The sequence below is a fragment of the Exiguobacterium abrahamii genome (assembly GCF_015645365.1).
GTDB classification, from domain to species: Bacteria; Bacillota; Bacilli; order Exiguobacteriales; family Exiguobacteriaceae; genus Exiguobacterium_A; species Exiguobacterium_A abrahamii.
In genome coordinates, this window is the sequence record NZ_JADOYC010000001.1 from 1,593,428 (window position 1) to 1,708,770 (window position 115,343).

The 115,343-nt window shown below is 47.7% G+C and carries 111 protein-coding genes and 1 riboswitch (2 of these 112 running past the window's edge); of the genes, 28 read left to right on the forward strand and 83 right to left on the reverse strand.

The genetic code is table 11. The annotated features are described in order from the left end of the window. Together ITJ88_RS08325 and ITJ88_RS08330 are read left to right on the forward strand one after the other, a co-directional pair. Nucleotides 1–95, forward strand: partial view of a DUF1643 domain-containing protein gene (locus tag ITJ88_RS08325; RefSeq protein ID WP_075642144.1) — the final stretch only. It extends 487 nt beyond the left edge of the window; the window shows 95 of its 582 coding nt (coding positions 488–582); the start codon falls outside the window, past its left edge; it ends in the stop codon at nucleotides 93–95. Nucleotides 96–200: 105 nt separating this feature from the next. After that, nucleotides 201–1,001, forward strand: a complete 801-nt coding sequence (locus ITJ88_RS08330) for an SMI1/KNR4 family protein (RefSeq protein ID WP_195865319.1) — start codon at nucleotides 201–203, stop codon at nucleotides 999–1,001. Nucleotides 1,002–1,076: 75 nt separating this feature from the next. On the opposite strand, the gene ITJ88_RS08335 is transcribed toward ITJ88_RS08330, so the two are convergent. The 8 genes from ITJ88_RS08335 to ITJ88_RS08370 form a co-directional block, all read right to left on the reverse strand. After that, nucleotides 1,077–3,452 (reverse strand): glycoside hydrolase family 31 protein, encoded by a 2,376-nt coding sequence (locus ITJ88_RS08335; protein ID WP_195865320.1) that lies wholly within the window; start codon nucleotides 3,450–3,452, stop codon nucleotides 1,077–1,079. Nucleotides 3,453–3,605: 153 nt separating this feature from the next. After that, the gene (locus ITJ88_RS08340) at nucleotides 3,606–5,129 is read right to left on the reverse strand and encodes a cardiolipin synthase (RefSeq protein ID WP_195865321.1); all 1,524 of its coding nucleotides are present in this window, start codon (nucleotides 5,127–5,129) and stop codon (nucleotides 3,606–3,608) included. Between the two features lie 111 nt (nucleotides 5,130–5,240). Further along, nucleotides 5,241–6,362 (reverse strand): GTP-binding protein, encoded by a 1,122-nt coding sequence (locus ITJ88_RS08345; RefSeq protein ID WP_195865543.1) that lies wholly within the window; start codon nucleotides 6,360–6,362, stop codon nucleotides 5,241–5,243. 476 nt (nucleotides 6,363–6,838) lie between these two features. Continuing rightward, nucleotides 6,839–7,723: an alpha/beta fold hydrolase gene (locus tag ITJ88_RS08350; protein WP_195865322.1), complete on the reverse strand. Its 885-nt coding sequence runs from the start codon at nucleotides 7,721–7,723 to the stop codon at nucleotides 6,839–6,841. 19 nt (nucleotides 7,724–7,742) lie between these two features. Then, a complete protein-coding gene (locus ITJ88_RS08355) occupies nucleotides 7,743–8,189 on the reverse strand; it encodes a DinB family protein (RefSeq protein WP_195865323.1) in 447 nt (148 codons plus the stop codon). Continuing rightward, nucleotides 8,182–8,700, reverse strand: a complete 519-nt coding sequence (locus ITJ88_RS08360) for a GrpB family protein (RefSeq protein WP_195865324.1) — start codon at nucleotides 8,698–8,700, stop codon at nucleotides 8,182–8,184. The genes ITJ88_RS08355 and ITJ88_RS08360 overlap by 8 nt, the downstream gene beginning before the upstream one ends. A gap of 90 nt (nucleotides 8,701–8,790) precedes the next feature. Further along, nucleotides 8,791–9,528 (reverse strand): acetoacetate decarboxylase, encoded by a 738-nt coding sequence (locus ITJ88_RS08365; RefSeq protein WP_195865325.1) that lies wholly within the window; start codon nucleotides 9,526–9,528, stop codon nucleotides 8,791–8,793. A 13-nt stretch (nucleotides 9,529–9,541) separates the two neighbouring features. Further along, the gene (locus ITJ88_RS08370; protein WP_195865326.1) at nucleotides 9,542–10,561 is read right to left on the reverse strand and encodes a ketopantoate reductase family protein; all 1,020 of its coding nucleotides are present in this window, start codon (nucleotides 10,559–10,561) and stop codon (nucleotides 9,542–9,544) included. Between the two features lie 101 nt (nucleotides 10,562–10,662). On the opposite strand from ITJ88_RS08370, the gene ITJ88_RS08375 reads away from it, so the two are divergent. Then, nucleotides 10,663–11,544 carry a LysR family transcriptional regulator gene (locus ITJ88_RS08375; protein ID WP_195865327.1) on the forward strand — a complete coding sequence of 294 codons (882 nt, stop codon included), beginning with the start codon at nucleotides 10,663–10,665 and terminating at the stop codon, nucleotides 11,542–11,544. Nucleotides 11,545–11,582: 38 nt separating this feature from the next. On the opposite strand, the gene ITJ88_RS08380 is transcribed toward ITJ88_RS08375, so the two are convergent. The 3 genes from ITJ88_RS08380 to adhE all read right to left on the reverse strand — a co-directional run bounded on the left by ITJ88_RS08380 (nucleotide 11,583) and on the right by adhE (nucleotide 18,950). Beyond that, entirely contained in the window at nucleotides 11,583–14,306 is a 2,724-nt protein-coding gene (locus tag ITJ88_RS08380; protein ID WP_195865328.1) for a bifunctional 2',3'-cyclic-nucleotide 2'-phosphodiesterase/3'-nucleotidase, read from the reverse strand. A gap of 457 nt (nucleotides 14,307–14,763) precedes the next feature. Continuing rightward, nucleotides 14,764–16,164 (reverse strand): hypothetical protein, encoded by a 1,401-nt coding sequence (locus ITJ88_RS08385; RefSeq protein WP_195865329.1) that lies wholly within the window; start codon nucleotides 16,162–16,164, stop codon nucleotides 14,764–14,766. Between the two features lie 191 nt (nucleotides 16,165–16,355). Beyond that, entirely contained in the window at nucleotides 16,356–18,950 is a 2,595-nt protein-coding gene (gene adhE, locus ITJ88_RS08390) for a bifunctional acetaldehyde-CoA/alcohol dehydrogenase (protein ID WP_195865330.1), read from the reverse strand. A gap of 336 nt (nucleotides 18,951–19,286) precedes the next feature. Here adhE and ITJ88_RS08395 point away from each other — a divergent pair, with 336 nt between their 5' ends. The 8 genes from ITJ88_RS08395 (at nucleotide 19,287) to ITJ88_RS08430 (ending at nucleotide 26,255) form a co-directional block, all read left to right on the forward strand. Then, a complete protein-coding gene (locus tag ITJ88_RS08395) occupies nucleotides 19,287–19,838 on the forward strand; it encodes a beta-class carbonic anhydrase (RefSeq protein ID WP_195865331.1) in 552 nt (183 codons plus the stop codon). Nucleotides 19,839–20,151: 313 nt separating this feature from the next. Then, a complete protein-coding gene (locus ITJ88_RS08400; protein WP_195865544.1) occupies nucleotides 20,152–21,471 on the forward strand; it encodes a Na+/H+ antiporter family protein in 1,320 nt (439 codons plus the stop codon). Between the two features lie 123 nt (nucleotides 21,472–21,594). Further along, nucleotides 21,595–22,188 carry an undecaprenyl phosphate transporter UptA gene (gene uptA, locus ITJ88_RS08405; protein WP_195865332.1) on the forward strand — a complete coding sequence of 198 codons (594 nt, stop codon included), beginning with the start codon at nucleotides 21,595–21,597 and terminating at the stop codon, nucleotides 22,186–22,188. 58 nt (nucleotides 22,189–22,246) lie between these two features. Beyond that, nucleotides 22,247–23,128 carry a hypothetical protein gene (locus tag ITJ88_RS08410; protein ID WP_195865333.1) on the forward strand — a complete coding sequence of 294 codons (882 nt, stop codon included), beginning with the start codon at nucleotides 22,247–22,249 and terminating at the stop codon, nucleotides 23,126–23,128. Between the two features lie 162 nt (nucleotides 23,129–23,290). Next, nucleotides 23,291–24,661: an amino acid permease gene (locus ITJ88_RS08415; protein WP_195865334.1), complete on the forward strand. Its 1,371-nt coding sequence runs from the start codon at nucleotides 23,291–23,293 to the stop codon at nucleotides 24,659–24,661. Nucleotides 24,662–24,996: 335 nt separating this feature from the next. Then, the gene (gene amaP / locus ITJ88_RS08420) at nucleotides 24,997–25,539 is read left to right on the forward strand and encodes an alkaline shock response membrane anchor protein AmaP (RefSeq protein WP_195865335.1); all 543 of its coding nucleotides are present in this window, start codon (nucleotides 24,997–24,999) and stop codon (nucleotides 25,537–25,539) included. Between the two features lie 20 nt (nucleotides 25,540–25,559). Further along, complete coding sequence (locus ITJ88_RS08425) at nucleotides 25,560–25,766, forward strand: DUF2273 domain-containing protein (protein WP_195865336.1); 207 nt, start codon at nucleotides 25,560–25,562, stop codon at nucleotides 25,764–25,766. A 51-nt stretch (nucleotides 25,767–25,817) separates the two neighbouring features. Next, nucleotides 25,818–26,255 carry an Asp23/Gls24 family envelope stress response protein gene (locus ITJ88_RS08430; RefSeq protein ID WP_195865337.1) on the forward strand — a complete coding sequence of 146 codons (438 nt, stop codon included), beginning with the start codon at nucleotides 25,818–25,820 and terminating at the stop codon, nucleotides 26,253–26,255. 52 nt (nucleotides 26,256–26,307) lie between these two features. Here the strand turns inward: ITJ88_RS08430 and ITJ88_RS08435 are convergent, their stop codons facing one another. The 15 genes from ITJ88_RS08435 to ITJ88_RS08505 all read right to left on the reverse strand — a co-directional run bounded on the left by ITJ88_RS08435 (nucleotide 26,308) and on the right by ITJ88_RS08505 (nucleotide 44,524). Further along, nucleotides 26,308–27,273 carry a hypothetical protein gene (locus ITJ88_RS08435; RefSeq protein ID WP_195865338.1) on the reverse strand — a complete coding sequence of 322 codons (966 nt, stop codon included), beginning with the start codon at nucleotides 27,271–27,273 and terminating at the stop codon, nucleotides 26,308–26,310. Continuing rightward, a complete protein-coding gene (locus tag ITJ88_RS08440) occupies nucleotides 27,270–28,496 on the reverse strand; it encodes a glycosyltransferase family 2 protein (protein ID WP_195865339.1) in 1,227 nt (408 codons plus the stop codon). The genes ITJ88_RS08435 and ITJ88_RS08440 overlap by 4 nt, the downstream gene beginning before the upstream one ends. Then, entirely contained in the window at nucleotides 28,493–29,263 is a 771-nt protein-coding gene (locus tag ITJ88_RS08445) for a hypothetical protein (protein WP_195865340.1), read from the reverse strand. The genes ITJ88_RS08440 and ITJ88_RS08445 overlap by 4 nt, the downstream gene beginning before the upstream one ends. A gap of 63 nt (nucleotides 29,264–29,326) precedes the next feature. After that, complete coding sequence (locus ITJ88_RS08450; protein ID WP_023467885.1) at nucleotides 29,327–30,094, reverse strand: ABC transporter permease; 768 nt, start codon at nucleotides 30,092–30,094, stop codon at nucleotides 29,327–29,329. A 1-nt stretch (nucleotide 30,095) separates the two neighbouring features. Then, on the reverse strand, nucleotides 30,096–31,013 hold the full coding sequence (locus ITJ88_RS08455; protein ID WP_195865341.1) for an ATP-binding cassette domain-containing protein: 918 nt from the start codon (nucleotides 31,011–31,013) through the stop codon (nucleotides 30,096–30,098). A gap of 180 nt (nucleotides 31,014–31,193) precedes the next feature. Next, nucleotides 31,194–32,087, reverse strand: a complete 894-nt coding sequence (locus tag ITJ88_RS08460) for a carbohydrate ABC transporter permease (protein WP_195865342.1) — start codon at nucleotides 32,085–32,087, stop codon at nucleotides 31,194–31,196. Between the two features lie 18 nt (nucleotides 32,088–32,105). Further along, nucleotides 32,106–32,993: a carbohydrate ABC transporter permease gene (locus ITJ88_RS08465; RefSeq protein WP_195865343.1), complete on the reverse strand. Its 888-nt coding sequence runs from the start codon at nucleotides 32,991–32,993 to the stop codon at nucleotides 32,106–32,108. Nucleotides 32,994–33,027: 34 nt separating this feature from the next. Further along, the gene (locus ITJ88_RS08470) at nucleotides 33,028–34,260 is read right to left on the reverse strand and encodes a sugar ABC transporter substrate-binding protein (protein WP_195865344.1); all 1,233 of its coding nucleotides are present in this window, start codon (nucleotides 34,258–34,260) and stop codon (nucleotides 33,028–33,030) included. 149 nt (nucleotides 34,261–34,409) lie between these two features. Next, nucleotides 34,410–35,375, reverse strand: a complete 966-nt coding sequence (locus ITJ88_RS08475; RefSeq protein ID WP_195865345.1) for a LacI family DNA-binding transcriptional regulator — start codon at nucleotides 35,373–35,375, stop codon at nucleotides 34,410–34,412. Between the two features lie 18 nt (nucleotides 35,376–35,393). Next, entirely contained in the window at nucleotides 35,394–36,920 is a 1,527-nt protein-coding gene (locus ITJ88_RS08480; RefSeq protein WP_195865346.1) for a glycoside hydrolase family 13 protein, read from the reverse strand. A 66-nt stretch (nucleotides 36,921–36,986) separates the two neighbouring features. Beyond that, on the reverse strand, nucleotides 36,987–40,193 hold the full coding sequence (locus tag ITJ88_RS08485; RefSeq protein WP_195865347.1) for a GH36-type glycosyl hydrolase domain-containing protein: 3,207 nt from the start codon (nucleotides 40,191–40,193) through the stop codon (nucleotides 36,987–36,989). Beyond that, entirely contained in the window at nucleotides 40,153–42,357 is a 2,205-nt protein-coding gene (locus tag ITJ88_RS08490; protein ID WP_195865348.1) for a glycoside hydrolase family 3 N-terminal domain-containing protein, read from the reverse strand. The genes ITJ88_RS08485 and ITJ88_RS08490 overlap by 41 nt, the downstream gene beginning before the upstream one ends. Nucleotides 42,358–42,513: 156 nt before the next feature. Beyond that, nucleotides 42,514–42,801 (reverse strand): hypothetical protein, encoded by a 288-nt coding sequence (locus ITJ88_RS08495; protein WP_195865349.1) that lies wholly within the window; start codon nucleotides 42,799–42,801, stop codon nucleotides 42,514–42,516. Between the two features lie 102 nt (nucleotides 42,802–42,903). After that, nucleotides 42,904–43,701 (reverse strand): transporter substrate-binding domain-containing protein, encoded by a 798-nt coding sequence (locus ITJ88_RS08500; protein ID WP_058705140.1) that lies wholly within the window; start codon nucleotides 43,699–43,701, stop codon nucleotides 42,904–42,906. Then, nucleotides 43,694–44,524, reverse strand: a complete 831-nt coding sequence (locus ITJ88_RS08505; RefSeq protein ID WP_195865350.1) for a transporter substrate-binding domain-containing protein — start codon at nucleotides 44,522–44,524, stop codon at nucleotides 43,694–43,696. Before ITJ88_RS08505 ends, ITJ88_RS08500 begins: the two co-directional genes overlap by 8 nt. A 264-nt stretch (nucleotides 44,525–44,788) precedes the next feature. Here ITJ88_RS08505 and ITJ88_RS08510 point away from each other — a divergent pair, with 264 nt between their 5' ends. Continuing rightward, nucleotides 44,789–45,427, forward strand: coding sequence for an SDR family oxidoreductase (locus ITJ88_RS08510; RefSeq protein WP_195865351.1), 639 nt, complete (start codon nucleotides 44,789–44,791; stop codon nucleotides 45,425–45,427). Nucleotides 45,428–45,481: 54 nt separating this feature from the next. Here ITJ88_RS08510 and ITJ88_RS08515 read toward each other — a convergent pair whose 3' ends face one another. The 10 genes from ITJ88_RS08515 to ITJ88_RS08560 all read right to left on the reverse strand — a co-directional run bounded on the left by ITJ88_RS08515 (nucleotide 45,482) and on the right by ITJ88_RS08560 (nucleotide 54,443). Further along, nucleotides 45,482–46,099 (reverse strand): hypothetical protein, encoded by a 618-nt coding sequence (locus ITJ88_RS08515; protein ID WP_195865352.1) that lies wholly within the window; start codon nucleotides 46,097–46,099, stop codon nucleotides 45,482–45,484. Between the two features lie 18 nt (nucleotides 46,100–46,117). Then, entirely contained in the window at nucleotides 46,118–47,251 is a 1,134-nt protein-coding gene (locus ITJ88_RS08520; protein WP_195865353.1) for a hypothetical protein, read from the reverse strand. 283 nt (nucleotides 47,252–47,534) lie between these two features. Further along, nucleotides 47,535–48,062, reverse strand: coding sequence for a DUF2812 domain-containing protein (locus tag ITJ88_RS08525; RefSeq protein ID WP_023467879.1), 528 nt, complete (start codon nucleotides 48,060–48,062; stop codon nucleotides 47,535–47,537). Then, complete coding sequence (locus ITJ88_RS08530; protein ID WP_195865354.1) at nucleotides 48,052–48,384, reverse strand: PadR family transcriptional regulator; 333 nt, start codon at nucleotides 48,382–48,384, stop codon at nucleotides 48,052–48,054. Before ITJ88_RS08530 ends, ITJ88_RS08525 begins: the two co-directional genes overlap by 11 nt. Before the next feature lie 135 nt (nucleotides 48,385–48,519). Next, nucleotides 48,520–50,178, reverse strand: coding sequence for an FAD-dependent oxidoreductase (locus tag ITJ88_RS08535; RefSeq protein ID WP_195865355.1), 1,659 nt, complete (start codon nucleotides 50,176–50,178; stop codon nucleotides 48,520–48,522). Nucleotides 50,179–50,198: 20 nt separating this feature from the next. Beyond that, nucleotides 50,199–51,503 carry an arsenic transporter gene (locus tag ITJ88_RS08540; RefSeq protein ID WP_195865356.1) on the reverse strand — a complete coding sequence of 435 codons (1,305 nt, stop codon included), beginning with the start codon at nucleotides 51,501–51,503 and terminating at the stop codon, nucleotides 50,199–50,201. Nucleotides 51,504–51,632: 129 nt separating this feature from the next. Continuing rightward, nucleotides 51,633–51,947, reverse strand: a complete 315-nt coding sequence (locus tag ITJ88_RS08545; RefSeq protein WP_195865357.1) for an ArsR/SmtB family transcription factor — start codon at nucleotides 51,945–51,947, stop codon at nucleotides 51,633–51,635. A gap of 183 nt (nucleotides 51,948–52,130) precedes the next feature. Then, nucleotides 52,131–53,141, reverse strand: a complete 1,011-nt coding sequence (locus ITJ88_RS08550) for an ABC-2 transporter permease (protein WP_195865358.1) — start codon at nucleotides 53,139–53,141, stop codon at nucleotides 52,131–52,133. 69 nt (nucleotides 53,142–53,210) lie between these two features. After that, nucleotides 53,211–53,633 (reverse strand): MarR family winged helix-turn-helix transcriptional regulator, encoded by a 423-nt coding sequence (locus ITJ88_RS08555; protein WP_023467873.1) that lies wholly within the window; start codon nucleotides 53,631–53,633, stop codon nucleotides 53,211–53,213. Nucleotides 53,634–53,708: 75 nt separating this feature from the next. Further along, nucleotides 53,709–54,443: a nuclease-related domain-containing protein gene (locus ITJ88_RS08560; RefSeq protein ID WP_195865359.1), complete on the reverse strand. Its 735-nt coding sequence runs from the start codon at nucleotides 54,441–54,443 to the stop codon at nucleotides 53,709–53,711. A 129-nt stretch (nucleotides 54,444–54,572) separates the two neighbouring features. On the opposite strand from ITJ88_RS08560, the gene ITJ88_RS08565 reads away from it, so the two are divergent. Next, nucleotides 54,573–54,878 (forward strand): hypothetical protein, encoded by a 306-nt coding sequence (locus ITJ88_RS08565; protein ID WP_035398001.1) that lies wholly within the window; start codon nucleotides 54,573–54,575, stop codon nucleotides 54,876–54,878. Between the two features lie 52 nt (nucleotides 54,879–54,930). Here ITJ88_RS08565 and ITJ88_RS08570 read toward each other — a convergent pair whose 3' ends face one another. From ITJ88_RS08570 to ITJ88_RS08630, 13 genes are all read right to left on the reverse strand, one after another. Beyond that, nucleotides 54,931–55,470, reverse strand: coding sequence for a class I SAM-dependent methyltransferase (locus ITJ88_RS08570; RefSeq protein ID WP_195865360.1), 540 nt, complete (start codon nucleotides 55,468–55,470; stop codon nucleotides 54,931–54,933). A 104-nt stretch (nucleotides 55,471–55,574) separates the two neighbouring features. Continuing rightward, the gene (locus tag ITJ88_RS08575) at nucleotides 55,575–56,312 is read right to left on the reverse strand and encodes a Bax inhibitor-1/YccA family protein (protein WP_195865361.1); all 738 of its coding nucleotides are present in this window, start codon (nucleotides 56,310–56,312) and stop codon (nucleotides 55,575–55,577) included. A 57-nt stretch (nucleotides 56,313–56,369) separates the two neighbouring features. Next, nucleotides 56,370–57,161, reverse strand: coding sequence for an AAC(3) family N-acetyltransferase (locus tag ITJ88_RS08580; RefSeq protein WP_195865362.1), 792 nt, complete (start codon nucleotides 57,159–57,161; stop codon nucleotides 56,370–56,372). A gap of 13 nt (nucleotides 57,162–57,174) precedes the next feature. Next, nucleotides 57,175–60,180, reverse strand: a complete 3,006-nt coding sequence (locus tag ITJ88_RS08585; protein WP_195865363.1) for an AAA family ATPase — start codon at nucleotides 60,178–60,180, stop codon at nucleotides 57,175–57,177. Next, complete coding sequence (locus ITJ88_RS08590; protein ID WP_195865364.1) at nucleotides 60,162–61,283, reverse strand: exonuclease SbcCD subunit D; 1,122 nt, start codon at nucleotides 61,281–61,283, stop codon at nucleotides 60,162–60,164. Before ITJ88_RS08590 ends, ITJ88_RS08585 begins: the two co-directional genes overlap by 19 nt. 135 nt (nucleotides 61,284–61,418) lie before the next feature. After that, entirely contained in the window at nucleotides 61,419–61,775 is a 357-nt protein-coding gene (locus ITJ88_RS08595) for a hypothetical protein (protein ID WP_195865365.1), read from the reverse strand. A gap of 121 nt (nucleotides 61,776–61,896) precedes the next feature. After that, entirely contained in the window at nucleotides 61,897–62,904 is a 1,008-nt protein-coding gene (locus ITJ88_RS08600) for a ThiF family adenylyltransferase (RefSeq protein ID WP_195865366.1), read from the reverse strand. Then, nucleotides 62,901–63,665 (reverse strand): thiazole synthase, encoded by a 765-nt coding sequence (locus tag ITJ88_RS08605; protein ID WP_195865367.1) that lies wholly within the window; start codon nucleotides 63,663–63,665, stop codon nucleotides 62,901–62,903. Before ITJ88_RS08605 ends, ITJ88_RS08600 begins: the two co-directional genes overlap by 4 nt. Nucleotides 63,666–63,667: 2 nt before the next feature. Continuing rightward, nucleotides 63,668–63,868 carry a sulfur carrier protein ThiS gene (thiS, locus tag ITJ88_RS08610; RefSeq protein ID WP_195865368.1) on the reverse strand — a complete coding sequence of 67 codons (201 nt, stop codon included), beginning with the start codon at nucleotides 63,866–63,868 and terminating at the stop codon, nucleotides 63,668–63,670. Continuing rightward, nucleotides 63,865–64,809, reverse strand: coding sequence for an FAD-dependent oxidoreductase (locus ITJ88_RS08615; RefSeq protein WP_195865369.1), 945 nt, complete (start codon nucleotides 64,807–64,809; stop codon nucleotides 63,865–63,867). Before ITJ88_RS08615 ends, thiS begins: the two co-directional genes overlap by 4 nt. Then, nucleotides 64,806–65,399 carry a thiamine phosphate synthase gene (locus ITJ88_RS08620; RefSeq protein WP_195865370.1) on the reverse strand — a complete coding sequence of 198 codons (594 nt, stop codon included), beginning with the start codon at nucleotides 65,397–65,399 and terminating at the stop codon, nucleotides 64,806–64,808. Before ITJ88_RS08620 ends, ITJ88_RS08615 begins: the two co-directional genes overlap by 4 nt. Before the next feature lie 82 nt (nucleotides 65,400–65,481). Then, nucleotides 65,482–65,584, reverse strand: a riboswitch (TPP riboswitch). Between the two features lie 56 nt (nucleotides 65,585–65,640). Next, nucleotides 65,641–66,861, reverse strand: coding sequence for a beta-N-acetylhexosaminidase (gene nagZ / locus ITJ88_RS08625; protein WP_195865371.1), 1,221 nt, complete (start codon nucleotides 66,859–66,861; stop codon nucleotides 65,641–65,643). Beyond that, a complete protein-coding gene (locus ITJ88_RS08630) occupies nucleotides 66,858–67,283 on the reverse strand; it encodes an OsmC family protein (RefSeq protein WP_023467853.1) in 426 nt (141 codons plus the stop codon). Before ITJ88_RS08630 ends, nagZ begins: the two co-directional genes overlap by 4 nt. A 190-nt stretch (nucleotides 67,284–67,473) precedes the next feature. On the opposite strand from ITJ88_RS08630, the gene ITJ88_RS08635 reads away from it, so the two are divergent. Both ITJ88_RS08635 and ITJ88_RS08640 read left to right on the forward strand, forming a co-directional pair. Beyond that, nucleotides 67,474–68,658 (forward strand): MFS transporter, encoded by a 1,185-nt coding sequence (locus ITJ88_RS08635; protein WP_195865372.1) that lies wholly within the window; start codon nucleotides 67,474–67,476, stop codon nucleotides 68,656–68,658. Between the two features lie 129 nt (nucleotides 68,659–68,787). Continuing rightward, entirely contained in the window at nucleotides 68,788–69,276 is a 489-nt protein-coding gene (locus tag ITJ88_RS08640) for a DoxX family membrane protein (protein ID WP_195865373.1), read from the forward strand. A 26-nt stretch (nucleotides 69,277–69,302) separates the two neighbouring features. On the opposite strand, the gene ITJ88_RS08645 is transcribed toward ITJ88_RS08640, so the two are convergent. From ITJ88_RS08645 to ITJ88_RS08680, 8 genes are all read right to left on the reverse strand, one after another. Next, complete coding sequence (locus tag ITJ88_RS08645; RefSeq protein WP_195865374.1) at nucleotides 69,303–69,596, reverse strand: hypothetical protein; 294 nt, start codon at nucleotides 69,594–69,596, stop codon at nucleotides 69,303–69,305. A gap of 82 nt (nucleotides 69,597–69,678) precedes the next feature. Next, a complete protein-coding gene (locus tag ITJ88_RS08650) occupies nucleotides 69,679–70,773 on the reverse strand; it encodes a hypothetical protein (RefSeq protein ID WP_195865375.1) in 1,095 nt (364 codons plus the stop codon). Nucleotides 70,774–70,783: 10 nt separating this feature from the next. Continuing rightward, nucleotides 70,784–71,599: a hypothetical protein gene (locus tag ITJ88_RS08655; protein ID WP_195865376.1), complete on the reverse strand. Its 816-nt coding sequence runs from the start codon at nucleotides 71,597–71,599 to the stop codon at nucleotides 70,784–70,786. Continuing rightward, nucleotides 71,596–72,273 carry an ATP-binding cassette domain-containing protein gene (locus tag ITJ88_RS08660; RefSeq protein WP_195865377.1) on the reverse strand — a complete coding sequence of 226 codons (678 nt, stop codon included), beginning with the start codon at nucleotides 72,271–72,273 and terminating at the stop codon, nucleotides 71,596–71,598. The genes ITJ88_RS08655 and ITJ88_RS08660 overlap by 4 nt, the downstream gene beginning before the upstream one ends. Next, the gene (locus ITJ88_RS08665) at nucleotides 72,266–72,646 is read right to left on the reverse strand and encodes a GntR family transcriptional regulator (RefSeq protein ID WP_023467846.1); all 381 of its coding nucleotides are present in this window, start codon (nucleotides 72,644–72,646) and stop codon (nucleotides 72,266–72,268) included. The genes ITJ88_RS08660 and ITJ88_RS08665 overlap by 8 nt, the downstream gene beginning before the upstream one ends. Nucleotides 72,647–72,800: 154 nt before the next feature. Next, nucleotides 72,801–72,989: a hypothetical protein gene (locus ITJ88_RS08670; protein WP_029341324.1), complete on the reverse strand. Its 189-nt coding sequence runs from the start codon at nucleotides 72,987–72,989 to the stop codon at nucleotides 72,801–72,803. Between the two features lie 14 nt (nucleotides 72,990–73,003). After that, a complete protein-coding gene (locus ITJ88_RS08675) occupies nucleotides 73,004–73,879 on the reverse strand; it encodes an SDR family oxidoreductase (protein ID WP_195865378.1) in 876 nt (291 codons plus the stop codon). A gap of 86 nt (nucleotides 73,880–73,965) precedes the next feature. Further along, nucleotides 73,966–74,427, reverse strand: coding sequence for an NUDIX hydrolase (locus tag ITJ88_RS08680; protein ID WP_195865379.1), 462 nt, complete (start codon nucleotides 74,425–74,427; stop codon nucleotides 73,966–73,968). Between the two features lie 327 nt (nucleotides 74,428–74,754). On the opposite strand from ITJ88_RS08680, the gene ITJ88_RS08685 reads away from it, so the two are divergent. Both ITJ88_RS08685 and ITJ88_RS08690 read left to right on the forward strand, forming a co-directional pair. Continuing rightward, a complete protein-coding gene (locus tag ITJ88_RS08685) occupies nucleotides 74,755–75,492 on the forward strand; it encodes a peptidoglycan DD-metalloendopeptidase family protein (protein ID WP_195865380.1) in 738 nt (245 codons plus the stop codon). A gap of 257 nt (nucleotides 75,493–75,749) precedes the next feature. Further along, nucleotides 75,750–76,694, forward strand: a complete 945-nt coding sequence (locus ITJ88_RS08690) for a peptidoglycan DD-metalloendopeptidase family protein (protein WP_195865381.1) — start codon at nucleotides 75,750–75,752, stop codon at nucleotides 76,692–76,694. 60 nt (nucleotides 76,695–76,754) lie between these two features. On the opposite strand, the gene ITJ88_RS08695 is transcribed toward ITJ88_RS08690, so the two are convergent. The 3 genes from ITJ88_RS08695 to brnQ all read right to left on the reverse strand — a co-directional run bounded on the left by ITJ88_RS08695 (nucleotide 76,755) and on the right by brnQ (nucleotide 80,661). Next, nucleotides 76,755–77,906: an FAD/NAD(P)-binding protein gene (locus ITJ88_RS08695; protein ID WP_195865382.1), complete on the reverse strand. Its 1,152-nt coding sequence runs from the start codon at nucleotides 77,904–77,906 to the stop codon at nucleotides 76,755–76,757. 147 nt (nucleotides 77,907–78,053) lie between these two features. After that, entirely contained in the window at nucleotides 78,054–79,166 is a 1,113-nt protein-coding gene (locus ITJ88_RS08700) for a glycerol dehydrogenase (protein WP_195865383.1), read from the reverse strand. Nucleotides 79,167–79,320: 154 nt separating this feature from the next. Then, a complete protein-coding gene (brnQ, locus tag ITJ88_RS08705; protein WP_195865384.1) occupies nucleotides 79,321–80,661 on the reverse strand; it encodes a branched-chain amino acid transport system II carrier protein in 1,341 nt (446 codons plus the stop codon). Nucleotides 80,662–80,941: 280 nt separating this feature from the next. On the opposite strand from brnQ, the gene ITJ88_RS08710 reads away from it, so the two are divergent. Then, nucleotides 80,942–81,874: a DUF2268 domain-containing putative Zn-dependent protease gene (locus ITJ88_RS08710; protein ID WP_195865385.1), complete on the forward strand. Its 933-nt coding sequence runs from the start codon at nucleotides 80,942–80,944 to the stop codon at nucleotides 81,872–81,874. 58 nt (nucleotides 81,875–81,932) lie between these two features. Here ITJ88_RS08710 and ITJ88_RS08715 read toward each other — a convergent pair whose 3' ends face one another. Genes ITJ88_RS08715 through ITJ88_RS08735 form a run of 5 tightly spaced genes read right to left on the reverse strand, consistent with a single transcriptional unit; the run spans nucleotide 81,933 to nucleotide 86,761 of the window. Then, nucleotides 81,933–83,123: an acetyl-CoA C-acetyltransferase gene (locus tag ITJ88_RS08715; RefSeq protein ID WP_195865386.1), complete on the reverse strand. Its 1,191-nt coding sequence runs from the start codon at nucleotides 83,121–83,123 to the stop codon at nucleotides 81,933–81,935. A 13-nt stretch (nucleotides 83,124–83,136) separates the two neighbouring features. Beyond that, nucleotides 83,137–83,913: a 3-hydroxybutyrate dehydrogenase gene (locus ITJ88_RS08720; RefSeq protein WP_195865387.1), complete on the reverse strand. Its 777-nt coding sequence runs from the start codon at nucleotides 83,911–83,913 to the stop codon at nucleotides 83,137–83,139. Nucleotides 83,914–83,918: 5 nt separating this feature from the next. Then, nucleotides 83,919–84,581, reverse strand: a complete 663-nt coding sequence (locus ITJ88_RS08725; protein ID WP_064300169.1) for a 3-oxoacid CoA-transferase subunit B — start codon at nucleotides 84,579–84,581, stop codon at nucleotides 83,919–83,921. A gap of 13 nt (nucleotides 84,582–84,594) precedes the next feature. Continuing rightward, on the reverse strand, nucleotides 84,595–85,296 hold the full coding sequence (locus ITJ88_RS08730) for a CoA transferase subunit A (RefSeq protein WP_195865388.1): 702 nt from the start codon (nucleotides 85,294–85,296) through the stop codon (nucleotides 84,595–84,597). 25 nt (nucleotides 85,297–85,321) lie between these two features. Continuing rightward, complete coding sequence (locus ITJ88_RS08735; protein WP_053453014.1) at nucleotides 85,322–86,761, reverse strand: GntP family permease; 1,440 nt, start codon at nucleotides 86,759–86,761, stop codon at nucleotides 85,322–85,324. 239 nt (nucleotides 86,762–87,000) lie between these two features. Between ITJ88_RS08735 and ITJ88_RS08740 the strand changes: the two genes are divergently transcribed. From ITJ88_RS08740 to ITJ88_RS08765, 6 genes are all read left to right on the forward strand, one after another. Then, nucleotides 87,001–88,116, forward strand: coding sequence for a GGDEF domain-containing protein (locus ITJ88_RS08740; RefSeq protein ID WP_195865389.1), 1,116 nt, complete (start codon nucleotides 87,001–87,003; stop codon nucleotides 88,114–88,116). A gap of 55 nt (nucleotides 88,117–88,171) precedes the next feature. Next, nucleotides 88,172–88,339, forward strand: a complete 168-nt coding sequence (locus ITJ88_RS08745) for a hypothetical protein (protein ID WP_023467823.1) — start codon at nucleotides 88,172–88,174, stop codon at nucleotides 88,337–88,339. Nucleotides 88,340–88,352: 13 nt separating this feature from the next. Further along, on the forward strand, nucleotides 88,353–88,757 hold the full coding sequence (locus tag ITJ88_RS08750) for a DUF350 domain-containing protein (protein WP_023467822.1): 405 nt from the start codon (nucleotides 88,353–88,355) through the stop codon (nucleotides 88,755–88,757). An 802-nt stretch (nucleotides 88,758–89,559) separates the two neighbouring features. Next, nucleotides 89,560–91,392 carry a hypothetical protein gene (locus tag ITJ88_RS08755; protein WP_195865390.1) on the forward strand — a complete coding sequence of 611 codons (1,833 nt, stop codon included), beginning with the start codon at nucleotides 89,560–89,562 and terminating at the stop codon, nucleotides 91,390–91,392. Between the two features lie 21 nt (nucleotides 91,393–91,413). After that, nucleotides 91,414–92,274: an ATP-binding cassette domain-containing protein gene (locus ITJ88_RS08760; protein ID WP_195865391.1), complete on the forward strand. Its 861-nt coding sequence runs from the start codon at nucleotides 91,414–91,416 to the stop codon at nucleotides 92,272–92,274. Further along, on the forward strand, nucleotides 92,271–92,894 hold the full coding sequence (locus tag ITJ88_RS08765) for a hypothetical protein (protein WP_195865392.1): 624 nt from the start codon (nucleotides 92,271–92,273) through the stop codon (nucleotides 92,892–92,894). Before ITJ88_RS08760 ends, ITJ88_RS08765 begins: the two co-directional genes overlap by 4 nt. Before the next feature lie 124 nt (nucleotides 92,895–93,018). On the opposite strand, the gene ITJ88_RS08770 is transcribed toward ITJ88_RS08765, so the two are convergent. The 4 genes from ITJ88_RS08770 to trhA all read right to left on the reverse strand — a co-directional run bounded on the left by ITJ88_RS08770 (nucleotide 93,019) and on the right by trhA (nucleotide 96,531). Further along, a complete protein-coding gene (locus ITJ88_RS08770) occupies nucleotides 93,019–93,279 on the reverse strand; it encodes a hypothetical protein (protein ID WP_195865393.1) in 261 nt (86 codons plus the stop codon). Nucleotides 93,280–93,299: 20 nt separating this feature from the next. Further along, nucleotides 93,300–93,998, reverse strand: coding sequence for a ribose-5-phosphate isomerase RpiA (gene rpiA / locus ITJ88_RS08775; protein WP_195865394.1), 699 nt, complete (start codon nucleotides 93,996–93,998; stop codon nucleotides 93,300–93,302). Nucleotides 93,999–94,040: 42 nt separating this feature from the next. Then, the gene (locus ITJ88_RS08780) at nucleotides 94,041–95,765 is read right to left on the reverse strand and encodes a M3 family oligoendopeptidase (protein WP_195865395.1); all 1,725 of its coding nucleotides are present in this window, start codon (nucleotides 95,763–95,765) and stop codon (nucleotides 94,041–94,043) included. A gap of 118 nt (nucleotides 95,766–95,883) precedes the next feature. Beyond that, nucleotides 95,884–96,531, reverse strand: a complete 648-nt coding sequence (gene trhA / locus ITJ88_RS08785) for a PAQR family membrane homeostasis protein TrhA (protein WP_023467814.1) — start codon at nucleotides 96,529–96,531, stop codon at nucleotides 95,884–95,886. A 112-nt stretch (nucleotides 96,532–96,643) separates the two neighbouring features. Here trhA and ITJ88_RS08790 point away from each other — a divergent pair, with 112 nt between their 5' ends. Beyond that, nucleotides 96,644–97,159: a DUF1836 domain-containing protein gene (locus tag ITJ88_RS08790; RefSeq protein WP_195865396.1), complete on the forward strand. Its 516-nt coding sequence runs from the start codon at nucleotides 96,644–96,646 to the stop codon at nucleotides 97,157–97,159. 54 nt (nucleotides 97,160–97,213) lie between these two features. Next, entirely contained in the window at nucleotides 97,214–98,179 is a 966-nt protein-coding gene (locus ITJ88_RS08795) for a DUF4003 family protein (RefSeq protein ID WP_195865397.1), read from the forward strand. A gap of 72 nt (nucleotides 98,180–98,251) precedes the next feature. On the opposite strand, the gene ITJ88_RS08800 is transcribed toward ITJ88_RS08795, so the two are convergent. From ITJ88_RS08800 to ITJ88_RS08815, 4 genes are all read right to left on the reverse strand, one after another. Next, on the reverse strand, nucleotides 98,252–98,500 hold the full coding sequence (locus ITJ88_RS08800) for a hypothetical protein (RefSeq protein WP_195865398.1): 249 nt from the start codon (nucleotides 98,498–98,500) through the stop codon (nucleotides 98,252–98,254). A 61-nt stretch (nucleotides 98,501–98,561) separates the two neighbouring features. Beyond that, nucleotides 98,562–100,316 (reverse strand): EAL domain-containing protein, encoded by a 1,755-nt coding sequence (locus ITJ88_RS08805; RefSeq protein WP_370567782.1) that lies wholly within the window; start codon nucleotides 100,314–100,316, stop codon nucleotides 98,562–98,564. A gap of 32 nt (nucleotides 100,317–100,348) precedes the next feature. Further along, entirely contained in the window at nucleotides 100,349–101,983 is a 1,635-nt protein-coding gene (locus tag ITJ88_RS08810; protein WP_230088678.1) for an ATP-binding protein, read from the reverse strand. A gap of 83 nt (nucleotides 101,984–102,066) precedes the next feature. Continuing rightward, a complete protein-coding gene (locus ITJ88_RS08815) occupies nucleotides 102,067–102,498 on the reverse strand; it encodes a YaiI/YqxD family protein (RefSeq protein ID WP_195865399.1) in 432 nt (143 codons plus the stop codon). A 124-nt stretch (nucleotides 102,499–102,622) separates the two neighbouring features. On the opposite strand from ITJ88_RS08815, the gene ITJ88_RS08820 reads away from it, so the two are divergent. Both ITJ88_RS08820 and ITJ88_RS08825 read left to right on the forward strand, forming a co-directional pair. Further along, nucleotides 102,623–104,368 carry an ABC transporter ATP-binding protein gene (locus tag ITJ88_RS08820; protein ID WP_195865400.1) on the forward strand — a complete coding sequence of 582 codons (1,746 nt, stop codon included), beginning with the start codon at nucleotides 102,623–102,625 and terminating at the stop codon, nucleotides 104,366–104,368. Next, the gene (locus ITJ88_RS08825; protein WP_195865401.1) at nucleotides 104,365–105,246 is read left to right on the forward strand and encodes an NAD(P)-dependent oxidoreductase; all 882 of its coding nucleotides are present in this window, start codon (nucleotides 104,365–104,367) and stop codon (nucleotides 105,244–105,246) included. Before ITJ88_RS08820 ends, ITJ88_RS08825 begins: the two co-directional genes overlap by 4 nt. A 51-nt stretch (nucleotides 105,247–105,297) precedes the next feature. On the opposite strand, the gene ITJ88_RS08830 is transcribed toward ITJ88_RS08825, so the two are convergent. The 10 genes from ITJ88_RS08830 to acnA form a co-directional block, all read right to left on the reverse strand. After that, entirely contained in the window at nucleotides 105,298–105,933 is a 636-nt protein-coding gene (locus ITJ88_RS08830) for a DUF975 family protein (protein ID WP_023467806.1), read from the reverse strand. A 186-nt stretch (nucleotides 105,934–106,119) separates the two neighbouring features. After that, on the reverse strand, nucleotides 106,120–106,782 hold the full coding sequence (locus tag ITJ88_RS08835; protein ID WP_195865402.1) for a copper homeostasis protein CutC: 663 nt from the start codon (nucleotides 106,780–106,782) through the stop codon (nucleotides 106,120–106,122). A gap of 25 nt (nucleotides 106,783–106,807) precedes the next feature. After that, entirely contained in the window at nucleotides 106,808–107,572 is a 765-nt protein-coding gene (locus ITJ88_RS08840; RefSeq protein WP_047391234.1) for a DeoR/GlpR family DNA-binding transcription regulator, read from the reverse strand. 191 nt (nucleotides 107,573–107,763) lie between these two features. Continuing rightward, nucleotides 107,764–108,378, reverse strand: coding sequence for a glycerol-3-phosphate 1-O-acyltransferase PlsY (plsY, locus tag ITJ88_RS08845; RefSeq protein WP_149427061.1), 615 nt, complete (start codon nucleotides 108,376–108,378; stop codon nucleotides 107,764–107,766). A 17-nt stretch (nucleotides 108,379–108,395) separates the two neighbouring features. After that, nucleotides 108,396–109,427 (reverse strand): M15 family metallopeptidase, encoded by a 1,032-nt coding sequence (locus ITJ88_RS08850; RefSeq protein WP_195865403.1) that lies wholly within the window; start codon nucleotides 109,425–109,427, stop codon nucleotides 108,396–108,398. A 236-nt stretch (nucleotides 109,428–109,663) separates the two neighbouring features. After that, nucleotides 109,664–110,101 (reverse strand): acyl-CoA thioesterase, encoded by a 438-nt coding sequence (locus tag ITJ88_RS08855; protein ID WP_023467801.1) that lies wholly within the window; start codon nucleotides 110,099–110,101, stop codon nucleotides 109,664–109,666. Nucleotides 110,102–110,113: 12 nt separating this feature from the next. Then, nucleotides 110,114–112,357 carry an AAA family ATPase gene (locus ITJ88_RS08860; protein WP_195865404.1) on the reverse strand — a complete coding sequence of 748 codons (2,244 nt, stop codon included), beginning with the start codon at nucleotides 112,355–112,357 and terminating at the stop codon, nucleotides 110,114–110,116. Between the two features lie 76 nt (nucleotides 112,358–112,433). Further along, nucleotides 112,434–113,141, reverse strand: a complete 708-nt coding sequence (locus ITJ88_RS08865; RefSeq protein ID WP_023467799.1) for a hypothetical protein — start codon at nucleotides 113,139–113,141, stop codon at nucleotides 112,434–112,436. Nucleotides 113,142–113,331: 190 nt separating this feature from the next. Continuing rightward, the gene (locus ITJ88_RS08870) at nucleotides 113,332–113,796 is read right to left on the reverse strand and encodes a DUF3939 domain-containing protein (protein ID WP_023467798.1); all 465 of its coding nucleotides are present in this window, start codon (nucleotides 113,794–113,796) and stop codon (nucleotides 113,332–113,334) included. Nucleotides 113,797–113,853: 57 nt separating this feature from the next. Then, on the reverse strand, nucleotides 113,854–115,343 hold the 3' portion of the coding sequence (gene acnA / locus ITJ88_RS08875; RefSeq protein ID WP_023467797.1) for an aconitate hydratase AcnA. Its footprint extends 1,237 nt past the window's final position; the window shows 1,490 of its 2,727 coding nt (coding positions 1,238–2,727); its start codon lies off the right edge, out of view; the stop codon is at nucleotides 113,854–113,856.

Genomic DNA, 115,343 nt, shown 5'->3' on the forward strand with positions numbered 1-115,343 from the left:
GCGAACCGAACCATCTACGCTTGACGATGGACGATAGCCCGATGATCACGTATAACGACATGAAACAAAAAGCGAAAAAATTGCGTCGTAAATGACACAATAGACCCTTCCATAACGGAAAGGGTCTTTTTTTGAAACATTTTCCATCAGCTTCGCGTATAATCAAGGTCTACATACTACATAGCAAGGAAGGTCATACGATGCCATTTTGGGATGAAGAGTTACAAGAAGAAACGATGATTTCAGTCAAAGAAACAGACATTCAACGAATCGAGCAAGCCGTCAACGGTCGACTCCCCGTCCGTTACCTCGAACAAATCCGGGAACAAAACGGCGGTGTTCCGGAAGCCATGGCCGTGATGGTTGAGTTCAAAAATACATGGTCGGACGAAGAAACTGGATTGCATCTCCCACTCCGCTCCATGTCGTCATTGACATTCGAACGGTATCTAGACGAATTGTCGATCCTCAGGGAATGGGACGTCGAGGGAAACATCATGATGTTCGCGGAAGGAGAAGGTAGCTATTTTTGGTACTTCCACTTCACGGATGCCGCCGAGCCGACTGTCTGGTGCCTCGATATTTCAGATGAGACCACCTATTTCGTCGCGGCGACCTATGACGAATGGTTAACGAAGCTGAGTAGCGATGTTCCGGAAGTCGTCATGCCGGATGTCGTATTTCTGACGTTACCTGAAATCAAGGACATTCTCCGTGGAGATGACGAGAATGAAAAACTCCTCGCCTACTCCCACTGGATGATTCTCGATGAAGAACAGGAAGAACTGATCGAAGCGTTCATGACACTGATCGAACGAAACGATCAGCCTGATTTCCTCGACTCGTATGCGTATTACCTCATGGAAGTCTTGACAAACAACCCGGAGTTATTAGAACAGAAACGAGATGACGTCACAGCCTTGATCCTCAGTAAAGGTGACGATCTCGATGCAGAAGACTTACTATCTTGGATGGATGAAGAGGTAGACGAAGAGTTCTGACCTCAATCAAAAAACCAGTATTCCTCGTCCATACGGATGACGAATACTGGCTTTTTCGCATGCCTATCCAATCGTTTAAGACAACATCAACTCAAGCAAACAGTCGACGAGATCCTTCTCGAGTTCGAGTGCTTGCAACTGGTGCATCATGTTGACCGGGTCGAGCTTTTGTGACAATAGACGATAGAGACGATCCTTTAAATCATAGCTGATCTCCGCTTGGTCGAGGAACGCATACAACCGGTCCATCTTGTTCTCGTTCGTCGAGATCTCGACTTGGAGCGACAATGTGATCGTATCGGTCACTTCACCGAGTTCGACGCGAAGAGACTGCGTCGCATGATCATAGACACCGGTGACACTCTCTCCGTCGCGCTGCACGTATCCTTCACGGACTCCGCGTAAGATCAACGTAATCGAGCGGTTTTCAGGTAACAAGTCACGGTGTCCGGTCGGTGCCGCGATCGTCAACTCACGTGCGCCCCAGTCGAGCGCAAACGTCGTCTCGACATTGACACCGTCGCGGTGCGCGACACCTGTGCTATCGTCTTCAAACAACGTAAAGCGGTTCGATGCTCCCGGGAAGACGACGACTTCGAGATCGTCTGGATTATGCAGGGCATTCGACTGTTCGAGATGACGACCAAGTGGAACGATCGCACCGGCTTTTGCGAGGACGCCTTGATCTTCGAGGTAACGGAACAGACGGATCTGTTTGCCGCCACGGTACCGGTGCCCATTGAAGAAATCGAACCATTCCCCTTCCGGTAACCACGTTGTCGTTGCCGTCATGTGCAGTTTCCGGTGCATTGGTGTGACCATCGGCGCGATGATCAGTTCTGTTCCGAAGTAGAACTGGTTCGGGACGTTGTATGCCTGATCGTCTTCCGGATGCTCATAATACATCGGTGAGACGAGTGGCAAGCCGTCAAAATGATTGCGGGCATTCATCGTATAGATGTACGGCACGAGCTGGTGCCTTAGTTGCAGATATTTCTTCATGACGTTCGCCGCATCGGTTGAATAACGCCATGGTTCTTTCCCGTTGAAGATGCTCATCGTACTGTGCAGACGCATGATCGGACTGAAGACGCCATACTGGAGCCAACGTGTCGATAACTCGTCATCTTTCTCCCCGCGTTGGTGTCCCCCGATGTCATGACTCCACCATCCATAACCGATGTTCGACGCTGTCGCCGTGAAGTACGGCTGGAATTGGAGCGATGCCCACGAGATGATCGTATCGCCTGAGAAACCGACCGGATAACGATGACTTCCGGGTCCCGCGTAACGCGAGAAGATCAACGGCCGATTACCGTCGCGAGCAATATCAAGCGCGTGATAATGATTGAGCATCCAGAGCGGATCAAGCCCTTTCATCTTCGAGTTCGCGCCCTGTTGCCAATCGATCCACCAGAAGTCGACGCCATCTGCCTCATGCGGATGATGCAGCTTCGTGAAGTAGTTCTCGATGAACGTCCGGTCCGAGAAATCAAACGGGATCCGAACATCCGATTCAGGATCGACGCCCATCGCGACTGCCATCGCCTCGTAGGCTTCCTCAAATCCACGCACACCGTCCGCCGGGTGCAAGTTGAGCGTGACCATCCGGTCGTCGTCCTTCAACCATTGCAAGAATCCGCGTGGATCCGGGAATAGATCACGGTTCCACGTGTAGCCCGTCCAGCCACTTCCGTACCGTTCCGGGATATCGGTGACGTGCCAGTCCATATCGATGACACTGACCGAGAACGGAATGTCTTCCGTCTTGAAGCGTGTCATCAAATCCTTGTATTCCTTCTCACTATAACGCCAGTAACGACTCCACCAGTTGCCGAGTACCTGACGTGGTAACATCGGCGTCGGTCCTGTCAGGTGGTAGAAGTCACGCAGTGCCTGTTTGTAGTCGTGACCGTATCCGAAGTAATAGATGTCATGCGTCCCGGAGCGTCGCGGTTCGACGAAGTGGTCTTCCGTCAGGACGAAGGCGTTCGAGTCGTCGATCGCCGCGTAACCTTGCCGGGAGAGAATCCCTTCTTCAAGTGGGATGACGCCGTCCGCATGGTCAAGCGTCCGCGCCGTACCTTTTAAGGTCCGGAGCGGTCCGCCGAACGTATAGCGGCTGTAGTAGGTACTGAAGTTCCCTAAGACATCGATATAGAGTGTGTTCGCAGCGAACGGTCCCTTCGTATAATGCAGATGGACGTGCTCGGTGATGATTTGCAATTCTTCCTCGTTTTCGACGATGCGGTAAGCAGGTACCGGAAAATCACGATTAAAGACCGTTTGGGTCGGTCGATCCTCGAACTGTCCATCCGCCGCGTACTCAAGTCGGATCATCCGACTCGTCAAAACCGTGAAACGGTAGACATCTCCTTGGATGATGGCATCTGGTCGTGCTTGTGGTTTCATGTCGCGCGTGTAGAAATGGGATTCATCAATTGTTCGCATACGGGTTCGGGACTTGCGCCCCTTTCACTTCCTTCCAGGCTAAGTAGTGTGCAACCGATTACACATCTAGTGTATAAGAGTTCATGTTCCCACTTCAAGGAAGAATGAATCAAAAAAACGTCCCGCACCTGAAAATCGATGCGGGACGTTGCGTCATAATAAGGGTGAAATCAAGCGCGAGAGCGACTCAAAAATGCGGAAGCGAAGCGGACGTTTGACGTAATCGTTCGATGATAACTGAATCGAGACATCGAAATCAGCGATGAAGTCACGCTCGAGCTGTTCCGTACTTTCTGTGTCGTACAAGAACGCCATCAGTTCATAGTTGAGGACAAAACTGCGAATGTCCATGTTTGCCGTTCCGACGGCACCGATCTTCCCGTCGACGAGAAACAGTTTGGCATGGATGAAGTGACGGTTATACGTATAAATCTTGACGCCGTCCTTCAAGAGTGGTCCGAAGTAGGACCGGGTCCCGTAATAAGACGTAAAGCTGTCGCCTCTCCCCGGCGTCAAGATGCGGACATCGAGTCCGGCACGTGCTGCGAGTCGGAGCAACGTCATCGTCTCATTATCCGGAATCAAGTACGGTGTCGCAATCCAAATCGAACGTTGTGCCGCGATGATTGCGGCAATCAAGGCATTGCGAATCGCGGGATCCTTTGACGTCGGTCCGCTCGTGACGATTTGAATCGCCCCGTCTGACGTCACATCATGTTTCGGGAAGTACTGGTGGATTGACTCATCCCCTGCAAACGTCTCCCATGTGTCATCCGACTCGATTTGGGCATAGATCCAGTCGTCGAGGAACGTCGCTTGCAACTCCTTGACGGCACGTCCTTCAAGCCGCAAGTGCGTATCACGCCAAAAGCCGAATTTCTTACTCTTGCCGTCGTACTCATCCCCGACGTTCAATCCACCGGTGAATCCGACTTTTCCATCAACGACGACGATTTTCCGGTGATTGCGGAAGTTCGCCGTGAAGATGAACAAGGGACTTGAGATTGGGTCATAGGCTGCGATATGCGCTCCCGCGTCGCGTAGCGGACGCAAGAAGTTCTCACCGAGCATATAGCTTCCGAGTCCGTCATACATGAATCGAACCGTCACACCGGCTTCGAGTCGCTCGATCAATGCTTCCCGGATTGCTTTACCTGTCTCATCGTTGCGATAGATGTAGTACTGGATGTGGACGTGATGCTGCGCTTGACGAATCGCCTCCAATATCGCCGGGAACGTCTCTTTCCCGTTCGTCAGAATGTCACTTGATGTATGAACGTCCACCCCACCCCCACCGAAGTTACGAATCGTGTTCGCGAGCTTCAAGTGATTCGGTGGCAACTCACTGACGGCAAGCGACCGAACTGGACGAATCGCTTGTTTGAGCAATTTCCGTTCGTCATGCGAACGACGATTCCGACGGCGACGCCGTGGATTCCGACCGAACATCAACCAGATGATGACTCCGAGAATTGGTAAAAAAATCAAAACGAGAAACCAAGCGATCGTTGATTCTGCGGTCCGGTTCTCGATGAAGATGATCATGATGACAGCAAGCGGCACGACCGTCGCTGAAATCGTTAAGACATAAAATAAATAGCCGAGTTGATATAGTCCCCAAATGATACCGCCGGCGACTAAAAATACGAGTGCGAATTGTAAAATCCGGTTACGCACAGACCTTCCTCCTTCAATTAACATACCTTCACTAGTATTCTTTCCCCATTCACTATGAAAATATAACAAAAAAGAGAAACCGCAGATACGGTTTCTCAAAAGATTGACCTCTTATAAAAATGTTTCTTCGTACATCTCGCGACCAGGGATTGGATCATTCAGTGACGCCCAGTCTGTTTCGTCAGCTTGGACGAGACACATATCGAATAGCGCTTCGAGCTTCTCTTGCTCCAGTCCGATGCCGATCAAGACGAGTTCGGTCCGTCGATCCTCATCTGATGCAAAACGACCAGCGTATTCCATGTTCGACGCATATCCTGCCTGATGGAACAGCAATGCCATCTCAGGACGTGTCGCAAGGAACAAGAAGCCTTTTGCCCGGACGACTTCTTGCGGCCAGTCTTCAATCAAGGCTAGCAAGCGCTCCGGGTGGAACGGCACGTCCCGCTTGTAGACGAACGAACTGATCCCGTACTCTTCCGTTTCCGGAATATGTTCTTCCGCATTCAACTCGCGGATCCAGCCAGCACTCGCTGCCGCTTGTTCAAAATCAAATAGATCAACGTCTAAGATGTCTGCCGGATCGACTTGACCATACGTCGTCTCAATCAAGCGGGCAACTGGATTTAATGCCTTTAGATAGCCGATGACGGTATGGCGTTCTTCCGGTGTCAGACGATCGACTTTATTCAAGACGATGATGTCTGCGAACTCGACTTGATCGACGAGTAGGTCGACGACTTCGCGCACGTCTGTCTCATCGACTGCCTGTTTCCGCTCAATCAACGATTCACCGGATTCGAAGTCCCTTAGGAAACGGTAACCATCGATGACCGTGACCATCGCATTGATTTTCGTGACTTGTGATAAGTCGATGGCACTGTCCGGATCTTCGTACGTGAAGGTCTGGGCAACCGGAATCGGTTCCGAGATACCACTCGACTCGATGACGATACCGTCAATATCGCCTTGGTCGACGAGGCGTTTGACTTCAAGTAATAAATCGTCACGTAACGTGCAGCAAATGCACCCGTTCGAAAGTGTGACGAACGACTCTTCCGTCCGTGAGAATCCGCCTTGCTCAATCAATGCCGCGTCAATGTTGACCTCACTCATGTCGTTGACGATGATCGCGAGGCGGCGCCCTTCGCGATTATGTAGTAAATGGTTCAATAGTGTCGTTTTACCGGATCCAAGATATCCAGATAAAACGGTGATCGATATCGGTTGCATCATCATTCATCTCCTAAAACGTAATCGTTACGTTTTATAGAGTAACCGACTTTTTACCTGACGTCAATCGTAATGATTTCGATTTATTTTGTTCCCTAAAAAAAGCCGATAAGCATCGACTCAAGGAGTAGACCGGGCTGACTCCAAAAAAAATGACGCATCTTCTCACGCCCTTTCCTCAGGCGAGACACAAGCCAGTTTTCCTGCTTCCTTCAAGCAGGAAAGCGGGTCTTGTTTGTCTCTGACAGCGCATAATGCGCTTTTTCCTGTAGGAGTGGCGTGTGACGCGTCATTCTTTGTAGATACTCGCTTTAGAGTCAGCTCCGTCAGATATTCCGAAGTACAAGAAAAAACGTTTTTTCGCTCGGAATCGCTTCTTAGAGAAATACAAGCAGGAGCGACCCTGCAACGAAGTGAAGCGGCGCGATGCTTGTCCCAGAAAAACGATTCGAGCGAAACGAAAAAACGTAACCTTACTACTGACTTTGAATCGGTAAATCCCATGTCACCCCGATCAAATCCGTGATCCGTTCCGCTGCCTCATGCGAAAAACCAGCAATCGTGTAATGGTTCGTATCCGTAATCACATGATACATCCCGTTCGGTAAACTATCGGCGAACGCAGCGTGAGCCGTATTGATTTGTTCGGTCAATGCCGGATTCAACCAACTTTCCGGCATACCGCCTGCCCAGTTCGAAGCAGACAGGACGAGAACCGGCTGTGTCACTTCTTCAAGCAACGAAAGAATCAGCTGATTGTTCTCCTCGACCGTTTGCCATTCGTCGAGCGTCCCCCGCCAATGTCCAGGTGCCGCAAAATGTCGCCACATCGGTAATTGATCGGCTTCCGGTAAGACACTGAACATCTTTTTGCCGAGACGATCAGGAATCATCCAGGCGATCGGTCGGACGTGACTAAGGAAATAGAGGAATCGATTCCACTCCTCTTGTGTTCGTTCGTACCAGTTCGGTAATGCTGCATCGACATCCGGATGCGACGGATCGAGCAAGACGATGCCGCGTGTCTCGTCTGCAAACAATCGTCCACTTGCGAGCGAGATATAGGCGCCGAGCGAGTGCCCGATGAAGACATACGGTCCTTTGACACGGAGCATCCGTAAGACGTCCGCGAGCTCATCTGCTTGATGCGTAAAGAGTCGTTTGTTTTTACCACGACTCGACCGACCATACCCGAGACGTGAATATTCAAAGACCCGCCCCCGCTTCAATAATTCAGTTCGTAGCCAGCCCCACTGGTGTCGATTCGACATCATCCCGTGATCAAGGACGAATGTGACGTCCCCACTTCCTGTCAGCCGGGTATCAAAACGACCGGCTGATGTTTCAACGATATATTCCATATACTACCCCTACTTCCATTCATTCAAATAACGAGATCTCTAGCTCGTATCCAAGGATGTTCAAGTAATCAAATAACTGGGATCGATGATGATAGAGATGCACGGCTGCTTCGATTGCCCAGCCGTTCATCGAGTCGGTAACGCCCCAGTACGTCGGACGCGTCGTAAATCCAGTCGTGACTTTCTTCTGATAGATAGAAAACGCACGATTGATTCGCTCATTTAACTGATCGCGCGGAACCGATTCCGTATAAAACGCCTGCATCGCTTCAGCCGTCGCCCCTTCTGCGATCATCAAATCGGCTTCAAGCAACACAGCGAGATGGACAGCGACTTCACCGACGGTCCGTTTCCCGGGGATTGGTCGCGCGTCCCAGTCCTGCGCCTCGATCTTCTCAAACAACGCTTTCGACGTCTTCACACCAACGCCGACATGGCGGATGAGGGCATGTTCCCAGTCAGTCATGCGCATTCCCCCAAGCAATCGCACGTTGTTCGAGTTCCTTGACGAACGCATCCTTGCCGGCGATATAGGCTTCGATCTCAAGCGGATATGTCGTTGCTAATTGTTCCTTTAATGCCCCGTAAGCAGCGGCTTCTTCTGGATGGGTACGTAAGTAATCCCGAAAGACAAGATGACGCTTGATTTCTGGATTCCCCGCCGCATAGAGATGGATGTGATGCGTCCGTTCGTCGCCACCTTTTCGGTAGTACCGACGCCCCGGCATCCCGAATTCACCCTTCACCTCGTAACCGAGCGCTTCCATCTGTGCGTCGAACTGCTCGATTCCCTCGAGCGCATCGACGACGGGTAAGATATCGATGATCGGTTTTGCTGCGAGTCCTGGAACTGATGTGCTCCCCATATGATGGATCTGCTTAAGACGTGCTCCGAACACCTCTCGTAACCGGTCCGCTTCTCGTGCGTATTCGTTCGCCCATTCTGATTGATACGGTAACACAATGACTTGTCGCATGGTCGTTTCCCCCTCTTAATTCAGTATGCCAGTTTTTGGGGTAAAACAAAACGACCATCCATTTTGGAGGTCGTTGATGTTAGAGAGTCGTTAATCCGTTAAATAATCATACAGCTTCGCAGGTCCACCAAGTCGAAGATCAGCGATGATATGCTGGGCATCGACGATCTTCCGAACAGGGAAGTCAGCGAGAGGTGCCATGACATGTTCGAATAACTGAAGTCGCGCCGGTCCACGGTACGCTTCTTTAATCTCAAGATCCGTGATTTGACTCCGCGTCAGTTCGGAGATGATCAACTCGCCTTGATAACCGCGATGCTGTTTGAGCATGAACTGCGGCGCACCGATGATCGATTGTGCTTCTTCGACCGCCATCGGAACATATTTGTATCCCATCGTCGCTTGGACGACACGGAGTGAATGGTAGTCAAGCGTTCCAACGAGTACATCATTGTCGAGATAGAGCCGGGGTGAACCATACTTCTTCGGAAATGCAGCCACTTCACGACCAGAGGCGATCGCCGGCTGATTGTTGACATACATCGAGAGATAAAACTCACCGACCTCCCCTTGATACCGAACCGGAATGACTTGCCCGCACTCGAGATAACTCCCAAGACCCGTGCTATCCGGCATATTGATGATCTCAAACTTGATCTGATTACTCAGCACCTCGAGCGGTTCCGGAACGACTGCTTGTAAGGCTTCGATGTCCGTCTCATAGATGATGTTCAAGTATTCCCGATTCCGAAAGAAGATATCGACCGCCGGAAAGACCGGTGCATTGATCGGTGTCGCGACGATATTTTTTACATCTTCCTGTCTCATCTGAATCCCTCCTTTATGCGTTTAACAATGCGGCAAAGCGTGCGACACTTGTTTCAAAATCTGGAACCGTCTTCGCTGCTTGGGCTTCTTCGACGATTTCTTGAATGAGTGAGTTGAACGGCGTTTTGATATCGTACGTGTTGCCATACATCGTGACGATCCCATTGATGAAACGAATTTCGGTCGGTTGCCCTTTTTGTAAGTCCTGCAACATGCTTGCTTCTAAGTCACGCGACCCGTGCATCAATTGTGGCACGGTGATCAATTTTTCATCGATATCGTCAAGCGTTGCGTAGGCTGCCGGCTCAAACGTACTCATCGGCGCGAATGTGATGCCGTGGGCGTGACCGACTTCAACGACTTCTTGCATCGTATGAATTGCTGCCCGTAACAAGACCGGATGATCAAGAACGTCGCCGTACGTACCGTTACACGCAGCGGATAACCCACTGAACGTACTATTGATGACGAGTTTTGACCATTTCGTTCCCGGTAGATTATCAGAGATCTCCGTCCCACCGATGTGATCAAGGATGCCCTTCAATTGGACGATCCGATCCGTCTTCTTGCCGTCCAGTTCACCGATTTGCATCGCATACGTCTTGAAGTGCTCGTAATCCGATGTCAGACGTGACTCACCTGGTCCGACGTATGTCGCTCCGAACTCGACGGATCCCGCGATGATACGTTCGCGTGGAATCTGTTGTTGAATGAATTCTTCCGGTACACCGTTCTGCAAGGAGACGAGAATCCCGTCTTCCTTCAAGATCGTCCGGACTTTCGCCAGGACCGGTTCATTGTAGACCTGCTTCGTCAGCAACAATACGATATCGTACATCTCCGTGATGTCATCCGGATGCATCGCATGGACGGCTTGCGTCAAATCTGGTCCAATGACATGCGCGCCTATTGTGTTCAGCGCTTCGATATGTGCGCGATTCGTATCAATCAAATCGACATCCTCATACTGTTGACTTAAATAAGCTCCCATGATGGTTCCTAGTGATCCTGCTCCATAAATTCCGATTTTCATTTCTATCACCTCTGGTATTTACGATATACTGGTTTCATCATAAACAGAAATATATATATTTATATATTTTAATAACCTATAGGTTATGTCAGGAGGATATCATGGAACTCTTACATTTGAATTATTTTCGTCACGTCGCGGAGGAATTGAACGTGACGCGTGCTGCCGAACGATTATTCATCAGCCAACCCGCCCTCAGTGCGACGATCAAAAAACTGGAGCGTGAATTGAACACGACGTTGTTTCATCGAAAAGGCAGAACGATCAGCTTGACCGATAATGGACGACTCTTGCTGCAGTCGGTCGAAAAAATCGAACATGAGCTGACACGGGTTCAGGAAAGAATGATACGAAATGATGCCTCTTCTGAAACGACACTCAGTCTTGCCAGTTCGCATGGTCGCTTCATCCAATTGATTCTACGAGAATTTCTCCTACCGCAGACGGCGCCCTTGTTCAATTCGGACATCCTCTCGAACCGCGACATCTTAAGCGGTCTGCTTCATCAAGAATTCCATTTCTCGATCAGCTTTATGGAACTCAAGCACCCGCTCATTACGAGCGAACCGATCGTGGAGGAAGATATCGTCATCACCTATCCTGCTTCTTATTCAGAGAAAGAAGCGATTACGGCGCTCTATGCGGATGCAACGGAGACTGCCTTTTTGTTTCCCTCCCACAATAAGGACTACAACCGCTTCATCCAATTGAAGATGGCGGAACTAAACATCTATGCCGATACCTCGCACTATATTGATGACGTCTCACTGCAACTCGCCTTACGCCAGCAACGGTATTTCAGCTTCGTTCCCGTCTCCGTCTGTCGCGAGATGGGACTCCCTTTCATCACAGACGATGTGTTTACCGTTACCTCACAACTCTACATGTCGCACGCGACGAATCAATTGACAGTCGAGCAAGCAATCATCTACGAACGCATTAAACGGTTTCTGCTCTCACAACGCACGTATCTAATCAAATAAAAACGGATGCCTGCATATGCAGGCATCCATGTGAGATATTACTTCGTGATGAAGTAGCGTGACTGATCGAGATGATCCTTCGCTGTATAGATGTTGAGTTTGTACGAGCCGTTCGTCAATGCCTTACGCATCTTCAAGACATAGTTCCCGTGCTGATCCGCCACGTCTTGAGCGATCAATTGATAACCAGCTTCTGTTTTTTGGTAGAGGCGGACGATTTGTCGTTTTTCGACTTTACCTGTCAACGTCTTTTTGCCTGACCATTTTTTGACCGGATACGTGTTCTTGATCGTGAACGACGCTTTTTTCGTGATCTTGTTCGAGATGTCTGTCGATTTGACCGTGTACGTACCTGTCGTTAGACCCTTCTTGACCGCAACCTTGAAGCCGCTTGCCGTCGTTTTCGCTTTCGCGATTTTCGTTGATCCTTTATAGAGCGTCACGTCAAGACCTTCCGTTGCTTTACCGCGGAGGACCGTTGAACCGTATACTGCTGACTTTTTATCGATCGCTGGTGTCGCAACGACACCTGTGCCGACTGTGACGTTCGTTTCTGTCTTCATGAAGCTGAGTTCCGAGACGATCGTCAACTTGTCACGCAATTTGAGCGGACGTGTCACGACTTCGTATTGACCCGCTTCGTTTGCTGTTGCTGTACCAAGGACTTTTTCGCCGAGTTTAACCGTGACTTTCGCACCTGGAACGGCTTGACCTGTGACGACTTTTGCCCCTGGTTTGACTGCTTTTACTGAGACCGTGAAGTCTTTCATCGGCACGTTCATGTTGAATTTGAGGAACGTACCTGTCTCACCTGGACGTGTTTCACCTGTGTTCGTGATGCCTTCATACCGCTTGACGTACGGTGCCGCTGCAGCCGCTGAATCAAAGCTGACCGTCGTCGGTTTGCTTGCGACGAGTGACCAGTTGTCATCGGCTTTATAATCAACCGGTTGTTTCGCTTTGATGAAGTCCGAAATGACGTTACGTGTTTCGTAGGCTGATTTGTAGACGATATTCTTTCCGCCACCAAGACCTGGGAACGTCGCACTACCTGCACGGTAGTTGTTTGTCGCGACAAGGAATTCTTGATCATCCGCAATCGCTTTGCCTTGATACTTGATGTTTTGAACACGGTGCTCCAAATCTTTATTTTCTTCTAATTCTTTACCATCTGCGTCAAACTTCGCCGGTTTCGTGATATCGATTTCGTACGTCAATCCATCGAGGATATCAAAGTTATAGCTCCGGAATTCTTTATTCAACAACTCTGTCTGCTCACCGCCGACTTGGTTGAATTGCCCCGCAGACATCTCGAGCCAGTCTTTGACATCAGCACCTGTTACTTTGACGACTTCGAGTGTATTCGGATAAACATAAAGATCGGCGACGTTCTTGAGTGCGATTGGTCCTTTTTTGATCAACGTGTAATCGGATGCGTTGACCTGGTTACGACCACCTGTCTTGAATGGTGCACCTGCTGACAACAACGGGAGATCTTTATATTTTGCAAGATCGGCATTTTCTTTGAGTTGTTTCTCGACATACCATTTCTGAGCGTTCGTTACGAACTGAACGGAATCATCGTCTTGCGCGAGAGCGAAGAAGCTTTGGATATCATCATTGATCGTACCGACTTCTTGACGAATGTAAGCGAGCGTTCCTTCATGTGCTTTTTCGATCAACTTGACAGCACCGGCATCTGCTGTCGTGTCTTTCGTTACGTCCGCTAGTTTCGCACCAGACGTATCAACGACCCATTTCCCGTCGACTTGCTTCAACTGAAGATCGATGACTCCGACGTTTTTCCCTTGTGTGTTCGCCATGACGACCGGTTTGCCATTGATTAGACCGTTCGTAGCATCAACGTTCGGCAGTTTGTTGAACGCTGAATCGGCTGCTGGGAACTTCCCGTGCTGATGACCTGTCATCAAGACATCGATGTCTGCGACTTTCGTCAACGCGTAGCCAACGTTCTCATCGCCATCTTTTTGATCCGTCGTATCCCCGATCCCTGTGTGTGCGAGTGCCACGACGACATCTGCGCCAGCATCTTTTAATTTTTTCGCTGTGGCTTTAGCAGTCGGGATGATATCTTCAGCCGTGACTTTCCCCGTCAGGTTCCCCGCATCCCATGCCATGATTTGTGGCGTGACGACTCCGAACACACCCACTTTGACTGTTTTCATGTCACCGTTCTGGTCCTTGACTTGACGTTCGATGATTTGATAGTCTTTTCCATCTTTGTTGTAGTCCGCGACGATCGGCTTTTTCGTAACTGCATCCAATACGTTCGAGTTGACGAACTTGATTGAACCGCTCGAAGCACTCATCGCTGACTTGAGGAAATCAAGACCGAAGTTGAATTCATGATTTCCGAGCGTGACCGCATCATAACCGAGGTATTCCATCAATTCGTACATCGGATGTTTGCCTTTGTTTCCTTTGTCGTACTGGTTCTTGACGTAATCACCAAACGGCGTTCCTTGAAGTGTGTCTCCGTTATCGAACAAGAAGCTATTCGTAGCGCCCACTTCAGCTTGTTGCTTTTTGATGACTGTAGCCGCTTTGACGAGACCAATTGTTTCGTCCTGCGCATCCTTGAAGTAATCGTAGTTCATTGAGTTCGTATGTAAATCCGTTGTTTCTAAGAAGCGTAACTTGACGACACTGTTGTCGGCAGCAAGTGTCTTGACTTGAACGACTGGTACGAGCATCGGTGCGATCAATGTCGACGCGATGACGAGTTTCGTTGCTTTTTTCATATGGATTTTCCCCCCAGGATGTTTTGACTGCTTCATTAATTTAGCATGGTTCGATTATAGCTAATAGTCCTTTCAAATAGGTCGGACATCCGTCTTATTTAACCTACTTAACTAATTCCAAATACTGGCTTAACATTGTTGATTTTCCCTTTACAAACCAAGTTTACTTGGTAAAAAAAGGAGATGATGCAAATGAGATGAACCACGCAAAAAAACGATACGTTTTCAGGACATGAACCTGAAAACGTATCGTTTATGATTGATGTAGAACGTAACTGTTCCTTCTCGACTCCTACAGGAAAAAAAGCATGTTTTTTGCTTTCGTCAGGGTCAGGTAAAACCCGGTCGTAGTTTAGGATACGCGACTTACCTCCCGCCTATGGAAAGCGAGCATGACAGCAACGTGCGTCGTCCGGATTCATGGTACAGGAGCTTCACCACCCCATGTCCCTTTACATTACACCTTTTTCTCTGGTTTCCGTCGAACGACATAACCAAGAATTCCACCAAGTAACGCAAGTCCTGCGGCGTAGAGTACCGTCCAGCCTGCCGTCTGTTGAGCGAACTCGAATAAGACGTCACTGCGCCATTTCATCGCGAACTGAACGTATGAAGCTTGACTGACGATGAAGCTGATGACACCGATCGCGATCGCAAAGACGAACGGATCGATAATCGACTTGAAGCTTCGGATACTACAGACGAAGTAGATCGCGAACGTTACGAGCAACAGCACCCAGTACGCACTCTCACTGGAGACATTCGGTGGCGTCGCTCCTGCCGATTCCGCATCAATCGCTTGGATCGTCTGCCGCGCGACACCGTAATCAACAGGGTCGAGCTTCAATTGTGTTGCTGACAAATCCGGACGTTCTCCACCGAGTAACGTCAACAATTGTTCTGTCACCCGGTCCGTGTCGATTCCATCAACGACTTTTTGGATCGAGTCATTGAGCTGATCCGTTGAGGTCTCCCCGTTCAACATCGAGACCGGGATTTCCGCATTCGCTCCAAGGACGTCTGCTTGATACACGACCTGACCGCCGTGGATCCAGTCGTACATCCCGCCACTTCCGGCGTTTAGACTCGCGACGGTGAGTGCCGTCCGTAGTGAGGAATCACCGTCATATTCCGCTTCGTCCTGTACCGTAAAGACGAGTTGAAGTGTACTTGCGAGTATTAAAATCAGCAAGCTGGCACGACCGGCAGCTGTCAAACCGGATAACTTTTGCGGGGAGAACGCCATCCAACCAAGCAAACTGACGACGAGAAGCGGTAGGATCCCACTCATCGCATAGCCGTCTTGTAACGAGAGGAATGGCACGTCGTTTCCGCGTCCGGCAAGGACGAACCAGATGATTCCGACCGTTAAGAAGAAACTGATCGATCGAATCGTCCACCCGAGACGACTTGCCTTAATCCGTAACACTAAAAATAACAGGACGATCAAACCGATGCCAAAAACGGAATAGAGTAACGTGCCGTAAGAGACATCAAACGTAAGTGGTGCAAGGACTTGCTTTAAGTCAATCCCAAACAACGATAAGACATCGCCGGCAGAACTCGCATCGAGCACCTGATTGATGATTCCTTCCCGGACCGCACTCGGCATCGTGATCGACAGCCCACCGACGAACAGTAGCATCAATGACACCGTGATATCTGCATCTTTCCAGGAGACATCCGCCTGTTGCATCTGCGTCACGAGATCCTGATAGTCTGAGGATGAGGTGATTTGTGAAGTCAAAAATGCCATCACACCATAGATGACACCGAAAAAGATGAGACCGATAAGGACGCCAAACAGGACATCCCAGACGGAAAACCGTCGTTGTTTCCTTTCTTGCCTTGACTCCATCCCATTTCCTCCTTTTTATATCTGATGTTTGAATATTCCTGCTACAGCGAAACCAAAAACATCAAATTCATTCAACAGCCATTATATCCCATCTTTTCTCCGACTGTCTCCACTGATTCCCAAAACAAAAACCGACTTCTCACAGTGAGAAGCCGGTTGAACGATCAGGTGCCATGGTATTTTTTTCTCTATTAGATGCCTTCGTATGCTTGTTCCATGATCGTCCGTAACTCAGCGACAAGCGGCATCTTCGGATTCGCAGTCGTACATTGATCCTCGAAAGCATCGACCGCCATCTTGTCGAGTTTTGCCTCGAAATCTGCTTTTTGAATGCCTTGCGCCTTGAATGACATCTTGATGTTTAGACGTTGTCCAAGATCAGCAACGGCTTGGATGAGGGATTCGACCCCTTGTTCTGTCGTTGCTGCCGGAAGACCGAGGTAGCGTGCGATGTCGGCATACCGTTCATCCGCGACGAATGATTCGTATTTAGGGAATGCTGCTAGTTTTGTTGGACGTGACGCGTTATAGCGAATGACGTGTGGCATCAGGATTGCATTCGTCCGACCGTGTGGCGTGTGGAACTCGCCACCGATTTTGTGTGCGATCGAGTGGTTGATGCCGAGGAAGGCGTTCGCGAATGCCATCCCTGCCATCGTTGACGCATTGTGCACTTTTTCGCGTGCTTCAGCGTCTGATCCGTTAGCATATGCTCGTGGCAAGTAGTCGAAGATCATCTTGATTGCTTTGAGTGCCAGTCCATCCGTGTAGTCGTTCGCAAGCACCGAGACGTATGCTTCTGTCGCATGCGTCAAGACATCCATTCCGGTATCAGCAGTGATTGAAGCCGGGACGGTCATGACGAATTCAGGATCAACGATTGCGACGTCTGGTGTCAATGCATAGTCAGCAATCGGGTATTTGACGTTTTTCTCTTTATCCGTGATGACGGTGAACGGTGTCACTTCTGAACCCGTACCAGAAGTCGTCGGAATCGCGACGAACTTCGCTTGACGACCAAGTGTCGGGAATTGATACGCCCGTTTGCGGATATCAAGGAATTTTTGACGTAAGTTCGAGAACGTTTCGTTCGGTTGTTCATAGAAGAGCCACATTCCTTTTGCGGCATCCATCGCTGAACCACCACCGAGAGCGATGATCAAGTCAGGTTTGAAGTCACGCATCGCTTGGGCACCCGTCTGAACAGTCGTCACCGATGGATCTGGTTCGACTTGGTCAAAGATTCGGTAACTGACGGACTGTGGCAAGTTTTGAATTACTTTATCGGCATACCCGAACTGTACCATCGTTGGATCCGTGACGATCATGACGCGTGAGACGTCAGTCATCGACCGCAAGTACTGAACAGAGTTCTTTTCGAAGTAGATTTTTTCAGGGACCTTGAACCATTGCATGTTCACGCGTCGTCTCGCCACCTTTTTGACGTTGAGTAAGTGTTTCGCTGTCACGTTTTCAGAAACAGAGTTTTTCCCGTATGATCCGCAACCGAGTGTCAGAGATGGTGTCAACTCGTTGTACAGATCACCGATTCCGCCATGAGCAGATGGGCTGTTGACGAGGATCCGGCAGGCTTTCATGCGGAGTCCGAACGCTGTCATCAAGTCATCGTTCGTCGTATGAATGACAGCTGTATGACCGAGACCTCCGATTTCAAGCATTTGTTCAGCAATCGTGAACGCTTCTTCGGTCGAAGCGACGCGATACGCACCGAGGACGGGACTGAGTTTTTCATGAGACAATGGTTCTGCCGCTCCGACGTGCTCGAGTTCTGCAACGAGCATGACCGTCGTTTCCGGAACATCGATGCCGGCTTTTTCTGCGATCCATGTCGCAGGTTTCCCGACGATGTCCGCGTTGGCGGCACATGTATCGGTTTTGATGACGAGTGATTCGAGGCGTTGTTTTTCTGCCGGTGTACAGAAGTAACAACCGAGTGCTTCCATTTCCGTACGAACCGTCGCATAAATCTCTTGATCGACGATGACGGCTTGCTCAGACGCACAAATCATCCCGTTATCAAACGTTTTTGAGAGAACTAGATCGCTGACTGCCCGTTTGACTTTCGCAGACTGCTCGATGTAACACGGAACGTTCCCTGGTCCAACACCGAGTGCCGGTTTACCTGTTGAATACGCTGATTTGACCATTCCTGCTCCACCTGTCGCAAGGACCATGGCGATGTTTTCATGGTTCATCAAGACTTTCGTTGCTTCAAGTGATGGTTCTTCCACCCATTGAATACAGTCTTTCGGTGCCCCGGCTTTGATGGCTGCGTCACGGAGTGTTTTCGCTGCTTCAACGGAACATCGTTGTGCCGATGGGTGGAACGCGAAGACGATCGGGTTGCGTGTCTTGATCGCAATCAATGCTTTGAACATCGTCGTTGATGTCGGGTTCGTGACCGGTGTGACACCACAGACGACACCGACGGGTTCAGCGATATAGGTGATGCCGTTTTGGACATCTTCTTCGAGAATCCCGACCGTTTTTTCATGACGTAGACTGTTGTAGATGTATTCTGTCGCAAACATGTTTTTAATCATCTTATCTTCAAAGACACCGCGTCCCGTCTCTTCTACTGCGAGACGAGCGAGTTCGACGTGCCGTTCAAGTCCGGCAAGTGCCATATCCCGGACGATTGTGTCGATTTTTTCTTGATCGAACGTCAGTAATTCTTGTAATGCACGTTGCCCTTTTTCAACGATTTGTCCAACTGCTTGTTCGACCGGCGTTGCCGTCGATTTTGTTTTTTCTTTCACAGCCATGAGTGGTTTCCTCCCTGTCGTGGAACGAATCTGAGTTTGATTTGCCAACCATTATGTCAGGAATGCCAAGCTGTTTTTCAATAGTTTGTGCTTTCCTTCACAAATCAATCATAACCCCTTTTTCCTGTTTTGTGCATGACCATCCTGTGAATTCCCTCACACCTTTGATAGCGTTTACAACTGTTGTAAAATCTTCTTTTTTATCGTTTTGCTTCATGTACATGGATGTGTGCGATTTGTCACACCTTGCATTTTCGCGACTTGATAGCCGTTTCATCATCTTGTATTCTGATATGGGGTACATATTAAGAGCTACCACTAAAGGAGGACACTTCAATGTCAGTTGTACAGGAAATGCTAGCCTTCAACGAGCGATTCGTCGCCGAAAAACAGTATGAGCAGTTCGTCTCGGATAAGTTCCCAGACAAAAAGGTCGTCATCCTGACGTGTATGGATGCCCGCTTGACGGAACTCCTCCCACACGCACTTGGTCTTAAGAACGGGGATGCGAAGATCATCAAAAATGCCGGTGCTATCCTATCGCACCCATTCGGTTCCGTCATGCGCTCGATTCTCGTCGCGTTGTATGCTCTTGGTGCTGAAGAAGTCGTCGTCATCGGTCACCACGACTGCGGCATGAGCACGATTGATCCTAAACACATGATCAATGAAATGAAGGATCGGGGCATCGACCAACAGATTCTTCACACACTCGAAGTATCTGGTGTTGATTTGAATCAATGGTTGCGTGGTTTCACGTCAGTTCAAGAAAGCGTCGCCCACTCGGTCAGCCTCGTGAAGAACCACCCATTACTACCACCTGGGACGAACGTCCACGGACTCGTCATCGATCCAGGAACTGGTAAACTTGACGTCGTCGATTGTTGATCACTCTCTATAGAAGAAACGCAAATAGAATTGGATGATCTATTCTGCTTTAATCTAAAGATAACGTGCCATTTTCTCGTACCGGAGAAAGATGGCACGTTTTTTCGTATGACTCATTTTTAGTGATCAAAACGCTTCTCACTTCAAGCTTCAGGGTATAAAAGAGTGTAACTTCTTGTGGAAAGCTAACAAGCGTATCATTCATCTTTTGATTACGAGGTCAGACTTTTACTCTTGACAGCATTCCAACATGGCTGTAAGATACTTTAGTATAGTACAGTGATAACAAAAGAAAGTGTGGTTTTACTGAATGATAAACGCCGTATTGTTTGCCGTCTTTTTACTATTTATATTAGCGATCTTCCGCGTCCACATCGTGGTCGCGATGGTCATCAGTGCGTTTGCCGGCGGTCTCGTCGGTGGTCTCGACCTGACCGAGACGACAAAAGCATTCTCCGGTGGTCTTGGTGACGGGGCCGAAATCGCCCTGAGCTACGCGATGCTCGGTGCATTTGCTGTTGCTCTCTCGAAAACAGGCTTACCGGATGCACTTGCGCACTCTTTGATTGCGCGTTCGCGTGGTAACGCAAGTGCCGCTTCCGTCAAAAAATTAAAAGGATTCATCTTGTTCGCGATTCTCTTGCTTGCGATCAGTTCACAAAACGTGTTGCCGATCCACATCGCGTTCATTCCGATCATCATTCCGCCGCTTCTTGGTCTGTTCAATCAATTGAAGATGGACCGTCGCCGGATTGCGATCATCATGACGTTCGGTCTTGTGACACCGTACATGTTCTTACCAGTCGGTTTCGGAGACATTTACCTCAACCAGATTCTACTAAAGAACTTGAAGGCAAATGGTCTCGATACAGCAGGAGCATCCGTCATCGAAGCGATGGCGATTCCGGCACTCGGGATGGTCGTCGGTCTCTTGATCGGTTTGTACACGTACCGGAAAGAGCGGACATATGAGATGCGTGACATCGCACCGGACGATTATGAAATTCCGGTCATCACGAAAACGAAGCTTGTCTTAAGTGGTGTCGTCGTCATTGCAACCTTGATCGTCCAACTGCAAACGGAGTCGATGATTCTCGCCGCAACAACTGGTTTGATCCTCTTCTTGCTGCTTCGACTCGTTCGCTTCAGTGAAGCCGATGACGTCATTACACGGGGTATGCGCATGATGTCATTCATCGGTTTCGTCATGATTTCAGCGAACGGTTTCTCAAACGTCTTGCGTAAGTCGGGCGACATCGAGCCACTCGTCGAGAATTCAAAAGCGTTGATGGGCGATTCACAACTCGTTGCTGCCTTCGTCATGCTCTTGATTGGTCTTCTTGTCACGATGGGGATCGGCTCGAGTTTCTCAACCGTTCCGATCATCGCTGCCATCTTCGTTCCACTTTGTATCCAGTACGGATTCAGTTTAGAAGCGACGATTGCCATCATCGGAACATCTGGTGCTCTCGGTGACGCGGGTAGTCCGGCGTCAGACTCGACACTCGGACCAACGAGTGGTCTAAATGCTGATGGTCAGCACGATCACATGCGGGAAACGGTCATTCCGACGTTCCTGCACTACAACATTCCTTTGATCATCTTCGGTACGATCGCTGCGGTCGTATTATAAAAACAAGACGGATTCGCTGTCATCGCGAATCCGTCTTTTGAATTGTCTCCGTTTTTTTCCTTTTCATTTCGTCGCCGGTTCTCTAAAATAAAGGAATGAACTGATACAAAGGAGTTGTCTAACGTGTTATCTCAAGTCGTCAACCAGATTTTGCTTTCGCTTGCCGATCTCGGATATTTCGGCATCGCCCTCGGGTTGATGATTGAAATCATACCGAGTGAAATCGTCCTCTCTTACGGTGGATTCATGATTTCCCAAGGAACGATTGGCTGGCCGCTTGCCGTCGTCGCTGCCGTCATCGGTGGGTTATTCTCGCAATTATTCTTATATTGGTTTGCTCGCTACGGTGGCCGTCCATTGATCTTGAAGTACGGAAAGTATGTGTTGATCTCAGAGCACCACTTGGATTTAGCTGAGCGTTGGTTCTTAAAGTACGGACAAGGTGTCATCTTCGGAGCCCGTTTCATCCCGGTCGTCCGTCATGCCATCTCGATTCCGGCAGGTCTTGCCAAGATGGATCAAACGAAGTTCTCCCTCTATACGGTGCTTGCGATCATTCCATGGTCGATCTTGTTCCTGTATCTTGGTGAAACGCTCGGAACGAACTGGCGCTCGATCAAGGAAGTGGCAGCACCGTATACGAACGGTGTCTTAATCGCTGCCGTTGTCTTAATCATCTTCTACATCATCTACAAACGCCGTCAAAGAACGGTTTGAACAACTAGCAGTCTGTCTTGTGACGGACTGCTTTTTTAAACAAACAGGAGGTCCTGCCATGCTCACATCCCCGCTTGCTCATTTTCCACTCCGTCGTTTGACTGCATCCTATCGGAGCGGTAATCCGGTCGCGACCGGTATTAGCGTCGACGGACACATCCTACTCGTCGAAGAGACATTGGATGAAGCGCGCGGTCGTACGGTTTTGTCAATCCATCAATTAAAGGACGAGTGGCGTAAGACGACGATCGTCGCTCAGTCAGAAACTGATTTCTCGTTCGTTGATCGTTTCCCGGACGGTCGGCTTCTGCTCGTCGCCTCACGCTGCGATGACGACATCGACGGTTCCTGGATGCCGAATGCATTCATTTATGATGTTCAAGGGCACTTACTCGATAGCTATTGTCTCGACGATGGGATTCAGAACGTTCAAATCGATGAACAAGGTCAAATCTGGGTCAGTTATTTCGATGAAGGCATTTATGCGGACGCGATGACGAGTTCAAACGGAGCGTTTGGTCTCGTTGCCTTCAACGATCGTGGTGAGGTCCAGTATAAGAATCGTCAATATCCAATCGATGACTGCTACGCTCTAAACGTTTGTTCGTCAAAGGAAGTCTGGTTTTTCTATTATTCCGATTTTCGCTTCGTCCGTATCAGTCAAGAGGATTTAGTCTGTGAAGCACCAACGATTGCTTTCTCCCAATTTGCTCGCCATGGTGAATACCTTCTCGCTGCCGATCATGAGGAGGTCCAATTATTACAGCGGGATGGAACAATCTTTCAGCCGATTCGCTCGATTCGATTCATGTCTGAACAGGGTGAAATCCTGTCAGGTGACCTTACAATGCGTCAAGATTTGATCGTTTTATCCACCTCGAATCATTTGTTTTTCGGTAAGTTGGAACGACACCTCCCGGCTTTGATTGCCAACGAATGAAAGCTGTTACACAATCGTTTCATGAATTTCTGATTTTTGAAAACCTCATTTCAAATTTTCAAAAAGACTAGCCGAGTTCTATCTGAGGATAGTATACTCAGCGTTATAGTTATTTGGACAAGTTGTCTGAACATTATGACGTCATAGATTTTTTTGGGGGAAATGATGAGTTCGAATTTGAAACGAGATTTAACAGCACGACAGGTACAAATGATTGCACTCGGAGGAACGATCGGGGTCGGTCTTTTCCTTGGAGCATCGAGTACGATTGCTTGGACGGGACCATCTGTCTTACTCGCGTACATGCTAGCAGGAGTCTTTATCTTTTTCATCATGCGGGCACTTGGCGAGATGGTCTACACCCATCCTCACAGTGGTTCGTATGCAAAGTTCGCAAACGATTATATCCATCCAGCAGCTGGTTTCTTGACAGCAAGCAGTAATATCTTCAACTGGGTCGTCGTCGGGATGAGTGAAGTCATCGCTGTCGGGACATATTTACGCTTCTGGTGGCCGGAACTACCGACTTGGATTCCAGGCGTCGTCGTCATCATTCTCTTGACGCTCGCGAACCTTGCTTCCGTCAAGATGTTCGGTGAGCTTGAATTTTGGTTCGCCTCAATCAAGGTCATAACGATTCTTCTAATGATCGTCGCCGGACTTGGCATCATCTTCTTTGGTTTAGGGAATGACGGAAACCCGGTCGGCTTCTCGAACCTTTGGGCGAACGGTGGATTCTTCACGAATGGTTTCACCGGCTTCTTCTTTGCGCTCTCGATCGTCTTCGCCTCTTATATCGGTGTTGAGTTGATCGGCGTGACAGCTGGAGAAACGAAAGATCCAGAGAAGAACATCACGAAGGCGATCAATGGTGTCGTCTGGCGAATCTTGATTTTCTACGTCGGATCCATCTTCATCATCGTTACGGTGTATCCGTGGAATGAGTTGTCGGATCTCGGCAGTCCGTTCGTTGCGACATTCGCCAAGGTCGGTGTCACGATTGCTGCCGGTATCATCAACTTCGTCGTCATCACGGCCGCTTTATCCGGTTGTAACTCCGGGATCTTCAGTGCAAGCCGGATGATCTATGCATTGGCTGAAAAGGGACAAGTGCCGTCCTTCTTCTTAAAAGTTAACAAACGCGGCATTCCATTCTACACGGTCTTCGCGATTTCAATCGGGATTTTCTTCGGTGTCATTCTCGATATCACCTTGCCACTCGTTCTCGGGAAGGATACGAACATCTTCGTGTATGTCTACAGTGCTTCGGTACTACCAGGGATGGTGCCGTGGTTCGCGATTTTAATCAGTCATATTCGGTATCGTAAACTTGAAAGTGAACGGACAGCTTCACATCCGTTCAAGATGCCAGGTGCGCCGGTGACGAACTATCTGTCGATCGTCGCGCTTATCACAGTGCTCGTCGGGATGTTGTTTAACGATGAGACACGCGTCTCGATCTTAATCGGAGTCGCTTTCTTGATCTTAAGTACGGTCTATTACATCGTAAAAGTACCGAAAGTCGAAAAATAAACGTCTGTCTCTCCTCTCATGACCGCATGAGAGGAGTTTTTTGATGGAGTTGATTTTCTATATTGACATTGAATACTATTCGTGATAGATATTTTTCGCGAATGCTTAAACCCGTCTGACATCATAATATTCTTGATTTCAGTACATAAAGCCGTATTTCATCTACTATTTTTCTAATAAACAGATAAATTTTCAGAATAAATAGTCTTTTAATTCAAAGTGCACTTTCATGTTTCGAGTTCGTTTGAGCGGGAATATTCTCACCATACACATAATATTTCATGTGTAGAACAACCACGTTAAAACAATTTAACGACAGAAAGGAGAGGTGTAACATGAACGGATTCAATCGTTTCCTACTCGTCTTGATCGGCATTCTCGGTTTAGTCAGCGTCGGTCTTCTTGTACTCGGCGTCTATGATGTTCCACGACTCAGTCCTTTGATTGAACAGTGGCAAGATCAACAATGGTATAGCTACACGATTTTATCACTTGGTGGCTTCCTAGCATTCGTATTTGTCATTCTATTATTCACTGGACTACTCAGTCGTTCAAAAGGACAACGTCTCCTGATTCAGACGGGTGACGGGAATATCACGATTTCAAAGCAAACGATCGAACGAACGGCACTCGAATCGATTCGCGGTATCAATGGCGTACGTTCGCCACGCGTCAACGCGGACATTCACTCGAAAAAAGAAACCGTCGCGTTAGAAGTCGACTGTTCCGTCTTCGGTCAAGAAGGTTTGCCGACAATCGGCAAAGACATTCAAGAACGTGCCAAACACGCAGTCGAATCGATGCTTGAACTACCTGTCACAAAAACACGCGTCCGGATCAGTGACACGAAGACCAAAACGTCTGAACGTGTCGTCTAAGATACGAGAGGAGGAAGATCATGAAAACGAACGAAGCACTTCGTCCGTATCGCTACCGTCTACTCGGCGGTCTAGTCGGACTGATCCTCGCCATCTTGTTCTTGACGATCGGTTTTGGACCGACGTTGTTAATCATCGTATTCGCAACAATCGGTTACTTGATCGGTCAGTGGCGGGATAATGCGCTCGATGTCGAAGGATGGATTCAGTTCTTTCAGCGGGATTGAGCATATAGAAAATAAAAATCACTTAACTCACACTAAAAGGAGAGATTTCTCATGGCTAACGAAATCAACACTAAACAAAACGAAAACGAAGTAGTACGCGAAAACAAACTCACATTCGAAGATCAAGTCATTAAAAAAATCGCCGGTATCGCATCAAATGATGTCAAAGGTATCCTCTCAATGAGCGGTGGCTTCATGAGTGGATTGACAGATCGTTTCCGGAGCACGGAAGATATCACAAAAGGCATTGACGCGGAAGTCGGCGAACGACAAGTCGCACTCGACTTAAAAGTCATCGTCGAGTACGGCAAAAACATCCCGTCGATCTTCCAAGACGCTGTAACGAAAATCAAAAAATCAGTCCATGATATGACAGGACTCGATGTCGTCGAAATCAATATGCATGTCGAAGATGTCATGACACGTTCTGAGTTCGACGCAAAAAGTAAATCGTCGAAAGAAGAGGAAGAAAAACGCGATATCAAGTAATCACAAGCAAACTAAAAGCTGGAAGCGGAAAAAATCCGTTCCAGCTTTTTTCTTATTCAAATTCTTTTAAAATGACTGCTTTATTCAGCACGTCAAACACGTGCGTCTCTTTAGCATTCGTCGTCTCAATCTCACGCAGTCGCTTAAGTACGAAAGAACGCTCTTCGCCGTTCAAAAGAGGAACGAGCAAAGCATAGACGGAGCTTGATTCATCTTTCATCGTTGGTGTCGCTGATGAACGGTCGTAACGCGCATATACCTTCCCGTTCTTCAATTCTTTAGAGATGAACGATCGAAAAGACGCGTCTGATTCACCGGTCACGCCTACGCGTAATCGTTCAATCAAGACTTGATCAATCATATTCACGACTTTGTCATCTGCCCACTTTGATTCATCTTGATTCGCATAGTATAGTTCTGCCGTGAACGGTCCCTCTCGTTTCGCTTGAGCCACTCTTTCTTTTGCGAAATCGAGTAATTTCAATCGTTTCAGCGCTGGTGGTTCTAAATAGTTCAAGTGGAGTACATCCGTCGCCTGTTGTAAATCCCAATCGTAAAAGTCAACGATTTTACCGTTTATTCGTTGCCGCTTGAGTAAGGTTGTCTCGATTCGACCCGCAAGCTTTGAATAGGTCGGTTCATTGAATTGTTTGCCAGCTTTCATTAACGTTTCCGATATACGAATGTCGTCAATCCAGGCATTCGTTGCCGTTTTCTCACCCAACTCCCATTTGATGTATACATCTGATCCGCGCTCAACTAAAAAATGATTGTTCAGTATCTGTACTTGTTCTTTGAATCGCTCTTCATCATCGATCAATAATACATATTGCATATACTGACCCAGACTCTCCGACAGACGTTGGGCATCTGAACGATCATAAGCACGAATGATACCGTCTTGCATATAGTCCGCTTCTACTTGTTGAACGATATCATCCTCTTGTTTTTGCACGAAATACCAAACTCCCCCCGCTAACAAAATGATGAGTAGACCAATCCCTAGTCCTTTTTTCATGACTCAATCTTGACGCGCTTCGTCTTATCCCAGACGATGACCTCTTTGCGTACCTTACTTTTGAGATATGCATACATTCCGCGGAATAAAAGAATGACGAATAATTGGGCGTAGGTAAAGTACATGATCAACCCGACGAGGACATTCTTCGGAGTGGCAGTTCCTTCGAGTTCTTGCGCCGCTAAGATTTGGATCGTATAGACAAGATACGTCATGAACCAAAACATGATGAGTGGCGTCGTCGCCTCATCGAAAGCATAACCAAATAGTCCAAGGATTAAAACGATATCAGAGATTAACAACAAGAAGATGAAGAGGAGGTACGTCATGATATGCTGCAAGGAATGGACGAGCGTGCTTCCTTTCCAAAAATCTCGTGTCCGAAGCGATTTTTCTAACAAATAGATGTTTCCGAGCATCCAACGCGTCCGTTGCTTCATGTATACTTTCATCGTTTCCGGCTCTTGTTCCCATGTCTCCGCCTCGTAGACGACAGGAAGCGTATAACCGAGCGCCGTGATCCGCATCGTCAATTCTGCATCCTCTGCCAGTGCATACGGATCATATCCACCTAATTCTTCGATGACATCCCGTTTTAACAACATGTTCGTTCCTGCTAACGATCCCGTTTTGAATGCTTTCCAACGACCGCTTTGCATGATTAACTGAAACACTTGAAATTCGATCGCAATCATCCGCGTCAGCAGGTTCGTCGTTGCATTGATCGTCTTGACGATTCCAACCGCTCCACACGCATTCTTTTGGGTCATCGCTTGTTCGACGAGTCGTGTCACAGTATCCGCTTTCGGTTGATTGTCCGCGTCAAAAATTAAGAAATATTCGGAATCCGTGATTGATAGCCCATAGTTCAGGACACGTGATTTTCCAATTGGTTCACCTTTTGGGACATGAATATAGTGGACTCGACTGAACATCGTCGTAAATTCCATTGCGATTTCTTGCGTCTCATCTTGCGACTGATCATCGAGTAAAAATACATCGAGTTTCCCTGGATACTCGATCCCCATCATCGCCTCGAGTGTTTGACGCATGACGATGCCTTCATTATGTGCGGGGATCAAAATAGCGACCGATGGATACTCCGTTAAAGTGACCGGCTGTTTTTTTCCATATCGATCGAGAATGCCGGCAATCGTCAGATAAGAATAATAAAGTAAAAGTAACCAAAAAATCGCCATGATGACGTTCAAGACGAGATTCATTGATCCACCACCTTCCGCTGCTTCAACGTCTCTTCCACAGATGAACGTACAGGAAGAATTTCGACCTGAAACGGAAATGCAAGTACCGTAAAGCGTTGACGGAGTTCATTCTCATAACGTTGCCATGCGATCTCCGCACCACTATGATCGGTATTTTGTAGAAAGATGATGAATTCCTGACGGTTTCGTTGCGACATGACGTCATAATGAGCGCGAAATACCTTTAGTCCAGCATCAGTTAACTGTTGCATGATTGTTTTCTTGTTTAAACTAGCGTATGGAATGTGAATATGCAGCAACATATTCTGTTCTTGACGACGATTCGCACCCGCAATCAAGAAATCCGTTCGGTCTAAAAATTCACTGTAAGAGAGCAATTGAGGTGACGCGGAGAACCCTTCAAGTAAAGCAACCCGCTTTTGAAGCGATGCATTCTCTTCGAACACACTCCGTAACTGACGTAAGAACAACCAGTATAAAAAGACACCGACTGAGGATAAGAGGTGTTGTCCGATGTAGGACAACTGTTGCTCGTTTGATGCTTCGTTATACCACGATAAAATGAGATAGAGAAAACCCATGATAAGAACATAGCTGATCAATATCAAGAAATTTTTTCTTCCATTCAAGAGCGTCATGATGATCAATACGGGAACTAATAAGAAATGAAGGATCGACGTTGTAATGTCAAACGTCATTTGATACAAAACAAGAACAGTAGCCAAGAGACCTACTACTAATAAAAGTGACAGCGCATATCGCCTCATTGAACCCCTCCTCTTTAATCGTCGAATCCTCAACTGTATACCCTTAAATTGGATAAGACTATCCTATTTTTTCAATGCCCCACGTGCGTTCAACGCAGCAAAGATCACCATCGCAATGCTAAGAACAGCAGCGACGATCAAACCTTGCCAATAAACCGACCAATCGATTTCTGGACGGGTCAACACACTACGCATCCCTTCCATGATATAGGTCGTCGGATTGATCGTCGCAGCAATCTTGAGCCATTCGGCTTCAATCAAGTCTTTCGGCACAAACGTCGTCGACAGGAAAATCAGCGGGAAGAATAAGAGCGTTCCGGCTTGAGCCGCTTGCGCATTCCGTGTCTTCAAAGCGACACCGACCGAGTAACCGGCAAAGGCGAGACCAAAGCCAAGCGCGAGTAAGATCGTCAAGAAAAAGCCGCTGACACCGACTGGAATCGATAGACCAAGCAAAAAGGCCATCCCGAAGATCAGTAACGTTTGAACAAATAATTGCAGCATCCCGGCAAGCATTGGTCCGAGGACAATCGCTGTTCGCGAGACGGGTGTCAGCAACAGACGAGCGAAATAACCACTCTCGATATCCTTGACGAGCGCTTGACCCGCTCCCCCTGCTCCACCAACAGCACCTGAGACGATCGAAACAGGCAAAATGAAGTTCAAATAATCGACGCCGTCGAACTGCGGTAAATTTGAGATTCCTGAGAGACCACTCGTGTAGACGAGCAGGAAAAAGACACTGATGATTAAGTTCGGAATAAAAGAAAACGGATTACGCAACGTGACGAGTAGACTCCGCCGCATCAAAAACCACGTTTCTCGAATCATGTCACGATTCCTCCTTATAAGCTTGTCCGGTCAAACGAATGAAGACATCATCAAGTGACGGTTGTTTGACGACCAGTGACGTCGCAACCATCTTCCGTTCATCGAGAAAACGGACGACCGCGCGCAGTGTCTCCGTTCCCCGCGAAGGAATGACGAGACGGTCTTTTTCCTGACGACCGGCAAACGTCTCTAAGACAATCCGTTCGTTCTCTTTTTCCGCAAGTGTCAATTCAATCCGCTCTTCTCCGTTTGCTGCCTTCAGCTCAGCTGCCGTCCCTTCTGCAATCAGTTGCCCTTCATTGATGATCGCGATCCGGTCTGCTAGCTGATCGGCTTCTTCCAAGTACTGAGTCGTCAAAAAGATCGTCGTTCCGAACTCTTCATTCAGTCGCCGGACCTCGTTCCAGATTTGCAGACGACTCGCCGGGTCAAGTCCGGTCGTCGGTTCGTCGAGAAACAAGACGGTTGGTTGATGCACGAGCGTCAAAGCGAGATCAAGTCGTCGTTTCATCCCGCCGGAGTAAGTGCCTGACCGACGCTTGCCGTCTTGATCGAGTCCGACGAGTCGTAGTAATTCCTCTGCCCGTATTTTTGCTTCCGTCTGACTTAACCCGAATAATTTTCCTTGTAGGACGAGTAATTCAAGCCCGGTCAAATCCTCATCGATGCCGGTATCTTGCAAGGCGACCCCGATTTGCAAACGGACCTGTTTTTCCTGTTTAACGACATCAAATTCTTGAATCGTCGCCCGACCACCGGACATCGGAATCAACGTCGTCAGCATCTGGACGGTCGTTGACTTTCCTGCCCCGTTCGGTCCTAGAAAAGCAAAGATTTCTCCTGCCTCGACATCGAACGAGATGCCTTTGACGACATCTTTTCCATCGTACGTTTTCGTCAAGTTCTCGACATGAATCATCTTCATTCCTTCTTTCCTTGAATTCAAAGTCATGTCCAAGATTTTCCCGTTTTTTCTGTTCTCGAATCAATAAAACTTTTATATAGAGGACGTAACGCGCAATCTTTTCATACGAACTATTCAGCGATTTTTTACAAAAAAACGCGATCTCAAAAGAGAACGCGAGATTAAAACATATACTTATTTCATACCTGAAATATTGTATCCTTCGATGATATACTTTTGGAAAATCATGAAGATTATGATAATTGGGATGACCATGAATGTAGCTCCAGCCATTTGCAGTCCGTAATTCCCACCATGCTGCCCCTGCAGTAACGCTAAGCCAACAGATAGAGTATACAGTGATTCGTCATTCGCGATGATGAGTGGCCATAAGAAACTATTCCATGCTCCAATGAATGTTAAAATTCCCTGTACCGCTAGAATAGGTTTTGACATCGGAAGAACGATTGAGAAGAAAATTCGCCATTCGCTTGCTCCATCTAGTCGAGATGCTTCTAGCAGCTCATCTGGAATCGTCGTCATGAATTGGCGAAATAGGAATACGCCGAACGCACCAACTAATCCAGGTAAAACGATTCCTGTCATCGTATTCGTTAATCCCATTTGATTAAGCATTAAATAGACTGGAATCATCGTTACTTGCCCCGGAATCATCATCGTGGCGAGTACTCCGATGAATAGCAACTTACTCCCTTTAAAACGAAACTTGGCAAATCCATAACCAGCCATCGCTGTTAAGAGTAGACCAAAAAATGATGCTAATACGATCAAAAGTGTGTTTTTCAAATAGGTTAAAAAGTTTAAATTTACGAATAAATTAACGTAATGTTCAAAAGTCAATTCCTTTGGCCAAATTGTTAGCGGAAGTGCTAATATTTCCGCATCCGTTTTAACAGAAGAAAGAATCATCCAAAAAAACGGTAAGAGAAAACAAATACCTAGTAACGTCAATACCGTTGCAAGACCCCATTGAAAAGTAAATTTTTTTCGTCTTTTCTCCGGACTCGCGATTGGCGAAAATCGAGCTTCCTTGCCTGTTACAACCACAGGTTTTTCTTTTGGAATCATTGACTCGTCCCCCTTCCTTTAGTAAGGATTATCATTTTTTTGAACGCGGAATTGAATCAATGTGACTGTAATGATTAAAACGAATAAGACAACGGATCCTGCAGCAGCATATCCAAAGTTGCTCAGTTGGAAACCATTTTGATAGATGAACAGTGCCAATGATGTCGTTGAGTTCAATGGTCCACCTTCTGTCATTATGAACGGTTCCTCGAAAAATTGAATCCATCCAATCAATGTCGTCACCGTGACGAAGAAGATGGCATATCGCAAGAGCGGAATCGTGATTTTAAACATTTGCTGAAATGTACTAGCACCGTCCAGTGCAGCTGCTTCATAATACGTTCGTGGTATCCCTTGTAATGCCGCGAGGAAGATGATCATGTTAATTCCGACAGCTCTCCATAAGGCTAATAGGATCAAGGATAATTTTGCAACAAGTGGATCTTGTAACCACGGAACATCCGGCAAATGAATTGCATTCAAGATAAAGTTGAAGAGCCCATATTGGGGATTGAATAAGAATCCCCAAACGACGGCGACTGCAACGACGTTCGTAATCGACGGCATGTAAAAGACGACACGAAACCATTCAAATACTTTTCCACGACCAAAGTTAATTGCAATGGCAATGGAGAGTGACAGTGTAATGACAAGAGGTACACCCAAGATGACATAAAAAACCGTGTTCGTTAATGCCTTTAAGAAAACCTCATCTTTAAAAATTTCAAGATAATTAGAAATACCGATCCATTCGATGTTTGCATAGTTTGCGATTCCCGCTAAATCCATGTTCGTAAAACTCATAACTACAGCGACGAAAAGCGGTGTAATCGAAAACAGAAACAGTAAAATGATGGTCGGTGCAATGAACAGATAAGGCGCCTGATGGTTGAGCAACCGTCTCATTCAGAGGACCCCTTCCTTGAAGCTTCCGCTTCGATTATTTTAAGATGGTTTCTGCTTTCTTTTGGAACACTTCCACTTCTTTATCGACCGCTGCATCGCCCCGGTACATTTTCTCGAAACTCTGCAAGTAGGTTTGTGATACTTTCTCCCACGATGAGATAAGAGGCATCGGTTGAGCAGCTTTCATTTGTTCACCAAACGTCTTTAGTTTCTCGTCATTTTGAAGTGTATCGTTTTTCCATGCTTCCTTTGTGGAAGGAAGCGACTTTGTCATCTCCATCCATGCTGTTTGTGTTTCTGGTTCACTCATATACGCGATGAATTTCGCTGCTTGATCTTTTTTAGAACTACTTTCAAAGATACTCAGGTTCGCTCCACCTAGGAATGAAATATTATTTTCTTTTTTAGGAAGCACTGCAGTTCCCCATTGTGATTCAATACCTGGCATCTGATCATTAATCAGATTGATCATCCACGGTCCACTGATGAACATCGGAACATTCGGGTCCTTTGCACCAAATGCTTGTACGATATCCATCCCTAAATCAATCGGAGCATACTTTTGTTTGAAATAACTTGTTAAATACTCAGCACTTTCAATGAATTCCGGCTGATTAAATAACGGTTTGTTATCTTCTGTTAACAGGTCAGATCCATTTTGACGAGCAAACATAAAGTTTAACATTTGATCATTCGTATCCAATGTAATCCCATACATATTCTCACCTGGACGTTTTGCAAGCTTAGCCGAAGCATCCTCAAGTTCTTCCCATGTCTCTGGGGCTTTTTTATATCCTACATCGGCCAATGCATCTTTTCGGTAATAAAGGACTCGTGTATCTGTGTACCAAGGCGCACCATAAACACCATCTTTTAATTCAACTGTTTCATAAGAACCCTCATAAAAATTATCTTTTGCAAGAGACGGGTATTTCTCTACATATTTTTTCATGTCTGAAAGAGCACCTGCTTCAACGAATTCTGGCATCCAAGATGTACCCATTTGAACTACATCTGGTCCGTTCTTCGAAGCGACCGCCGTTAACAATTTATCATGTGCCGTATCCCATGGTATCGCCTGAACCTTTACTTTGACACCTTTGTTTGCTTTCTCATATTCTTTTACGAGCTTCGGTAATGCCTTTCCTTCTTCACCCATTGCCCATACCGTTAATGTCTTGTCATCTTCTCCAGATCCTGATGAACAAGCTGCTAATGTTGATACCGATATTGCGCCGACCGCAAGTGCTAGTCCGAGTTTTTTCATGGTTCCATTCCTCCATCTCGTATTAATCGAAACGTTTCGATTGTTTTCTAAAAAAATAATGTTTATACAAAGGTTTTTCCTTAAAGCAACAGGTTAAACGTTTCTATAAACATTATAAGCATACATGTATGCGCTTACAACCTATTTTTTTATTTCTTTTGGAGGACCGATCCTGCGACGATGAACTTTGAGTCAATCTTCGCATTCGTTCGCTCTCGTTTATCAATCAATTGAAGCAACGCGCGAGCAGCGGTCTTTCCCCAATCTAACTTCGAATAACTGACGCTTGCGATTTTCGGTTGTGTATAATTCGTAACCTCAAGCTTATCAAATCCCGTCAGTGATATATCGAGACCAATTCGAAATGATGTATTTTGTAAGACATCGTATACGCCAAGAGCCATATCATCATTCAAACAAACGATGGCATCCCCATCTTTTAACTCTTCAAGGATTTCACTTGCAGCACGGATACCAGAACGTTTCGTAAATCCACCTTCCCATATACGAACCGCAACACCTGCTAAGTCTGCCTGTTCTAAGACAACAGCACGACGTTCGAAAGCATCATGGTTTTCTTCCGGTCCATCGACGAGATGAATACAGTGTGGTTTAGTAGCGGTTATCGTTCGCATCGCTTGTCTCATACCCATCTCATTATCAAGTAACACACAACTGATATTCGGATGATCCATGTTTCGATCAAGAATCGTCAGCGGATGTCCCCGGTCAGCAAATCCAAGAATTTGTTCTTGGGTGAAACGATGACCTAAAATTATCCCGCCATCGACGATCCGTTCTGTCATGAGGCGATGGGATTCCGGTCCATTACAGACGATCAGCTCATATCCCGTTTCTGACAACTCATGATTAATTCCTTTTAATAACTCGCCGTAAAACGATCCTGAATAGTCTCCTAGAAAGGCACCGATGATATGCGTCTTGCGAGTCTTCAGCGTTCTAGCAGCAGCATTCGGGATGTAATTCAACTCTTCCGCGATTTTCATGATACGTTGACGTGTTTTTTCCGTCACTTTCGTACTCCCATTCAACGCGTAGGAAACGGTCGAAATCGAGACGCCTGCTGCCTTTGCAATATCCTTAATTCCTGTCATTTCACTTCACTTCCTTCTTCAAAAAGTATAGCATAGGACCGCCGCGTAAGGACCGAGTTCCTCTTCACAGTAGTCCCCTACACCTATTAATGTCTTGCCCATCTTTATTCGATGTTGGATTGAGTGATTCGACAAATTAACTAAAATACGAAGGGACTGTTCACCATGAATTCGATCAAATGCGATCATCGTTGATGGTGTCTCATGCCACTTCATTTCTCCATCCAATAAGGCGGGTTCTGCCTTGCGTATCGAAAGTAAACGTCGATACACCTGAAGAAGACTATCATCATCCAGTTGTTGATCGTGGACGTTACGATCAACATGGGTCATCCCCCGTAACCAAGCTGTTCCTGTCGAGAATCCACCTTCTTTCGTCCACATCATCGGAAGACGTGCATGATCACGACCCTTCAGCTGAACGGACTGTATCGCCCCACCTTGCTGTAAATAACGGAGGGTTTCGATATCCTGATAATCAGATTGCTGAATGTTTCCGTTCGTCATTCCGATCTCATCTCCTTGATAAATGAAAGGGGTTCCTCGTAATGTCAGCTGAAGCAAGACAAGCATTTTTGCTGCTCTTATATCATCGTCATACCATCTAGAGAGAACGCGAGGCTGATCATGATTGTTCCAAAACAAGCTGTTCCAGCCGTCTTCTTCCATCTCATCTTGCCATTTTTTAATCGTCTTTTTTAATTCCGCTGGATCAAACGATTGGAGGTGCCATTTGTTTTTACCCGCCACCTCGTCAAGAGCGCACGTCTCAAAGTTAAACACCACATCAAGTAATCCCTCTTCTTGAAGTTGACGAATTTCGGATGGAGATAGACCACCTGCTTCGCCGACTAAAAGAAGATTTGAACGATCAACGGATGCCATCATCTCTCGTAATCCCTCCTGTACGCGTTCAAAATCCAACCAGCGATGCGGATGAAATTGTTTTCCGATTAAATCGATGACATCAAATCGAAATCCACGAACTCCTTTTTCAATCCAAAACGATAGAATGTGTGCAAATTCTTTTGCCACTATCGACTGTTTCCAGTTAAGATCCGGTTGTTCCTTCGCGAAAGAGTGGAAATAGTACTGCTGACGTATACTCGAGTACGTCCAAGCAGAACCCCCAAAAAAAGATTCCACTTCTGTCGGTTCGTCACGCCAAATATACGTGTCTCCGTATGGACCGTCCGGATCATGTTCAGATGCGATGAACCATTCATGACAGTATGAGGTATGATTCGCGACTATATCCATCATGATCGTAATATCATGCTGACTCGCTTCGTCAATCAAGGCTTCCATTTCGTCCATAGACCCGTATAGGGGATCAATTGAAGTATAATCCGCTACGTCGTACCCGTGATCATAACCAGGTGACGTGTACACTGGGCATAACCAAATCATGTCCACTCCTAACCTCTGCAGATAACCCAATCGCTTCCGAATACCATTCAGATCTCCGACTCCGTCTCCATTCGTATCTTGAAAACTTTTCGGATATAGATGATAGACTACTTGATGCCGATGACTTTTTATCATGTCGTTCACTCCATTTCTCATATGCTAAAGGACAGGACGACTTCCTCGAAGTCATCCTGTCCTACTTTAGAGCGGAAGCTCGATTTGCAATTCGTTTCCACTTGGAAGTATCGGTTTTAACGCCTCACGTGGCAATAGATTGCCACCTTGACGATAACGATTGGATTGATTTGAAAGATTAAGCAGTTGTCCATTCCATATAATGCGTCGTTGTTCCCCCCGTGTGATTCGAATACGACAAGGGATATCGAATAGGTCCATCTGGATAGTTCCGGTTATGACTGGATCAAGAAGTAGTCCGTCTGAATGCTCTCGAATCCCCAAGACGTTCGTCATTAATTGATTCAGCCAGATACCTGGTCCACTCGAGTAAATTCGCCATCCGCCTTTAACCGGAATCTTACCTTCTTTTAATTCGTTCCAACGTTCTTGCGCTTCGTAACGCGTCGTAAACGCAGCATCCGAGCTACTGAAATACGCATTTCTCTGACGGCGGACTGATTTTGGCACTTTTAGATTCACAGGATTAATGACATCAAATGCTTCCGTTATGGTTTTTTCATCAGCTCCGATTTTCGCCAGTGCTTCAATGTAACGAATATGGGCATGCACGTACTGCAGCCCAATTTCACGACCGACATTAGCTGCTTGTTCTGCCCGCATGAAATGACGACTCACACCACCACGATATTGTGCTGGGCGATCCATCAAACGCACACCATCCGGGAACTTTAAATGTTCTTCAATGATCCGTAAGTTTTGCATAGCTTGTTCTGGTGTAACGAGTTCTCCGATGATACTACGGGTCAACGGTAACAAGCGATATTTCATTGGTAGTCCATCATCTGATGGATGAATCATCGGATGGTATCCATCTTTTTCGACTCGTAAAAATCCAGGGATGACCCCGTCCAGAATCATTTCTGACTGGAAGGACTGTTCGATGGTAGTAGCTAATTCCGCTAATCGTATGCTCAATGACGATTGTGGTAACTCGTTTGCTAACGTACGGAATGTTTGGAATGTCAATGCTACCGTCCAAGTACTGATTAATTTTTTCTTTAACGCATCATCTGCTGGTTGTAACGTATCGTCCCAATCGCCTCCGCCGTATGCGGAAAAGACACTGTTCGGTACGAAATCCTTTTCAATCCGTGCACACGCTCGTTCCACATGATGCATGAGCGATTGTTTTAGTGTTTCCTGACCGGTCTCTGTTCGATATGGAAGTAGTTCATCGAGACACGCCCAATCGTGTGTTCTCTGAAGATAATCCGCGCATGCCTTCAGTGGCCAGACGATCACATCACCATGACTATCCTCCTGCTGGATACCAGCATATTCATCAAACATGAACCATTGTGGCCAATGTCCTCCCTCGAATTGATGTGAAAAAATTTGAAGCAGTAATGCGCGAGCTTCTTCAAAATGACCGAACGCCAGTAAAAATTCCATCGGGCCTTGCGATACGTCGCGTGTTCCCCACGCAGCACCTCCATATTGCTCTAAGCCGTGCGGTGATTGGTAATGGATCCGCATGTTTTGGATGTACCAGTCTACTTGAAACTGTAGAGCATTCGCGTCCTGCCAGACGTCTTCAAATTTGAGGTTTTTTCGATAAGCAGCCTTCCATTGATTGAAAGACTTCCGTTCTTCGTCAGCATTGAATTCACACTGCATTCCTGCCCCCATTCTCATGACAAGATGATCGGTCGCTCCGACAGATAACCACACCAAATCGTCTACGATTGGCTGAGTTAACCATTCAGATGTGGAGCCCGTTGAAAAAGGCTGATCCATTTCAAGCGTGTATGTCAAATCAGGTAGAATCCGTTTACTCAATGATTCTTTTGTTGCCGTAAAATGAAGGCGTGTTCCGATCTGTTCCATTTGAAACGGCACATCATATTCTTGTGTATGCATCGTCACTTGCTGACTGATTTTCATCGCACGCGGATGTCGCGTCTTAACAGTCGTCTCAAGCACAGGTCGCTCAGCACCAATTGATGTTCGGACTTCAATCGTCTCGTCATCTAAGAAGTAATACCAGATCACTTCGTTCCATCCCATTTCAAAAATCGACGGTAACGCTAATAATTGATAGGCTTCCTTTTGCTCAATGTATATGCGTTGCCCAGACGTTTTAGGGATGTTCAAAGGATTTCTGACGTTCGACATCCACTTGTTGTAATTCGTATTCCCATATACGATGTGCGAATTGAAGACACCATTCATATGGACTGTTGTCGCCAATTTCTTTTCTGTTGGCGCTAAACTTCCCGCATTTAATAAGATGGTTGCATGACTACGTTCAACAAGAAGTTCCTTTTCTTTTAGAACGACATGATGACCATTAGGTGTAAAGAAGGACAATAACTGTGTTCCTTCCCATTCTTCAAGCAACCGTTCCGGATACAAATCGTCGAGTTGTTGTTTCGTCGCTGTATTCCCGACAATCGTCTTTGGTGTTTGTAAGAAAGCCGTACGGTGATGTTCCTTCCGTTGCTCCTCACGCTCATATAAAGGTATAAATTGATCAATCGATTGTTCATCAAGTGCTTCTTCCATCGAAGGAATGAACCGTAGCTCAAATTGGAAAGATAGCTCTCCAGCTGATTCTTTGACAGCTGTTCGAATCGTCGGTAATGCGAACTCATACTGATTTATTCGAGAGGGTAAGTGTGCATTTAATCCCTCTGCTACATTCGTTTGCCGAAATGACGCACCATACACATCGAAACCATCCGTCGCAAACTCTTCGATTCGGTCATGCGAAAGAATCGCAACGCTCGGAAAGCCCGTCGACTGTCGCTGGTTTTGTCGAGCCAATATCCCATGTTCGGTCGCGACGTAGTCAATGTACTGTGCCATATATGCCTCATTCGTACGTACACCGGCTTCGTCAGCCAGCCCTAAATCCTGTGCATAGGTTACGTCAAATTCTCCTTCCCCAGTGAGTGAGACTTTAAAATGCATGCCAGTCGTGTGAAGACTTGCGACGACCTCGTATCCGAATGTTTCGTAGTCACCTTTCCAGCTGATCGTACGCTCAGATATTGCTAGTTTACTAGGCGAATGGATACCAAGTAACGGTAAGGCCGCACTGGAACCATGACGAACATATACATTCATCAAGGATTCATCAAATGGATGATGAATCAATTGATTAATCATGATATTTTGGTAACGGATTTGACGAATGTCGCCGCCTTCAGTTAGTGTCACATTAAATTCATCGTGTCGTAGATGTGGAACGGTCGTTAATGTGTTCATCAAATTGCCCCTTTTCAACGGTCTGTTTCAACCAAAATTTTTCATGTAATGCACATGTACTATCCGTACCAACATAGAGAATGAATTCACCAGCATCTGCTTTAACCGAACCATCCGGATGTTGATACATTAGCATCGAAGCATCGATACGGAATGTCACTTCTCGACTGGAACCTGCTTTCACAAGAACGCGTTCATATCCTTTTAATTGACGTAAGGGACGTGACACGTCAGCAACTGGATCATGCATATACCATTGAACGATTTCTTCCGCATCTAATGTGCCTTCGTTCGTAACAATAACGGATGCTTCCCATGTAGTTCCCTGCGGCTGCTCATATAGTCTTAACTGCGTATAGGTAAAATCGCTATAACTTAATCCAAAACCAAATGGAAATAGCGCTTCATTTGGAGCGTCCAGGTATTTGCTTGTATAGCGTGGATCAGCGCCTTCGATCGTCATCGGTCGCCCCGTCGGTAAGGTATCGTAACGTAATGGCAACTGACCGACATGATACGGAAATGAAATCGTTAGTTTTCCAGAAGGAATCACGTGACCATATAATAAACGGTGAATCGCTCGTCCTGACTCTGTTCCCGGATACCATGCTTCAAGCACTGCATCGGAATGATTAACGACATCTCGAAGATCGAGTGGTCGCCCGTTGAATAGCACGGTCACGATCGGCTTTCCAAGTGTCGCAAGTCTTGCCAATCCATCGCGTTGTGTTTTCGGCAAACGGATGTCCGTTCGACTTCCGGCTTCTCCACTCATCCAAGACGCTTCACCTAAAGCTATAAGAATCACTTCTGCTTGCGCCGCTACTTCCATCGCCTGATCCCAGTCAATTTCCGTATCAATCGTTGATCCTTCCGCAAAAACATAATCAACATTCGCTTCATCAAACGCCTCTCGAATGGAAACCGCTTCTTCACGTTTTCCGTTGCCTGCCCATGGACCAAGTACATCTGTTGAAGCAGCAAAAGGTCCAATCAACGCGATCCGCTGATCTTCTGCTAATGGCAGGACTTGATTATTTTTCAATAAGACACAACTTTTTTCAGCTAAACGCCGTGCTGTATTCCGATGACCTTCAGATAAGTGGACTCTTTTCTCAAGTTCAGGATCAATACCACGATAAGGATTTTCAAACAACCCAAGATCTTGCTTTAACATAAGTATTCTGCGTACTGCTTCGTCTAATAAGTCCATCGAAACGACTTGATCATCAATCTGTTGTTCCAAATGATTTAAGTAAGCACCTGACATCATATCGATATCGACGCCCGCCTTGATTCCTTTTTCTCCAGCTTCAGCAAGCGAACCCGCGACACCATGCTGGATTAATTCCTTAATAGAAGACCAATCCGAAATCGTGACCCCGTCAAACTCCCACTCTTTTCGAAGAATTTGACGTAACAGATACGTACTAGCTGTTGCGGGAACACCATCAACGACGTTGAAGCTTGTCATGATGAGTCGGGCACCCGCTTCGATTGCCCGTAGATAAGCCGGTAAATAAAACTCTCGTAATTCACGATCCGACATATCAACCGTATTGTAATCACGACCACCTTCAGCGGCACCGTAAGCCGCAAAATGCTTGACGCAAGCTGCTAAAGAATCAGCTTGTTTTAAATCCTCTGATTGATAACCACGTACGAATGCTGCCGCATATTCTCCATTGAGCCAAACATCCTCACCTGTCGATTCCATGACACGCCCCCAACGCGCATCACGTACAAGATCCACCATTGGCGAAAAAGTAACATGCAGTCCCGAAGCTGTTGCTTCGATAGCAGATTGACGCGCCATCATTTCCACTTCGTCACTATCCCACATAGAAGCAAGCGCCAACGGAACTGGATAAATCGTTCGATGACCATGAACGATATCCGCCATGAACAATAATGGAATTCCTAATCGATTATGTTTTAAATAATTTTGCTGAATGCGAAATGCCTGTTCTGCTTGATGAATTCCTATGACAGATCCCAATTCATAACGGTTGTCCTCTGTCAGACCACTTTCCTCCATTAGTTGAGCCACTGGTCCAGTCACAGTATCGGATGTCTGTGGATCATAGACAGAAGGGAGAATTTGAACGAGCTGTCCGATTTTTTCCTGTAGCGTCATTTGCTGTAGTAAAGTTTCAACGTTCATCTATCAGCACCTCTTATCCCCTAAATTTTATCGAAACGTTTCACCTGTTAATCAAAATTATAAGCGCTTTCATAAAAATCTTCAACCTTTCTTTCGAAACGTTTCGATAAAAACATAAAAGTAAGAACTCTTTTCAAAAAAGAGTTCTTACTTTGTTTAGATGCTTTCCGCCCAAATATACACGCCATAAACGACGCTAGCGGATACCACGAGCGTTGTGACGATCGACACCAGCATCATCGTTAATCCGATTCCTGTTAATCGAACAGTTCGGGCTAACGCGAGACTAAATGAGAGCACTGCACCACTTGTAAATATAAGCGCCCCTCCGAATAACAACGTAGGATTAATCCATGACTCTCCGATGACAATCCATGTGTAAGTGATACCAGCAAAAAGAACGGTCATGATGAGCCATTGTCTCGCTGACACGTTTTTCAACATATTGATTCCTCCTAATTTGCTTCTACATACTTGTTCGCCCTTTCCTACTAGATTCCTGTTACGAAAAAATCGTGCCTCCTGTTATACGGAGACACGATCCACTTAAGACGCCACTTGCCATTTTTCTTTTAATTGCTCCATCTCTTCTTGACCTTCGTGCGATTGCATCCAGAGATTGAAGACATCGACGACGTCTCCTTCCGACTCTCGAACGAGGTAGCTCTTCTCTGCCGGAATCCATTTTTCTTGAATTCTTGGTGCCGCGAGTCGCTTGTCGAGCGCTTCATAATGAATCGCCTCGACCGTATCGGTGATCATAACATCGACTTCACCTGAGGCAACCGCGTGCGGGATATCGAGGTTTTGTTCATACATGACGATGTTTGCCTTCGTGAACGTCTTACGGACGAATTGTTCATTCGTTCCGCCTGGATTTAGACCAATCGTCACGTCTGGACGATTGATTTGTTCGATCGAAGCAAGACGTTTAGCATCTTCTTTACGGACGAGCGGTGTCTTTTGGAATGACAGATAACTCGACGTGAAGTCGCCGATGATCTCGCGCTCGATGTTCTTCGTCACACCCCCGACGACCATATCGAATTTCCCGCTAGCAAGATCAGCAGATAGCGTGGGCCATGTCGTCGGAACGAATTCGACATCGATACCGGTCGTCTTCGCGAAAGAACGGATCACTTCGATATCGAACCCTTCATACTCGTTCGTCTTCCGGTTCAAGTACGTGAATGGTTTGTAATCCCCAGTCGTTCCGACGACGATTTTTTTCGTCGCAAAGACGTTCTTCGCTTGTACACGTCGTGGTTGCTCCGATTGCCATAGCGTCAGTAAGCTCGCAAACAGGACGCCACCTCCGACGACGATCCATCCCCATTTACTCATGTGCTCCCGCTCCTTTCGCTCCGACCGTCTCACGCGTCGAGACGATGTTCCATTTTTTCTTTAGTTGTTCAACCTGTTCTTGCCCTTCTGCACTTTCAATCCATAATTGGAAAACATCTCCAAGCTGTTTTTGGTCCGGTTTCATCAAATACGCCATCTCGGCTGGTTCCCATGCCTCTGTCAGTTTCGGCACCGCAAGATCGAGTTCTGTCGCGTAATGCAACGCCTCGATGTCGTCCGTCACCATGACATCGACTTGTCCGCTTTTTACGGCTTTCGGGATGTCCAAGTTGTTCTCAAAGACGGTCACATCTGCTTTCGGAAAATGCTTCTTCACGAACGCTTCGTTCGTGCCACCCGGATTGACGCCGATTTTGACTGCTGGACTATTGATTGCAGCGAGCGAATTCAAGCGTTCGACATCTTTCTTCTTTACAAGCGGTGCTTTTTGAAAGGAGAAATACGACGATGTAAAGTCTCCGACGACCTCGCGCTCGACTTTCTTCGTGATGCCACCGACAGCGATATCAAACTTTCCTGATTTCGTATCCTCCGATAATGTCGGCCATGTTGTCTTGACGAACGTCACATCAAGATTTGCTGCTTTGGCGAACGCTTGGATGACATCGATATCAAAGCCTTGATAACGATTCCGTTCCTCGTTCCAGTATGTAAAGGGCTTATAATCCCCCGTCGTCCCGACGACCAGCTTGTGGTCTTCGAAGATGTCATGTGCTTTGGCATCCGTCTGTTGATTCCAAATCGTCCAAGCGGCAACGCCTGTCAAAACAAGTCCTGCCAGTAGCCATGGTTTCTTTCTCATCGTATCTCTCCTTTCTGTTTCGTCGTTGCCCATTCACCGAATATTGCTACAATTTAACCCAAATGATTTTCGGTGTGGGTAATAGTCATTATCCTACCACACTTACACGTGATTTCAAGATAATTTGATGATTTTATGCATAAAAGCGTTAAAAAGATATTTTGATGACGGTTACAGTTCTACAAGTCGTCTCTCTTTACAGAATCCCTTCGTCTTTTCCATACTGAAACAGAATCATCAAATCGTGAAATGGAGGAATGGAACATGAGTCAGATTTTCATCATTGGTGCAAATGGTAAAGTAGGTCGTCACGCTGCTCGCTTACTGCAGGATTCGGAGCACGATGTCAAAGTAGGATTACGTTCCAAGGACCAGTTCAGTGATTTTGAGAAATTAGGTCATACCCCGGTCCATCTCGATCTGGAAGCGGACGTCGCGGCGATCACGGATGCATTACAAGGATCAGATGTCGTCATCTTTACGGCAGGATCCGGCGGTCACACAGGAGCGGACAAGACGATGCTGATCGATTTCGACGGTGCTGTCAAAGCGATTGAAGCAGCGGAAGCAATCAATGCAAAACAGTTCATCATGGTCAGTGCCTTGAATGCCGATTCGCCGGAAACATGGTCTGACAGCATGAAGCCGTATTACATTGCAAAACGCTACGCGGATCGTGTCCTGAAGGAATCGTCACTTAACTACACGATTCTTCGCCCAGGCGGACTATCCGATGAAGCTGGCACAGGAAACGTCACGACGGATCCGTCCGAGCAAGCAACTAAAAAAATTCCGCGTGAGGATGTCGCACGCGTCATTCTAGCTGCAATCGGTCACGACAAGGCGTCGAAGCAAGTCGTCACACTGCTTGAAGGTGACACACCGATCAACGAATTATTCTAATACAAAAGCTCACGTCTCAATTTCCGAGTCGTGAGCTTTTTTTGACCAAATGAATCATTCGTATAGTTGGCGATACATCACGAGCATCGTCTCACCAATGACGGGTAACGACGCCGGAATGTCGATCCAGCGCTGGGTATCGTAATCAAAATACAGCCCTTCCGTACGCATCTTCTCTTTTGAGTTGATCTCATCGAACTCGAGAAACATATCCAGCTCATCATCTGCGTCCTGAAAGTCGTCCCACGGTCCGGGACCAAAATAAAAGAGTAGTCCTTCCGCATCGTAGCCAGCAAGCTCGTTCGATGCCCTTTCCAAATGTGCTTCAGACTTGGCAGATGTCCTGACGGAGTCGGCTAGTGTTTGATGAATTCCAAATGCGTTTCCACTCAGCAAGTGACGCTGCTGATCCCATTCCCAGATGTTTTTCCAGCGTTGCATGAAAATGCTAAACCGATATGCTTGTGTTACTTCGTCCCGTTCTCGCACGTCATATGACCAGGAAATCTTCTCTCCACTGATCCACATACTTACGTGAAAGTTTCCCTCACGCGCTTCATCATCTTGTAAAGAAGACCAATCTGATTGCTGTTGCTCTAGATACGTGAACAACGGAAGTCGGTCTCCCGCTTTTTCTTCAAATTCAAATTCAAATCGCTCGATACGATTCAAAACATCTTTCCCCCTGCCTCACTCAATCACAAAGTCGATTCCAATCGGTCCTTCAACCGGCATCTCGTGAAGCAACTCATACTTTTGATTCGTTATGAGCAGTTTTCCTTTATCCGAGTGTTCAGGGTCAAATTCGATGAAGTATGATTTTTTCGTCTTGGGATGAATATATAAGTACTTGTACCATTTGTCTGCTTTCCAAAACTTCGGTTTGATTTTCTGGACCGAGAACGATTGACCGAACGTCCATTTGACTAGGATGTGGCGGTCCCGATTTTGATTATTATGAGGAGATTGTTGAACGACTTGAATCCCTTGTGTTGCATCAATCATTCGAATCGGATCGGTACTATCAAAATTCGTATTCTGAAGAAACGGATAGTATCGCTCGGTTTGTTCCCCTGACTCATTGATCCGAATCATCCAGCCGTCCGTACTAGCGAAGTATGCCGTATCATCCTTTCCATAAAGGGCTGAATATGCATAAGGTTCTTCCTTCTTACGGTACACGATTGGTTTTTCAGTCTGTTTATTCAATAGAATCATTGCTGCTTTTTCTTCTTGTTCATCTTCGCTACCTATACTGGCATAAGCTAAATGCTGCTTTAATTCAATCATCATCGAGTTTCCTGGTTCGAATCGTGCAGGCGTCTCATAGTTTTCTTTTGTATCAAAATTAGAAAAAGTGTGCGAAAATCCTGTTCCTTGAGACGAGCGCTGCATACCGGTTTTATATGAATTCAACGTCTTGAACCATGTATTCGGACCAAAGTGTTTGATCGATTCCATCATGGGATCGTGTTTGAAATACGTCACACTATGTTGAACAAACCGTCGTTTCGTAAAATCGAACGTATGGAAGTGGTTCGGATATCCTGCGCCAGAGGCATACAACACATTCGGCGTACTCGGTTTTTGCACAAGCGTCATGTTCGTGATTGCAGGATCATGGATCTGACGTTCGTTTAATACCTGTCCTTTCATGTTGATCGTGACAATCGAACTGTAAGCAAGTTCAGGATCATTCGTTTTCCCTTTTCCCTGTCCTGGATAGACCAACATCACGGTGTCTTGTTGAGGACTAAAATCGATGGCTGTAATCGAAGAACGTGGTAGGACAGTTGCGTTTGCTCGATCCTGTTGCACCTTCATCCAGGTCGCTAAAAGGATACTTCCACTGACAAAAAACACTAGACTAAAAAAGATCCGCTTTTTACGGATAGACTTATCCATTCGATTCATGACTCCTTGACTTGTTTATTTAAACAGTTATTTCTATCTAGTTATACACTGTTAGATGATGTAATACGTCTTTCTTACAACACTGTTAGACGAATTGACCAACTTTACAACATTCTCCTAGACTCTAACCACAAAAAAATTCCCCACGTTTCATTTAGAGACATGAGGAAGTGCGAAATCAGGTTATATGCGTTTAATCCTGCTCCGCAATGGCACGCAATCCACGTAACGTTTGAATTTTACGTTCGTGGCGTTGCATCACGAATGAGAGACCCGTCACGATCGCGAGATTGAACCAGATCATCGTATCGGTAATCGGATTAAATAAATTAATGAGCACTGCAATGATGTTCACGAAAAAAACGACTTTATAGAGTTGCAAAATCCGGTGTTCGTGATGGATCTGTGAATCAAAGTCCGAGTACAAATGAAATGGTTCGTCCGAGGTCCGTTTTCTTAAGAAGACCCAGCGGAATGATGTATCCACGACTTCGATGTCCATCTCTTCCAAAAACGCAAAGTAGTCCTGCGACTTCGGATGCTTTGGCATGTTTTCTAATAACTCGATTCGATACGTGTACATACCAGGTTCACCTTTGATGAATACATAACGTCCGAGTCGAAACTGCTGTAAGTACCAGCCGTTGTTTGCCATCTCGTTTAACCACACTTCTTCTTTTGCATAATCAGCGTAAAAGCGATAGACCGTTTTACTGCTCACCTTGATCCACTCCCATCGTTTCTTGTCCATGTCGTACGAATTCTTTTAATCGATCCAGCTCTACCTCTAATCTCTCCCGCCCCTGATTCGTCATGATGTACTCTTTCTTCCGCCCTGCTTCTTGCTCGATCGCTTCAATCCATCCTTTATCGACCAGACTGCTGAGTGCGCCGTACAACGTACCAGCAGCTAACTTGACCCGATCGTTGCTCAACTCCTGGACGAATTGCATGATGCCATAGCCATGACGGGGTTGTTGAAGTGACAGTAAAATATAATAGACAGCTTCTGTTAATGCTGTCTCCTGCACTGTTCTTGCCATTTTCTCACTTCCTTACTACGTCTTCCGTTATATCGTCTCCCGATACACCAAAAACATCCTATTTCTAACGATTTGGCAACAAAAAAACGTGATGATTCCTAAACGAATAGGATCATCACGCTACATGGATCAATATTATGACAAACATTTTTTGATATGTTGATAGTTCTTGTTGCCACCTGATAAGTTGCATACATCCGTAAATCCAAGGTTTTTCAAGACGTTTTGCGCAGCATTCCCGGTTACCCCTTTATTACAGTAGACAATCGTCGGCAACGTCGGATTTAATTCCTTCGCCCGCGTCCGCAGTTCACCAAGTGGAATATGAATCGCTCCATCAACATGATTTTTTTCAAATTGTGCTTTCGAGCGTGTATCGATGATTTGGAACGACTTCCCACCCGCGACTTGGTCAATCAATTCATTCGGCGTCATCAAACGCGCTGCTTTTTTGATAGCATTATCGAGTGCCATTCCCGTGTAGAGAACGGGATCCTTCGTCGTCGCGAACGGTGGCGCGTAAGCTAAATCGAGATGGAATAAATCCTCTGCCTTCGCCTTAAAGGTGATCGCCGTCGCTAGGACATCAATCCGTTTATCGACACCTTGCGGACCTACGATCTGGGCTCCGAGAACTCGCCCTGTCGCCCGATCAGCGATCGCTTTGATTGTCATCTCTTTCCCGCCCATGTATTCCGGACGATCTGGTTTGATGTTATGCAAGACTTCGATGTCATAGCCTGACTCACGCGCTTCTTTTTCCGTCAAACCTGTTTGAGCGACTGTCAAATCGAATGCCTTGAAGATACCCGTCCCTAAGATCCCACGGTGCTCCGCTTCTTCTCCGGTAATGACCATGCCGGCAATCCGTCCCATCTTGTTCGCTGTTGAACCAAGCGGACGATAAAGTGCTTCACCCGTGATGACGGAGAAACTCTCCGCGACGTCACCGACTGCGTAAACATCAGCTACATTCGTCTGCATGTGACGGTTGACTGCAATCGCCCCTGTTTTACCAAGCTCTACACCGATCTGCTTCGCAAGACCCGTGTTCGGCTTAACGCCAACCGATAAAATGACGAGATCCGTCTCGATCGTTTTTCCACTCTCAAGCGCGACCTCAGAAACACGTTCTTCTCCGTTGAACGCTGTCACGGATTCGCCAAGCAAAAGGGATACCCCTTTATCTTTCAAATGATCCGCTACACGTTCTGCCATATCGCGATCAAGTGGCGGCATGACTTGCGGCAAGCGTTCGACGAGCGTGACTTGAATGCCGCGATACGTCAATTGCTCTGCCATCTCGAGTCCGATGAATCCTCCACCGACGATCGTTGCCGTTTTCGGATCATGGGCATCAATGTAGGACCGGATCGCGTCGGCATTGCGGACATTTCGAACCGTAAAGACATTCTCATGCTCAACGCCTGGAAGCGGTGGAACGATACTATAAGCACCGGTTGCCAGCACTAACGTATCATACGTGTCCGTGAATCGATCCCCTGTCAGGAGATTGACAATGGTAGCTGTTTTTGTCGCATGATCAATCGACTCGACTTCGTGTTGTGTGTGAATATCGATGTTATACCGTTTTTTAAAGAAAGCGGCATCGCGTGGTGTCAATTCATCGATATCAGCGATTTCCCCACCGACAAAGTAGGGAATCCCACAACCTGAATACGAAATGTCCTGATCCCGATCATAAATCGTGATTTGCAACTCTTCACTATTTCGACGTGCTTTTGCTCCTACGGATGTTCCCGCGGCCACTGAACCAATAATCATCAATTTCATCTTTCGTTCCTCCTTAAAAATCAATAAAGTACCAAGCTGATATACAAGCCAAGTAATGTGATGGCAAGTGTCGGGATCGTCAGAATCGTTCCAATCTTAAAGTATTGCCCCCAACCAATCTTCACGCCTTTCGTCCGAAGCACGTGTAACCAAAGTAATGTCGCTAGACTACCGATTGGCGTGATCTTCGGTCCAAGATCAGATCCGATGACGTTCGCATAGATGAGCGCTTCTCGAATCGTTCCAGTTGCCTGGCTCAAGTCGATCGCAAGGGCATCGATCATGACGGTCGGCATATTATTCATGATCGACGACAAGATGGCAGCCAAGAAGCCCATACCAAATGTTGCGGCTGCTAAATTCGTTGCAAAGCCATCAATGATGTCAGCGAGTACTTGTGTCAATCCGGCATTTTGCAGTCCGTAGACGACGATGTACATGCCAAGTGAAAAGAAGACGATCGCCCACGGTGCACCACCGATGACCTTTTTCGTCGGTACGCTCGGTGAACGGCGTGCCATCAATAAGAAGAACAAAGCGATGATTCCAGCGACAAGACTGACGGGAATGCCGATGATGTCACTCGTAAAGTATCCAACGACAAGCAAAATGAGGACGAACCATGAAAGCTTAAACATCCGTTGATCCTTGATCGCTGTCGCGGGTGCGACGAGTTGCGCGACATCGTAATTCTTTGGAATACTCTTTCGGAAATAGAGATACAAGACGATCAGACTGCCGATGACAGAAAAGAGATTGACGAACACCATCCGTGACGCATACTCCGTAAACCCGATGTTAAAGAAGTCTGCTGAGACGATGTTGACGAGGTTCGAGACGACGAACGGCAAACTGGCTGTATCGGCAATGAATCCGGAAGCGAAGACGTAAGCTAACACGACATAATCCGGAAGTTTCAAGTGACGAACCATCGCGAGGACGATTGGTGTCAGAATCAAGGCTGCCCCATCGTTCGCGAATAAAGCAGCAACGACAGCACCGAGTAATGTCATGTACACGAATAGTTTGACACCACCACCTCGTGCGATGCGTGCCATATGGAGTGCCGCCCATTCGAAGAACCCAATCTCATCAAGAATCAATGAGATGATGATCAGAGCGATGAAAGTAAAGGTGGCATTCCAGATGATGCCCCAGACCGTCGAGACATCATCGAGGTTGACGACTCCCGTCAATAGCGCAACGAGCGCCATTCCCATCGCGGAGTAACCGATGCCGAGTCCTTTCGGTTGTTTAATGATTAAGAATAAGGTGATCAGAAAAATTCCGATCGCTAGTAAATGTGTACCGGTCAATGCGTTCACTTCATTTCTGTATTAAATTTCGAGTGGTTCTGTTAACGATTCGTCATCCTTGAACGTGTCACTCAGAATGGAATATCGTTTTAATTCCCCTGCCTTACTCGGGCTAATCCATTTCATCCACAATGTGTCTTAGCAACTTCTATCCGGGATGTCCGGCATGTCCATTTCTTCTAAAATCGTCAATAACAATCTGTGTTGTGGGTGATCTGGATTGATTCGAAAATAAATCCATTGTCGTTCCCGTCGTTCCAAGATGAGCTGGGATTGACGCAATAATTTTAGATGACGACTGACTGCCGGTTGCGAAATATCAAACATCTCGACGAAATCACAGACACAATGCTCCCGAACGTGTAGTCTTCGCAAAATTTCAAGACGTGTTCCATCGCTCAGTAGCTTCAAGAACTGACTCATCTCTTCTACCCGTTTTGCTGTCTCGATCAATGAAGAGACCTCCTTTCTCTTAAACGTATAATCCATGCATGATACAGAAGCGAATATATCAATTTCGCTTTTCACATAACCATATTATTATATAACGATTTTGTTATGCAATGATTTTTTCGTAAATCGATTTCAAACAAAAAAATCGCCATCTCATTCGATGACGATTCTTCTTAATATTCTTCATGCAACTACACGTCGTGCTTGTCGTTGCTCTCTCCAACTCACCACTAAACATGTCACGATGAAACTACCGAGACCAATCAGTGATAAATGAAGCACCTGTGTCTCTACTGAACCATCCATGAACAGCAATCGACTGAAACCGGAGACTGCATTCGGAACGGGTAGAAATGTCCCAAGCGATTGATAGAACGGTGCCAGCATCTTCGCCGGCACAATGTTTCCGGCAGTCATCAACTGGAACGGAATCAATGCGACATTGACAAGTGGCGCAATCGGTCCAAATATCGCAAAGTTCATCTGCGTGACGGCGATACAGGTCGCGACGACAAGGAGCTCAAACGCCCATAGTTTGATGAACGGTGTCGTAATATCCGTTAATACATGTGCCACGGAAACGAGTAGTAATGGGACGACCAGAAGGACGATCCCGTGTAATAGTTGGCGACTCCAAAATAGGGACCAGATCGAATGACGCTTACTCAAGATCGTGCTGACGAGATTGAATTGAATTCCCATCGTCATCGTCGCGATATAGATGACGAACCCGAGGACGAGTGGCAGCATCGACAAGGCAAAATCCGAGACGGCATGCTCCGTGACGACCGATGTCGTAAACGTCGACTTACCATTCAGCTGTTTGCCGATCGTTTCCGTTGCCCGCTCGAGAATCGCATTCGCAAATTCAGCATTCGTCTGGCTGACGTGTGCCGTCAGTTGACGCGTTGTATCATCCTTTTGTAGGACGAGATCGACTTCATTGGCATCGAGTGCTTCCAACCCTTTCGCTTCGGTCGGAACTGCTTGGACCGTGAACGGTGCCTCCTTTAGTGATGTGACGAACGGGTCGTTCACTTCGCCAACGACACCGACGTTCAATTGATCGAGTCGTTCCGTCGTTCCTTCGTAACCAGTCATCCAGACGACGAGGAACAAGAGCGGGACGACAATCGCGAAGACGAGCCCCACTTTCGTTTGTGTCATTGACCAGACATCTTTCCATGCTTTCATATTACAATCTCCTTTTTATATGCATTACTTATAATATCATGTGCAACTATATGTCCGAAGGAAAACCATTCACGTCACATTCCGGTGAATGGTCTCAAGTGTTTCCTTTAATTGCTCGATTTGCTCTCGCGATAGTCCACGGAACGCTTCGAGTTGTAGCTGATCGAGCTCTGGGCCGAGGCGATCGACGATGTCGCGTCCTTCTCGTGTCATCAAGAGCAGAACCGCTCGTCGGTCCCGGGGATCCGGCGTCCGAACGATCAGTTCTTTTTTACCGAGCTTATCGAGAATCTTACCAATCGTCGTTTGATCACGTTCTGTCACGAGTGCCAGCTGTTTTTGCGAAACACCATCTTGTTTAGCGAGTTCGCTCAGGACAGAAAACTGCTCTGGTGTCAGTCCGAACGCTTCCATCCGTTTAGCAGCAGCACGTTTGAACGCATAATAACTACGGGATAATTGCATGCCAAGCGACCATTCCGATTCTTTCATCCCATCATCTCCATATAGTTGCACTACTTATTATTTATCCACTATACCTGAAGAAGAACAAGTCCGTCAACGGTCTCATTTTGCCTGGCGTTGACGAATCCCATCGATATGCGCTTGTTGCGTGGCACGATCGACTTGTGAATGAACTCCGAGTTTTCCCGCAATCGTATCGACTTGACTCGGTGTCAACGCCTTTTCTGTCGCGAGTTGCTCGATCGTCTTACGTAAGACGTTTCGTTTCAAGACACGGACATGTGCTGAATCGACCGTGATTTTTTTCAGTTCACAGCGTTCGCTGAAGACGATCAAGGAGTGAAAGAGCGCGGGATCCGTTCCTTCTAAGAAGCGTTGCATACTTTTGAGATGCCCTTCATTTTGTTTGATCGGATTATAGAACCGTTGCTTGAAGCGATTCTGGAACTGCTGCGTCCATTGACGGTCCTGCTCGCGTCCGAAAATCCACCCGCTGTAGTTTTTCGATTCGAGTACATAGATGCCACTTTCATGAATGAACGTCACATCGATCTCCGTCGTTCCTTCTCCACGCGCACGTGGTAAGTATGTATTAAAGACATACGTGCCGTATCCGGAAACTTGATCGAGTTGACGTGTCGTCAAGTATTCGCCCCATTTCCCTTTATCACGAACAATCCGTAAAAACGGTTCGCGCGTTAAACGATAATAACGACTACTGTGATACGAACTGCGTTTTACGAAGAAAAACAGACCAAACGTTCCGACGAAGAACAGTACCATGATCAGTCCGATTTGAATCAAGAGCGGTAAGAATGTCACTAACACATTATCCACTAGATTTATCTCCTTTCCATATTAACCCTTTATTTCCACTATATCAGCATAATCAATTTCTGCATCATTTTCCACTATTTGTTATGGCGACTATTCTATGGTACGGTGAAACAAAGGAAGGTGTTTACCATGGATTCTGTCGTCACGTTCGCACCACTAATCGTCTTATTCTTCATCTGGATGTCCTTATCTCAAAAAGCAGACGAAGCGAAACGCCGCCAACAAACAATTCTGAAGAAACTACAACGGATCGAGGAGCACCTCGGTCTGAATGAGGTGTCACTAGAAGAAGCTGCGTTACAAGTCGAACTGGTTCAGTTGCTTCATGAAGGAAAGACGGTTGAAGCTGTCAAACGCGTTCGAGAGACGCTCGGATCGTCCTTGCTCGAAGCAAAACAATACGTTGATCAATTAAAAAGTGAGCACGGACTATGATCAAAAAGACCATCTGACAGCGAAGTTCAGATGGTCTTTTTCAACTATGTATTCATTTATATGCATCAAGTATCAACGAAGGAAATCTCATCTGTTCTGCATTACGGGGATCATATCGTTTCGAACGTAAAATGATACCGTCTGCGCCGTCCCAATCCGCTTGATGGAACACCCCATTCTCATCAAAATATTCGAGAAAACGTACCTGAAACCCAGCTTCTTCGAATACGTTCCGTAACGTTTCGTACGTATAGACGATTTTGTGACTCGCTGCCGGATGGTCAACTGGACCGGGACCACCGACTTGGACGATTGATTGGTATGCCTCATCCCGAAAATAACCGTCCGGCACTGCACAACGGACGTATCCTCCTGGTGCAAGGTATGTAAAACAATGACGTGCCGCGTCAATCCCTTCTTCGAATGTCAAATGCTCCCAGACATGTTCCGCAAGAATCGCTTGCAACGTGTCGTTCGAACACAATCGTTCCCAATCGGACCGATTGAGCAAATTCAACTCATCTTCTTGTGAATGATACCAACCGGGATTGTTGTGATACGGTCCTGCTCCAATGACGATACGTTCTTTCATGTATCTTCTCTCCTTTCAGTTACGTTTTATCATTTCTTGTTTTCCGCGACCATCCCTGCTTTCGATAAAAAAATAGACGACGGATTCTCCGTCGTCTATTGCTGTTAATCCCGCGCCGCGAGGCGATACAAGAGATCAAGTAATTCGATATAGAGCCAGATGATCGTCACGATCAATCCGAATGCTGCAACCCACTCCATCGACTTCGGAGCACCGGCGCGAACTTGTTGGGAGATGAAATCGAAGTCCATTACGAGTGACAAGGATGCCACGATGACGATGACGAACTGAACGCCGATCGCAATCGGTGAGCTACCTGTCATGAATGGGAGGTCGACACTAAATAACGCGAGAATCAAGTTGACCGCATACAAGACGAAAATCGAGAGAATCGCTGCTGTGACCGCAGAACGGAAACGTTGCGTCACTTTAATCATCCCCGTCGAGTAGACGAACCACATCGCAAACGCGACGACGAATGTCGCAACGACTGCTTTTCCGACGATTCCTGGGTACATACTTTCGAACATCAACGATAACGCTCCGACTGCCACACCCTCAACGATCGCATAAACCGGAGAAAGGACTGGAGCTGTTGCTGGTTTGAATGTGATGATCAAGGCAAGGATCAGACCGATGACGAATCCACCGATTAATGCCGGGAATAGGAACGCTTGGTTTTCTGCGAGGAAGAACCAACTGCCCCCTGCTGCTGCCGTGACGAGAGCGAGCATCAAGAAAATCTTGCTCATCGTACCGCTTTTTGTCATTGGTCGTTCTCCGACACGTGCCGTATCGAATCCGCGACGCAATGCCGGGTTTACTTTAAAACGCGAAGCCATTGCTTTCACTCCTTTTTGTGATTCTGTTTTCTACTACGAAGGTTTCCCGAAAAAGTTTCAAAATAACCATTGATCAAGCGCTTTTAATTGCAACATGACGACTGGGATCGAGGCTTTCGCATCGATGCGGTACGATTTCGCTTGTCCGATCAGACCGGACGTGACGAAATCGGCACTTTCTAACGCTTCGCCGATCGGACCAAACGCGTCACTATCGATTTGACGGTGTCGGTAATGGATGAATCGTTCCGTCGTTCCCTCTTTGATTTTACAGCCATCCTCGACGTCCGGACGATTTAACCCGTATTCCGCGTAATGCCAGACGGTCGTCGTATCCCAAGGGGAACCGATATGCAGAATTTGACCGTCCGCCTCGATGAAGCGTTCAATCGGAGAACCGGGACCGAAGCCATTTTCTAATGTATGATCGGCAACGAACGTCGTCGCATCTTTCCCCCAAGCAGTCACGGACCACATCGGATGATTGCTTCGAACGACGCCGGGATACGTCCGGAAGACTTCCGGAACACGACCGATGCCGCGCGTGACCGTTTTTGCCGGATCATATGCCGGCATCTCCCGACGAATTGTTTCCCACCATTCTTCAGGCACAGCGGGTTGGCTCCAGTTCTTCGGATCCGAATTATCGGTACTTTGCGCCGGCATCATGATTAACCCTTCCGTCGTGACGACTTCCTGTAATGCCTCAATCAATGCTTGTACGCCGCCGGGAATCCAGCCGATTTGTTTAAGTGACGTATGGACGAACAGTTTCATACCGGGCGTCACACCTAATTCGTGTAACGCCTCTTTGATTTGTGATTTCGTGACCATGTTTCGTGTTTCCATCGATCTTATCTCCTTACTCGACGACTAGTGCAATCGTCGACCCCGTTTTTCCTTGTTTGACCTCGATTTTTGCGTCAACTCGTGACTTCAGTTCCTGGACGTGACTGATGATCCCGACCATGCGACCGCTCGCTTGAATCGAGAGCAACGTCTCAATCGCTTGTTCGAGTGATTCTGGATCAAGTGTTCCGAATCCTTCATCGATGAACATCGTCTCAAGTGACACGCCACCGCTTGCTTCTTGCACGACTTCCGACAATCCGAGCGCAAGCGCAAGGGATGCTTTAAAGCTTTCGCCACCGGATAACGTCTTGACGTGACGCGTTTGCGACGTGTAAGCGTCAAAGACATTTAAATCAAGCCCGTATTTCTTCTGTCCTTTTCCTGCCTCCGTTTTCCGTTCAAGCTGGAAACGACCAGATGTCATCTCGTGCAGATGCCGGTTTGCGGCGAACAATATTTCATCAAAGTATGCCGTCTGGACATACGTTTCGAACGTCATCCGTTGCGCATTCTCCCCGACACCGACGCGAGCGAGTTCACCGATGACCCCGTATCTCGCATCCTCGTCCTCAATCTGGCGTTGCAAGTTCTCCCAAGCCGCGATCAATTGATCGATGTGTGCGCGTTCCTTCTCGAGCCCGACACGTCGATCGGTCCGCTCCGTCAGTTCGACCGACGACGTCTTCACATCCATCCGCAACTGTTCAAGGTCCGGACGCACTTGACCTTCCGTCTTCAAGCGGGCTTGTTCCTGTTTCAGCTTCAGTTCCTGCCGTTCGAGGCGATCTTGTTCCAAACGTTCTTGGAGTTGACGAAGCGCGTCACGAGACCGTCTCGCTTCACGGAAGGCTTCAATCGTCGAAAACGTTTCTTCTGCCAGGACTGCGTGTAATGCGTTTTCGCGGTTCGTTAATCGGTCGTTTTGTTCAGCAGATGCCTCGGTCAATTGACGGAATCGACCTTGGTGTTCCGCGAAGTCACGATCGAGCTGTTCCTTCTCGCGTAACTGTTGCTGTTTGTCTTGTTTGAACTGCTCGATACGTGTTTCTGCCTGTTTTTGTTCCTCACGGAGTGCTGGTAGCGATTTCGCGGACTCTCCTGATTGACTTAACCGACCCGTCAAGTGTGCCAATTCCGATTCAATGCCGGTCCGGTCTTTGATCATTGCATCGATCTTTAGTTGTAGCTGATCCATGGATTGTTCGAGTTGTTGCAGACGAGTCTCAAGACGCGCTTTTTCCGTCTGCGCTGCCGCTAATCGGGCTTCCGTCTGTTCGACTTCTCGAAGCTGTACTGAAACATCCGCATGAGATGACTCGTTTTCACTCGTCTTTTGCATCTCGGTCGTCAGTTGCTGCAGACGCTCCGCAACCGTCCGGTACGAAGCTTGTAATTCTTGATGCGCTTGTTGGGCTTCAAGGAACCGCTGTTGTGCTACATCGACGGATAGTTCCTTTGCGACGGCGACAGCATGATGTGGATGCGACGTACTGCCGCAAACCGGGCAAGCCGTCCCGTCCGTCAATCCTTTGGCAAGTTCAGCAGCCAGTTGTTCCCGTTCGTATCTACGCGCTTCTTCATACTGGCGCGCCGCTGCCTCTTTTTGATCCCGGACGCTCGTGCCACGGACGATCAACTGTTGCCGTTCTACTTCCAATTTGTCATGTTCCACCATCTTTGTCGCTAGTTGTTGCAGGATGAAGCGCCGTTCTTGCACCTGTAAGCGCTCTGCTCCAACGTTTTGCAATGGATGCAGTTGTTCTTGAATAGTCTTACGTTCTGTCCGTGCTTGTTCGAGTTGCTTCCGTAATGGCTCTGGGTCAAGAAGCTTCAAACGTTCTACTAGTTGTTGCTGTTGTTGTCGTAAAGCCGTTTCTGCTTCCAGGCGTTCGCGCTCTTCTTGAATCTTTTCGAGACGACGACTGAGTTGCTCGATCTGTGGTTCCTCCGCTAGCAATCGATCGACTTTTGCTTGCACGACCTCTTGTTGCTCTCTCAAGCGAGCGATGTGCTGTTCGGTTTCCTGTTTTCGACGCGTGAGTTGCGTCAATTGTTCTTGATCCTGCTGCCACTGGTCATAGATCGGTCCGACGATTTGAGCGCGCTCAGCCGCCATTGCTTCTTCTTGCATCCGCTTGATTTCCGGTAGGCGGTCTAGTAGCAATTGTTCCGTCTGTTGAAGTCGCTCCTGCTCTTGAAAAACCGCTTCGAGTTGCTCGCCTTGTTGCAATTGCGATGTTTTCTTCTCAACGATCGCACGGGTCTCTACTTCAGCTTGACGGGCAGCCGTTAACCATTCGTCCCGTTCCGTCGTCAACGCCTCCATCCGTAACCGGATGTCTCTTTCCGTCAACTCACTCCAGTTCGCTTGCACAGGTAGTTCCTCAAGCTTGGCCCATTGTTTTGTCTTCGTTTCCTTAATGCGTGCCGCAAGATCGAGCGCTTGTCGGTGCAAACGTTGCTGGAACTCACCGTAATGTTCCGTCTTGAACAGCTGTTTGAGAATCTGGAGTTTGTCTTTTGACTCTGCCATCAATAGTTCGCGGAACTTGTTTTGCGGCAACAGGAGAATTTGCGAAAACTGTTTATGGTCGAGCTGAATCAGCTCTTGAACCCGTTGTTTGATTTCCGGAATCTTGACCGCGAGCGGTTTCCACGTCGTCCCGTCGAACCGAGCGAGCTCGGCTTCATGCGAGTAGCCGGTTTTATTGACCGGATGCGGTTGACTCGGTTGGCGGATGATCCGGTACCGTTCCCCTTTCAGCGTAAACTCCAGTTCAACCTCCGTCTTTTGCTCGGGCACGGCAAAATGACTTCGCAGTTCGCTCATTTCCCGTTCGCCGCCTGACGTCTCGCCATACAGGGCGAACGTCAATGCGTCAAAGATCGTCGTTTTTCCTGCTCCGGTATTCCCGGAGATGACGAACATCGTCCGTCCGGCAAGTGCAGTGAAATCAATCGTCTCTTCACCAGCAAATGGTCCAAAGGCGCGTAATGTCAGTCGTTCTGGGCGCATGTCGCTTCCTCCTTCAGGACGGCTTGCATCGCTTCCGTCGGTTTCTTCTCACGGACTGCTTCATAAAACTCACTGAATAGATCCGCAACGGACGCATCCTTGACTTGCTCCCGCGACGCCTTGACCGCACGCGTACTCTCGCGGACGAATCCGATTCGCTCGAGATGCAGGATGTTCGGATAGATTTTCTTCAGCTTGCCCATCGGATCCATCAAGGCTTCACCATCCGTTAGATTGATTTTTAAGTAATCGTCCGTGTTTTGTGTCGCGACGAATGCCGGGTCTGTCAGCTCAGTGAGACTTCCAGTCAATTCCCGCAAATCACGTTTTGGTGCAAGTGGTTCGAACCGACGATCGAACGTACCCGTATCGTTCAACGTCAACACATCGACCCCTTTGACATGATGGGCTTCCGAGAATGAATATTTCAAGAGCGATCCGCTGTAGCGAACCGTCTCGGATTGAATCGCAAGTGGATTATGCAAATGACCTAGTGCCGTATACGTAAACGGTGCAAACTGGCTTGCGCTAACTTGCCCTGCCGTTCCGACGGACAATTGCCGCTCCGAATCCGTCTCGAGTCCACCAATCACAAAGGCATGACCGACGAGGACACTCGGTCCGTCCGGACTACACCCGGCAAGGATCGTCCGCATCGCATCATCATGTGTCTTGATCGTTTCGTCCTTGTGTACGTACCGAACGGTCGCAGGATCCGCAAATGGCACAGGGTAAAACGACACTCCTTTAATCGTGACCGGAGTAATGACCGGCGTTAGTTTTCCGACGAGATGCAGACCGGCCCGTTGGAGTAACGTCGTTCCGAAACTTAACCGTTCGGCCGAATCGTGATTTCCGCTGATCGCAACGACCGGGATATCCCGGTCAAGGATCAAGGCAGCCAGTGTCTCGTCAAGCAGTTCGACGGCTTCCGTTGGTGGTACAGCGCGGTCGTACAAGTCACCCGCAATGACGATCGCATCTGGTTGTTCGCGGTCGACGAGTGCCAAAAAGTCGGCTAGGACCGCCCGTTGGTTCTCGAGCATCGACTCGCCATGAACGATTTTGCCGAGATGCCAATCGGCAGTATGTATCCATTTCATCTTCATCACACTCACTTTTTGAATATAGTAGCTTAAGTGTAGCATGCAAGCGTTCGTTCTGCGACGAACATCCGTTTGGAACACAAAAAGCAGAAGGCGAATGCCTCCTGCTTTTTCACTCTTACGACGAACGTATTATTTCGTCCGTTGTTTTCTAAAGCGTTGAACGGAACGAATCACAGAAACTGATCCGCCGATGATCGCACCGACGCCGACGACGATGCCTGTTTTAAATTTTTTGCCCGATTGTTCTGATGTATGCGTTGCTTGATTGTGTTCAAAGAGTTGTTGGAGGGGCGACGACGTCTCGACTTCGAGAATGTTCGATGCATCCTGATGCACGTCTTCTCTACGTTCGACACTACAAGGTGACAGATAGAATGGGTTCAAGTTCGTCCGGTACCGATCCGGATTCCAGTTGGCTTGCTGAACAACTGCTTGGGCGTCTTCCGTCTGTGCTTGATCCTTGATTGGATCGAATTCTTGTTTCATCTGAATCACTCCTCTTCACGTTCAAAACCTGTAGACCGATTTACGTCTGAAGTCTTATTTACCTGTTTTTTAAACATTTAAAACACATATATCAAAAATTAGTTTACTGATTTGTGAACGTTTACCCGAAATAGGCATGATAGAGTCGTTTTGCTTTGACGAGATCGTCCTCGCCATGAATCAGAACGCGTCCATCTCGGAAGGCGACCATCCGATGTTCGTCCGTCGTAAACGCCAGCAAGTATGGATTGTGAGCAGAAATCGCTGCGACCGGCTGAAGACGATTTTTCAACTGTTCCAGATCCCGCTGTCCGTCTCCCCGGATTTGAACGGCATCGCGACCGCACAGTGCCGTGAAACGTACCGTTTGATCCGATAAGTAAGGATAGGACGGTTCGATGCCGCACGACGGGCACTCCGTTTGCTTCAGTGACTGGACGTTAATTTGTTGAAACGTATTCGACCAGACATCAAACGCAAGCAAGCGCGTCCGCATGGCGTCCGTCTGTCCGCTCAACCACTTCAACGCTTCTGTCACCTGCAAGGAAGCGACCATCTGTACAGCTGGCCCGATGATTCCCGCTGTATCACACGTTTCCTGATCTCGCGGTAATTGATCGAGCAGACAATGCAGACATGGCGTCTCCCCGGGACGGACGGTGAACGTGATCCCATAACTGCCGACGCAGCCACCATAAATCCACGGAATCGAACGCATCAACGCCATGTCGTTCATCAGCAAGCGAATATCGAAATTGTCCGTCGCGTCGATGATCAGATCGATATCATCGAGTAGCCACGTCAGCGCTGACCGGTCGACGTCTACTACATGCGCTTCAATCGTCACCGTCGAATTAATCGCTTCAAGCCGTGCTTTTGCGGCAATCGCTTTTGGTACGATATGACGCGCATCGTCCTCGGTATACAGCTGTTGTCGTTGTAAATTACTCCATTCGACATAATCACGGTCGACGATTCGGACGACACCGACACCGGCGCGGACGAGTTGCTCTGCCGACGCCGTTCCGAGCGCTCCCATGCCGATGATCAGCACCTTCGCTGATGCCAAGCGTGCTTGTCCCGCTTCCCCGATCGGTTGAAATCGAGTTTGCCGTGAGTAACGGTTCATCGAATCAATCCACTCGTTGGACTACTCGCGACCGCATACTGTTTCTTCTCGATACGTCCCGCTTCGTATCCGAAGCGCCCTGCTTCGACAGCTAGTCGCATGGCGTACGCCATCTTGACCGGATCTTGAGCATGGGCGACAGCGGAGTTCAATAAGACACCATCCGCACCGAGTTCCATCGCATAGGCGACGTCGGTCGGTGAACCGATCCCGGCGTCGACGATGACCGGCACCGTCGTCTGCTCGATGATGAATCGTAGATGAAGTGGGTTGAGAATGCCTTGCCCGGAACCGATCGGTGACGCTGCCGGCATGATGGCGTGACAACCGAGTTCTTCGAGTCGCCGTGCAAGGACGACATCGTCCGACGTATACGGTAAGACGATGAAACCTTCTTTAAGTAATTCTTCAGAAGCCCGTAACGTCTCGATCGGATCAGGTAGTAACGTCTTGTCGCAACCGATCACTTCGACCTTAACCATGTCGCACATACCGGATGCCCGCGCAAGCTTCGCCAACCGTACGGCTTCCTCTGCCGTCTTCGCACCGGCCGTGTTCGGTAGTAAATCATACTTTGTTAAATCAAGCGACTCGAGGAAGTTCGCTTGTTGTTTATCAAAAATATCGAGCCGACGGACGGCGAACGTCAAGATTTTTGAGGCGGACGCATCGATTGCTTCCTGCTGTACCGTAGCGTCCGTATATTTCCCCGTTCCGAGTAATAACCGTGATTCAAATGTCTTTTCTCCAATTTTCAGCATGTTTATCCTCCTCCTACGAAATGAACGATTTCAAATGTGTCGTTGTCTCGAACGACCGTCTGACCGTACGCCATGCGATCGATGATTTGTCGATTCTGTTCGACGATGACGAGCTTTTCCCCTAAGCCGAGTTGCGTGAGCATGTCCTCGATCGTTTGAATCTGTTCGATCGTGTGGTCATTGCCGTTAATCGTAATGTTCATCGGACTTCCTCCTTCTGAATCAACCGTAATGTATTTACCAAGACTTCCGCTGTCGCCGGTGCGAGTAATATGCCATGCCGATGATGCCCTGTCGCCATGAAGATCCGACGGGATGAATCGGCGACTCCGATATATGGCAAGCCTGACGCCGTTTGTGGTCGTACACCGGACCAGACTTCTTCGATGACCGCGTCACGAATCGGTGGATACAGTCGTTCTGCTGCTTGAAGCAATGACGTGATCCCAGCGACACTGACACCGACCGTCTCGTCGTACGGCAGTTCGGTCGCACCGATCAAAATTCGTCCGTCTGCTTTTGGCACAAGGTAGACAGCGTCGTCAAACAGGATCGAGCGTAACGGCTGACCCGCGAGACGGACGGCGAGACATTCCCCTTTGACCCCATATGTCGCGATCGAAATACCAGCTGTATCGAGCAAGGCTTGCGACCCGCGTCCGGCAGCGACCGTCACTGTTCGTCCGGTCCAGATTCCCGCATTCGATTCGATCCTGATGAAGTCATCGTTCTCTTCGATACGTGTGACCTCCACTTGTTCTTCGATTGGTACCCCACGCTTTCGTAAGGCATATATCAATGCAGTCGTCAGTCGTCGTGGATCGATTTGACCGACCGCTGGAAACAGATGCTCGCGTCCTTTACGTTTTAACAAAAACGGTTGTTCCCGGTACCCACAATCGATGCCAGTCTCTCGCTCGAGACGACGTGCAAGCAGCGGATACAGACGACGACTACGTGCGGCAAGTAAATGCAATTCCGCTCTCAGCTCGATGTCCGTCGCAAGCATCCCGGCAGCTGCGCGGCTCGTTCCTTGTCCGCATGTTCCGCGTTCTAAGACGACGACGGATTCATTCTGACAGGCGAGACCGTAAGCAAGCGTCAACCCGATGACTCCGCCGCCGATGATGATGTGATCCGTCATACGCGAACCCCCTGGTAACTTAGAATGGCGGCGAGTGGATCCGATTGACCGAGAATACCCGATAAGACAGCGATTCCGGTTGCACCGGTCGCTGAGATTTCAGGCAAGCGTTCTGGTGTGATTCCGCCGATCGCAATGACCGGTTTCGTCGTGAAGGTGACGACTTGCTTCAAGGCGTCGATTCCCCGTGGCGGCACATTCGGCTTCGACGCTGTCGGATAAATATGACCGTACAGCAGGCGGTCGGCTCCTTCCGCTTCTGCTGCCAGTGCCTCTGCTAGTGAATGGACCGATTTCCCGATGACGAGATTCGGAAAATGACGTCGGACATCGCGGACACGCAAGGACCGTCGCGTCAACTGCACACCGATGCCTGCGACATGGGCGACGTCGACCCGGTCATGAACCGTTAACTGCTCAGGCGAATAACCATGCACAAGGAGCGCGTCGATTAGATCAAGCAATTCTGCTGCCGACAAGTTCGGTTCTCGTAGATGCAGCTGATCCGTATAAGGTTGAAGGGAGTGAAAGGTCTTTATTCCGTCAAGCGGATGAATGGATCCCGTCGAAATCAGATGTAAACGCATCATGTTCTTCCTTTCCATACGAAAAAGGACCACTCCCGATGTTGAAGGGAGTGGTCCGAAAATGCGCTGAAGCGCTAAGGATATCTAAGGTTTCGAGCCACTTCCCTCCGCTAGTACGAACTAGATCAGGTTCAAAGGGTCCGGATACTTCCGTCTCAGTCTGCTGGGAGACTCCCCTAGTGTCTTTTCGTGTTTAATTGGCTTGCCCCATTAGTCTAGCATGAGTCGCTTTGCTTCGCTAGTCCTAGTTGAGCGCTTCCACTTGCTGAATCAGCTCCGATTTCGTCGGTCGCTGTTGCTCTTGGCTGTCGGCATACGTCTGCTTTAGCTTCAGGATGCGCATTACTTTAGCGTCGAGCATCTCCGGCGTCAGCGTTTTGTCTTTGACGGCTTGCATCACTTCGGCATGGACCTTTGTGTAAGCACCTGCCTCTGAAAACATTGCCATATCAGCTCCGTTGACGAGCGACTGACGTGCCGCTTCCGCGAGACCATATTGTTTCGTGATCGCTCCCATGACGAGATCATCCGTGATGATGACACCGTTGAATCCGAGTTGCTGACGCAAAAGGTCAGTCAAGATCGGCTTTGAGAGCGAGGATGGATTCGTATCGTCATACGCGGGATAGAGAATATGGGCAACCATCACCATCTCGGCGCCCTCTTGAATCGCTTCTTTAAACGGTAACAGTTCCGTCCGCTTCAATTCTTCCTTTGATGCCATCACTTTCGGTAGCCCGACATGGGAATCGACACTCGTATTGCCGTGACCGGGAAAATGTTTGACGACCGGAATCGTTCCCGTCTCCTGCATCCCGTGCATCAGGGCCGTACCAAGCGTCGCGACGGTCTTCGAATCAGCACTGAACGCACGGTCGCCGATGATCGGATTGTTCGGATTACTGTTGACGTCTAGGACCGGTGCGAAGTCCATGTTGAAGCCATAAAATCGTGACAAATGACCGAGCGTACGTCCGACATCTTCCATTTTCGCATCATCTGCTCCTTGCGCTATCCGTTGACTCGTCGGTAGACGTAATCGTTGATCCGGTACCCGGCTGACCCGTCCGCCTTCTTCATCGATCCCAACAAACGCATACGGTTTTTGATCCGTCTCTTGAATCGCACGTGTGAACGTCAAGAGTTGTTCTTCTGACGTGATGTTTCCGCCGAGCAGTAAGACCCCGCCAATCGCATGCGTCTGTAATAATTTTCGGTCAGCTGCTGAAAGTTCCGTGCCGGCGACTCCGATATAGAGCAGTTGATCGATTTTTTCTGACGTCGACATCGCTGCCAATTGTTGCTTTAGTTTTGCTTGTTGTCGTTCTTCTTTCGTCGGCTCAGGCTTCGGCTTCTTTTCTTCTGTCGGTTGTTTCGTTTCCGGTTGTGATGATTTCGTTGGTTCCGTCGTCTCCTGCGCACACCCTGCAAGCAACAGGCAACCGATCAGTACGGCTTTCTTCACAAAGGATCCTCGCTCCGCACACCATTGATCGAATAATAAACGGAAATCTCAGCGTTCAGGGATTGCGAGACCGAACAATATTTATCCTTTGATAACGAGATGGCGCGACGGACCTTATCTTCCGGGAGATCACCTTCGAGCCGGTAATGAATCGAGATTGACGTAAAACGCCGCGGATGGTCCTCTGCCCGTTCTCCTTCGATATCCATTTCGAAATGGGTGATCGTCAAGCGCATCTTCTCTAAGATTGAAACGATATCAATTCCGGTACAGCCGGCAACGGCATGTAGCAGTAGTTCAGTCGGTCGCGGCGCTTGATTTTCGCCACCGTTCTCTGGTGCTGCATCCATCGCCAGATGATGCCCTGATTCCGTCTGTCCACTAAACCCCATCTGTTTGTTCCATGTCACTGTCGCTTGCATCGTTTCCACTCCTTTGTAAGTAGTCTTCTTCTGTAGTATACGCAAAAAACAGCAAGCCTGGAAATTCACACGCTATTTCGAATAATGGTTCTTTTCCCGAAATCTCGCTTTGCGATACCCGACGAAATCGTTTCATGCTATCCTGTTACTCATAGTTTCGCGCGCAAGCGCTAGAATTGAGGAATCATCCATGTCACCTACTACTCGTTTAAGTCGACGCGATTGGCTCTTGATCGCCACGTTGTCGCTCCTGACGTTCGTTCTCGGAACAAGCGAATTCGTCATCGTCGGGATCCTCGCTGAAATCTCCTCAGCCCTTGATATCACGATCGCAACAGCCGGTACGCTCGTTTCAGCCTTTGCCATCTCCTTTGCAATCGGTACACCGATCGTCATGTCGCTGACCGGTCACCTGGAACGGCGTCGCCTGATCCTACGTCTCTTACTCGCCTGGGTCTTACTGAACCTTGCCAGTAGTTGTGCTCCAAGTTACGAAGTATTGCTTGCCACCCGTATTCTGACAGCGATCCTGACCGGTGTCTTGATCTCGCTCGCAATGGTCGTCGCCAGTGACGGTGTACCTGTCGCGAAGCGCGGTGTCGCCGTCTCATTCATTTTCGGTGGTTTTACACTTGCCAACGTCCTCGGTGTCCCGATCGGAACGTTCATCGGTCAACACGCTGGCTTCGAAGCTACGTTCTGGCTAACGACAGTCATGGGATTGATCGCGTTCCTCGCTGTATGGAAGGTCGTTCCAGTCCAGCAATCGACGGGTTCCGGTTCAATCAAGGAGCAGCTTGGACTGCTCGCTAATCCGCGAATCCTGATCGCCTTCTTTATTCCGTCATTTGGATTCGGGGCAACCTACGTCGTCTACACATACCTCGTGCCGATCCTGCAAACAGAACTCGGCATCGCGAAAACGTGGATCAGTCCGATCCTGCTCGCTTACGGCGTCGTCTCGATCTTTAGTAACATCCTTGCCGGTAAGATTGCCAGCAAAAATCCGATGGGACGCTTACGGTTCGTCTTCGTCGTGCAAGCGATCGTTCTCGCTGCGTTATACTTCACGACAGCATCCCTTCCGCTTGGTCTGTTCAACATCGCCTTGATGTCGTTGATGTCGATTTTACTGACGACTTCGACACAAATCTACTTGATTGACCTCGCTGAAAAGTTCAATCCAGAAGCAAAAGGACTCGCTGCTTCATTGATGCCGGTTGCGAGTAACGTCGGGATTGCTTTTGGTTCGGCACTCGGTGGCATCGTCTATGCGAACGGTCCGATGATGAACACGGCACTCGTCGGTGGACTGGTCGCGCTCGTTGCTGCTTTGTTAACTACAATCAGTCATCGCCTCGATCAACGGTCATGAAACCGTTACCTTATCCTTTTTTGTAACAGGTCGATGACGGTTCGATGACGGTTCGATGATAGTCCCCATCTCGCTGATGATTTTTCAGTATGATGGGGACTATGTTGTAGTAGAGGAGTGTCTGAAAAAGTGAAAGCATTACACATCATCGGTCTCGGTCTGTTGACGATCATCCGACTCTGGCTCGGAATCCAGTGGTTCATCGCTGGAATCGGTAAGTACATCAATGGCTTTGATGCAAAACCGTTTCTCGAAGGAGCGCTCGCGAAGTCAACTGGCGAAGACGCACTCGTCAGTTCCTGGTATGCGACGTGGATCGAGCAACTCGCCTTACCGAATGTCGGGCTGATCAACGCCTTGATTCCGTTCGCGGAACTCGTCGTCGGGATCCTGTTGATTCTTAGTCTGTTGACGGTTCCTGCACTCGTTGTCGGAAGCATCATGAATCTCAATTACTTACTTGCTGGGACGATTGCCTTGAACCCCGTGTTCTTAACAGCGTCAATCGCCTTACTGGCTGCAGGACGCTTTGCGTATCAAATCGGCATCGATCACTGGATCATCCGCTGGTATCGTTCGTCGCAGCAACCGCATCCCCTCGACCGGATTCCGGTCTAACAAAAAACTCTCCCGCACGGGGAGAGTTATTTTTTTTGTTGCTCAAGAATCGTCTGTTGTGTCGGGGTCCCGCCGACTGAGACCGTCCGTTCAAGGAATAGGTAAGGTTTACCATCAACTTCAAAGCGACGGTCACCGAGATAACGTGCCGAATGCCCATCCGTTGCGAGCTTTTGTTCGATCGCTGCGACATGTTCGTCGAGTGAATAAAACCGATCGTCGAACGTCAACGTAATGTTCTTCTTACGATACCCGAGTAAGAAATTGTAGTAGAACCAATACATAGCACCTGCGAAGACGACAAAAATCAAGAATTGCATGTGAGTTCCCCCTTTGTATAGTCTTTATACGTTGGAAGAAAACGGGAGGTTTCAAATTAAGAGTGGAAATTAGTTAATTTTATTAATTTGTTACGACTTCGTTTAGATAAATGTTATTTTTCGAACCTTGTTTCTGAATATTAGCTTCGTAAATAATCTCAGATGTCAGCGGATCAATTACGACTGATTTTACTTCATCCTTTTTCGTCTTATAAGCGAAATAGATGTGATCATGACCTACACTGATGTTTGTATACCCAAAGTCCTCATCTGATGCTATCGAATCAAACTGAATCGATTTGGCGGATAACTGGTTCGATTCGAGATCGTAGACTTTCCATTCTAGTTTTTTCTCATCCGATGGTTCTTCAATAGAATCTTCAAGACCTATGATGTATTTTCCATCGTTTATGACATATGATGCGTAGACTTTATCGAATTCTTTTAGTGTTTTCGTCTGCTTGCCATCTTTTACGACAGTCTCGGTCAAAAAATGATCAGGAGATTCTAATTCTCTTTCTTGATCAACAATCATTTTTCCATCATAAAATGAACGAATCGCATCCCCTTTTCCTAGACGGTCAGGTAATTTGATTTTTGTCATCGATTTCTTTTTTAAATCGATTTGATAGATATGTTCTCTTTCAATTTGTTTACTAAGAGTAGTAGAATCAATCAATAACATGTCCGATGTTCGTTGAAACGGAGAAAAACGTAATTTTTCCTTCATTTGAGTTGCCGGCAATTTAATTGTCATACTTGTCAATTTGTTATCCAAAGCATTCCAATACTTCAATTCCAGCTCCTCATTGTTCAACTTATTAAGACCATATGTAACCGAATCTTTAGTAAAAAAATAGGTATTGTTTTTCCAAATAAATTGTTGGAACGATCGTGGGGCATCACTCCAACTAGATTCATCACTGAAAATGAATGAAAGTTTTGATTTGCTGTATTGCCTAACGTTTCCATTCATCGAAATACCGTATTCATTCGGGTTTTGTCCCCATTCACTGAGACGAACCTCCATTTTCTGAACAACTTCTTCATTTGGATCGCCTTTTTTTGTGTCGACAACGAATTTTATTTTATCGAATGAAAGTACCTGTCCAACATAGAACCCTAAAGACACGATACAGATGACGCCTAAAAGTAATACATATTTTATTGAACGCATAGTGTCCTCCTTAAACAGCAATTTTCCATTTTAATAAACGAAGGCTTCTCCAAATGACATAAGCAAAATAGAGAACAAACAAGCCTGTCAATACATACGCCTTTTCTGAGTTCAATAACAGCTTAGTCTGCTCTAGAAAATATATACTCGATACTGAACAAATGACTATGATGAAAATCTCGACTCCCACTCGAATGAATCCACTCCATTTACGATAGGAGCGTTCAATTAAGACAAGCAAAAACATAAAGCTTACGATAAACAACGCTACCGCAAGAATGATGAATAAATTCGTCAAATTCAGCGAAAATAGTTCACCTAACGTACTCCCTATAGAACGTAAGTTACTTATGTCCTTGTAATCTTCTCGAACCAACCAATTAAATAATTGATTTCCGAATTGAATCAAACACCACTGGATACCTAGAAAACTCATGATGATTAAAAAAACCGTTGTCAATTTCGAGAAGAAAATACTTGCACGATTTCCCGGAAGCATTAATAAACGATAGATATACTTTGTTTCACCAATCCAATCCCGGTACCAAATCTGGAGAGTATAAATTAGGACTAACACCATGCCAATCATTGTAATATAACTAAATAATGAAGCAGCATCCACAAATGTTATTTTCCCAATATCATTGAATGCTTCATACAATGTAGCTGTATTTGACTTCAAGTAATCTTCAATTCTGCGCTCATGTAGTTTGACTTTTACAACAACCGACACCAGCTCAATCGCAGCCATCACAAGGACCGCAATTACATATATCTTAAAACTCCGCTTAATCTCTTCGTTCGCCAATTGTATGTATTGTTTCATCGCTGATAGACCTCCCGCATCCGGTCCTGGACCGATTTCCCGTACAGTTCCCGCATCTCTTCCGTCTCATGTTCATCGATGATCCGACCGTCCTGTAAGAAGACGACCCGGTCGATCAAATGCTCGATTTCCTGAATTTCGTGTGTCGTCATCAGGATACCGCGTCCTTCCATGAAGTGACTCGAGAATAGTCCTGCGATCTGTTCTTTCGTAAACAGATCGATCCCAGCGAATGGTTCGTCGAGTAGTAAGTACGGACGATCGAGCGCAAAACCAAGAATCAAACTGACCTTCGCTTGGTTTCCTTTTGATAAGTCCGTGATCTTATCTGTCGATAACAGCTGGAAGATCCGCATCAGCTCATCCGCTGTCGCCTGGTTCCAGTCGGAGTAATAATCCGCCATATACGTCAGCGCATCACCGACCGTCATGTAACCGGGCATCGTCTGGATATCCGGAACGAAGGCAATCTTGTTTCGGTTGACCTCGCCATCGACGAGAACCGTTCCCGCGTTGACCGGGACGAGACCTGCGATTGCCTTCAGGATCGTCGATTTCCCCTCACCGTTTAAACCGATCAGGCACGTCAATTGATCCATCTGAACCGAGAACGAGACGCCTTGAAGAACCGGTTTTTTCCCGTACTTCTTTTGTAAGCCATGGACTTCAAGCATCGATCTTCCTCCGTTCCGTTTCCTGATAGACCGTCTCGACCTTCGAGACGACCTCATCGAGTGGGATTTGAATTGCCTTGACGGCATCGATGAATTCAGAGACGGCTTCTTCCAACATCTCAGCCCGTACTTTTTGGACAACTTGTGGATCGCGGGTAATCTTACTCGGGACATTCCGTTCTGTCGTAATCAATTGCTGCTCCTCCATCTCTTTATATGCTTTTTGTGCGGTATTCGGATTAATTCCGAGCTGTGCGGCGATTTCGCGGCGGGACGGGATCTCTTGCCCGCTTTGCAATTCCTCAGTCGCGATTCGTTGTTTGAACCAACGGACGACCTGCAGGTACACCGGGCTTCTTTGGTCGAACTGCATCGGTAGACCTCCCTTTCCTGTTTAATGTATTAAAACAATAATACACTTCTCTTCTGTATCATACTCACCATACAGTTTGACTGTCAAGATGGTTTTTTTCATTAGTCACGCAAAAACCGCCATCCTGCATTGGATGACGGCTTCGATGAATTGATTAATAGGGATTCGGATCCTCCTGCGGTGTATCCGGAATCTCGGTCGGTTCTGGGAACGTATCCGGTTCCGGCTGACGGACCGGGTCTTCCTGTGGCGTATCTGGCACCTCGCTCGGTGGTGTCTGCGGTATCTCGTCCGGTTGATGATCTGGTTCGCGTTCAGGCACTTCATTCGGATTTTTCTTCATCTTGATCTCCCCCCTTAAGACGTGATGTAGTCGCCGCCGTTGATATGAATCGTCTGACCCGTGACGTAACTCGAATCGCGGGAGGCGAGATAGACATAAGCCGCTGCATTCTCCGACGGCTGTCCCCGGCGTTTCATTAATGTATTTTCCCCATGTGCCTCCACTTTTTCCTTCGTGAACGTCGCTGGAATGAGTGGTGTCCAAATTGGACCCGGTGCAACGGCATTGACGCGAATCCCTTGTTTGATCAAGCTTGATGCAAGCGAACGCGTCAGTGTCGCGATTGCTCCCTTCGTCGCCGAATAATCGATCAACGTTGGTGCACCGGCATATGCTGTCACGGACGAGGTATTGATGATCGTGTCCTCTTTTTTTAGATGCGGTAACGCTGCTTGCGTCAGATAGACAATCGAGAACACATTCGTCTCGAACGTTTCTCGGAGTTGATCTGGTGTGATGGCTAGAAAGTCATCTTGCGGAAACTGCTTGCCGGCATTATTGACGAGAATATTCAATTGGCCGAACTCAGCGATAACCCGATCAATGATTGGTTGTGCGTGTTCCGGTCGACTAATATCTTTCGCGATCTTTAATGCTTTGACGCCGTATGATTCGATGGTTGCCACCGTTTTTTCAGCGTCTTTCCCCTCATTTAAGTATACGATCGCGACATTCGCCCCTTCTTTTGCGAAAGCGACTGCAACAGCACGCCCGATTCCACTATCCCCACCGGTAATCAAAGCGACTTTCCCTTTTAACTTACCTGAACCGACATAATCTGGATCATCGTAGATCGGCTCCGGTTTCATGACGTACTCGATTCCCGGCTGTCGCTCCTGCGTCTGCCCTCGCGCTTCTTGATGCATCGCTTCGAACTGCTCTTCTCTCATGAACGGTCAGCTCCCTTAGCTAACGTAATGAACTACATATTCAACGATTCCCTTGCGATACATCTATAAACGTTTTTTCGGAAAAGTCAGATGTCATTCGTCAGTAAAGTTGGGAAGAAATTCGTCTGCAGCATATGCGCGAGTTCACTTGGATACAATGTATACTGATCCAGTTTGTCGAACGGAACGAAGCGATACGTCAATCCGTCGCCTTCTGGACCGTAAAAGTCTTCCGTCGAAAGTGGCATTGGCTCTTGGCAAACGACTTCATAAAACATTCCTAGTTCATGAAACTGGTGATCAGCGTACTCAAAGAAATTTTCATGGAGGAAACGGAAGAGCGGTGGCTCGATCAACTGACCTAGTTCTTCTACCAATTCACGTGCAATCGCTTTGGCACCACTCTCACCGAACTGGACGCGTCCTCCCGGTAATGACCAAAAATCATCTTCTCCTTGACGATGAATCAAAAGATGTCCATCTTGAATCAACAGCGCCACTGCGCGAATGTTAAGCTTTTTTTGATTTACTGTAAACGTTAAGTCCATTCCATTACCTACTCTCTTCTTAATTGGAGTCCCATACTTTCTCATCATTTCCCACGATTGCGTTTTGTCATCAAATTCATCTCGTTGTAACACGGATTCATCTTGATTTTAAGGGATTTTGAGATTGAATATGTATTCAATATTACAGCAATTGTTATTAGAATATATTTAAGCAATCAAATTGAAACACAACCGTCTGATGTTTGAATGCTATACTCTCGTTAGTCAAATGACCGCATCGCTCACTTCAATACACACTAAACGCATCCACTTCTATAGATGTCATTCCGACGACAACACAAGATATTCAACTTAGGAGGAACATTCATGAAACGAACAATCACGACGTTAGCAATGAGCGCCCTCGTTGTTTCAGGTTTTGCAGCTACGGGTACAGGTAAGGTTGAAGCCGCTTCTGGCTCATCGTATAAAGTAAAAATCAAGGCAGATGGACTTCGCGTCCGGACTGGCCCATCGTTAAAACACCGCATCGTCGACGGCGTCAATGCGGGTCAAACATTCAAATACCTCGGTCGGACAGGGAACTGGACGAAGATCATGCATAAAGGCGAAAAACGCTTCGTCTATTCTGGTTACGTCAAAAAGTACAGTGTTTCTGGTAAATCAGCGAAAAAAGCATCATTCTCTTCGTCGACTGGATTCATGCGTCCGACAAGCGGATCAATCACGCAAGGCTACGGAAATGCGAGCGGGAAATACGGCTACACGTTCCATAACGGAATCGACTTCGGTGCACCTACTGGAACACCAGTTAAAGCAGCCGCTGCCGGAAAAGTCATCAAGTCGTCATATCAGGGAGCTTATGGTAACCATGTCATGGTCGAACATAAAGTGAACGGTATTTCGTACACAACGGTTTATGCTCACTTAAGCAAACGTTCTGTCTTCGTCGGTCAATCGATCCCGAAAGGCGCGAACATCGGAGCTGTCGGGAGTACAGGGAACTCGTCTGGATCACACTTACACTTCGAAATCCACCGTGGAAGCTACGTCTACAGCGGTTCTTCAGCAGCAAGCAGTGTCAACCCACTCGCTTTCTTATAAGCACTTTCAGGTACCTCATTCGGGGTACCTTTCTTATGTTTGATGGGCATTTCATCTTATCCAATTCCATCCAATCTTGTCAAAGTATTTTATGGATATTTGGATAACGAATAAAATTAAGTCCGTTTAATATAATTTATTGAAATAATATCGAAATGTGAATGTAACATTTAAACATTTTCGTAAATGTTATACTCATCTATGAAATTTACATATCGGTTTAGTCATACAGATTACATATTCAGGAGGAATGGATCATGCATGGTTTTTGGAAAGGTGTTTCAGCGACTGCCATTGCCGTCGCGAGTTTTGCATCGTTTGCTATCCCACGTGCGGATGCAGCAACGACGTTCTATAAAGTAAAGGTCATGGAAGACGGCTTACGTGCTCGCACTGGTCCGTCGACATCTTACGGTACGGTCACAAACTTTGACAAGGGCGATACATATAAGTATCTCGGACGGACAGGTAACTGGACGAAAATCTTGTATGGTTCAAAAAAAGTCTATGTTTCTTCTACATATGTTAAGAAATATTCTGTAACACGTATCTATAAGATTAAAGTCAACGTCGATAACCTTCGCGTTCGTAGCAGTAACTCGACAAGCAGCTCAATCGTCGGAAGTGTCGATAAAGGAGAACGATTCCGTTACCTCGGTCGTACGGGCGATTGGATCAAGTTCCTCTACGGTGGCGATAAACGATTCGTTCATGCTGACTATGTCTCAAAATACGCAGTTCTGACACTGACGAACAGCGGTGGCGCTTCAAAGGCGTCAACGTCGACTTCAAAGAGCTTTGCGACGCCAACGAGCGGTCCGATTACACAAGGATATGGTAAAGCGAGCGGTGTTTACGGCTACACGTTCCATAACGGTATCGATTATGGCGCAGCAAAAGGTACTCCAGTCTATGCGACAGCAAGCGGTAAGGTCATTACGTCTCAGTACAAAGGGGCATACGGTAACTACGTCATGGTCTCACACACTGTCAACGGATCGCCGTTCATCAGTCTGTATGCACATATGAATAGCCGCTCCGTCTCGGTCGGTCAAACCGTCGCACAAGGGCAAAAAGTCGGTACAGTCGGCGAGACAGGTAACGCCTTCGGAACACATTTACATTTTGAACTCCATAAAGGATCATACGTCTACAGCGCGACATCTGCCGGTAGCAGCGTCAACCCACTCGATTACCTCTAAAAAATGGCCCGACCGCATGACTCATCAATGACGTCATATGGTCGGGTCTTTTCTTATCTTTTAGACGCAAACAAGTGCAGTCTGCTTGTCTTGAATCGTCGAGGCGATCGCACGTGCTGCGGCTTGTCCTCCGTAAATCGACCGAGCGAACGGTCCGACCGTCAAGTCTGCAAGGCTGCCTGTCGCGAATAAGTTCTCTCCCCATTCAAAGGTTTCTTCATCTAATAATGGTGTCCGGCAAGGAGATAATGGCAGCTTTAACTCTTGCTGTACCGCTTCAAGCCAAGATCCTTCGATGACCATCGGACGGATACCCGTTGCGCAAATAATCGATTCAGCGGTGATGATGCGACCATCTGTCAGCTTCACTCCGCTTCCGATTTCCTGCTCGACTTCACCAATCACATGACTGATGATTCCTTCTCGAATCAGATGACGGACACGTTGAATCAAATCCTGTGTTGCCGTTCCCGGGCGACGCTCCTGTACGATCAGCGCTCGTTTTTCGCTAGCCGACAAGGACTTGAATGGTGTCAATCCTTTTGGTCCCATGAACTTTCGATCGGCATCGAATGCACTTTTTTCGAGCGGACGTCGTGAAAGAAGGGTCACCTGCCCGGGATAGCGCTCGGCACATTGAATCGTATGATGCAGAGCACTAATCCCACCTCCGATGATGACGACCGGTGGTGTATCGTGCTTCGATAAGAAAACGTGACGCGCCGATTTCGCCCATTCTGGCATGACGTGATGCTCCGATTGTCCGAGAGCGAGAACGACACGGTTTGCTCGTAACTCGCTTTCATCTGTCGAGACGATCCACGTTCCGCTTTCTCGTCTTAGCCGTGCGACTTCCCCTTGGACCCAACTCGCCTCCACTTCATTTTGCTTCGCCAATTGAAGGGCATGGTCGTTGAATAATTCCAAGGATGGCCGTCCGTATGTATCCTTGAAGGCTTGATGTGTATAATCCTGTTCTTCCGCATGATGCCTGAGACTCGTCGGATTCGTCGAAGTGTGGTGGACCCGAGTTGAACGCAGGTAAGGCATGCCGATCCGTTCGGTTTGTTTCCGCCAGTTCATCAATGGTTGCTCATGACGGTCGATGATTCGTATCTTCTCCCGATCGATTCCTTTTTCACGTAAGGCATTGAATACCGTCATCCCATGAATTCCTCCACCTACAATCACCCATTCATATCGATCCGTCATCACAAAAACTCCTTTACCTGATTTAAATCGTAATCATTACGTTTTATAAAGATAGCGTGTTTTTAAGAAGAATTCAAGGGCAAATTGATATAGACTCATAAAAAATCCGCTTCCCCTTGATAGAGGAAGCGGATTTAAACGCATCAATCAGGAAGAAGCATGTTTCACTAGATACGCTTTCGAATAGCGATCGGCTGCGATGATCGCATCTGCGACTTCGTCCGCCGTGACGTTAAAACCGCTGTGGATCGTCTCGCCTTCAGCGGTCGCTGCCTCGCCGACCTTGACGATGTCTTCACGCGACGCATCCTTTAGCTTGACGTCTTCGAGCGTCACCGGTAAACCAAGATCCGTGTAGAGCGCGATGTAGCGTTCAATCTCTTCTTGTGGATGTTCTTCGAGCGCCAACTGGACGAGTGTACCAAAGGCGACCTTCTCCCCGTGCGTCAAGTGATGAATCTCACCGTCAAGCGCCGTGAACCCGTTGTGGATGGCATGCGCTGCAGCTAATCCACCACTCTCGAAGCCGAGTCCACTTAAGAGCGTATTTGCCTCGACGACGGCTTCGAGTGCCGGCGTGACGACTTGCGCCTGAACGGATTCATACGCCAAGCGTCCATGCTCGAACAAGACTTCCTCACACCGTTTGGCGATCGCTTGTGCCGCAATCGTCGGTCGTCCCCCTGCCATCGTTTGTCCACCAAAAGCGACGACACTCCGGACCTCGACCCATGTCGCGAGCGCATCGGCGATTCCGGACGCAAAGAAGCGTGCCGGCGCTTGGGCGATCAGCTTCGTATCGACGAGAACGAGATCGGGATTCTTCTTATAGAAGCGGTAACTTTCGAAAATCCCTTCGTCGGAATAGATGACGGACAAGGCACTCGTTGGGGCATCGGTCGAAGCAAGCGTCGGAACGATGACGACGGACACGTTCAGCTCATCCGAGACCGCTTTTGCCGTATCGAGCGTCTTTCCGCCCCCCACACCCATGACGAACCGGACATCTGCCGCTTGTGCTTGCTCAGCGATTCGTTTCACTTCATGCCGTGATGCTTCACCACTGAAATCCGCCTTCTCGATACCGACGTTTTCGCCGGACAACGAATGCTCGACACGTTCCTTGACGATTTTCCAAACGACATCATCCGCGATGACAAGCGCTTTTTCACCGAACGGGCTCACATATGTACCGAGCCGGTCAATGACATCCTTTCCTTGGACATACTTTGAGGGACTAATGAAGACACGTTCTGACATGTTTCAACATCCTTTCTGTAAGGGACACGATGATCAATGACATACAATAGAGGAATTGCCGTTTCCGCTTCTGCTTAAACCCACAATCGCGTGAACAAAAAAAGCGGACTTTGATCATGAGATCAAAAATCCGCTTCTTTTTATACATGACAATTTAAGCAACACGCGACGACGATTGTGTCTCCGCTGTTTTCTTACCGACGACTGCTCCGATCACTCCACCAATGATGGCTGGTACGACCCATCCAAGACTGACGGAAGCAAACGGTAATACCGCGTCGAACACTTTCGTGACAGCTGAGACGTTAATCCCTGCTGTCTTCAATCCATCAAACAAGCTGACAACGAATGTCATCCAAAGCGCCCCTTGATAAACGGCTGGTTTACCTTTAAAGAGTGGATGCAAGAATGTCAGGAAGATGAGACAGATTGCCAGTGGATAAAGTGTCATCAAGACTGGTTTTGAGACAGCGAGCAATTGATTCAGACCGATGTTCGCGACGAGTGCGCTGAAGACCGATAGACCAATCGTCCATTTGACGTACGAGATTTTTGGCACGAGTGCCGAGAAGAACGACGCACAAGCCGTGATCAAGCCGACGCTTGTCGTCATACAGGCGACCGTGATCATCAGACCGAGTAAGATCGCACCGTATTCACCGAAGTAATGATCCGACACAGCTGACAAGATCTCCGCGCCGTTCGCCAGTTGTCCGATTTCCGAGACACTTGAAGCACCCATGAAGGCAAGCGCCGAATACGTGATTGCTAACAAGGCTGCTGCGATCAATGACGCTTTCGTACAAATCAAGAGTAACTGTCGCTTCGATGTGACACCTTTTTCCTTGATCGCTGCGATGATGATGATCCCGAAAACGAAAGCACCAAGTGCATCGAGAGTCATATATCCTTCCTGGAAACCGTTAAAGAAGGCATTCGACTGATATGTCTTCAAAGGATTCTGAAAACTTCCGATCGGATGCAGGACAGCGACGACGATCAACAGACCGATGAACGTGATCTTAATCGGTGTCAGTACTTTCCCGACGACATCGACGATTTTCGTCGGATTCAATGATAAGAGACACGCAACCGTGTAGAACAAGACCGTGAAGATGAGCAACGGCCAGTGGCTCGTCGATTCACTGAAGAACGGCTTGATTCCGATCTCATACGAGACCGTTCCGGCACGAGGAATCGCGAAGAAGGGACCGATCGCAAGATACAAAATGACCGAGAAACCGATTCCGAACGCCGGATGAACGCGTGACGCCATCGCTTGTAGATCGCGTTCCCCTGAAAACGCGAATGCAAGAATCGCAAGCAATGGTAGACCGACACCGGTGACGAGGAATCCGGCATTGGCGACCCAGACATGCTCCCCTGCGAGCTGTCCGAGCATCGGCGGAAAGATGAGATTTCCTGCCCCGAAGAATAAGGCGAAGAGCATCATGCCGATGACGATGATAAATGATGTTGGAACAGTTTTAGACATAATAAACCCCCACTGATGATGATCGACTTCATCTCGCTCCCTAAGCAGATGAAGTACTTCGTTCGAAAGGATACCATACGTATAAGAGCTCGTGCTAGGAGTTTATCTGGAGAATATTCTGAAAATTGTGCAGAAAGTTTGGTAGATCTACGGTCTATAGAATTTGTTACGTCTGTGCGTCGAAGCATGAAATCGGATTCATAAGTTCATATGACGTAGTAGGATTAAAAGGTTTTATGAAGAAAGTAAATATATGGATAATGAAACAGGAGGTTTTTCTATGAAATCGATCTATCTTCTTAGCGCCACCCTTTTACTTGCCAGTTGTTCCCCCGCTGCCGAAAAACCAAAGACGTATGACATCTCGTTTACGCATGAGAAACAAGAGATTCAAATCGTTCCTTTGTATAAGGCGTATGACGATTACATTCAAGCGGCTTCGAAACATCCAGAGGACAATGAGGCACTATTTAAAAAATATGTATTGGGCGCTAAAAATGACGTCATCAAAAAAGAACAGCTCCAAGCGATGCCCGTTCCTAGCCTTTACGAACAGCCATCGGAAAACATCAAGGACTTAAAGCAGATGAATACATATTTGAAAAAACACCATCAGCACATCATGAAACAGATCAAGTCCAGTCTCCTGAATTCGATGAAACAACTGCCACGGGATGAAAAGCTCGTCGTTTTCGTCTCCCCGACGACACCAATCGAGCATGATGATGCCAAACGTTATGGTGGTGTCAGCGGTGTCGCGCAAGGAAACAATTCAATGAGTCTGTTCTTCTTGAAGGATTTTTCGGAAACATCATTACGCAACACAACGGCGCATGAGTACCATCATACCGTAGCCCTCGATGAACCAAATCGTGCGACGATGCTCGATTACATCATCCTCGAAGGAAAAGCGGAATTCTTTGCCCACAAGCTTTATCCAGTGGAATCATCGGAAGCGATTGCCCCTTTACTTGACCATACTTTAGAGAATGTGATTTCGGAGCTGAATGCGGAACGATTGACGACGGATGATCTATTCTTTGGAAATTACGAAAAACAAATTCCATCGTTCGTAAAATACAGACTCGGCTATATGATCGTCTCCGACTTCGTGAAGCAACATCCCGAGATTTCCTTGAAGGAATGGTCACGGATGTCCTCCGTGCAAATTCTCGAAAAAAGCAGTTACCAGAAGAAATTAACGATTCGCTAAAATCAATACAGCACGAGACAACGGGAGCAAACATCTCCTTCGTCTCGTGCTTTATTCGTTAGTCTTCGTATTTTTTGACGATCGTCGCTACCCCTTGACCGCCCCCGACGCATAACGTCGCAAGACCATGCGTCTCACCCGTTCGCTCGAGTTCATGGATCAACGTAACGAGAATCCGCGCCCCACTCGCACCGATCGGATGACCGAGCGCGATTGCACCGCCGTTGCGGTTGAGCTTCTCATGCGGGAACTGTAGCTCCGCATCGACCGCGAGAGATTGTGCCGCGAACGCTTCGTTCGCTTCGATGACATCGATCTCCTCAAGCGTCAGTCCCGCTTTATCGAGTGCCTTTTGGACCGCTTGGACGGGACCGATTCCCATGATGCTCGGGTCGACACCGGACGTTCCGTTCGCGACGATCTCAACGAGTGGTGTCACGCCGAGTTCTTGTGCCTTTGTCGCGGACATGATGACGAGTGCGGCAGCTCCGTCATTGATGCCAGATGCATTTCCTGCCGTGACCGTTCCGTCCTTCTTGAATGCCGGGCGCAAACGACTGAGTGTTTCGACAGATGTTCCGGCACGCGGAAACTCATCTTGATCAAAACAGATCGGGTCGCCTTTTCGTTGTGGAATCAACACTGGCGTGATTTCCGAGACGAACCGTTCTTCCGCTAATGCCGTCTGCGCTTTTTGCTGACTCGTCGCCGCGAACTGGTCCTGGGCTTCGCGGGACAGTTCATAGGCGTCGGCTAAATTCTCTGCCGTGATTCCCATGTGATAGTCATTAAACGCACACTCAAGTCCATCCTGGATGATCGTATCGACGAGCGGTTGGTCACCCATCTTCAGTCCAGACCGTGCGCCCGATAGGACATACGGCGCTTGGCTCATGTTCTCCATCCCACCGGCAACGATGACATCGGCTTCGCCCGACTTGATCGCCTGATACGCGAGATGGACGGCCGAGAGACCGGATCCGCAGACCTTGTTAACGGTCATCGCCGGACATGTCTCCGGTAATCCGGCAGCGAGTGCCGCTTGCCGTGCTGGATTTTGACCAAGTCCTGCTGAGAGGACGTTACCGAAAAAGACTTCGTCGACGTGATTCCCAGCAACACCTGCTTTTTCAAGTGCCGCACGGATGACTGTCGCACCGAGTTCCGTTGCTTTGACGTCCTTCAAACTCCCATTGAAATTTCCGATCGCCGTGCGCGTCGCACTGACGATGACGACTGCTTCACTCATCTGCTCCATCTCCTTATTGAATCGTATATCCTCCATCGAGTACGTTCGCTTGTCCTGTGATCCCTTTTGCTTTGCGGCTCGCGAGGAACAATGCATAATCCGCGATTTCCTCGACGGCGAGCAACCGTTTTTGTGGAACGAGTGGATAGATGACTTCCTCAAGTACCTTCTCAAGCTCGACGTGACGCGTCTTCGCCAAGTCTTCCATTTGATTTCGGACGAGCGGTGTATCGACATACCCCGGGCAAATCGCGTTGACGGTGATCCCGTGTTCTGCTCCTTCAAGAGCTGCGACTTTCGTTAAGCCGAGCAATCCATGCTTCGCCGAGTTATACGCCGCTTTCCCAGCAAAACCGATTAACCCATTGATCGATGCCATGTTAAGAATCCGTCCGTAGCCTTGTTCCTTCATGATCGGAAAGGCATGTTTGATAGCGATGAACGGCGCCGTCAACATGATCTTGATCATCAATTCGAACTTCTCTGTTGGAAACTCTTCAATTGGTGAGACGTGTTGAAGACCCGCGTTATTGATCAAGACGTCGAGTCGACCAAACTGTTCGACCGTCTGCTTCAAGACGGCTTCGACCTGTGCTTCATCAGTGACGTTGAGCGTCATCCCGACCGCTTCATGACCAACTGCGCGAATCGCTGCCGCCGCCTCTTCTGCTGCTTCCGCGCGGACGTCCGTTACGACGACCTTCGCTCCTGCCGCAGCAAACGCCTTTGAGATTTCAAGACCAATTCCGCTTCCTGCACCTGTGACGAGTACGATATCTCCTTGAACCATCTGCTTCACTCCCCTACCGTCACGCGCTCGAGTTCCGGACTGACCGTGAATCGTGCTTCCGTGACTTGTTTGACGTCTTCGACCGTATGACCATTCAGCGTCTCGATCAAGACCATTCCGTCCGGTGTGAAATCAAAGACGGCCCGATCCGTAATCAGACGGTTGACGACGGCGCGTCCTGTCAACGGCAAGGTACATGCTTGTTTGACTTTCGATTCGCCGTGTTTGTTGACATGTTCCATGATGATGACGACGCGTTTCGCTCCGTTGACGAGATCCATCGCTCCGCCCATGCCTTTGACCATCTTGCCCGGAATCATCCAGTTCGCGAGGTCACCGTTTTGATCGACCTCCATCCCGCCGAGGATCGCGAGGTCGATGTGCCCACCGCGAATCATCGCGAACGATTCGGCACTGTCGAAGTAAGATGCTCCGGATTGTGCCGTCACCGTCTCCTTCCCGGCGTTGATCTCGTCGGCATCGACTTCATGATCAAGCGGATACGGTCCGATGCCAAGCAGTCCATTTTCGGATTGCAGCATGACATGCATATCGTCCGGAATCGCATTGGCGATCAATGTCGGAATTCCGATCCCGAGGTTGACGTACATCCCATCTTCGATTTCCTGAAGTGCGCGTTCAATGATGATTTCTCGTGTCGTTTTCATATCCGTCTCCTCCTCAAGCTTTCCGGACAGTCCGGCGTTCGATGCGTTTTTCATAATCCGTTCCGACGACGATGCGCTGGACGTAGACAGCAGGTGTATGGATCTCATTCGGATCGAGTTCACCGACTTCGACCAGTTCTTCGACTTCGACGATCGTTACTTTTCCGGCTGTCGCGACGATCGGGTTAAAGTTGCGTGACGTCTTTCGGAAAACGAGATTCCCGAGTCGATCTGCTTTCCATGCCTTGACGATCGCAAAATCGCCGACGATTCCTTCTTCGAGCAGATACGTCTTCCCGTCGAACTCTTTTTGTTCCTTTCCTTCAGCAATCGGTGTCCCGACGCCTGTTGGTGTATAGAAACCGGGAATGCCAGCTCCACCGGCACGGATACGTTCCGCAAGCGTACCTTGGGGGACGAGATCGACTTCAATCTCGCCACTGAGGTATTGTTGCTCGAACGTCTTGTTTTCCCCGACATACGACGAAATCATCTTCTTGATTTGTCGCGTCTGCAAGAGGAGACCGAGTCCGAAGTCATCGACGCCACAGTTATTACTGACGACCGTCAAATCCTTGACGCCCTTCTCTTGCAACGCGGTAATTGATTTTTCCGGGATTCCGCAGAGTCCGAAGCCCCCTACGACTAGCGTCGCCCCGTCAAAGATGTCTGCTGTCGCTTCCGCGAATGATGCGTATACTTTCCCCTGTTTCATCTGATGATGCCCCCTTTAAAAATCCTTAGTACAAGCCAGTCAAGCTATACAATCCGATCATCAAGAAGACCGTCACTGTCTTGAGAATCGTAATCATGAAGATGTCCTTATACGACTGACGATGCGTCAGCCCCGTAACGGCAAGTAACGTGATGACGGCACCGTTATGCGGTAATGTATCCATCCCGCCGGACGCCATCGAGATGACGCGGTGCATGACTTCCGGTGGAACGCCCCCTGATGTGATGGCTTGCGTATATTTATCCGACATCGCACTTAACGCAATCCCCATTCCACCCGATGCGGAACCAGTGACGCCGGCAAGTGTCGTCGTTGTGACGGCTCCGTTGACGAGCGGATTCGTAAATGTCTCTGAGATTCCGCTTGAGACGGACTTGAATCCAGGAAGTGCGGCGATGACGCCTCCGAAACCATACTCAGCACCTGTATTCATGACCGCTAGAAGCGCGCCACCGATACTGACGTTCAGACCAGCTTGGAAATTCGTCTTGATCTTCGGGAAGTCATACAGCATCGCTGCGAGAATTCCGATCAATAACGCCATTTGGACGGACCAGATCGCAAGAACGGCCGGCGTCTCGATCTTTCCGAATGCTTCTAGACCAATCGCCGAAAAATCGAACCCTTCCGGATACCATTTCGGAATCGAGAGTGTGAAGACTTTGTTCATGACGGCAACGAGGACGAGTGGGACGAAGGCAAGGACTTGCCGATAGACCGGTTGACGATCCGTCTCAAGTGTCATTTCCGGTTCGTTCTTCAACTCCATCTGCGGTGCGGCACTTGCCGCCGTTGCTTCAAATCCAGCGTAGCCTTCCCCTGCTTGATGGGCTTTTTTCTTACGTGACTCGAGATACCACATGCCGACGACTAGGATAAACAAGCCACCGACTGAACCCATGATCGGTGCAGCGTAGATATCCGTTTTGAAGAACGTCGTTGGGATGACGTTTTGAATCTGAGGTGTACCTGGTAAAGCATCCATCGTGAACGTGAACGCACCAAGGGCGATTGTTCCCGGGATGAGGCGTTTCGGGATGTTCGCTTCGCGGAACAAGTTCGCTGCGAACGGATAAACAGCGAAGACGACAACGAACAGGCTGACGCCGCTGTATGTAAGAATGGCGCCGAGTAAGACGATGGCAAGAATGGCACGCTTCGCACCGATCATACGAATGATCGTCTTTGCGATCGACTCCGCGATACCGGACATCTCAACGACTTTTCCGAAAATCGCCCCGAGGAGGAAGACCGGGAAGTACGCCTTGATGAAGCCGACCATCTTTTCCATAAAGATATTCGAGAAGAAAGGTAACACCCAATCCGGGTTCGTCAGTAAGACGGCGAACAAGGCACAGATTGGCGCGAATAGGATGACCGAAAAACCACGATAGGCAACGAACATCAATAAGGATAAGGCAAGAAGAATGATGACAAGTTCCATAAGTAGATCTCCTTCGATTTTAGTAAGCGCTTTCATATCGCTTCTTCATCATTTAACAACGCAGTGTCGAAGAGGTCAATTAAATTCCGTCAAACTATAAGTACAGCTTATAGAAATCATAAGTTCACATTATAGACACAATTGCATCAAATAGATTATTTTTTCAAGGAACAGGAGTTAGTCCTTTTATGGCGTATGTCTTTTAAGTAACGTACTTTATTTGAAAGGATGGACAGTTCATGAAAAGCATCCTTTTTGACGTCTTGCATAACGTGACGCTATTAATGGCTGGTTTCTATCTGCTCGGAAAATTATCACCGCTCCCGATCACCCGTGAATCCCCATGGCTGACCCGAGTATTGTACGGTCTTGCTCTAAGTGTCATCTCGTTACTACTCATGCAGATGACGATTGAAGCAGCACCTGGCGTCATGGTTGATTTGCGTCATATTCCGGTCGTCGTCGCTGCCTACTTTGGTGGCGCCCTCCCGACAACGATCGTGACGATTGCAATCATCATCTATCGTTTCAGTTTAGGAACGAATCTAGCAGCCTTCACCGCATTCGGCTTCATTGTCGCCATTGCTTTAGGAACGAGCTTAATCGTTCGCGAAATGCCACCTTATGCAAAACGAACATTCACACTCGTGACGCTCTATGCGACGGCTTTACACGCTCTTGTCTTATGGATTGTCTTACCGAAACAGATTCTTCTACTTGAAGTGATGGCAGTCGTCATTCCTGCATCGTTCGTCAGTAGTTGGCTCGCCCTACTGATCATCCGCGATATTCGGTTGACCAAACAATCATTGCGGATGCTTCGGCAAAAAGCGCAACTCGACTTTTTGACAGGATTGAACAATTCACGCGCCTTCAATGAATACTTCACGGATGTCAAACAGCGATTGATTCTAACCAAACAGTCGGTCGTGTTGTTGACGATCGACATTGATCATTTTAAACAGGTCAACGATACGTATGGACATGAGGCGGGCGACGAGGTGCTACGGCAGTTCGCCAATCGACTGCGCGATGGAGTGGCAGAAAGCGGGTATTTATCCCGTAACGGCGGTGAGGAGTTTTCAGTCCTGTTTGAGGGTGTTCCGCTTGCTGAAGTCCTGCCTTTAGCAGAGCAATTACGTGAACGGATCGCTTCTAGTCCGTTCCGACTAGCGACGACAGAGCTACCGCTCACAGCATCGTTTGGTTTAGCCGCGTACGATGAGACGACACTGCAAATCGACGATCTTCTACTGGATGCGGATGCTGCCCTCTATCAGGCAAAGCAACAAGGACGGAACCAAGTCGTCCTATTTTCTCCTAATGCAGAATCTGCCGTCAGCTTTCAAGAATAACGATGGACGTCACCTCTGAAATCCGCTACCTTTAAAGAAGAGGTAGGTGATTGGCATGAAGTTAGCAAAAGGTCCCTATATCCTGATCGGCCTCATTTTAGGTCTCTTGTTCGGATTCATTGGTGACAACTTCTATTTGTATGTATCAGCAGGTATTCTCGTCGGAGCACTGCTTGAATTGTATGTTGCATACGAACAACGCAAAAAAAATAAAAAATCATGATGGAGGTACCAGCATGACATTCAGTGATCTATTCCTTTCAACGCTCTCGTATATCGGTGTCGCGACCGTACTCCTTGCAATCGGTGTCGTCCTGTTCGAGGTGACGACGAAATCAAAGGAGCTCGAACTCATCCGTAACGGGAAGAAAGCAGCCGTCTACGCCTTCGGTGGACGTATTCTTGGTCTCGCCATCGTCCTCTATTCGAGTATCTCGAACTCTGTCAGCATACTCGATATGGTGTTATGGGGCGCACTCGCGATCGTCTTACAAATCGTCTTATTCTATCTCGCGGATTTACTAATCCCACGTTTGAGCATGACGAAAGAGATTGATGCGAATAACGAGGCAGTCGGCTTGTTGCTTCTCTTCTTATCGATTTCGATCGGTTTGATCATTGCAGGATCGCTTACATATTAAGACACACGAAAACAGCCCTGGATCATTAGGATTCAGGGCTATTTAGATTAAAACTCCACTTCATAATTAGGTATCGCTAGCTATTACGATTACTTCAAGAACGAAGCCAAAATGATCATATGATGAATAGCATAAATATCCAAATTACTTTTCCTTTGCTTCTCAACAACTACTCTCCGAATCTGTCGTATTATCTTTAAATTCGTGTTATTCGTCTCTTTTTATTTTTGAGTTACGAGCTTTTCTCTAGTCAAAACCTGATTCTTATCGATTCTTTAATTAAAGTTCTTTGTTTGTAGTGTTACGTACTATTTCGAAAAATGTCTTTTTGTAATTCCAATTTATTACGTTCAATTTGGTGTGGATAGATTTGATGACTAAGAATGAAAGGACTATGAACTCCGCTTCTTCTTTACCTAAAGTAATGGATTGTTTAAAAATACACTCAAATACGCGTCAACCTTGAAAAGGACAGACATGTTTCTTTGCAAAGCTGTAGAATTGTCTCTCTCATTTAGTATTAGTTTGAGAGAATAATAGTTTTCCCCATTGTTCTTAGTTTTTTGTTGATGAACTACAAAGAAGATAGTAGCACTACTATTAAAAACTTACTTGTGATAATAGGTAATTATCACAAGTAAAATAAAGAGGTGAAAAAGTGAAGAAAATCATTGTAAAAGATCTATTAAAATTTTACGGATTACAGATGATTAAAAGTTATTTTTACGTATTCTCCTTACTTCTGTTTCCTTTTAGTATTGGAATGAAGATTATCGCCGACATTCGGGAGGAGTATGTGTACATGGATTATGCAAGCCTCTTAAATGGGTTTGTTATTCCTGTACAAGGAATGATGTTACTAGTCGCCGTCTATATGTATCGACTTGTCTCTGAAGAAGTTCAATATCGACAAAGCATACTATTCCCGGATATCGTCACCATACAATATCAGCGAATTTTTTCAATCCTTCTCAATCATGTCATTTTTGTAGTGACAACTCTCTTGATAGGTCTATTAGGTTTGTTCATCTACTATCAGAATCAAGAGATTCCATGGTCTACGTTTCAACTTGATATTGTAGAGCATGCTATGATTTTTTACTTCTTACCGCTCATTCTAACAGCATTATGGGGAATCAACTGTGCACTGATATTTGGAAAGAGAAAGACTGGCATGTTGACACTCTTTCTCGTATGGGTATTGATTGGTCCATTAAATACCGAATTCTTCTCTGACTATTTCTATAAAGGTGGATTCGAGGGAATACGTAGTCTATTGTTTATTGGTCCTATTCAACCAGGGCATATCCATGCACAACTCAGTGGGTTTCTCGGAAATGAAGCTCTTTTTATAAAAAATATTCTTCATATATCACTGCAATGCGTCTTGTTATTTCTTTTAGTTGGACAATGGCACTTGAGAGCTTCTAAAAGAATTTTGACAGTAGTTTTCTCCATACTTGGATTAGGAGTCCTTGTTTTTGTATCTCCCTTTGCACTCGCGAACAATCAATTGAGTTTTGATCGCAGTTTTGATTCTGATTTATCGAAGCACTATAAACCTCCGTATACCTTTGTTCCTGAAAAGTATGCTCTTGATTATATGATTCAAAAGATGAACTTAAACATGGTACAAGAAACCAACGCATTAAAAGTAGAAGCTGATATGTTAATGAAAGTTTCTCAGAAACAATCTATCAGTCTTTCTTTGTGGCATGAATACGACGTAAACGCTGTAATAGTAAACAACAGGAAAGTTAAATTTAAGCGTCAAGGCGACTTTATCTCTTTTCCGATTTCGTCAGATGGTTCTACTACGAATGTTAAAGTTCGTTACGACATAAAAAATAGCCCATATTTTTCTCTTACAAAAGATACATGGTATTTGCCTGCTACATTAAACTGGTATCCTATTCGACAGTCTCAGCCAATCAATCGTTTAGGTGTTGAAACGTTAGATCTTATCGGAGATCGACAAAAAATGATTGATATTAAAATCTTGGGAGATATCCCGAAAGATATCACAACGAACTTAAAAAGACAGGGAGAGCGATCTTTAGTAGGTCGTGTAGCTGGTGTAACGATGATGCAAGGACATCTTGCAGTTTTTGAGTATAAAGATCATGAACTCGTTACAGATGACTCGTGGTCAATGCCACAAACTTACTGGCAATCGGTCCAAAAAACATTAGAACAAACTAACGCTGTAGTGCAGCGAACATTTGATAAACAAACGGTAGTACCTAAAAAAGTTATCCTTGTTTCTCCAAACGAAGAACGAAACAGTTATCTTGATGATGCGCATCTCTTGCTGCAGATTGGAACAACACTCCGTTTGGATCAAAGCTTAAGTGAAGTAGTGGCAACTTATGTGCCAGGAATTCTTTGGTCAAATAGTTCAAGTGAAGTGAAGGTACAACCAAAATGGAAAGTATTCAACGCTGCCTTCTCTTATTGGATTCAAACAGAATTAAAACTAGAGCCAATAGAGGTGGATCCATTTTTCCTCCAACAATCTAACTTCGATATGAAGGAAGTAGAGCGTTGGGTTAAAGAATTTATGGACTATGACCATAAGCAACAATTAATATTGTTGAAAAAATGGTACTCAGAATTAAACGAGACGGAAAAATAGAGTGCAAAGGAGTATGGAGTCATGATCCAGTTACAACATCTCTCAAAATCCTATCGAAAGAAACAAATTTTACACCACGTTTCGCTTGAAATCGAAGGGATTTTTGGTCTATTAGGTCCAAATGGAGCAGGGAAAACGACTTTGATGAAAGTACTATGTGGACTGACTTCCGTTTCTGGAGGACAAATTAGTATCGACGGAAAGTCCGTTGTGAAGAGAAAATATGCGGATGTTTCGAGAGAAGTCGGATTTTTACCACAAGACTTTAATATCTATCCTAGTCTCAAAGTGGAAGATGTACTTCTTCATCTTGCTTTATTGCAAGGTATTACTACAGAATCAGAGCGTCAAGAAAAAGTAGTCGAAGCCCTTCACCGCGTGAATCTCCAAGATAAGAGAGACCTGCGAATGAATGATTTATCTGGTGGAATGCGTCGGCGTGTGGGTATCGTACAGCTTTTATTACGCAAGCCTAAAATCCTTGTGTTTGATGAACCAACAGCTGGACTAGATATCGAAGAACGAATTCGTTTCAGAAATTTACTACGTGAATTAGGCGAAGATCACACTATCATCATTTCTTCGCATATTGTCGAAGACATTGAGTTTTTGTGTACTAAAATCGGAATTCTACAAAATGGAATCGTTCGATTTGAAGGGACACCGTTAGAACTGAAGAATTTAGCTAGAGGTCATCTTTCGAGCGTAAAGGTCTCCCTTGAGGAACTTGGTGGATGGATGCAGGACGAACGAGTCGTTGATCTTAATGAACACGGTGAGCAAATCGAGGTTCGCTATTTAGAAGAAGCCGCAGCCTCTTCGTCGGACATTGAACCCAAACTGATGGACGGTTACTTGATGGTAATGCGAGGTTTGAAATGAAAAGAAGCCTAGCGTTCAAAAGATTATTTTGGTTTGATTGGAGACTTCATGGAATCGCAATGCTTCTTCCTCTAATTATGTTTGTTGCACTAGAATCATATGTTTTGTCCAATCCGATGCTTTATGGGATTCAAGTTATCCAGACAACATTTATTCCTTGGATTGCTTGGACGGTCATCTTACATTTTCAGCCGATTTTTGATGAAGGTGCATACGATACATTAGTTCCCTACTACCGTAAGTGGCTTGTAATGGATATTCTTCGCTTTCTATTACTCTATTTCGTTGGTTATTTAGTTTTAACCGGGACACTATTGTTCAATGGTGTGGATATACCAACAGTCGTTTTTCTACACCATATAGAGTTGATACTGCTCTTTCTATTTTTCGGTATGACACTTATACTTTGGACAAAACGGTTTGAATATGCACTCTCCCTTCTACTTATGTACACCTTGCTCGAGGTCGTCACAAAAGGACAGTTCATGCCCTGGCCACACGTGTTTCAATTCGAAACAAATTATTTTGATCCTCTTTATCATGTAAAGGTGCAATTTATTGGCATTTTAGTAATTTTATTTAGCTTTATGTCGATAGCAAAGATTAGTAAGCGTAACTAAATGCTCAGTTCTAATATGATTCAGGATAAGATTTCAAATTGGCATGGTGAGCTTCTCCTCTTTTTAATTACCTCTAAGTCAAACAGCCTTGATTCATTGGATTCAAGGCTGTTTTCATGTTCTTTTATTTTTCAAGCTCCTCTAGCTCCGTCCGCGAACGTGGAAAACCATTAGCTTGCCACTCGGCTCGACAGATCGAATCCAGTTTCGTCAATCCGACTTCATCCGGGTCTTTCGCAGCATCGGGACTCGGATCCTGATCGAGATGCGCTAAATAGTCACGTAGCGCATCGGTCTGTGTTCCCTGTTCCCGCTTCCTGAACAACAGTAGACTCGCACCGGCAATGACACCTGCTCCGAATAAATACCGTTTTTTCAAGCCCATACGGTTTCCTTCTTTCTTTCTTAAACCAATCCACCACCATCACGCAGTCGTGGATGCGCGATACGTTTGACCTTTCCCTCTTCGACCGTCAGGACATGATCGGGCTGTCGCTCGAAGTAACCGGTCTCGAGTACACCCGACCAACTCTTCACTTCTTTTGCGAATACTCGGACATCCGAGATGGCTGATACATCCACGTCAAGAATCACGTGACCTCCATCTGTAACGAAGGAACGATCGTCTTTCAGCCGCAACGTTGCGGAGACATGCTTATCACGTAACCGTTGTCGCACATACGGTAACGCAAACGGATCCAGTTCGACCGGTAACGGTCCGCTTAAATGATGGACGAACTTCGAGGAATCGGTCAGATAGAGCAATTCCCGACTCATCAGCGCGACGATTTTCTCGCGAAATAGTGCACCGCCACCACCTTTGATCGTTTGAAATCGTCCGTCTATCTGGTCGATCCCATCGATCGTCACATCGATTTCCATTCCCTCTTCCAAGTCGATCAACGGAATGTGTAACTGTTCCGCGAGTCGGACCGTCGCAAGTGACGTCGCCACGCCTTGAATCTCTAGTCCCGCCTGCACAAGTGGACCGAGCGCCTCGATGAACCGTTCCGTCGTCGAACCCGTTCCAAGACCCACTATCATTCCATCTTTCACGTAAGTTAGTGCTGCCTCAGCGACTAATTGTTTCTCCTGTTCATACATCCGCATCCCTCCCTACATTTCTGTTCCCGTTTCGATTCGTCTTCAATCGACGGAGAGAGAGGATTCCGTTAACGACAGGTACTGCTCAATTGCCTGGACGAGCGGTTGCTGAGCTTCCATCCAAAACGCGACAGATGTCGGATCAGCGTCGAGATGACGTGTAACGATCTCATCAATCGTCGCTTGACCGGAATCATGCATGACGGCTTCAAAGACTGCCGAAAATTGACTCGGATCCGCTTGAACCGTCTGATACAGACTATTGCTGAGCAGATAACCGATCGTGTAGGGAATGTTGTAGAACGCAAGATTCGGATTGAACAAGTGACTGATGTACATCCATTTATAGTGCGCCGGTTCAGGCAATACCGGACCATAGGCTAACCGTTCTTCCTCTTGCAGGAGTTCACTTAACCGTTCGGCACTGACCGTCCCTTGCTGACGTTCCGCGTAAAACCGTTGCTCGAACCGGAACATGCCGGGAACGATGCTGGCATATTTCAGCCCTTCTCGGATCTTGACCTCTAGGAGAGCGAGCACTTCCTCCCGTTCCGTCGTCTCTTTGATGGCAGCATCGAGCACGAGATTCTCCATGAACGTCGAAGCCGTCTCTGCGATGCTCGTTCCTTTGACTTGATTTAAATACGGTTCGTCTTGCAGTAAATAATTATGATAGGCATGACCGAATTCATGAGCGAGCGTCGCGACGTCCGGATAACTGTCGCGGTACGTCATGAAGATCCGGCTCTCCTTGGCAATCGGAAAGGCAGCGCAGAATCCGCCCTCTGCTTTTCCAGGACGATTCTCTGCATCGACCCATCCCTCACTAAACACGTTTTCCGCGAAGGCGCCGAGCTGCGGATTCAATCGTTTGAATTGTGTCGTGACGATGGTCTCTGCCATCTCAAACGGAACGTGACGCGCGGAGCGATAGGTGTTCGTCTCAAAATCATGCCATTCTCCCGTCACCCGCTCCGCCTGGGCAATCTTGCGAGCATAATAGGCGTGAAAGAGGTCGCGGTGTTGATCGAGTGCTTCCATCATCGCTGTTAGGCTCGCTTCCGAAATCCGGTTCTGCTCAAGCAACTCAGTCAATGGTTGCTCCCAGTTCCGCATCTTGTAGGATTGCAATCTGAAGCCGGCAATCCGGTTCAAGATTGTCGCAAACAGGTCAGCTTCTTGTGCACACGTGGTGTCAACCGCTGTCGCTGCCGCTAAACGAGCCGAACGGTCAGGTGCGAACATCGCTTCGTGTAGCCCTTGACCGATCGTGACCTGCTTATTATCCAAGTCGACGCGCAATGCCATGAAACGCTGTTTGTAGAGCTGCCCCCAGCCTTGGAACCCATCCACACCGAGATCCTGCAACAATTGTTCCTGAACCAGTGGTGCACGACGGGACTGGATGTCACGGCGTTCGTTCAAGAAAAAGGCGTATGGTGAACCCGTGACGAGCTCCTCCCACTCTTCTTGTGACAGTGCGGCGATCTTCGTATCGAGTGCTGCTGCCTCACTGCGCACCATCGCTTGTACGATTTCAATCTCTTCGAGCAATGGATGGACTTCTACACGCGTGACATCTTCAGCGTACAGACAATAAATGAAGTCGCTCCATTCCTCGACGTCGCGCGCGACTTGCTGATAATGCTCGACCTGTTCTGCCACATTAACCGGATGTTTCGTCAACGCGGCTTGTATCGTAGTAATTCCTGCTTTGACGTCATCTATCGTGTAGAGTTTTTCTAACTGCCATCGTGTGTGTTTCATGCTTTTCCCCCTATGCGTGATCTATTCGTTCTTTCATTCGTGAGGATACTCGACTTCTCCTGTATTTTCCATCAGACAGAAAAAAACTCCTTCAGCCATTGACTGAAGGAGGACATCCTCATAAGACGAAGAAGTAGACACAGAGGAAGTGCGCTAGGCTACCCAGTAGTACGAAGATATGGAAGATTTCATGGAATCCAAGATGTTTGAACGATAAGATCCGTGGCTTCAGCCCATAGATGATGCCACCAATCGTGTAGAAGATACCACCAAGGAACAATAATCCGATGCCGAGCGGTGATAAGACTTGCGCGAGTGGTGTGATCGCAAATACCATGATCCAGCCCATTCCGATGTAGAGCGTCGTTGATAACCAACGTGGACTGTTGAACCAAACCAATTTAAAGGTGATTCCAGAGACTGCAATCAACATGACGATGCTGAACAAGACCCAACCAGTCGGACCGTTCAGACTGACGAGACAAAACGGTGCGTAAGACCCGGCAATCAACAGATAAATCATCGAATGATCCAACCGACGCCAAATCGCGATCGCCCGGTCGCTCGCAAGCACCATATGGTAGGTTGCCGAAACAGCATAAAGCGCCATCATACTGACACCAAAAATAATCGCTGCAACGATCGCAAGTGATGCCCCCCGTTCTAACGATGCCTTGATGACAAGTGCCAGTAACCCGACAAAAGCAAAGACAGCCCCTCCAAGATGCGTTAATCCATTAATCGGTTCTCTCATATAAGCTTTCACTTTCGTTCCTCCCCTGATATGTAGTTTCGAATACTACATGGCGTTATATACGTATTCTATCATATGATGGAGAAGTAGAAAGTCCTATTTTAGCGATTTTGGAGGTTTTTTTATGACACATGCTGACGACACGAGACACGATCGTCAATTACAGCTCGAAGATATCCCGAATATCGATCTCTATATGGATCAAGTCATCCAACTGTTCGAGCGGACATTCGAGGAAACGACGCGAAGTGCAGACGAGACGATTTTGACGAAGACGATGATCAACAATTATGCCAAAAAGAAATTATTCTTTCCGGTCACGAATAAAAAATATACGAAGGAGCACTTGATTCTGATCAGCTTGATTTATCAATTGAAAAGTTCGTTTTCGATTAATGATATCAAGACGATTCTCGCGCCCTTGAACGAAGGGATCGAACAGGATCAACTCGATCTTGAAGGGTTTTATCGTAATTACCTCGAACTGACGGAACGAAATACAGCCCGCTTCGTAACGGAACAAGACGCTCTAACCGCCTCGACGACTGACCCACTGGAACAGATCTTAGCGATGGCTCATATGAGTAACTTGTACCGGCGCGCAGCAGAACAATTGATTGACACCCAACTGAAAAAATAAGAGAACGCTTTCACTGCGTGATACACTAGAAGAAAAGGCAGAGGAGGAACAGTCATGGAGATCGCGACGACTTTCTTGCGACAGCTGGATCACATCGGACCAGAATTCAGAACCTATCAGGATGGCATTCTGATCGAACTGGCATTCGACCGGACGATTGGAACGGAGCAGGTTTCCTCAAGTGTGTTGCTTGAGACAGCAGACGATTTAAAAATACGCTTGCGTACACAAACGACCCAGGCATTATTGCTTGCTTCGAAGATTCATGCCTTTGACGCCCACACACCGAGTCGGATTGCTGAGATGATGTCGATTCATGGCTATTTTAAATCGCATCGCTTGTCGCATCCCTTGAATGCCTACTCTACTGCCCTGTTCATCAGCCGTCTAACTCCACAGGACGCGGTACTTGACCGAACGGTACAATTATTTACACGCCTCAAAAAACAACATCGGTTCATCGTGTCACCGCTATTGATCTCTTTCGTCTACTTTCACGCTACGACACGCGGTGAGTTAGACGAACTCGCCTCGCGTATCGAGATGGTTTATCAACGACTCAAACGACGATTCGGACGCGCTCAACAGACGTATGTCGTCGCCTTGATATTCGCTTTATTGCCTGAAGACGATTGGGATCGCTATATCGCACAAGTGGAGACATCCCGTAAGATACATCGTAAACACCATGTTCCGCTGTCGTTCCACGGCATGCTTGCGTTACTCGGTGATCCAAACGTTCACGCTTCGTCACTCGAACGGATGGCAGAGGCGTTACGCTCTGATTTACATTTTAAATACCGGAAGGACTTAGTCTATTTGACAGCAATCCGATTGTATTTAAGTCAACAAACGATCCTGCAACAGCTCTTCCCATCTTCGATTCTCCCACCGGACGGCGCCGACGCGATTCCGTTCTTACTCTTCCCTGTTGATTTGACCGACACGTCCCATGCGACAGACGGCGGGATCGACGCAGGATTTGATGGTGGTGGTGACGGCGGTGGCGGTGGCGAGTAATCTTTTACTCCATCAAAAAAAGGCAATCGATATCCAGCATTTCTGCCGGACATCGATTGCCTTTCATTTTAGTTATTCTTTATCTTGCTGGTCTTCATCAGAAGGCTGGACATCGCCCTCTTCATCTGAAGCATGGGACAAATCGGGAGCCTCTTCACTTGATGTGTCTGCTTCTTGATCTGGATGCTTCGATTCTTTTTCATCCTTCGATTTTTCCGGAACCTCCGCATGGTCCTGCGGATCACGCCCCGCAATCTCATCCTTCGTCATTCTGTTACCTGAAGTAATCGGATCCGTTTCTTTATCGTGTTGATCAGCCATTTGGCATCCCCCTTAAAATGTACTTGTTCTACCTTTTAAGGTATTCCCGACTGAAGAACGGTTAAACCTCAGCACGCCCTCGTATGATGTCCTCGACGAGTAGTTGATCGATGGGTTGAGGATGATGGACCTCGTATCCTTGCACATACAACAACTCATCTAACGTTTGAATGTGCTGCAGCTGTGACGGTGTTTCGACTTCCTGAATCACGAGCGCGATGTTCAACGTCGACGTCAAGGAATGGACAGAGCGAATCATCGAGCGTTCCAGCTGATTTTGAACGAGTCGACGCGTAAAGATTGGATCGAGTTTGACCGCTTGAACAGGCAGGCGTAACAACGAATTGAGTGACGCGTAATGACTGCCGAAATGATCGACGGTCAGACGATAGCCTGCTTGGCGTAACTGTTCCAAGCGTTTGATCGCAAAACGACGACGCGTCTGCAAGACTTCCTCCCGGATTTCAAGAATAAGTCGTTCACCCGGAAAGTACGATTCTTCCGTCAGTCGGAGTAATTCTGAAAAGAGTTGATCCGACTCGAACTGACTTGCCGATAGATTGACGGCAACGGAAATCTTGCGACCAAACGTTTCTTCTAGCCGGCGTTGGTCCAAGATGGCCTGACAAATCGTAAATCGACCGATGTCCGGAAAAATCTCCATCTTCTCAGCAATCGGAATGAAATCCGTCGGACTGACAAAGCCAAGCACTGGATGATTCCAGCGTAGAAGTGCTTCTACCGCGACATAATGTTCTTGTTTCGCATCGACAATCCATTGATAATAAAGTTCGAACTGCCCCCGTTCCAGTGCATGCGACAGCTCTGATTCAAGGACTGACGCAAACGGGTGTTGCTCCGCATGTCGGTTCGGATTGACGAACGAGGTTCGACGTTTCCCGTCGTGTTTGACTTGTTGCATCAAGGCTTCCGCCGCGTAGATTTGCGTCTGACGACTCGCCATGTCACCGGTCAGGAGACTGACCCCGGACGATGCCGTCACGTGAATCGGTTCGTCCGCAACACCAACGATCGGTTGTTCAATCGCTTCCGTGACGATGCGAGCGTATTCTTCTGCATGCTGTTCGAATTCCTGTTCCTGCTCCAGTGCCGCTAAGACGACGAATTCATTGCCATCCATTCGTCCGACGACATGATTCGGTAATGGAACATATTTCAGTCGATTTGCAATTTCGCGCAATACTTCGTTCCCGGATCGATACCCATGCGTCGCATTGATCGCATGGAAACGGTCGAGATTCAGTACCATCAAAAAGGCCGGATGGATCGTCACGCTTGAAATCAGTCGATTCATATAGCGTTCATTATAGACGTCGGTCAGGGCATCCTTAATGACGTACGTTTCGACGTTGATTGATTTACTGATAATATCTGCATATCGTTCGACGAGCGCGATGTCCTGTTCCTTGAAGTCGAATGGTTGATCATCGAAGGCACATAACGTCCCGATTTTCTCGTTCTCTGCGTTTTTGATCGCCACCCCTAAAAAGCTACCGTTCCCAAGGGCTTTCGTGACCGGATGATTGACCGTCAACGGGTCATTGAGCAATTCATTGATCGAGACCTTCCCGTCCGTCTCATCGACGACCAACTTACAGAGGACATGTTGGAAGACATGGGTCGAGCCTTCTTCAATCAATTGTCGTTCTTGATTGATCGCCTTGACGACGAAATTGCTGTAGGAGTCGTTCAATGCAAAAAATAACGTATTGACGCCGATTCGTTCACTCAGTTTTTCAAGAATCTCTTCGACGAGCGGATGCAATGCTTCATAACGAATGTGTGAGTTATTCACCGTGTCTTCCTCCTTTCTCAGTCGATTGTCGGTCATGTGTCGAGCGGGAGTTGAATGATGAAAGTACTGCCCTCTCCTTCCGTCGATTGGACGGAAATCGCTCCCCCATGATCGAGCACGATCATCCGACAAATCGCGAGCCCTAAGCCGGTTCCACCGATTTTACGTGTATCTGAGTTATCTGCTCGGTAAAACTTATCAAAGATGTAAGGGAGCGCTTTTTCTGGAATCCCCAGCCCTTCGTCCGATATCTCAATTCGTAATTGATCCGACTGGTTTGACCCTTTGATCCGGATTGCCCCACCTTCAGGCGAATATTTAATCGCGTTCATGATTAAGTTCGTGAACAGCTGTTTCATCTTTTCACTGCTTGCTGAAATCGTATAGGAGCCTGGATCGAACTGGACGCTGATGCGATGCGCACGACTCGCGAGTTCAAACATCGGTTTCATCTCGAACATCAATTGTTTCACATCAAGCGGTTCTTTTTGCGTGCCGTGCGTCGAATCTTCCCCTTTTTGAATTTCCAGGATGTCATTGATCAATTCCGCCAAACGAACGGTTTCGGAATGAATCGTCTGCAAATACCGCTTTTGGCGCTTCGGATCGACTTCTCGTTTCATCAATAATTCCGTGAAGCCCATGATGGAAGAAAGCGGTGTCCGCAACTCGTGCGATACGATCGAGACGAATTCTGCCTGTTTGAGGTCAAGTTCCTTATCTTTCGTCACGTCCCGTAAGACGAGCATCATGCCCCACTCGACATTCGCGATTGCAATCCGCTCGGCGTAAGCACTGAGGAGCAAGTTCCCCCGAAACGCTGATAGTTCGATCGTTTCTCCCGGAATGTCCCCATTCATCAGTTGACCGATGTAGTCATGAAGTGCTTCCGGCTGATCGACATGTTCAAACAGCGACGTCGCCCGTTCATAGGCGTGACGGAATCCTTGCGCCTGATTGACGAGCTTCGGTGGAAACATGTTCAACAAGGCTTGGTTCGCATAGATCTGTTCCCCACTACTCTCGATGTATAGGACAGCTTCCCGAATCGAGTCGAGGAGCTGATACGTCTTGATTTTTTCATGCTCCATCTGATGGAACAGGAGATGGCGTTCAAGCGTCATCCCGAGTTTTCGTGATAGATCAAGTAAGTCCCCGACTTGCTCTAGATTGAACTGAGGAAAAGCATGACGAATATAAAGTAACCCGACGACTTGTCCATTACTTGGAGATTGGACCGGAATCGCCGATTCGAACTGATCACCAATCGGTAATTGAACCGATTTACGCATGACGAACGCCCGACGTAAGACCGAATATTGATCGAGATCTTTTTCGATCAACTCCATCTCGTCGATGCCTTGCGCGACGAAATGATTCAACTGTTCACGACGGTACAAGAGGATGGCACCTTCTTTTACATCGAGCAGTTGCAACAGGATCGTCAGGACGGTCTCACAGGCCGCTTCGACATTTTGCGTCGCTAACGCTTCCATGATTTCATTGCGTTGCTTCAATTTCAGTTCGACTTCCCGTAAATTCTGTTGTAATCGATTGATTTCACGTTGATCGAGTGATGTGAGTCGTGCCTCAGCTGATGCTGGAACCGTTCCTTGGCGCAATCGGTAAGGACGGTCCTTCGAGTGGTCGCGTAAGATTCGTTTCAACGTGTATCCTCCTTTCTAAATTCATTCCTGTTACAAATTATAGCATGGTCCCTATTTGATCGACAGTTCGAGTACTGTCTTCCTTATATGCTTCTTTGCACTAATGCACGAAATGCCTCTTCAAAGGCCCGGTCCGCATCGCGCGTCCGTTTTTTTGGTCCTTTCGTCCGTCCACCCGCTCGTCGGATTTGTTGTCCGACATGGCGTGTATGAAGCAATAGATCGATATTCTCGTTCGTGAACTGACGACCGTTTTGGTCGATTGCGAGTCCTCCTCGTGCTAAGACGAGTGCTGCTAGACCGTAGTCTTGCGTCACGACGAGATCACCACGTTTCATCCGATTGACGATCGCGTAATCGACGGCATCTGGTCCTTGTCCGACCGTGATCGTCGTCGCCCCCTCCCGCATCACCTGGTGTGCTGTATCACAAACTAAAAAGACGTCACGTCCCTGTCGGTGTCGAACGACGAGATCGACAACGGGACATCCGTCCGCATCTACGAAAATAGACATCTGAATCCTCCCTTGTTGGTTCCACTATCAGTGTCACAAACCAAAAGATTTCTTGTCAAGTCGCGTTTCCCATTTGACCGTTTCTTCGTTCTTTCGGACAATGGAAAAGAGAGGATGTGTTGAAATGAACGCTGCGACGTTCCAATCTTTTTACCTGTTATTGAAAAAAACGAAACCCCCGGTCGGATTATTATCCGCTGCCGTTTCCGTCTCCGTCATCCAAGCGCTGGCTGCCCTCGCCATTCCTTGGTTCTTAAAGACGTTGATTGACGGTTTTACAGTCGATCGACTGACTCCGCAGCTGATCAGTTTGTTCGTGATCGTCTTCGTCGTCCAAGTCGTCGCGAATGCCTTATCGATCTATTGGTTACAGATCGTCGGTCAACGGATCGTCGCTAATTTACGGACACTCCTATGGAAACACCTGTTGACCTTATCGATTCCGTTCTATGATGAGACGAAATCAGGTGAGCTCGTCTCGCGACTCAATAGTGACGCTACGACACTCCAGCAATTGCTGTCGGAGCAACTCGTCCGCCTGCTGACATCACTCGTCTCGATCATCGGAGCGATCACGATTCTGTTCTTCCTCGACTGGCAGATGACACTCGTCATGGTCATCGCTGTACCCGTGACGTTACTAATCATCATCCCGCTCGTGCGGAAGCTGCATAAGATATCCCGTGAGACTCAGAAGGAACTCGCAGGATTATCTGGTTTTTTCGCCGAGATGCTCGGCGAAGTCCGACTCGTCAAATCACAAGCAACAGAACCCTATGAGCTCGACCGTGGGAAAACTCGCATCGAGAATCTTTATGGCTATGGCGTCAAGGAAGGACGAATCCAAGCCCTCTTGTTGCCGATCTTTAACGTCACCTTGACGACGATGTTGATCTTGATCATCGGCTTTGGTGCCTATCGCGTCGCGACGAACCAGATCACAGCAGGTGAACTCGTCGCCTTCTCACTCTATTTGTTCCAAATCATGACGCCGCTCGTGACGATGACTGAATTCATCACGAAGTTACAGAAGGCTCGCGGGGCGACAGAGCGAATCATCGAGCTTCTCGATGAGACACCGGAAGCACCGGGAGCGCTTGTTGCGCCGCGTCCGTTTACGGACGTCACGGTCGATCACCTATCATTCGGATACAATGAAACACCGATCCTCCAGGATGTCAGCTTTACGTTACCACGCGGCAAGACGACAGCAATCGTCGGTCCGAGTGGATCCGGGAAGACGACATTATTCGCGATACTGGAGCGATTTTATCAACCGACGTCCGGGCAGATTCGACTCGGAGATCAATCCATCGCTGATTTAACGCTATCGTCTTGGCGCCAAGCGATCGGTTATGTCGCCCAAGACTCCCCTGTTTTATCAGGAACGATCCGTGACAATCTCGTCTACGGTCTTGCAGAAGACGTCAGTGAAGACAAAATCCGGGAGGCTGCACGGATGGCGAATGCCGATACGTTCATCGAGCGTTTTCCAGAAGGGTATGCAACTGAAATCGGAGAACGGGGCGTCAAGTTGTCTGGTGGTCAACGCCAACGGATTGCAATCGCACGTGCACTCCTCCGAGACCCGGAAATTCTATTGCTGGATGAAGCCACGTCAAGCCTCGACTCCGAGTCCGAGCGGGTCGTTCAGGAAGCACTCGAACGATTGATGGTCGGACGGACGACGTTCGTCATCGCCCATCGTCTCGCGACAGTTCGTCATGCCGATCAAATCATCGTCCTTGAAGATGGTCGGATTTCCGGCATCGGGACACATGATCGTCTTGTCGTCGACAATCCATTGTATAATAAGCTCGTAACGCAACAATTCATCGGCACGGAACGTGCAAGGGGGAATCACGTATGAAGACAGTCGGTTTCATCGGATTAGGTGTCATGGGACAAGGCATGGTCCGCAATCTGCGCAAGGCAGGTTTTACAGTCAAAGGATACAATCGTACGAAAGAAAAAGGACTTGTCCTTGAAGCGGATGGTGTCGAAATCGTCGATACGATTCAAGACGTCGTCACGGATGTCGACGTCGTCATCTCGATCGTCGGTTATCCGCAAGACGTCGAGCAGATCTACTTCGAAGACGGAATCCTCGATCATGCGGCACCAGGAACGATTCTGATTGACATGACGACATCCAGTCCGGCTCTTGCAGAACGGATTGCGCAGGAAGCGGCAGCACGCGGTCTTCAGGCACTGGACGCACCTGTCACAGGTGGTGACCTCGGTGCGAAGAACGGGACACTCGCTATTCTCGTCGGTGGTGAAGAAGCAGCGTTCGCGCAAGCGAAGCCATTATTCGAAGCGATGGGAAAATCGATTTCACTCTTCGGTGGACCTGGTAAAGGACAATCAGCGAAACTCGCGAACCAAATCGCGATTGCCGGCTCGATGATCGGAACAGCGGAGATGCTGTTGTTCGTCACGCGGTCCGGGATTGATCCGACGCAGTTCATCGAGACGATCAAATCTGGTTCTGCCGGTAGCTGGAGTCTTGAGAACTTGATTCCACGCGTCATCGCTGAAAACTACTCACCTGGTTTCTTCGTCAAGCACTTCATCAAGGATATGCGTCTTGCTCTCGAACGCGGTGCTGAGATGGGCATTGCGACACCTGGTCTTGCACTGACGAAGGATTTATATGAACAACTTGCTGAGCTGGGTCATGCTGATTCCGGTACACAAGCGCTTTATCTGTTGCTCGCCGAACGTTCACGCGCTTCGGTAGAATGAGCAAAAGCCTGTACGCTACGTCTACTGACGTAATGTACAGGCTTTTTTCGTTCATCCCTCGACGGATGATTGACGTGTTGGTTTCAAGCGTTCATAGAAGTGTGCCATCGTCGTATCGAAATACGGCGTCAAGAAGATGACCCCCACAGTACTAAGTAGTGCGAGGATACCCCAGCCGATGAAACTCAGGTAAAGCATGATCAGTTCACGCTTATGCCCTTTCATCATCCGACGACTCTCACCGAGTACTTGCCAAAACGACAATTCCGGTCGGTCGACCAAGATATACGGAACGAGGCGATACGCTAGATAAAAGTACAATGCCGGTAAGATCAAAAATGATCCGACATAGACCAATACCGTCACGATCGCGTAAGCGGCAATCGTCCGGAAAGCACGTCGAAACGAAGAAAATCCTTCAAATAACGTTCCGATGCCGGCAGACTCCCCGCGTGTGAAGCGTAAGTAAGCAATCGTTCGTCCGACCGTCACCGGAGCAAGGACGATCGTTACGACCATGTTCAGTCCGATGAAACGGACCATGCTGTCGATGTCATCTTGGTCAAAGGACATCCGGCTCGCTGCAAGCGCAAAGATAAGGAAGTAGATGATCGAGATGCTTAGCCCGACCAGCCAGCGTCCTTTTAGTGTACCCAGGGCGTCTTGTTTTAATTGTTTTGGTATCATGTCGTACTCCTTCATTTCCACTATTTCCATCTTTGATTCTAGCGTAGTCCCGTTGAAAAACCTAGTTATCCCACTCTGCTTTTCAAGCACGTCACGGAATCGTCGAAAATCCGTCACGAAGACATACAAAAAAATCCATTTCCCTCATCTCATCAGATTCGAAAAATGGATTCGTGCGGTATAGGATTAGCTGAGAAGTCGCGTCAATGCTTCAACACGTTCTTTTTGAATGATACCGTCTTGTAAGACCGCGGATCCCACATGTAGTTCCGATGCTTTCGTCGCTTCAAGAAGCGTTTCCGCATTCTCAAGCGTAATCCCGGACCCTGGTAAGATGATCAAGTCCGGATGTTCCTCGATCAAGCGCGCAATCGTCTCTTTACCTTCTAATGCCGTCGCTTGACCACCTGACGTCAAGATCCGGTCGACTTCTGGAAAATCAGCGAGCACTTCTGCCGCTTCGAGAATATCGCGACTACTGTCGATCGCCCGGTGGAACGTCAATGACAGTTCCCCTTTATGTTTGATGATTCGACCAAGGAAGCCTTCGTCGACACGACCGTCTGCGGTCAATGAGCCGACGACGATCCCGGCAGCACCGAGTTCACGGATCAAGTCGATATCCGTGATGATCGTCTCTTCGTCTGATTTCGAATAGACGAACGACTTGCTATGCGGTCGCACGAGGACGTGAACCGGAATCTCGACCGTCGAGACGACTTGACGAATCAGTCCATAGCTCGGCGTCAACCCACCTTCGGATAATGCGGAAACGAGCTCGATCCGGTCCGCTCCGGCTTGTTCTGCTGCGACCGCTTCTTCTACGGTCGATGCGATGATTTCTAACATGATGCATCCCTCCCGCATCAGTGTATCATGAGACGACCATCCAGTTCACGCGTTCGTTGAACAGTTTCATCTCCCATGATGGTGGATAGGAGGCTGGACTGAGAACGATCTTCGCACGGCGGAACTCTGCCACCTTATATTTACGATTGCCTTGGAATTCATCATTTGCCAAAAAGGCATAGACGTCCTTCGTACAGCTAATGACGGCTTTTTGAATCAGTGAGGATTCAATATCATCGCTTACGAAGCCACGCTCAATTTCGGCACCGTCAAACGATAGAAAACAAGCATCAAAAGCGTAAGCATCGAGCGCCTGCAAGACTTCGACTCCGACCGTCTGCCCGTAAGCATCGACTGTCCCACCGAGTAATCGAATTTCACCTTTGAACGGTCCCGTCTTACGGCACTGCTCCAAGTGACTAGCGACGACTAGTGAGTTCGTGACGATCGTCGCGTTCCCCGTTAAATACGGCAACAGATGCTCGACCGGCTCACCTCGCCCAAGAAAGATACAGGAATAATCGCTGAGCCATCCTTTCGCATAACGCGCTAAACGGCGAGACAATTGATCCGTCCGACGTGAGATCGGTGTCTCTCGTTTTCCTCCTTGATAAATCGCTCCCCCATACACGCGTTTTAGCTGACGTTCCCGTTCTAGCTCCTCTAAGTAGCGTCGTACCGTTTCTCCCGAGACATCGAGACGTTCGATCAAATCCTTCGTCATGACTTTCCCTTCCTCTTCCAGCCATTCCATGATGCGTGATTTCCGCTCTTCTCCTAACAACGACACGTGCGCTTCCCCCTTCACAGACAAGTTCTAGTTCTAGTGTATCGAACGTCTGTAAAGGTCTTGTAAATCCGATGTAAATAAACGTGTAGTTCCTATGAAATGTCGTTGAATTCGTCCGTTATCCGACTTTTTTCACAAATAAAAGACGCATCCGCATCTCAATGGACGAGATGGAGATGCGTCTTAATGATTCATTCAGACGATTTCTTTGCAAAGAGTGGAATCTTAGACTCTGTTCCTTGGCGAATCCGTTGGATGTTCTCACGGTGCTTGAAGATGACGAACAAGGCAAGAACCGTAAAGAACGTCGGAACGATCCAGTCGTTCGTCAAGACGCCAATCGTGATGGACACAACGATTCCAACACTTGCCGCCACGATTGAACTGAGCGACACCATCCGGCTCAGACGGAGTGTCGTCAAAAAGGAGACGAGCAGGAAGATGAACAGAACAGGGCTCGTCACGAGCAACATCCCGCCGGACGTCGCGACTGCCTTTCCGCCTTTGAACTTCGCGAAGATCGGATAGATGTGACCGATGACAGCTGCTAGTCCAGCAAACAACGGATGTATATCTGCTCCCATCAAGATGGGAACGAGGCTTGCGACGGCTCCTTTTCCGAAATCACCGATCAAGACGATGATTCCCGCCTTTTTTCCCAAGACACGGAACGTATTCGTCGTTCCGAGATTCCCGCTACCGTGTTGGCGAATATCCATCCCGTGTCCCCACTTCCCGACAAGAAGTGCAAACGGTATCGAACCAAGCAGATAGCCAAGAACTAAAATCCCTATGATTTCAATCATAGTCAACCTCCAACCTCTTAGTGACCGACTTTCATATATTCCTCAAGAGTCTGTCCGTTATTTTTAATTTGTGTCGCGGCATCGACACCGACATAACGAATGTGCCATGGCTCATACGTATAGCCTGTCCGTGATTGGAAGCCACGATCGTAGCGCACGATGAAACCATATTTCGCTGCGTTATTCGCAATCCATTTTCCTTCTTTCGTATCACCAAGGGCAGCCGTCAATCCGTTACCAACACTTGGTGCCGAAATATCAAAAGCAAGACCTGTTTGGTGCTCACTGTTACCAGGACGTGCTGAATATTGATCAGCAGCTGCCTTGCCATCACGTGCGACATAATTATTATACAATACTTTTTGACGTTCGCCTGAACGGAATCCGCTGACAGCGTTCAATGTCACGCCTTCTTTTTTAGCAGCGGCGAACATCTTCTCCATCTGTTTCGCAGCTGGCGCCCGCATGTAGCTTTGCTCGAGCACGCCCGAATATGAGAAGCTGACGTCTGGGACGACGAGATCCGATGGTTTGTAGTCGATTGGTAAGCCGTATTTCTTATTGACGACGACGAGATTACCAAGTGATAGATCTGCTTTGGCATCTGCTGATTTATCGACATCTGGTGTCTCATCTTCTGGTTTCGACGGTTTCTCTTGTTCTGGATCCTGAGATGAACTATCCGGTTTATCCGTCGATTCGTCTTTTTTGTCCTCTGTTTTGTTCTCTGAAGCTGGTGTATCGTCTTTTTGTTCTTCTTCTTTTTTCGTCTCATCCGAAGATTTTTGATCTTCTTGCGTTGCCGCATCAGACGAATTGTCTTCTTGTTTTGCTTCTTCTGACGTATCGTCTTTTGCTGTTTCGTCTGTTTTGTTTGTTTCTTCTTTGTTCGTGTCTTTTGCTGTGTCTTCTTTTTTCGTTTCGTCGTTTGATTGTTTTGTCTCATCTGATTTCTGTTCCGTTTTCGTTGTATCATCCGCTTGTTGATCCCCAGGATTACATCCTGCAAGGAGAAGCGCTAACGTACTGACGGTTACGATTTTTTTCATGAGTAAGACCCCTCTTCTTTTTATGCTTCTCTATGTTACCGCTAATCGTTCCATCCGTCGAGTCTACTTCCGACAGATAGAGTAAGTCCCTACCTTACTTCAGCTTCTTTATTTTCGCAAATGATCCTGACTTTGTCATCGGTCGTTAGTACCAAGTGCTAACTTTTACTGTCCAGACTGAAAAAAGAAAAAAGCGAAACCGATTCAAAAATCGATCCCGCTTTTGATGTATTTCTTCACGCTTCCGTTAAGAGTGCTGCGTCCGTCTCACTCATCTTCTCATAAATTTCGTGCCAGTTCGGGAACACCTTCGGCAAGCGAATCGGTCGGAAGTTTTCCTTCTTGACGACGACGTGTGTCGTTTTCGCCGATACTGCAAGCTTCCCGTCCGGATGTTTGACCGTATAACCATAAATCGTCCGTAATCCATCGTAATGATCAATCCAGACTGTTACGACCGCTGTATCACCATACGTCAACGAGCGTTTGTAATCGAGATTGACATTCGTGACCGGGGAGACATATCCCGCATCTTCCATCTCCTTGTAATCAAGACCTAAGGACTGGATTAATTCTGTCCGTGCGAGTTCCAGATAGACGAGATAGTTCGAATGATAGACGATGCCCATCATGTCCGTCTCAGCGTACCGGACAGGTATTTCAATCGTGTGCATGTAGCTTCCCCCTTAAAAATCCTCTTTTTCAAGATAGGACCATTCTGAACCGGACAAGCTAACTTTGTCAATTAATCGCATCGACTGCTTCGCGATCGCCTGTTCGACGATCGTGATCGCCGCCCGTGCGTTTCCGTTCGGAACGACATCAATCTTCTCGGTAAGCGTCAACCGTGCGTCCTCCGTCAGCTCGTATCCGAACCGTGCTGCGTATCCTTCAATGATTTGAATCAACTCGTCTGGCGAATAATTCGGGAAGTGGAATGACCGTTTGAAGCGTGATTTCAATCCTGGGTTACTTGCAAGCAAGGCGTTCATCTGTTGCTCGTAACCCGCAAGGACGACGACGAGATTGTCTTGATGTTTCGTCATCTCATCCACGAGCGTATCAATCGCTTCCTTTCCAAAGTCGTTCGCTCCACCATTTAACGCATACGCTTCATCGATGAATAAGACACCACCCAGCGCGTCGCGAATCGCGTCACGCGTCTTTTGCGCCGTTTGTCCAACGTAACCGGAGACGAGATCCGCCCGGCTGACGACTTTCAAGTGTCCGCGTTTCAAATAACCGCATTGTCGTAAGATATCGGCATAGAGCTGCGCGACGGTCGTCTTTCCGGTCCCGCTATTGCCGCTAAAGACCGCATGTAATTCGACCGGTAAGACTTTATAACCGGCTTCCCGGCGACGTTTTTGCATCGATAATAAGGCTTCAATCTGCTTGAGTTCGTCTTTGAGATCAGACAATCCGACGAGCGAAGCGATCCGCTCCTCAACGGTTGCGTCCGGTTCTTGCACCATCTCAAAATCTTCTTGTTCGAGTAAGGCAAAGTCTTCGTGACTGGCACTCTCTCCAAGGCTTGATCCCTTCTTGAAGATCGCATCAAGGACGATATTACGGACGGCGCGTCCATTTCCGAAACTGGCGTCAACCCGTTCTCGTTCCAGACGACCGAGCAACGCCCGCTCTGCTTGTTCCGTCAAGACGTAATCGTTCGCGGTCGCGATCGACCGTCCGATGGCGAGCAGCTCCTGATCCGTATAGTCGGCGAGTAGATAATGATTTGATTCCGGGAAACGACTCCGGAGTCCAGGATTCGCCTTCAGGAAATCACGCATCTCTTCTGGGTATCCAGCAAGCACGACCGCAAATCGTCCTGCATATTCCCCACTCGTCATCGCTGCGACGAGCGTATCGATCGCTGCCTGACCATAATCGTTCCCACTTTGTCCGGCACGTTTTAAGGCATAGGCTTCATCGATGAAGAGCACCCCTCCGACGGCTTCGCGGACTTTACTCATGACCTGTTCTTCCGTCTGACCGACGAACGCACCGACAAGCGATGAACGATCCGTCTCGACGACTTCCGGTCGTTCGAGAAGTCCGAGCTCGTGATAGATCTTTGCCATCAAACGGGCAAGGGTCGTCTTTCCGGTTCCGGGGTTCCCCATGAAAATCATGTGTAAGGATGGTTGATCGCTTGAACGGTAACCATCTTCCGATCGTTTCTGTTGATACTTCAAGAAGCGATACATATGATGGACCCGTTGTTTGATGTCTTCGAGACCAATCATCGCGTCAAGTTCCTCGAGTGCTGAGCGTTCGACTTGTTTGCTTTCGACGGGGAGCAAAGCAACGACACGTTTGAGATCCTGGATCGTCGTCGCTTTCAGTTCCGTCATCTCGCGGAACGCTTCCCGGGAATAGAAGCGCTCTTGTAAGCTGTCGACGAATGTCTGCGCTGTCTGTTCAAGCGTGGCACTCGAACGCAGTAATGCCGTTCCAGCTTCGAACAGTTCCGTCCAGCGACCAGCATCCAATCGACGCAACCGTTCCGTCAGTTCGACGATTTGTTCCGTCTCCTCGACGATTTGGCTTGCTTGGAGAATCAGTTCTTTCGTTGCTGATCGTTTGGCGTTCGCATTGTCCGTCTCGCGAATCGTCGGAAACGTATGCGCGACGAGGCGCTGATACGTACTTTGTAATTGTTGTTCCGTCAACAATTGCTCCAGACGAGCTGGCAAACGACCATGCTGACGGATTTCTTGCATCCAGCTCTCAGCTAAGGCATCCAGTCGTCCCGTCATGATATAGCGATGTTCGACGAGTAACGCTAAGATGCGGACGAGTGCGTCCGTTTCTCCAAGCAACCGGCTACTTTGAGCATAACGTAAGGCGAGTACCTCCTCGACCTTCGCGCCCTCTTCCCACGCTTTGATTTGATTGAACATCTCCTCTTTCGAGAATGCTTCCATGTTGAACCTCCTGCGTCTCGAAAAAACCGACTTTGTCCGCTACCGTTTCGTAGCGTCATCGCCGGTCGTTTCTTGTTTATTTTGCTTTTAACCAATCCGGATCGAACGTATCGATCGTTTCAAAACTCTTCATCTTGACAGAGTAGAACAGTTTACCGTTATTGCGTGACTCCGCACCGAGTACTTTCGAACGGTCGGAAGCGACATAATACGTTGCTTGTTCCTGGTTGTTTTCTTTATCGAAGATCGATGGATATTGTTTGATCCAGTCTTCTGGTACCGTGCTTGATGGTTCTTTTTTCACGTACACGTCTGCTGCCATTCCGGCGATGTCCGCTTCTCCCTCGACTTGTCCGAAGTCACCTTTGTTGATGAAAGCGAGGATCTGTTCGTTGAAGCCACGTGAGAGGAATGGGCGCGGCGCGCTGACACTTTTGCCCGCTTTCGTCTCATTGACTAACTTCCCTGTCGCATCATACTCACGGAACATCGTCCCGTTCCAGATCGCGAGCGATCCTTTTGACGGACCGTCTACGACTTCTGTCCGGAAATGACCTTTGTCATTAAAGACGACTTCATACGTGCGTGATTCAAGTTCATCTTTTTTCGTCGCGAGCTTCTTCTCAACATATTGAATGCGTGTCATCGTATAAAACGGTTTGACCGTCGCGGCTTTTTCATCGCTTGCGGTCTGCGTCTTGTTCAAGAGATAAAAATTGTAGGCAAGGAGGATCGCCATTGCCACGATTGCTACTGCAATCCACGTGCTCGTTCGTTTCGTCATGCCATGTACACCTTCCTAGCTCAAGTCTCTATTCCTTATCATCGTATCGGTTTTATAAGGAGAATACAAAGGGTTTGTCCGAGATTTCACGATTTCTGACTAAATTCGTCAGACTTTTGAACAAATCAGAAAACGGTCAGGACGACAAAAAAAGGCGAACCGAATCAATTCGGTCCACCCTTGGTTACGTTTATGCTTCCTTCGGCGTCAGCGAGACGATCATCGACTCATCGACCAAGTAATAGCTATGATGCGGCATTTCACGCAAATAGCCATCCTGAAACAACATCGCGCAGTCGACTTGGAACGTCTTACTATACGGTTTCAACGGGAGTTTCTTCACCCGGTCAAAATAGCGATCGACGGCAACTTGGACATGATCCATCTCATAGACGAGCTCCCGATCTTTTGCCTCCATGATGGTGAATGTCTCACGCGACATGTAAAACACTTGTGTCGAACGTGCTTTCAAATACGGCTCCAGCTGCTTTAAGTCAATGCGTTGCTCATTATCTAGAAGCACTGTCCGATTCGTCCCTTTCGGTAGTTCGGATTCAAAGGCATGTGTCGCTTGTTTGACTTCATCAAGCGTCACGTCACGCATCGGCAACGGCTGGTCTTCCTTCGGTTGAAACCACTTCTTGAATCGGTTCACCTTTTTCCTCCTCTCGTCAAAAAAAGGTGGGGTTTCCCCCACCTTTGATTAGACAACTTATGCTTGTTGGAGACGCTCACGAAGGACCATTGGAAGGATCCCGCCGTGACGGTAGTAATCGATGTCGACTTCTGAGTCGAAACGAGCGATCGCTTCGAATTCAGTGACTTTTCCGTCTGCCGCTGTCGCTGTGACTTTAACGATGTCACGTGGACGAACAGACTCATCGATTGCGATGCTGATCGCTTCTTCACCTGTTAAACCAAGTGTTTCAGCTGTCGTGCCTGCCACGTATTGCAGTGGAAGAACACCCATCATGACGAGGTTTGAACGGTGAATCCGCTCGAAGCTCTCCGCGATGACGGCTTTGACGCCGAGCAAGTTCGTTCCTTTTGCTGCCCAGTCACGTGAAGAACCCATTCCGTAATCTTTACCAGCAAGGATGACAAGACCTGTGCCATCTTCTTTGTACTTCATCGCAGCATCGTACATCGCCATCGTTTCGCCTGTTGGCCAGTACGTCGTGAAGCCACCTTCTGTACCTGGTGCGACTTGGTTACGGATGCGGATGTTCGCGAACGTTCCGCGCATCATGATTTCGTGGTTACCACGACGCGAACCGTATGAGTTGAAGTCTTTTGGTGCAACCCCTTTGTTGACGAGGTATTGACCGGCTGGTGTCGTTTTCGAGAATGAACCCGCTGGTGAGATGTGGTCCGTCGTAACCGAATCAGCAAACTTACCGAAGACACGGAGTCCGTTGAGCGCTTCGACTTGACCAGCTTCCTTCGCCAAGTTCTCGAAGAACGGTGGGTTTTGGATGTACGTCGACTCACCGTCGAAGTCGTACTGATCTCCTGTTGGCACATCAAGGTTGTTCCAACGTTCGTTTCCTGTGAAGACTGAATCGTATTCTGCACGGAAGCTTTCTGGTGTGACGACCGTGTTGATGATCGTTTGGATCTCATCACGTGACGGCCAGATGTCAGCGAAGAAGACTTCTTGTCCGTCTTTGCCTGTTCCGAGTGACGCGTTCATGATATCGACGTCGACTGTTCCTGCAAGTGCATACGCGACGACGAGTGGCGGTGAAGCCAAGTAGTTCGCTTTGACGAGCGGGTGGACACGACCTTCGAAGTTACGGTTACCGGAGAGGACAGACGAAACGAGTAAGTCTGAACCGAGGATTGCGTCTTCGACTGCGCGGTCGAGTGGACCAGAGTTCCCGATACATGTCGTACAGCCGTAACCGACCGTGTTGAAGCCGAGTTCGTCAAGGTACGTTTGGAGTCCTGATTTCTCGAGGTAATCCGTAACGACCTTCGATCCTGGCGCCAGTGATGTCTTGACGTATTTCGGAACCGAAAGACCGAGTTCGATCGCTTTTTTCGCGACGAGTCCCGCACCGATCATGACATATGGATTTGATGTGTTCGTACAGCTCGTGATCGCAGCGATTGCAACGTCACCTGTACGCATTTCAACTGCTTCGTCTTCGAACTGAACGACAGCGACTTTGTTCGCTTCTTCTTCCGCTAAGCCGAATC

What these genes read in the sequence shown, in the direction of transcription:
- ITJ88_RS08595 (WP_195865365.1), bottom strand. Translation starts at nt 61,775, where the DNA reads ATGAAACAAGAATTCGATCCAATCAAGGATCAAGCACAGACGGAAGAC.
- thiS (WP_195865368.1), bottom strand. Translation starts at nt 63,868, where the DNA reads ATGAACATTACGATTAACGGCAATGACCACACGATCGAACAGATTCAA.
- ITJ88_RS08680 (WP_195865379.1), bottom strand. Translation starts at nt 74,427, where the DNA reads ATGGACTTAACGTTTACAGTAAATCAAAAAAAGCTTAACATTCGCGCA.
- ITJ88_RS08865 (WP_023467799.1), bottom strand. Translation starts at nt 113,141, where the DNA reads ATGACGAAACGAACGAGCACGTGGATTGCAGTAGCAATCGTGGCAATG.
- ITJ88_RS08755 (WP_195865390.1), top strand. Translation starts at nt 89,560, where the DNA reads ATGGATTATGCAAGCCTCTTAAATGGGTTTGTTATTCCTGTACAAGGA.
- ITJ88_RS08675 (WP_195865378.1), bottom strand. Translation starts at nt 73,879, where the DNA reads ATGAGAGAAGAGCAGTTCGAAGCGATGCATCAAGAAGCGCGAGGGCAG.
- ITJ88_RS08650 (WP_195865375.1), bottom strand. Translation starts at nt 70,773, where the DNA reads ATGCGTTCAATAAAATATGTATTACTTTTAGGCGTCATCTGTATCGTG.
- ITJ88_RS08555 (WP_023467873.1), bottom strand. Translation starts at nt 53,633, where the DNA reads ATGAAAGAATCGGAATGGTCGCTTGGCATGCAATTATCCCGTAGTTAT.
- ITJ88_RS08375 (WP_195865327.1), top strand. Translation starts at nt 10,663, where the DNA reads ATGGAACTCTTACATTTGAATTATTTTCGTCACGTCGCGGAGGAATTG.
- plsY (WP_149427061.1), bottom strand. Translation starts at nt 108,378, where the DNA reads ATGATTGAAATCATAGGGATTTTAGTTCTTGGCTATCTGCTTGGTTCG.
- ITJ88_RS08590 (WP_195865364.1), bottom strand. Translation starts at nt 61,283, where the DNA reads ATGAAATGGATACATACTGCCGATTGGCATCTCGGCAAAATCGTTCAT.
- ITJ88_RS08850 (WP_195865403.1), bottom strand. Translation starts at nt 109,427, where the DNA reads ATGAAAAAAATCGTAACCGTCAGTACGTTAGCGCTTCTCCTTGCAGGA.
- ITJ88_RS08745 (WP_023467823.1), top strand. Translation starts at nt 88,172, where the DNA reads ATGAAGTTAGCAAAAGGTCCCTATATCCTGATCGGCCTCATTTTAGGT.
- ITJ88_RS08465 (WP_195865343.1), bottom strand. Translation starts at nt 32,993, where the DNA reads ATGAGACGGTTGCTCAACCATCAGGCGCCTTATCTGTTCATTGCACCG.
- ITJ88_RS08360 (WP_195865324.1), bottom strand. Translation starts at nt 8,700, where the DNA reads ATGCGACAAGTCATTGTGTTACCGTATCAATCAGAATGGGCGAACGAA.
- ITJ88_RS08410 (WP_195865333.1), top strand. Translation starts at nt 22,247, where the DNA reads ATGCTCACATCCCCGCTTGCTCATTTTCCACTCCGTCGTTTGACTGCA.
- ITJ88_RS08535 (WP_195865355.1), bottom strand. Translation starts at nt 50,178, where the DNA reads ATGAAATTGATGATTATTGGTTCAGTGGCCGCGGGAACATCCGTAGGA.
- ITJ88_RS08580 (WP_195865362.1), bottom strand. Translation starts at nt 57,161, where the DNA reads ATGGAAACACGAAACATGGTCACGAAATCACAAATCAAAGAGGCGTTA.
- ITJ88_RS08720 (WP_195865387.1), bottom strand. Translation starts at nt 83,913, where the DNA reads ATGGTTCAAGGAGATATCGTACTCGTCACAGGTGCAGGAAGCGGAATT.
- adhE (WP_195865330.1), bottom strand. Translation starts at nt 18,950, where the DNA reads ATGGCTGTGAAAGAAAAAACAAAATCGACGGCAACGCCGGTCGAACAA.
- ITJ88_RS08760 (WP_195865391.1), top strand. Translation starts at nt 91,414, where the DNA reads ATGATCCAGTTACAACATCTCTCAAAATCCTATCGAAAGAAACAAATT.
- ITJ88_RS08350 (WP_195865322.1), bottom strand. Translation starts at nt 7,723, where the DNA reads ATGGAATATATCGTTGAAACATCAGCCGGTCGTTTTGATACCCGGCTG.
- ITJ88_RS08670 (WP_029341324.1), bottom strand. Translation starts at nt 72,989, where the DNA reads ATGAAGAAAAATCCGAATGAAGTGCCTGAACGCGAACCAGATCATCAA.
- ITJ88_RS08830 (WP_023467806.1), bottom strand. Translation starts at nt 105,933, where the DNA reads ATGATACCAAAACAATTAAAACAAGACGCCCTGGGTACACTAAAAGGA.
- ITJ88_RS08645 (WP_195865374.1), bottom strand. Translation starts at nt 69,596, where the DNA reads ATGCAATTCTTGATTTTTGTCGTCTTCGCAGGTGCTATGTATTGGTTC.
- ITJ88_RS08345 (WP_195865543.1), bottom strand. Translation starts at nt 6,362, where the DNA reads ATGCAACCGATATCGATCACCGTTTTATCTGGATATCTTGGATCCGGT.
- ITJ88_RS08620 (WP_195865370.1), bottom strand. Translation starts at nt 65,399, where the DNA reads ATGATGCGTTTACATCTGATTTCGACGGGATCCATTCATCCGCTTGAC.
- ITJ88_RS08600 (WP_195865366.1), bottom strand. Translation starts at nt 62,904, where the DNA reads ATGAACCGTTACTCACGGCAAACTCGATTTCAACCGATCGGGGAAGCG.
- ITJ88_RS08565 (WP_035398001.1), top strand. Translation starts at nt 54,573, where the DNA reads ATGGATTCTGTCGTCACGTTCGCACCACTAATCGTCTTATTCTTCATC.
- ITJ88_RS08570 (WP_195865360.1), bottom strand. Translation starts at nt 55,470, where the DNA reads ATGAAAGAACGTATCGTCATTGGAGCAGGACCGTATCACAACAATCCC.
- ITJ88_RS08815 (WP_195865399.1), bottom strand. Translation starts at nt 102,498, where the DNA reads ATGTCTATTTTCGTAGATGCGGACGGATGTCCCGTTGTCGATCTCGTC.
- ITJ88_RS08770 (WP_195865393.1), bottom strand. Translation starts at nt 93,279, where the DNA reads ATGGGCTTGAAAAAACGGTATTTATTCGGAGCAGGTGTCATTGCCGGT.
- ITJ88_RS08550 (WP_195865358.1), bottom strand. Translation starts at nt 53,141, where the DNA reads ATGAAAGCATGGAAAGATGTCTGGTCAATGACACAAACGAAAGTGGGG.
- ITJ88_RS08575 (WP_195865361.1), bottom strand. Translation starts at nt 56,312, where the DNA reads ATGGCTTCGCGTTTTAAAGTAAACCCGGCATTGCGTCGCGGATTCGAT.
- ITJ88_RS08660 (WP_195865377.1), bottom strand. Translation starts at nt 72,273, where the DNA reads ATGCTTGAAGTCCATGGCTTACAAAAGAAGTACGGGAAAAAACCGGTT.
- ITJ88_RS08435 (WP_195865338.1), bottom strand. Translation starts at nt 27,273, where the DNA reads ATGAAAAAAGGACTAGGGATTGGTCTACTCATCATTTTGTTAGCGGGG.
- ITJ88_RS08730 (WP_195865388.1), bottom strand. Translation starts at nt 85,296, where the DNA reads ATGAAACAGGGGAAAGTATACGCATCATTCGCGGAAGCGACAGCAGAC.
- ITJ88_RS08505 (WP_195865350.1), bottom strand. Translation starts at nt 44,524, where the DNA reads ATGAGAAAGAAACCATGGCTACTGGCAGGACTTGTTTTGACAGGCGTT.
- ITJ88_RS08500 (WP_058705140.1), bottom strand. Translation starts at nt 43,701, where the DNA reads ATGAGTAAATGGGGATGGATCGTCGTCGGAGGTGGCGTCCTGTTTGCG.
- ITJ88_RS08855 (WP_023467801.1), bottom strand. Translation starts at nt 110,101, where the DNA reads ATGCACACGATTGAAATACCTGTCCGGTACGCTGAGACGGACATGATG.
- ITJ88_RS08605 (WP_195865367.1), bottom strand. Translation starts at nt 63,665, where the DNA reads ATGCTGAAAATTGGAGAAAAGACATTTGAATCACGGTTATTACTCGGA.
- ITJ88_RS08520 (WP_195865353.1), bottom strand. Translation starts at nt 47,251, where the DNA reads ATGAAGGTGCAACAGGATCGAGCAAACGCAACTGTCCTACCACGTTCT.
- ITJ88_RS08415 (WP_195865334.1), top strand. Translation starts at nt 23,291, where the DNA reads ATGATGAGTTCGAATTTGAAACGAGATTTAACAGCACGACAGGTACAA.
- ITJ88_RS08370 (WP_195865326.1), bottom strand. Translation starts at nt 10,561, where the DNA reads ATGAAAATCGGAATTTATGGAGCAGGATCACTAGGAACCATCATGGGA.
- ITJ88_RS08795 (WP_195865397.1), top strand. Translation starts at nt 97,214, where the DNA reads ATGGAGATCGCGACGACTTTCTTGCGACAGCTGGATCACATCGGACCA.
- ITJ88_RS08330 (WP_195865319.1), top strand. Translation starts at nt 201, where the DNA reads ATGCCATTTTGGGATGAAGAGTTACAAGAAGAAACGATGATTTCAGTC.
- ITJ88_RS08835 (WP_195865402.1), bottom strand. Translation starts at nt 106,782, where the DNA reads ATGTTAGAAATCATCGCATCGACCGTAGAAGAAGCGGTCGCAGCAGAA.
- ITJ88_RS08475 (WP_195865345.1), bottom strand. Translation starts at nt 35,375, where the DNA reads ATGACAGGAATTAAGGATATTGCAAAGGCAGCAGGCGTCTCGATTTCG.
- ITJ88_RS08510 (WP_195865351.1), top strand. Translation starts at nt 44,789, where the DNA reads ATGAGTCAGATTTTCATCATTGGTGCAAATGGTAAAGTAGGTCGTCAC.
- ITJ88_RS08665 (WP_023467846.1), bottom strand. Translation starts at nt 72,646, where the DNA reads ATGCAGTTCGACCAAAGAAGCCCGGTGTACCTGCAGGTCGTCCGTTGG.
- ITJ88_RS08445 (WP_195865340.1), bottom strand. Translation starts at nt 29,263, where the DNA reads ATGAGGCGATATGCGCTGTCACTTTTATTAGTAGTAGGTCTCTTGGCT.
- ITJ88_RS08635 (WP_195865372.1), top strand. Translation starts at nt 67,474, where the DNA reads ATGTCACCTACTACTCGTTTAAGTCGACGCGATTGGCTCTTGATCGCC.
- ITJ88_RS08395 (WP_195865331.1), top strand. Translation starts at nt 19,287, where the DNA reads ATGTCAGTTGTACAGGAAATGCTAGCCTTCAACGAGCGATTCGTCGCC.
- ITJ88_RS08735 (WP_053453014.1), bottom strand. Translation starts at nt 86,761, where the DNA reads ATGGAACTTGTCATCATTCTTCTTGCCTTATCCTTATTGATGTTCGTT.
- brnQ (WP_195865384.1), bottom strand. Translation starts at nt 80,661, where the DNA reads ATGTCTAAAACTGTTCCAACATCATTTATCATCGTCATCGGCATGATG.
- ITJ88_RS08700 (WP_195865383.1), bottom strand. Translation starts at nt 79,166, where the DNA reads ATGTCAGAACGTGTCTTCATTAGTCCCTCAAAGTATGTCCAAGGAAAG.
- ITJ88_RS08480 (WP_195865346.1), bottom strand. Translation starts at nt 36,920, where the DNA reads ATGATAAAAAGTCATCGGCATCAAGTAGTCTATCATCTATATCCGAAA.
- ITJ88_RS08740 (WP_195865389.1), top strand. Translation starts at nt 87,001, where the DNA reads ATGAAAAGCATCCTTTTTGACGTCTTGCATAACGTGACGCTATTAATG.
- ITJ88_RS08765 (WP_195865392.1), top strand. Translation starts at nt 92,271, where the DNA reads ATGAAAAGAAGCCTAGCGTTCAAAAGATTATTTTGGTTTGATTGGAGA.
- ITJ88_RS08355 (WP_195865323.1), bottom strand. Translation starts at nt 8,189, where the DNA reads ATGACTGACTGGGAACATGCCCTCATCCGCCATGTCGGCGTTGGTGTG.
- ITJ88_RS08820 (WP_195865400.1), top strand. Translation starts at nt 102,623, where the DNA reads ATGAACGCTGCGACGTTCCAATCTTTTTACCTGTTATTGAAAAAAACG.
- ITJ88_RS08430 (WP_195865337.1), top strand. Translation starts at nt 25,818, where the DNA reads ATGGCTAACGAAATCAACACTAAACAAAACGAAAACGAAGTAGTACGC.
- ITJ88_RS08655 (WP_195865376.1), bottom strand. Translation starts at nt 71,599, where the DNA reads ATGAAACAATACATACAATTGGCGAACGAAGAGATTAAGCGGAGTTTT.
- ITJ88_RS08630 (WP_023467853.1), bottom strand. Translation starts at nt 67,283, where the DNA reads ATGCAAGCGACAGTGACATGGAACAAACAGATGGGGTTTAGTGGACAG.
- ITJ88_RS08685 (WP_195865380.1), top strand. Translation starts at nt 74,755, where the DNA reads ATGAAACGAACAATCACGACGTTAGCAATGAGCGCCCTCGTTGTTTCA.
- ITJ88_RS08750 (WP_023467822.1), top strand. Translation starts at nt 88,353, where the DNA reads ATGACATTCAGTGATCTATTCCTTTCAACGCTCTCGTATATCGGTGTC.
- ITJ88_RS08585 (WP_195865363.1), bottom strand. Translation starts at nt 60,180, where the DNA reads ATGCGCCCAGAACGACTGACATTACGCGCCTTTGGACCATTTGCTGGT.
- ITJ88_RS08725 (WP_064300169.1), bottom strand. Translation starts at nt 84,581, where the DNA reads ATGAAAACGACACGAGAAATCATCATTGAACGCGCACTTCAGGAAATC.
- ITJ88_RS08715 (WP_195865386.1), bottom strand. Translation starts at nt 83,123, where the DNA reads ATGAGTGAAGCAGTCGTCATCGTCAGTGCGACGCGCACGGCGATCGGA.
- ITJ88_RS08490 (WP_195865348.1), bottom strand. Translation starts at nt 42,357, where the DNA reads ATGAACGTTGAAACTTTACTACAGCAAATGACGCTACAGGAAAAAATC.
- amaP (WP_195865335.1), top strand. Translation starts at nt 24,997, where the DNA reads ATGAACGGATTCAATCGTTTCCTACTCGTCTTGATCGGCATTCTCGGT.
- ITJ88_RS08335 (WP_195865320.1), bottom strand. Translation starts at nt 3,452, where the DNA reads ATGCGAACAATTGATGAATCCCATTTCTACACGCGCGACATGAAACCA.
- ITJ88_RS08530 (WP_195865354.1), bottom strand. Translation starts at nt 48,384, where the DNA reads ATGGCAAGAACAGTGCAGGAGACAGCATTAACAGAAGCTGTCTATTAT.
- ITJ88_RS08460 (WP_195865342.1), bottom strand. Translation starts at nt 32,087, where the DNA reads ATGATTCCAAAAGAAAAACCTGTGGTTGTAACAGGCAAGGAAGCTCGA.
- ITJ88_RS08780 (WP_195865395.1), bottom strand. Translation starts at nt 95,765, where the DNA reads ATGAAACACACACGATGGCAGTTAGAAAAACTCTACACGATAGATGAC.
- ITJ88_RS08485 (WP_195865347.1), bottom strand. Translation starts at nt 40,193, where the DNA reads ATGAACACATTAACGACCGTTCCACATCTACGACACGATGAATTTAAT.
- rpiA (WP_195865394.1), bottom strand. Translation starts at nt 93,998, where the DNA reads ATGTATGAACAGGAGAAACAATTAGTCGCTGAGGCAGCACTAACTTAC.
- ITJ88_RS08710 (WP_195865385.1), top strand. Translation starts at nt 80,942, where the DNA reads ATGAAATCGATCTATCTTCTTAGCGCCACCCTTTTACTTGCCAGTTGT.
- ITJ88_RS08380 (WP_195865328.1), bottom strand. Translation starts at nt 14,306, where the DNA reads ATGAAAAAAGCAACGAAACTCGTCATCGCGTCGACATTGATCGCACCG.
- ITJ88_RS08690 (WP_195865381.1), top strand. Translation starts at nt 75,750, where the DNA reads ATGCATGGTTTTTGGAAAGGTGTTTCAGCGACTGCCATTGCCGTCGCG.
- ITJ88_RS08450 (WP_023467885.1), bottom strand. Translation starts at nt 30,094, where the DNA reads ATGATTCGAGAAACGTGGTTTTTGATGCGGCGGAGTCTACTCGTCACG.
- ITJ88_RS08790 (WP_195865396.1), top strand. Translation starts at nt 96,644, where the DNA reads ATGACACATGCTGACGACACGAGACACGATCGTCAATTACAGCTCGAA.
- ITJ88_RS08470 (WP_195865344.1), bottom strand. Translation starts at nt 34,260, where the DNA reads ATGAAAAAACTCGGACTAGCACTTGCGGTCGGCGCAATATCGGTATCA.
- ITJ88_RS08825 (WP_195865401.1), top strand. Translation starts at nt 104,365, where the DNA reads ATGAAGACAGTCGGTTTCATCGGATTAGGTGTCATGGGACAAGGCATG.
- ITJ88_RS08695 (WP_195865382.1), bottom strand. Translation starts at nt 77,906, where the DNA reads ATGACGGATCGATATGAATGGGTGATTGTAGGTGGAGGAATTCATGGG.
- ITJ88_RS08455 (WP_195865341.1), bottom strand. Translation starts at nt 31,013, where the DNA reads ATGATTCATGTCGAGAACTTGACGAAAACGTACGATGGAAAAGATGTC.
- ITJ88_RS08425 (WP_195865336.1), top strand. Translation starts at nt 25,560, where the DNA reads ATGAAAACGAACGAAGCACTTCGTCCGTATCGCTACCGTCTACTCGGC.
- ITJ88_RS08800 (WP_195865398.1), bottom strand. Translation starts at nt 98,500, where the DNA reads ATGGCTGATCAACACGATAAAGAAACGGATCCGATTACTTCAGGTAAC.
- ITJ88_RS08495 (WP_195865349.1), bottom strand. Translation starts at nt 42,801, where the DNA reads ATGTTGAAAAACGTGTCAGCGAGACAATGGCTCATCATGACCGTTCTT.
- ITJ88_RS08365 (WP_195865325.1), bottom strand. Translation starts at nt 9,528, where the DNA reads ATGAGACAGGAAGATGTAAAAAATATCGTCGCGACACCGATCAATGCA.
- ITJ88_RS08385 (WP_195865329.1), bottom strand. Translation starts at nt 16,164, where the DNA reads ATGGAGTCAAGGCAAGAAAGGAAACAACGACGGTTTTCCGTCTGGGAT.
- ITJ88_RS08860 (WP_195865404.1), bottom strand. Translation starts at nt 112,357, where the DNA reads ATGGAAGCATTCTCGAAAGAGGAGATGTTCAATCAAATCAAAGCGTGG.
- ITJ88_RS08615 (WP_195865369.1), bottom strand. Translation starts at nt 64,809, where the DNA reads ATGACGGATCACATCATCATCGGCGGCGGAGTCATCGGGTTGACGCTT.
- ITJ88_RS08440 (WP_195865339.1), bottom strand. Translation starts at nt 28,496, where the DNA reads ATGAATCTCGTCTTGAACGTCATCATGGCGATTTTTTGGTTACTTTTA.